Source organism: Streptomyces sp. NPDC051578 (assembly GCF_044454045.1).
Taxonomy (GTDB): Bacteria; Actinomycetota; Actinomycetes; order Streptomycetales; family Streptomycetaceae; genus Streptomyces.
The window spans coordinates 112,636-201,141 of sequence record NZ_JBITDH010000006.1 but is presented as its reverse complement, the minus strand read 5'-3'; the positions used below and the strand labels follow the sequence as shown (position 1 = coordinate 201,141).

Here is an 88,506-nt window from a genome sequence, read left to right as displayed (position 1 = left end):
CGGGGGGGGGGGGGGGGGGGCGCCCCTGCGGGGGGGGGGGGTCGCGGGGGTGGGGGGGGGGGGGGGGGCGGGGGGGGGGGGGCGGGGGGGGGGCGCCCCCCCCCCGGCTGCCGGGATGCACAGGGTGGTGGGGAGCGCTGCTACAGGGGCGTCACGTACGCGCCCGAGATGCCGCCGTCCACGAGGAAGTCGGTGGCGTTGATGAAGGAGGAGTCGTCGCTGGCGAGGAAGGCGACGGCGGCGGCGATCTCGGTGGGTTCGGCGAACCGGCCGAGCGGGATGTGCACCAGGCGCCGGGCGGCCCGCTCGGGGTCCTTCGCGAACAGTTCCTGGAGCAGCGGGGTGTTGACGGGTCCCGGGCACAGCGCGTTCACCCGGATGCCCTCGCGGGCGAACTGCACGCCGAGCTCGCGGGACATGGCGAGAACGCCGCCCTTGGAGGCGGTGTAGGAGATCTGGGAGGTCGCGGCGCCCATGATCGCCACGAAGGAGGCGGTGTTGATGATGGAGCCCCGCCCCTGGCGCTGCATGTAGGGCAGGGCGGCCTTGCAGCAGAGGTAGACGGAGGTGAGGTTGACGTCCTGGACGCGCTTCCAGGCCTCCAGGCCGGTGGTGAGGATGGAGTCGTCGTCCGGCGGGGAGATGCCGGCGTTGTTGAAGGCGATGTCGACGGAGCCGTAGGTGTCGAAGGCGGTCTTGAAGAGGGCTTCGACGTCCTCGGGGCTGGTGACGTCGACCTTGACGAAGGTGCCGCCGACTTCCTCGGCGGCGGCCTTGCCCGCGGTCTCGTCGATGTCGCCGCAGACGACGTTGGCGCCTTCGGAGGCCAGGCGGCGGGCGGTGGCGAGGCCGATGCCGCTGCCGGCGCCGGTGATGACGGCGGTACGGCCGACCAGGCGGCGGCAGATGAGCTCTTCGTTGGACATGCGGTTCAGGCCTCCGTGCTGATGAAGACGTTCTTGGTCTCGGTGAATGCGGTGAGGGCGTCGGGTCCGAGCTCCCGGCCGAGGCCGGACTGCTTGTAGCCGCCGAAGGGGGTCCAGTAGCGGACGCTGCTGTGGGAGTTGACGGACAGGTTCCCGGCGGCGACGGCGCGCGAGACGCGCAGGGCGCGGCCGATGTCGCGGGTCCACAGGGAGCCGGAGAGGCCGTACTCGCTGGCGTTGGCCAGGCGTACGGCGTCCTCCTCGTCCTCGAAGGGCAGTACGACGGCGACCGGGCCGAAGACTTCCTCGACGGCGACGGGCGCGGTGGCGGCGACGTCCGTGACGAGGGTCGGCGGGTACCAGAAGCCGGGTCCCTCTGGGGCGGTGCCGCGGATGGCGGTGAGGTCGTCGGTGACGTACGCGCTGACGCGTTCGAGCTGGGTCCGTGAGATCAGCGGGCCCATCTGGGTCTTCTCGTCGGCGGGGTCTCCGACGCGGACGGCTTCGATGGCGGGCGCGACGAGTTCCAGGAACCGGTCGTAGGCGGAGCGCTGGACGAGGATGCGGGTGCGGGCGCAGCAGTCCTGGCCGGTGTTGTCGAGGAAGGCCATGGGGGCGGCGGCCGCCGCGGCCTCGATGTCGGCGTCCGCGAAGACGATGTTGGGGCTCTTGCCGCCCAGTTCGAGTGTGAGCCGCTTCACCCGGTCGGCGCACTTGGCCATGATCTGCTTGCCCACCGCGGTGGAACCGGTGAAGACGATCTTCGCGACCCCGGGGTGTTCCACCAGCGCGTCACCGGTGACGGTGCCCGGGCCGGGCAGCACCTGGAAGAGGTGCTCGGGGATCCCGGCTTCGAGGGCGAGTTCGGCGAGGCGCAGTGCGGTGAGGGGGGTGGTCTCGGCGGGCTTGAGGATGACGGCGTTGCCCGCGGCGAGGGCGGGTGCCAGGGCCCAGCCGGCGATCGGCATGGGGAAGTTCCAGGGGGCGATCACGCCGATGACGCCGAGGGGTTCGAGGAAGGTGACGTCGATCCCGCCGGCGACGGGGATCTGGCGGCCGGAGAGCCGCTCGACTCCCCCGGCGGCGAATTCGAGGAGGTCGCGTACGTTGCCGGCTTCCCAGCGGGCGTTGCCGATGGTGTGGCCGGCTTCGCGGACCTCCAGCAGGGCGAGTTCCTCGGTGTGCGCGTCCACCACCGCGGCGAAGCGGCGCAGCAGCCGGGCCCGGTCGGCGGGGGCCGCGGCCGCCCAGCCGCGCTGTGCGGTGGCGGCTCTGGCGACGGCGGCGTCGACGTCGTCCCGTGTGGCGGCCGGGACGGTGGCGACGAGTTCCTCGGTGGCCGGGTTCAGCACGCTCAGGGCGGAAGGGGCCAGCACGTCGGGCACGTGGTTCCTCACATGTTTTCCGTAGGGGAGTTACAGGCGTTCGAAGGAGCGGCGCAGTTCCCAGTCGGTGACCGCCGAGTCGTACGCGTCGAGTTCGACGCGGGCCATGTTGCGGTAGTGGGCGACGACCTCGGGCCCGAAGGCGGCCTTGGCGATCTCGCTGTTCTCCCAGAGTTCCGCGGCTTCGCGCAGGGTGGTGGGGACGTGCGCGTAGTCGGCGGTGTAGGCGTTGCCCGTGCACGCCTCGGGCAGTTCGAGGCGGTTCTCGATGCCGTAGAGCCCGGCCGCGACCAGTCCGGCGACGGCGAGGTAGGGGTTCACGTCGCCGCCGGGGAGGCGGTTCTCGAAGCGCATGGAGCGGCCGTGGCCGACGACGCGCAGGGCGCAGGTCCGGTTGTCGGCGCCCCAGGCGACGGCGGTGGGGGCGAAGGATCCGGGCCGGAAACGCTTGTACGAGTTGATGTTCGGGGCGTAGAGAAGGGAGAAGTCGCGCAGCGCGGCGAGCTGGCCGGCCAGGAAGTGGCGCATCACGGGTGACATGCCGTGTTCCTGGTCGTCGCCGTCCCCGGCCATCGCGTTGCGTCCGTCGGCATCGGTGAGCGAGAGGTGGATGTGGCAGGAGTTGCCCTCGCGCTCGTCGTACTTGGCCATGAAGGTGAGCGAGACGCCTTCTTGGGCGGCGATCTCCTTGGCGCCCGTCTTGTAGACGGAGTGCTGGTCGCAGGTGGTGAGCGCCTCGTCGTAGCGGAAGACGATCTCGTGCTGTCCGAGGTTGCACTCGCCCTTGGCGGACTCGACGACCAGCCCGGCGGCCTGCATCTCGTTGCGGATGCGGCGCAGCAGGGGCTCGATGCGGCCGGTGCCGAGGACGGAGTAGTCGATGTTGTACTGGTTGGCGGGGGTCAGGCCGCGGTACCCGGAGTTCCAGGCCTGTTCGTAGGTGTCCTTGAACACCATGAACTCCAGCTCGGTTCCGACCATCGCGGTGTAGCCGTGTTCGGCGAGGCGCTCCAGCTGGCGGCGCAGGATCTGGCGGGGCGCGGCGACGACGGGGCTGCCGTCGTTCCAGGCGAGGTCGGCGAGGACGAAGGCGCTGCCGGGGTTCCACGGGAGGCGGCGCAGGGTGGCGAGGTCGGCGTGCATGGCGAAGTCGCCGTAGCCGCGGTCCCAGGAGGACATCTCGTACCCGTCGACGGTGTTCATCTCGGTGTCGACGGCGAGGAGGTAGTTGCAGCCCTCGGTGCCGTGGTCGAGGACCTCGTCGAGGAAGAACCGTGCGGCGAACCGCTTGCCCTGGAGCCGCCCTTGCATGTCGGGGAAGGCCAGGACGACTGTGTCGATCTCGCCGCTGGCGACCAGGGAGCGGAGCTCCTCGGGCGCGAGCGGGGGCTTGCGGTCTACCACTGGAATCTCTCCTTCGGTGAGCCGAGTGGGCCTAAGGTATTGAACAGAACCATTGCTTGGGAAGGGGTGGAGCCCAGATGACCGATACGGCGAGTGAGGGCGGCGCGATCGCGCGGCTGAATCCCGTGCTGCGGCAGGTGCGGGCGGGCAACGGTTTCGAGGAGGCGCTGGAGCAGATCCTCCAGGTGGTCCGGCTGGGGCTGGTGCCGGGCGGGGAACGACTGCCACCCGAGCGGGAGTTGGCGGAGCGGATGGGCATCAGCCGGGTCACGCTGCGCGAGGTGCTGAAGGTGCTCCAGGACCAGGGGCTGGTGGAGGCCCGGCGCGGCCGCTACGGCGGGACGTTCGTACGGGCCCGCCCCGACACGCCGGCCGGCGGCGCCGAGCAGGAGCTGCGGCGCCGGGTCGCGGGGGTGGACATCGAGGACGCGCTGCGGTTCCGCGAGGTCCTCGAAGTGGGCGCGGCCGGCCTGTGCGCCTCGCACGGGCTCACCGAGGAGGGTACGGAGCGGCTGCTCGGCGCCCTCGCCGCCACCCACGACGCCCCGCTCCAGGAGTACCGCCGCCAGGACACCCTGTTCCACCTCACCCTGTGCGAACTGGCCGGCTCCCCCACCCTGACGGCCCAGTACGCGGCCGTCCGGGCGACCGTCAACGACCTGCTGGACTGCATCCCGCTGCTGGTGCGCAACCTCGAACACTCGCAGCAGCAGCACACCGCGCTCGTCGAGGCGGTACTGGAGCGGGACGCGGACTCGGCCCGCGAGACGATGCGCGAGCACTGTTGCGGCACGGCCGCGCTGCTGCGGGGCTTCCTGGCGTGAACCCTCGGGGGCGGGGCCCGGCCGAGAGCCTTTCGTAACCCCCGTTTAACGCCAGGGTCTTGCGCGCTCCACCCGCATGGCGCAAAGGTACGCCTCACAACCTTTGCATGCCGCACCCCCTCACCCGTTGCACCCACCTTGCCCCAGGCAGGAGCGCACATGGCCGACGACATCGAGGCCCGGCTGACCGCCGCGCCCGCAACCACCAAGGCCCCGCAGGCCGCCGACACCTACTTGGAGCGCCGCACGCTGCGCCGGGGCAGCGCCGGCTGGCTGCTGCTCACGGGCCTCGGCGTCGCCTACGTCGTCTCGGGCGACTTCTCCGGCTGGAACGTCGGCCTCGCCCAGGGCGGGTTCGGCGGCCTCGCCATCGCGACGGCCCTGATGGGCGCGATGTACGCCTGCCTGGTGTTCTCGCTCGCGGAGCTGTCGGCCATCCTGCCCACCGCGGGAGGCGGTTACGGCTTCGCCCGCCGGGCGCTGGGCACCTGGGGCGGCTTCCTCACCGGCACGGCCATCCTCATCGAGTACATCCTGGCCCCCGCCGCGATCTCCATCTTCATCGGCGACTACGTCGAGTCGCTCGACCTCTTCGGCCTGACCTCCGGCTGGCCCGTCTACCTCGCCTGCTTCGCCGTGTTCATCGGCATCCACCTGTGGGGCGTCGGCGAGGCCCTGCGCTTCTCGCTCGTCGTCACCGCCGTCGCCGTGCTCGCCCTCGTCGTCTTCGCGCTGGGCGCCTTCACCGAGTTCGACCCGGCCCACCTCGACGACATCGCCGTCGACACCACCGCCGCGGGCGCAAGTTCGTGGCTGCCGCTCGGGTTCCTCGGCATCTGGGCCGCGTTCCCCTTCGGGATGTGGTTCTTCCTCGGGGTGGAAGGCGTCCCGCTGGCGGCCGAGGAGGCCAAGGACCCGGTGCGTTCGATGCCCCGCGCGCTGTCGATCTCGATGGGCATCCTCGTCCTGCTGGCGCTGATGACGTTCCTGGCCTCCACCGGCGCACGCGGCGCGGACGCCATCAAGGACGCCGGCAACCCGCTGGTCGTCGCGCTGGAGGGCGACCCGGGGCTGTCCTGGCTCAAGACCTTCGTCAACTACGCCGGTCTCGCAGGGCTCGTGGCCTCCTTCTTCTCGCTCATCTACGCGGGCTCCCGACAGCTCTTCGCGCTCTCGCGGGCCGGTTACCTGCCGCGTTTCCTGTCCCTCACCTCCAAGCGCAAGGCCCCCTACCTGGGCCTGCTGATCCCCGGTGCGATCGGTTTCGCCCTGGCCGCCGCCACCGGGAACGGCCCGCGCATGCTGAACATCGCGGTGTTCGGCGCGACCATCTCGTACGCCCTGATGGCCCTGTCGCACATCGTGCTGCGCCGCCGCGAGCCGGGCCTGGAGCGCCCGTACCGCACACCGGGCGGGGCCGTCACCTCCTCGGTGGCGTTCGTGCTGGCCCTGTCGGCGTTGGTCGCCACCTTCCTGGTGGACAAGGACGCGGCGTTCATCGCGCTGGCCGTCTACGCCGTCGCCCTCGCCTACTTCGCCTTCTACAGCCGCCACCGGCTCGTCGCCTCGGCGCCCGAGGAGGAGTTCGCAGCGCTGGCCGAAGCCGAGGCGGAATTGACCCGCGACTGAAATCCTGACGCTGACCCGGATCCCGCCCACCTGGAGGTAGAACCGTGCCCAGGCCGCTCATCGGCATCACCACCTACGTGGAGGAGTCCACCCGCTACGGCGTGTGGGACCTCGCCACGTCCCTCGTCCCCTCCGGGTACTACGAACTCGTCCAGGCCGCGGGCGGCACCGCCGTCCTGCTGCCCCCGGACGACCCGTCCCGGGCGGGGGAGGTGCTGAGCCGGGTGGACGGCCTGGTCGTCGCGGGCGGACCGGACGTGGACCCGGTCCGCTACGGAGCGGCCCGCGATCCGCGTACGGGCGCCCCCGCGACGGTCCGCGACACGTGGGAGCTCGCGCTGATCGGGGCCGCGCTGGCGTCCGGGGCCCCGCTGCTCGGCATCTGCCGGGGCATGCAGGCGCTGAACGTGGCCCTGGGCGGCACGCTGATCCAGCACATCGACGGCCACGTGCACACCCCGGGCGTCACGTCCTGGCACCCGGTCCGCCCGGTCGCCGGCACCCGCTACGCGGCGCTGGTCCCGCAGGAGGCGGAGGTCCCGACCTACCACCACCAGGCGGTGGACCGCCTCGGCGAGGGGCTGGTCGTCTCGGCGCACGCGCTGGACGGCACGGTCGAGGCCATCGAACTCGCCGACCCGGACCGCTGGGTGGTGGGCGTCCAGTGGCACCCGGAGCGCGACAAGGACACCCGCGTGATGGCGGCCCTGATCGACGCGGCGACGGAGTTCAGCCTCACCACCTCCGCCCCGGCCCTGGCCCCGGCGGCACTCTGACCCCGGGCGGGCTCCGCGCTGGCGGCCACCGGCCGATCCGGCGGGGCCCGTTGCGTGCCCCGGTGCCTGACCGGTGCGGGCCCGGTGCTTCTCCCGTGCGGGCCCCGCACGGGCAGCCGCCGGACGCGGGCCGCTCAGGCCGGGCGGCGGGTCAGCGACAGCAGGTCGCGGGCCGGGCCGGCCGGGCGGGCGCCCGTCGGCCACACGGCCCGCAGGGCCCGCGCCAGCCCGGTCCCGGCCACCGGTACCTCCACCAGCCGCCGCGACCCCAGCTCGTCCCCCACCGCCAGTTCCGACAGCACGCACGGGCCCGCCCCGCTCAGCGCCGCCGACTTCACCGCGGTGGTGGACGCCAGCTCCAGCAGCGGCTGCGCCAGCCCCCCGGACGCGGCCAGCGCCGCGTCCAGGACCTGCCGCGTCCCCGACCCCCGCTCGCGCAGGATCAGCGGGGTCGCCGCCACCTCCGCGGCCTCCACCCCGCGCGAGCGCCGCGCCCACGGGTGCCCGGGCGCCACCGCCACCACGAGCCGGTCCTGCGCGATGACCACCGAGTCCAGGCCCTCCGGCACGGACAGGCCCTCCACGAACCCGAGGTCCGCCTCGTGCGCGAGGACCAGCTCGGCCACGAGCGCCGAGTTCCCCGCGTGCAGCGACACCGCCGTCCCCGGCCGCTGCCCCCGCAGCGCGATCAGCCAACCGGGCAGCAGGTACTCCGCGATCGTCATGCTGGCCGCGACCCGCAGCCGCGAATCACGCCGCCCCCGCAGCGCCTGCGCGCCCACGTCGAAGGCCTCGGCCGCCTCCACCACCCGCCGCGCCCAGTCCGTGACCAGCGCGCCCTCCGCCGTCAGCGTCGACCCGCGCGGCGAACGGTCCACCAGCGCCACCCCGAGCCGGGTCTCCATCGCCCGGATCCGGCTGCTCGCCGCCGGCTGGGTGATGCCCAGCCCCCGGGCCGCCCCGCTCAGGCTGCCGACCCGCGCCACCGCGAGCAGCAGCTCCAGTGCGCCGAGGTCCGGCACCCGGTGCGCCAGAGGCACCATTTCCTCGTTACCCATAAACACAGTTTATGCCGCCATACGAAACCGCCCCCTGGCCCCGCCGGCCCCCGGACCGGAGGCTGGGCCCATGGCCACCACCAGCGTGCTACCCCGCACCACCCCCGCACCCGCGCCCCGTGCCCACAAGGCCCCCGCGCTCCGCCACCTCGGCCCCAACTGGTACGCCTGCGTCATGGGCACGGCGATCGTCGCCACCGCGGGCGCCACCCTCCCCTACCAGCTCCCCGGCCAGCGCGTGGCCTGCCAGCTCGTCTGGGTGCTGTCCGCCGTGGCACTCGCCGTCCTGCTCGCCGCCCGCGCCGGGCACTGGCTCCACCACCGCGACCAGGCGCGCAGCCACCTCCTCGACCCCGCCGTGGCCCCGTTCTACGGCTGTCTGGCGATGGCGCTGCTGGCCGTCGGCGCCGGCACCCTGCTCGTCGGCAAGGACCTGATCGGAACCCCGGCGGCCGTCGCCGCCGACACCGTGCTGTACGCCGCCGGGACCGCGGTCGGCCTGCTGATGGCCGTACTGGTCCCCTATCTGATGGTGGTGCGGCACAGGGTCGAGCCGAGCCAGGCCACCCCGGTGTGGCTGCTGCCCCTGGTCTCCCCCATGGTCTCCGCCGCGGTCGGCCCCCTGCTCGTCCCCCACCTGCCCGCCGGCCAGGCCCGCGAGGCGATGCTGCTGGGCTGCTACGCCATGTTCGGCGTGAGCCTGCTGGCCACGCTGCTGATGCTGCCCCTGGTCTTCGGCCGCCTGATCGTCAGCGGCCCGCTGCCCCTGGCGCTGACCCCCACCCTGTTCCTGGTCCTCGGCCCCCTGGGCCAGTCGACCACCGCCGTGAACCAGCTCGCGGACATGGCCCCCCAGTCGATCGGCGCACCCTACGCGCACGCGTTCGGCGCCTTCGCCGTGGTGTACGGGGTGCCGGTGATGGGCTTCGCCCTGCTCTGGCTGGCCCTCGCCGCCGCGATGCTGGTCCGGGCCGCCCGGGCGGGCATGGGCTTCGCGATGACCTGGTGGGCGCTGACCTTCCCCGTCGGCACCTGCGTGACCGGAGCCGCCGGCCTGGCCCGCCACACCGGCCTGACCGCCTTCTCCTGGCTGGCCACCGCCCTGTTCCTCACCCTGCTGACCACCTGGCTAGCCGCCGGCGCCCACACCCTGCGCGGCCTGCTCGCCGGCCGGCTGCTGCCCCGCCAGGTGTCCTGATCACGGGATGCCGACGTGCCGGCCACACTCGTGATCAATCGCGTGATCGATACGGCCGGGCCGCCCTCAGGGCCTGCGCCAGCACCGCCGGAGCCCGCACGAGCGAAGGCCCGTACCACGTCAGATGCCGGCCGCTCACGAGCGCGGCCGGCAGCCACGGGAAGGCATCGGGGCCGTCCCCGGCCGTGAACCGGTACGGCTCGTCCGGCAGGACCACCAGGTCGCAGTCCGCGACGGCCGGGTCCTGCGGCCGGATCCGGGGGTAGCGCTCGGCATGGCCGGCGTAGACGTTGCCCACGCCCAGGCGGGCCAGCACGTCCCCGGCGAAGGTGTCCCGGCCCAGGACCATCCACGGCCGCCGCCACACCGGTACCACCGCGCGCACCGCGGGCAGTGGCTCCACCCGGGCCCACGCCGCCTCGGCGTCGTCCAGCCAGCCCGGCCGCGCCAGCCCCAGCGCCCCGACCAGCACCCGTTCCAGTTCGGCGAAGGCCTGGGGCAGCGTACGGATCCCGGTGACCAGCACCCGCACCCCGGCGGCCTCCAGTGCGGCGAGGTCCGCGGCCCGGTTCTCCTCCTCGTTGGCGATGACCAGGTCCGGGCGCAGCCCGATGACCGCCGGCACGTCGGGGTTCTTCGTCCCGCCGATCCGTACCGCGTCCCCGAGGTCCTCGGGGTGCGTGCACCAGTCGGTGACCCCGACGAGCCGGCCCGGCGCGCTCACCGCCACCGCCTCGGTCAGCGAGGGCACCAGCGACACGACGCGCCGCACCGCGCTCAGTGCTCCGGCGAAGGCGGCTCGGACGTGGCGTGGATGTGCTCGCCCACCGCCACGACCAAGATCCGCGTGTCCTCGCTCACGGCCCGCCAGCGGTGGCGCACACCGCCGGACAGGAACAGCGCGTCGCCGCTCTCCAGCCGGTACGCCCGCCCCTCGGCCTCCACCTGGCAGGCGCCCGCGACCACGTACATCAGCTCGTCGTTGCGGTGCTGGTACTCGCGGCCCGCGTCCTGGTCCCCGCTGAACTCCAGGGCGTGCAGCTGGTGGTGCCCCCGTACCAGGGGACGCACCCCCGGGGCGGGCGTCAGGCCGGAGTCGTCCCCGGCCCGTACGAGGTCCACCGTGCGCGCGGTGTCGGAGGCGGCCAGCAGTTCGACGGCGGTGGTCTCCAGGGCGTCCGCGACCCGCTCCAGGGAACGCATGCTGGGCCGGGCCCGCTCGTTCTCTATCTGGCTCAGGAAGGGGACGGACAGGCCGCTGCGTGCCGACACGACGGCAAGGGTCAGGTGGAGGGCGCGGCGCCGTTTGCGCACGGCGACGCCCACCCGAAGCGGTTGCTCCTTGGCGTCCTTCTCCTTCTCGTCCTTGCCGTCGGTGCCGATCTTGCCGTCCCTGCCGTCCTTGTCGTTCATGTCGGGGCTGCCCTCCCCTAGGGGGTTTTCCGACGCGGGCCGGGGCCGGCCGGCCCGTGGTCCACTCGTCGCACATCGGTGTGCTGTAAGCACCTTACGCAGCAACCGTCCCCGGATTCGCGTTCACGGCAGGACCGGCCGCCGGCGGCGGCCGGAGGGACCGCTGCGGCATCATCGTCAGCGTGACGACACGACGCCTGATGCTCCTGGACACCGCCTCCCTCTACTTCCGCGCGTACTTCGGCGTGCCGGACTCCGTGAAGGCCCCCGACGGCACGCCCGTCAACGCCGTGCGCGGCCTGCTCGACTTCATCGGGCGACTGGTCCAGGACCACCGCCCGGACGACCTCGTGGCCTGCATGGACGCCGACTGGCGGCCGCAGTGGCGGGTGGAGCTGATCCCGTCCTACAAGGCGCACCGCGTCGCACAGGAGACGCCGGACGGCCCCGACGTGGAGGAGACGCCCGACACGCTGACCCCGCAGGTGCCGATCATCGAGGCGGCGCTGGACGCGTTCGGGATCGCGCGGGTGGGGGTCGCCGGGTACGAGGCGGACGACGTGATCGGCACGCTCACGGGCCGCGCCACGGGCCCGGTGGACATCGTCACGGGCGACCGGGACCTGTACCAGCTCATCGACGACGAGAAGCAGCGGCGCGTGCTGTACCCGCTCAAGGGCGTGGGCTCGCTCCAGCTGACGGACGAGGCGTGGCTGCGGGAGAAGTACGGGGTGGACGGCCCCGGCTACGCGGACCTGGCGCTGCTGCGCGGCGACCCGAGCGACGGCCTGCCGGGGGTCCCCGGGATCGGTGAGAAGACGGCGGCCAAGCTGCTGGACGCGTTCGGCGGCCTGCCGGGCATCATCGCGGCGATCGACGACCCGAAGTCGAAGCTGACCCCCACCCAGCGCAGGCGGCTGGACGAATCGCGGCCGTACCTGGCGGTGGCCCCGAAGGTCGTCAAGGTCGCCTCGGACGTCCCGCTGCCCGCCTTCGACCCGGCGCTCCCGACGGCGCCGGCCCAGCCGGAAATGGTCGAGGCGCTCGCCCGCCGGTGGGGTCTGGGCGGAGCCGTGACCCGACTGGTCAGCGCGCTCCACCGATGAGATGCTAACTTAGGGGAACCTAAGTTTCTGGGGAGTCAGGGGAGACGCCGTGGCAGAAGGACGCGCCCGCATGGTCGGCACCGCCGTCGTCGTACACACGGAGCGGCTGACGCCGCACATGGTCCGGCTGGTGCTGGGCGGTGAGGGGCTGAACGGATTCGGCGCGGGCGAGTTCACCGACCACTACGTGAAACTCCTCTTCGCCCCCGAGGGCGTCACCTACGCCTCACCCTGGGACCTGGAGCGGATCCGTGCCGAGCACCCGCGCGAGGAATGGCCGCGCCAGCGCGCGTACACCGTCCGCAACTGGGACCCGGTGCACGGGGAGCTGACCCTCGACTTCGTCGTGCACGGCGACGAGGGCCTGGCCGGGCCCTGGGCGGCCTCCGTCCAGCCGGGCGAGGAGGTACGTTTCCTCGGTCCCGGCGGCGCGTACGCCCCGATGCCGACGGCGGGCTGGCACCTGCTGGCGGGCGACGAGAGCGCGCTGCCGGCGATCGGCGCGGCGATGGAGCGGATGCCGGCCGGCGCGGTGGTGCACGCGTTCGTGGAGATCGACGGCCCCGCCGACGAGCAGAAGATCACCACCCCGGACGGTGTCGTCCCGGTCTGGCTCCACCGCGGCGACCGCCCGATCGGCGAGGCGCTGGTGGAGGCGGTGTCGGCGCTGCAGTTCCCCTCCCGCGACGTCCACGCCTTCGTCCACGGCGAGGCGGGCTTCGTGAAAGACCTCCGCCACCACCTGCGGGTGACCCGCGGCATCCCCCGCGAACGCCTCTCCATCTCGGGCTACTGGCGTCTGGGCCAGACGGACGAGGCCTGGCGCGCGAGCAAGCGCGACTGGAACGCCAAGGTCGAAGCCGAACAGGAACCCGCCGCTGCCGCCTGACGCACACCCGCACGCCGCCTGACCCCCCGGGCCACCCCGCCAACCGCTTGAGGCGCGGGGCCGAAGCGCGGAACCCCGATCCAGCGCCGCCAACCGCCTCAGGCGCGGGGCCGGGGCGGGGGCCGGGGCGGGGCGGCTCTTCGGCCGCCCGGGGCCGCACGGGCAGGGCCTACGCTGGACCCCGATGAGACGCAGATCCCACATCCCGCCCGCCCCCCTGCCCCAGCGGGCCGGCATCGACCCGGTCCGCCTGCGGCTACCCCCCGACCCGGAGGGGCTGTGGCCGGACCTCGGCTCCTACCTCGCCGCCCGCTACGCCGGCACCCGCGGCGCCGAGTCCATGGCGCGGCTGCTGGAGTCGGGCCGGGTGCTGGGCCCCGGCGGGCGCGTCCTGCGCCCCGGGGACCCCTACGAGCCCGGCGCCTTCCTGTGGTTCCACCGGGACATGCCGCCCGAGCCCGTCGTGCCGTTCCCGATCCGAGTCGTCTACCGCGACGAGCACCTCCTGGTCGTGGACAAGCCGCACTTCCTGGCGACGACGCCACGCGGCACCCACGTCTTCCAGACCGCCCTGGCGCGGCTTCGCACCGAGCTGGACCTGCCCGTCCTCAGCCCGGCGCACCGCCTCGACCGGCTGACCGCCGGACTGGTGATGTTCAGCGTCCGCCCCGAGGACCGGGGCGCCTACCAGTCGCTGTTCGAGCAGCGCGAGGTGTTCAAGGAGTACGAGGCCGTCGCACGCCACGATCCGCGGGTTCGCCTCCCGCGCACGGTGCGCAGCCACATCCAGAAGGTCCGCGGCGAGATGGCGGCGTTCGAGGTTCCCGGCGCCGAACCCAATGCGGAGAGCGTCGTCGAACTCCTCGCCGCCCGCGGCGGCCTGGGCCGCTACCGGCTGACGCCGCACACCGGGCGCACCCACCAGCTGCGGGTGCACATGAACGCCCTGGGCCTGCCGATCCTCGGCGACCCGGTCTACCCGGTGGTCGCCGCGGCAGCGGATCCGGCGGACTACCGGCGTCCGCTCCAACTGCTGGCCCGGCGGCTCGCGTTCACCGACCCGCTGACCGGCATCGCCCACAGCCTGGAGAGCGGTCTGACCCTGCAGGCCTGGGACGACCTGCCCGGCTGGGAGGCCGGCTCGTGAACCCGGCCGGTCTCAGGGGCCGGGCGGCTTCTCCCTGATCCCCGCGACCCGCAACGCCGCGTCCGCGGCCGCTTCCGCGAAGGCCGCGACCGGCCGCGCCGGGTCGGAGCGGTGGACGAGCATGACCCCCTCGATGAGGCCGAAGACGAGGTCGTTGCGCAGGGCCAGCCCGGCCCGGTCACCCGCCAGTTCCGCCCCGACGGAGGTGGCCCGCAGCAACTCCCGGTAGGCGTCCCGCAGTTCCCCGCGCATCCGGTGGAACCGGGCGAATCGGGCCCCACCCACCTCCGGCAACAGGTAGAGCGCGCCCAGGTTGTACGGTCCCCCGCACAGCAGCAGCACGTCGGAGCGGCACAGCTCCCACAGCCGCCGCGCGGCGGGCAGTGCCGTATCGGCCAGCAGCCGACGGGCCAGCGCCAGCGAGGGCGCCACCGTGGACTCCAGGAGTTCGGCGAGGAGTTCCTCCTTGCCGCCGAAGTAGTGGTACATCGTCGCCTGGCGCATTCCGGCCCGTTCGGCGACGGTCCGCGTGGTGGTCGCCGCGTAGCCCCGTACCGTGAACAGCTCGGCCGCAGCGCACAGGAGTTCCTCGCGCGGCGGCCGGCCGCTGTGCCGTCTGTGCTGATCGGCGCGTGGCCGACCGACCCGTCTCGGCCCTTCGTCCGTTCCCCCACTCATGTTTCGATCGTCGCACAGGACACGCTCGATCGATCATGGCAAGAGATGAGATCCGGCCTTCCCACCTCTCGGAGGAAGACCCAAATCCGCTTAGCCGACGGAGCTGTAGGCCACAACACCCCGAAGCAGAGCGTCCACGGCCTTACGGGCATTTCGCGCCACCGTGCTGCCGCCCTGCGAGGACGGCGGGGCGGAGGACGAAGGCGCCGCCGCCGCGATCTGCCCGAGCACGTCGATGACCTGCTTGCACCAGCGCACGAAGTCACCGGCGGGCATCTCCGCTTCGCGCAGCACCTCGTCCAGGCTCTTGTCGGACGCCCACTGGTAGGCGGCCCACGCGAAGCCGAGGTCCGGCTCGCGCTGGCCCACGCCCTCCGCCTGGTTGATGCGGTGCTCCTCCTCCAGCGCGTCGAGCCGGCCCCAGATGCGGACCATCTCGCCGAGCGCCGCCTTCGCCGCGCCGCCCGGCACCTTGGGCGCCACCGCGTCGTCGGACTGGCGGGCCTCGAACACCAGCGCCGAGACGCAGGCGGCCAGTTCGGCCGGGTTAAGCCCCTCCCAGACGCCCTCGCGCAGGCACTCGGACGCCAGCAGGTCCAGCTCCCCGTAGAGCCGGGCGAGCCGCTTGCCGTGCACGGTGACCTCGTCCTCGCGCAGGTAGTCCAGCTCGGTCAGCAGCGCGTGGATCCGGTCGAAGGTGCGGGCGATGGTGTTCGTGCGTCCCTCGATGCGCCGTTCCAGCTGCACGGTGTCCCGCTTGAGCCGGTGGTAGCGCTCCGCCCAGCGGGCGTGGTCCTCGCGCTCGTCGCAGCCGTGGCAGGGGTGCGCCCGCAGTTCGGCGCGCAGCCGGGCGATCTCGCGGTCGTCGGCCGCCGCGGCCCGCCCGCGCCCCCGCCGTTCGGGGACTATGTGCCCGGCCTTGGCCCGCAGCGCGGAAGCCAGGTCCCGACGGGACTGCGGGGACCGTGGGTTGAAGGTCTTCGGGATCCGCATCCGGTCGATGGCCTCCACCGGGACCGGGAAGTCGATCGCGCCGAGCCGCTTGACCTGCCGCTCCACGGTGAGCACCAAGGGCCGCGGCCCCTCGGTGTACTCGTACCCGCGGTGGCCGTTGGACCGCCCGGCCGGCATGCCCGGGTCCAGGACGAGCGCGAGCCCGGCGAACTTGCCGGTCGGCACGTGGATGACGTCGCCCGGCTTGAGCTTCTCCAGCGAGCCGGCCGCCTGCACCCGGCGCTGGGCCGCGCCCTGCTTGGCGAGCTCCGTCTCGCGGTCCTTGAGGTCGCGGCGCAGCCGCGCGTACTCCTCGAAGTTCCCGAGGTGGCAGGTCATGCCCTCCCGGTAGCCGTCCAGGCCCTCCTCATTGCGCTGCACCTGCCGGGAGATGCCGACGACCGAGCGGTCCGCCTGGAACTGGGCGAAGGAGGTCTCCAGCAGCTCGCGCGAGCGGTGCCGCCCGAACTGCTGCACCAGGTTCACGGCCATGTTGTACGAGGGCTTGAAGCTGGAGCGCAGCGGGTACGTGCGGGTGCCGGCGAGCCCGGCGAGCGCCACCGGGTCCATGCCGCGCTGCCACAGCACCACCGCGTGGCCCTCGACGTCGATGCCGCGCCGCCCGGCCCGGCCGGTGAGCTGCGTGTACTCGCCGGGGGTGATGTCGGCGTGCTGCTCGCCGTTCCACTTGACCAGCTTCTCCAGGATCACCGTGCGCGCGGGCATGTTGATGCCGAGCGCGAGGGTCTCGGTGGCAAAGACGGCCTTGACCAGGCCGCGGACGAAGAGTTCCTCCACGACCTCCTTGAAGGTCGGCAGCATGCCGGCGTGGTGCGCGGCGATGCCCCGCTCCAGCCCTTCGAGCCATTCGTAGTACCCGAGGACGTGCAGGTCCTCGGTGGGGATGGTGGAGGTGCGCTCCTCGACGATCTCCCGGACCCGCAGGCGGGCGCTGTCGTCGTTGAGCCGCAGCCCCGCGTACAGACACTGCTGGACGGCGGCCTCGCATCCGGCCCTGCTGAAGATGAAGTTGATGGCGGGGAGCAGGTCCTCGTTGTCGAGGCGGGCGATGACCTCGGGCCGGCTCGGGGTCCAGATCCGGCCGCGGGCACGCCGCTCACGCTCGCGGTCGGCTTCGCGGACCATCTTGCCGCGCCGCCGGTCCTTCGGGCTGTACGTGCGGCTGTTCTCCTCCCGCGCCATGCGCAGCAGGTCGGGGTTGACCTCGCGGCGGGCGGAGCCGCGGCCGCCGTGGTCGGACTCCTCTTCGAAGAGGTCGTAGACCTTGCGGCCGGCCATGACGTGCTGCCACAGCGGTACGGGCCGCTCCTCGGAGACGATCACCTCGGTGTCGCCGCGCACGGTGTCGAGCCAGTCGCCGAACTCCTCGGCGTTGGAGACGGTGGCGGAGAGCGAGACGAGGGTCACCGACTCCGGGAGGTGGATGATCACTTCCTCCCAGACGGCTCCGCGGAACCGGTCGGAGAGGTAGTGCACCTCGTCCATGACCACGTAGCCGAGGCCGAGCAGCGACTGGGAGCCCGCGTAGAGCATGTTGCGGAGCACCTCGGTGGTCATCACGACCACCGGCGCCTCGGAGTTGACGCTGTTGTCGCCGGTCAGCAGGCCGACCTTCTCGGCGCCGTAGCGCCTGACGAGGTCGGCGTACTTCTGGTTGGACAGCGCCTTGATCGGCGTGGTGTAAAAGCACTTGCGGCCCTGCCGCAGCGCGAGGTGCACGGCGAATTCACCGACGATCGTCTTGCCCGACCCGGTGGGGGCGGCGACCAGGACGCCCTTGCCCGCCTCCAGGGCCCGGCAGGCCTCGACCTGGTACGGATCCAGGCCGAATTCGTACATCTCGCGGAAGGGAGCCAGGGCGGTGGCCTCTTCGGCGGCGCGGATCCGGGCAGCGGCGTACCGCTGCGCGGGTGAGAGTTCTTCGGTCATCTTGTCTTCGAGCCTACCCGCCGCCTGTGACAACAGTCGGATCTTTAACGGGAGCCCGGTGACCGGCCCGGCGACCGGCCCGATGACCGTCCCGACGGGCGCCCCGGCTCCCGGGCCCGGGGGCCCGGGAGCCGTCAGGTCGCGTCGTCGTATCCGTTGATCCGCTCGCGCCCGCCGTCGTCCTGCCCGGGCAGGGCCGAGGGGGCAGGGGCCGCCTCCACCGCGCCGATGGGCGCGGGCGTCAGGTCCAGCACGGAGGCCTCGTCGTCGTCCAGGCCCGCGTCGGGGTTGCGGCGCTTGCGCCTGCGGTCGTTGACCAGGCAGAGGGCCAGGGCGAGGAAGTACAGGGCGATGATCGGGGCGGCCAGCGACATCATGGTGAGCGGGTCGCCGGTGGGCGTCGCGAACGCCGCGAAGATCGTGATGCCGAGCACCATGATCCGCCACCAGCTCGCCAGCCGCTTCGCGGTCAGCACGCCGGTGAAGTTCAGCAGGATCAGCAGCAGCGGCAGCTCGAAGGCGAGGCCGAACACCACGACCATGCGCGTGACCAGGTCGAGGTAGTCGTCGACCGGCAGCAGGTTGCGCGCGTTGTCCGGGGTGAACTCCAGCAGGATCATCGCGGTCTGCGGGAGGATCTTGTACGCGAGGACGGCGCCGGCGGCGAACAGCGGCGCTCCGGCCGCGACGAAACCGACGGCGTACTTCTTCTCGTGGCTGTGCAGACCCGGGGCGACGAACGCCCACAGCTGGTAGAGCCACACCGGCGCGGAGAGCACCACACCGGCGGTGAGCGAGACCTTGAGGGCGATCGAGAACGGCGCGATGAGACCGTTCACGGTCATGTCGGCGCAGGGACGGCCGTTGCGCTGCGAGACCACCCCGTTGGTGCAGCCCACGGAGTCCAGCATCGGCTTGAGCATGAAGTCGATGAGGTCCTTGTAGAAGAAGGCCGCCACCACGGTGATCACGAGGATCGCCAGGACCGACTTCATCAGGCGGTTTCTCAGCTCACGCAGGTGCTCGACAAGGGGCATCCGCCCTTCGGCGTCCTTGTGCGCTTGACCCTGCTTGCGGGCAGACTTGAGCAACCCACGTCCCTTGTCTCGTTGCAGATGACTGGCGTGACCGGTGAGGCCGCGGGCCGTCAGCCCTGGGTGGTGCGGTTCGGCTCGCCCACGGGACGGGCGCTGGTGACGTCACCCGGCGAGGCCTGGATGGTGCGCGGAGCGGCCTGCTGCTGCGGGGCCGGCTCGGCGACGGGGGCCGCGACGGCTTCCTCTGCCTGGCCGTCCTGCTTCATCGCCTTCGCCTCGCTCTTGAGGATGCGGGCCGACTTGCCGAGGGAGCGCGCCATGTCGGGGAGCTTCTTGGCACCGAACAGCAGGAAGATCACGGCGATGATCAGGAGGATCTCAAGAGGCTTCAGATTGCCGATCATGGGCTGACTTCCTTCTCACCGAAACGGCTGGTTGGGGTGGCGGGCGGGCCGGGACGAAGATCCCGCCACCGCTCCTGCATGGATCGTAACCCCCAGGGGTTAACGCCCGGCAATGACCCGGGGTCATCCCGGCCCCGAGGGGGGTGGGCGGACCCGGGTCCGGTGCGGGGATGGTACGACCCCGTACGCCAGGTTTCTACGAGGGTACGCCTACCGGCTCGCGGCCCTGCCGGCCCGGGCGAGGTCCGAGGCGGCCCGTTCCAGGTCGCCCGCGGCCTCGGTGACCCGGCGGCTGGCCTCGGCGACCTGCGCCGACAGCCGCCGCACCTCCAGGAAGACCCGTACGGCCGGCACGGCCAGCACGACGAGACCGAGGAAACCCAGGGCAATTGCGAGCATCGGCCACAGCATGGGAGGAGCCTAGCGCCGGCGCCGCCTCACACGCTGCGCAGGGTGCTCACCCCGCCGCCCGTCAGCAGCTCCACGATCCTTTCCCCGGCGGGCTTGCGCACCTGCGCCCCGCACTGGGGGCAGGTGAACGAGTAGAACGTGCTGCGGCGGCTGCCGCCGATCGCCAGGCGCAGCGCCCCCGCCGCGAGCTCGAAACGCCCCCGGCACTGCGGGCACCCCGCCTTGAAGGTGACCGGACCGCCCCCCGGTGTTGACGGCATCGCTCCCCCTAGCCCTGTTCCCCGTATCCCGCGAGTGCCGCTCGTGCGGCGCTGCACGCGCTCTCCGCGAGCTCCGGAGGCGACACGATCCGCCCCTCACGGCCCAGCCGCAGCGCGAGCCGGCGCAGCGAGGCCGGATCGGGGCTGCGCAGGGTGATCCGCAGGCCGCCCCCGGCCAGTTCCTCGGCGCTGTCGTGGGGGTAGTACTCGGCGACCCAGCGCCCGCCGGGACCGACCTCGACCACGACCTCCGGGTCCTCCGCGGCCGGCTGGACCAGCCCCTCGGACAGGTCGCGCGGCTCGATCGCGGGCGGCTCGGCCCGCTCGTCCAGCAGCCGGATCTCGGCGACCCGGTCCAGGCGGAAGGTGCGCCGGGCCTCGGAGAGGTGGCACCACCCCTCCATGTAGGTGTGCCCCACCGCGAACAGCCTGATCGGGTCGACCTTCCGTTCGGTCAGCTCGTCCCGCGCGGGCGAGTAGTAGCGCAGCCACAACCGCCGGCGCTCCGCGATGGCCCGGTCGACGTCCGCGAAGACCCCGCCTTCGGACTCGAACGTGACCGACAGGCGGGAGCTGGCCCCCGCCGCCTCGCCCGCGGCCGCCTCCAGCTTCGCGGTGGCCCGCAGCAGCGCGTCCCGGTCGCTCTCGCGCAGCCCGGGCAGGGTCGCCACCGCGCGCGCGGCGACCAGCAGTGCGGTCGCCTCGTCGGCGGCCAGCCGCAGCGGCTCCGCCGTCGACTCCCCCGAGGCGTCGGGGTTGCGCCACCAGATGCGCTCCCCGTCGGTGTCGATGTCGAGCAGGTCCCCGCCCCGGAAGCTCGTCCCGCACATGGGCAGCACGTCGAGGTCCGAGATCAGCTCGTCCTCGGTGATCCCGAAGGCGCGCGCGACGTCGGCGACGTGCGCCCCGGGGCGTTCGCGCAGATACGTCACCAAGGACAGCATCCGGCGGGTCTGGTCAATGGCGTTCGCAGCCATGCTGGTACGTCTCCCCCTCAGGGCGTGCGTTCATGACATCCGAGCGGTACGGAATTCCCCGGGCGCCGCTCCCCGCCGCGGCCGGGTCAGCCGAGTGCGACAGCGCGCAGCCGGTCCACCACGTCCGCCCGCAGGTCGGCGGGCTCCACGACGACCACGTCCGGGCCGAACTCCACCAGCCAGGCGTCCAGGCCGTGCCCGTACGGGATCTCCAGCTCGTCCCAGCCGTCGCCGCCCTCCTTGACGGAGGTGGCCTTGGCGCGCAGCGGGTACCCGGCCCCGGCCCGCAGCCGGATCCGCGCGGTGCGGTCCGCGCTCTCCCCGGCCCAGCTCGCCACGGTCTCGCGCACCGTCACCACGTCCGGCACCGGCGCCGTGTACTTCCCGGCCCGCGAGCGGACCTTCCCGGTGATCCTCGACAGCCGGAACACGCGCTCCGCCCCGCGGTCGCGGTCGAAGCCCGCCAGGTACCAGTGGCCGCGCCAGCACTCCAGTGCCCACGGCTCGACCTGCCGGGTCTCGGGGTGCGCGGCGGTGGACTTGCGGTAGTCGAACACCACCGGCCGCCGGTCCCGGCAGGCCAGCATCAGCGGCTCGAAGGCCGCTTCGTGGACCGGGATGCGCGGCTCGATGGCGCTGTGCTGGCCCTCGTACGGATCGCCGGCCTCCGGCATCCCGCCCGCCCGCAGTTTCTGCAGCGCCCCGCTCGCGGCACCCGCCAGCCGGGCCTGCTGCCACACCTTCGCCGCCAGCCCCAGGGCCGCGGCCTCCTCGGCGTCCAGGGAGACGGGCGGCAGCCGGTTGCTGTCCCGGCGGGCCAGATAGCCGGTCTCGCCCTCCAGGTTCTCCACCGTCTCGATCACCAGGCCGAGTTCCCGCAGGTCGTCCTTGTCCCGCTCGAACATGCGGTTGAAGGACTCGTCGTTCCCCGCCTCCAGATACGCCTCGATGGAACCCCGCAGCTCACGCTTGCTCAGCGGCCTGCGGGTCCCCAGCAGGCACAGCGCCAGGTTCATCAGCCGCTCGGCCTTGGCAATCGCCATCGACGCCCTTCCGCCCTTCCCGACGTACACCCGCCGGCGTACACACCCGTGACCGTTGACCGTACCGCCCCGGGGGTCCCCGGCAAAAGCGAGGGCCCCCGCCTCACGGCAGGGGCCCCGACGGTGTGACGGCGCGGTCGCTCAGGCGGCCATCAGGTCACACACGAAGATCAGCGTCTCGCCCGGGGCGATCACGCCGCCGCCCGCGCCACGGTCACCGTACGCGAGGTGCGCCGGGATCGTGATCTTGCGGCGGCCGCCGACCTTCATGCCCTGGACGCCCTGGTCCCAGCCCTTGATGACCTGGCCGACACCCAGCTGGAACTCCAGCGCGCTGCCGCGGTTCCAGGAGGCGTCGAACTCCTCGCCGGTCGAGAAAGCCACACCCACGTAGTGGACCTTGACGAACGCGCCGGCCTTGGCCTCGGCGCCGTCGCCCACCCAGATGTCCTCGACCACGAGGTCGGTCGGGGCGGGGCCCTCGGGGAAGTCGATCTCGGGCTTTTCGAGCTTGTCGCTCACGGAACTGCTCCTCATACGAACCAACAGGGGGCGCCCCCGGCCGGGGCCGGGGAAGCCGGAACCAGTCTTACATCACCGACAGGATGTCCAGGCTGAACACCAGCGTCGAATTCGCCGGGATCGTCCCCTGCTCCTTGTCACCGAACGCCTGGTCCGGCGGGATCACCAGCAGGATCCTGCTGCCGGCCTTCTTGCCCAGGATGCCGTCCTTGAGACCCTTGACCGACAGGTCGGACATCGGCCACGGCACCACCGAGTCGGTGGCGTACGTGCTCTCGAAGGTCTTGTCGTCCTTCCACGTCTTCCCGTTGAACTTCACCACGACCGTGTCGGTGTCCTTCACGACCGGGCCGTCGCCCTCCAGGACGTAGTTCGAGACCAGCTTCGTGGGCTCGGCGGTGTCCTTCGGGATGGTCACGGACACTTCCTTGCCGTCCGTGTTCGTCCCGATCTTCGGCAGGTCCTTGTTGTCCTGCGCGACTTCCTTGCCCGTCGCCGAGGCCGGTACGGTCGTCCCCTTGACGATGTCCACCACGAACACGAGCGTCGCGTTCGGCTTGATCTTCTCGCCCGAACCCTGCGCGCCGTAACCGAGGTCCGGCGGGATCACCAGCTCGACCCGGCTGCCGACCTTCTGGCCCTGCAGACCCTGGTCCCAGCCCTTGATGACCTGGCCGGCGCCAAGGGTGACGTCGAACGTCTTGCCCTTGCTGAAGCTCTCGTCGAAGGGCTCCTTGCCGTCCCACACCTGGCCGTAGTAATTGACCTGGGCGATGTCCTTGGCCTTGAGCGCCGGGCCCTTGCCCTCGCTGATGACCTCCACCTTCAATTGCTTCGGCGGGTCACCCTTCCCCTTCGACAGGGTCGGCTTCTCCCCGAACTTGGCGCCCTTCGTGATCGCGGGCACCCCGTTCTTCATCTGGGCGGAGTCGGAGCCGCTGTCGTCACCGCAGGCTGCCGTCGTCAGCAGCAGAAGGGGTACGACCAGCAGGCCGGCAAGTCGGCGCACGTGTTCCTCAGATCTCAGACGGCAACGCGGTCGCCCGCCACTCTAAGGCGTGGACAGGGCCCCGTACGAGATACGTACGGGGCCCCGGCCAAGATCAGTGAGATGTCACACTTTGCCGCCGTCCACCGGCCCTACATTCCGGCGATCAGCTTCTCCACCCGGTCGTCCACCGACCGGAACGGGTCCTTGCACAGCACCGTCCGCTGCGCCTGGTCGTTCAGCTTGAGGTGCACCCAGTCGACGGTGAAGTCCCTGCGCTGCTCCTGCGCCCGGCGGATGAAGTCGCCGCGCAGCCGCGCCCTCGTCGTCTGCGGAGGCACCGACTTGCCCTCGAAGATCTTGAGGTCGTTGCAGATCCGGGCCGCCTGCCCCTTGCGCTCCAGCAGGTAGTACAGCCCGCGCCGGCGGTGGATGTCGTGGTAGGCGAGATCTATCTGGGCGACCCGCGGGTTCGACATCGTCATGTTGTGCTTGCCCCGGTACCGCTCGATGAGCTGGTACTTCATGACCCAGTCGATCTCGGTCCCGATCCGGTCCAGGTCCTCCGCCTCGATCGCGTCGAGGGTGCGGCCCCACAGCTCCAGCACCTGCTCCACGACGCCCGTCCGGATGCCCCGCCGCTCCGCGAAGTCCAGCGCCTTGTCGTAGTACTCCCGCTGGATCTCCAGCGCCGAGGCCTCGCGCCCGCTGGCCAGGCGCACCTTGCGCTGACCGGTGATGTCGTGGCTGACCTCGCGGATCGCCCGGATCGGGTTCTCCAAGGTCAGGTCCCGCATCACGGTCCCCGCCTCGATCATCCGCAGCACCAGGTCCGTGGCACCCACCTTGAGCAGCATGGTCGTCTCGGACATGTTCGAGTCCCCGACGATCACGTGCAGCCGGCGGTAGCGCTCCGCGTCCGCGTGCGGCTCGTCGCGCGTGTTGATGATCGGCCGGGACCGGGTCGTGGCCGAGCTGACACCCTCCCAGATGTGCTCGGCGCGCTGGCTCACGCAGTACACCGCGCCCCGGGGCGTCTGCAGCACCTTGCCCGCACCGCAGATCAGCTGGCGCGTGACGAGGAACGGAATGAGGATGTCCGCCAGACGGGAGAATTCACCGTGCCGCGCCACGAGGTAGTTCTCGTGGCAGCCGTACGAATTGCCCGCCGAGTCGGTGTTGTTCTTGAAGAGGTAGACGTCGCCCGCGATCCCCTCCTCGTGCAGGCGGCGTTCGGCATCGACGAGCAGGCCTTCGAGAATGCGCTCGCCGGCCTTGTCGTGGGTGACCAGCTCGGTCAGGTTGTCGCATTCGGGAGTTGCATATTCCGGATGCGAACCCACGTCGAGGTAGAGGCGGGCGCCGTTCCGCAGGAAGACATTGCTGCTGCGGCCCCATGACACAACACGGCGGAAGAGGTAGCGCGCCACTTCGTCAGGTGACAGTCGGCGCTGTCCCCTGAACGTGCACGTGACGCCGTACTCGTTCTCCAGCCCGAAAATGCGGCGGTCCATGACTGAACATTACGCCTTCTGCCCTGTTCTGAAACCGGGTTCGAGACCGGGGTTCCGATCAGTTTCCCGCGAGGGGCCCCGACACGCCGTCCGCGTGGGCCGCCCCGGCCTGCCCCGGCACCTCGGCCTCACCCTCCGCGGCGGACCCCGCCACCGCCCGGCTGCGCCCGTCGGAGGCCAGCACCCGCTGAGTGGCCATCAGCACCAGCAGCGCCGCGCCACCCGCCACGCTCGCCACACCGAAACCGGCCGCCGTTCCCCCCAGTTCCACCGCCGGACCGGCCGCCGCCGTCCCGATCGCCGCCCCCACGCCGAAGAACGTGACCAGCCACGAGAACGCCTCCGTCACCGTCCCCGCCGGGGCGTGCCGGTCCACCACGATGAACGCGCAGGCGATCGCCGGGGCCAGGAACACTCCCGCCAGCGCCGTCAGCGCCGTCATCGCCACCGCCCCCGGCACCAGCATCAGCGGCAGGTAACACGCCGCCAGCAGCGCCACCAGCAGCCGCAGCCGCCGCTCCGGCGCCCCGGGCCACTGCCGGGCCCCGTACAGCACCCCGCCGACCAGCGCGCCCAGCCCCAGGGCCGCCATCAGCCAGCCGTACACCGCCTGGCCCCCATGACCGTCCGCGTACGCCACGCCCGCCACCGTGATCGACCCCAGCGCCGTGCCCACGAAGAAGAACGCCCCGAGCAGCGCGAGCAGCCCGCGCGAGCGCAGGGCCCCGAGCCAGTGCGCCTCACGCGGCGCCGAACGCCACTCCCGCGAAGGCCGCGAGACCACCACCGACAGGGCCCCCAGCACACCGATCGCGTTCAGCAGCAACAGGGCCGCCGCCGGGTCCCACAGGGACACGAACAGCGTCACCAGCAGCGGACCGACCGTGAACATGACCTCCTGCGCCACCGCGTCCATCGCATAGGCGGTGTGGACGCGTTCCTCCTTGCCGCCCAGCACCGACGGCCAGAGCGCCCGCAGGCCGCCCTCCAGCGGCGGCGTGAACAACCCCGCCACCACGACCGCCGCGTACGCCGCGGCCACCGAACCGGTGCCCGCGAGCGCCAGCCACACCATTCCCAGCGCCGACACCAGCGCCGCCGGCAACTGCACCCGCGGCTGCCCGTACAGGTCCACGGCCCGGCCCAGCAACGGCTGCCCCACCGCGTTCGCCACCCCGTACACGGCCGCCAGCGCCCCCGCCAGGCTGTAGCTGCCCCCTTCCGCCCGGGTCAGCAACACGATCGCGATCGGCGCCGTCGCGTTCGGCAACCGTCCTATGAGCGTCCCCACCAGCAGCCTCGCGGCGTGCCGGGTCCTGAGCAGCTCCGCGTAACCCGCGGCCATGTCCGCCCCTTCCTGCCCGGATCAAGCCGGAGTAATACGTATAACGTGACCCGCCATACGTACCATGGCCACAACCCGCCAGTCCACACGGCCAGCCCCCTTCCTCGCCCCACACCCCCCGTGACCTCGCCAAACAGGAGCCCCGCGTGACGAGACCCACCAGCCGGGACGTCGCCAACGCCGCCGGGGTCTCCCAGGCCACCGTCTCCCTCGTCCTCGGCGACAAATGGCGCGGTCGCGTCTCCGAACGCACCGCCGCCCTCGTCCGCGAGGCCGCCGCCCGCATCGGCTACCGCCCCAACCTCGCCGCCCGGAACCTCCGCCTCGGCAGCACCCGCACCGCGCTCCTCGTCGTCCCCGCCCTCACCAACGAATTCTTCGCCCGGGTCTACACCGGCGCCGCCCAGGTCGCCGCCGAACACGGCTTCGGCGTCGTCCTCTACCCCTCCCCTGACGGCACCGGCCCCGCCCGCAACCCCTTCGCCTCCGCCCGCGCCGCCCTCGACGGGGTCATCGCCTCCTCCATGGCCGCCGACGCCCTCGACGCCATCGGCGGCAACGGCCTCCCCCTCGTCATGCTCGACAGCGACCCCGCCTCCGGCACCGCCGCCGCCCACGTCAACCTCGCCATGGCGGACGGCATGCGCCAGACCGCCGAACACCTGCTCACGCACGGCCACCGCCGCTTCCTCCACCTCGCCTCCGCCGTCGACTCCTGGACCTTCCACACCCGCGCCCGCGCCCTCGCCGGCCTCCTGCGGGCCCGCGCCGAACTGCGCACCGTACGCGCCCCCCTCACCGTCACCGGCGCACGCACCGCCCTCGAAGCCGCCCTCACCGCTCCCGGCCCCCGCCCCACCGCCGTCGTCTGTGACGACGACATCCTCGCCGCCGGCGCCTGCAAGGCCGCCCGCCGCCTGGGCCTGCGCGTCCCCGACGACCTCTCCGTCACCGGCTTCGACGACCTCGCCCTCGCCACCGCCGTCGAACCCGAACTCACCACCGTCCGCCTGCCCGCCGAACACGTCGGCCGCCAGGGCATGACCGCCCTCCTCGCCGTCCTCGAAGGCAGCCGCTGGAGCGCCCCCGACATCCCCGTCGAACTCGTCGTCCGCGACTCCTCCGGCCCCGCCCCCGCCCCCTGAACACGACGGAGCCCCGGCCCACCCACTCGGGCGGACCGGGGCTCCCCCGCGCGCACTACTCCGCGTCCTCCTCCGGACCCTCGTCGTTGGACACGGCATCGGCCTGGGCCGCCGCCGGCACGTCCGCCTCCAGCAGCCGCGACAGCTGCCGGCCCCGGATCCGCTTGAACTTCCGCTGCTGCGGCCGCGTCCGGTCCAGCACCGCGACCTCCAGCCGCTCCGCCGGAATCGACTTGTCCGCACCGTTCGCCTGGCTGGACAGCGCCTGCACCGCCAGCTTCAACGCCTCGGACAGCGTCATCCCGTCCCGGTGCCGCTGGTCCAGGAACGTGCTGATCTGCTCGGCGTTGCCGCCCACCGCGACCGAACCGTGCTCGTCCACGATCGACCCGTCATGCGGCAACCGGTAGATCTGGTCCCCCGCGGCGGTCGAACCGACCTCCGCCACGACCAGCTCCACCTCGTACGGCTTCTCACCCGCACTGGAGAAGATGGTGCCGAGCGTCTGCGCGTACACGTTCGCCAGCCCACGGGCCGTCACATCGTCACGGTCGTAGGTGTACCCGCGCAGATCCGCGTACCGCACACCACCGATCCGCAGGTTCTCGTACTCGTTGTACTTGCCCGCGGCCGCGAAGCCGATCCGGTCGTAGATCTCGCTGAACTTGTGCAGCGCGCGGGACGGGTTCTCCCCGACGAACACGATGCCGTCGGCATACTGCAGCACGACGAGGCTGCGACCGCGGGCGATGCCCTTCCGGGCGTATTCCGCCCGGTCGGCCATGGCCTGCTGGGGTGACACATAGAACGGAGTCGACACCGGCTGTCCGTCCCTTTCTTCTGGGTCCTACGGGGCGACGGATGGTCAGAGCAGGGCGGCGCGCGGGCCGTCCGGCTGCTCGAGCCGACGGTTGGTGACCGTACGGGCGATTTCCTGCGACTCGTCGTCGCTCAGCCTGCGGAAACCCTCATCGGTGATGACGGTGACGATGGGATAGATATGGCGGTAGAGGTCCGGACCACCCGTCGCCGAGTCGTCGTCGGCGGCGTCGTACAGCGCCTGCACGACCAGCGTGGTGGCCTGCTCCTCCGTCAGGTCGGGCCGGAACAGCTTCTTCATCGAGCCCTTGGCGAAGATCGAACCGGAGCCGGTGGCGGCGAAGCCGTGCTCCTCGGAGCGGCCGCCGGTCACGTCGTAGGAGAAGATCCGTCCCTTCTCCTTGGCCTCGTCGTACCCGGCGAACAGCGGCACGACGGCCAGCCCCTGCATCGCCATCCCCAGATTGCTCCGGATCATGGTCGAGAGCCGGTTCGCCTTGCCCTCCAGGGACAGGGTCGTCCCCTCCACCTTCTCGAAGTGCTCCAGCTCCAGCTGGAACAGCTTCACCATCTCCACGGCGAGACCCGCCGTACCGGCGATGCCGACGGCCGAGTACTCGTCGGCCGGGAACACCTTCTCGATGTCCCGCTGCGCGATCATGTTCCCCATGGTCGCCCGCCGGTCACCGGCGAGCACGACCCCGCCGGGGAAGGTGGCGGCCACGATGGTCGTCCCGTGCGGCGCCTCGACGATCCCCTCCGGCAGCCTCCGGTTGCCGGGCAGCATCTCGGGCGAATGCGCCCCGAGGAAGTCCATGAAGGACGAGGACCCCGGCGTCAGGAAGGCTGCCGGTAGACGCCCTGTGCCAAGATTGTTGGCTTCCACGCGTTTCCCTCCAGGTATGAGATGGCCCGCTGGATGGTGCCGGGATCGTCTCCCAACAGTCCGATAGCCGTATTGCAGTTGAAGCGGAGTACGCCCCGGACCTTACCCGTCCGACGGCAATGATCAACCTGCGCGGCCGGAGCCCCGGACGGCCCGCCTGCCCAGGGCCTCCCGGCGCTCGCGGTGAGATCCGGCCCCGCGTTCCCGGCAGTGTCGCCGCAGTCCGTACGGGCTCGGGAGCGCACGCCCGACGCGGCTACCCCTCACCGCGCCGGGCGCACCGCTTCGTCCGTACCGGCCCGACCACCCCGCCATCGACCTTCGAACCGAAGGTGACAGCTCCTACTGCCCACCCTTTTGAACGAAGGACCGGACGAAGTCCTCGGCATTCTCCTCAAGCACATCGTCGATCTCGTCAAGTACCGAGTCGACGTCGTCGGAGAGCTTCTCCTGGCGCTCCTTGAGGTCGGTCGATTCCTCGACCGCCGCCTCCTCGACCTCCTCGGTCGAGCGCGTCGCCTTCTGCTGTCCGCCGCCGGTGTCCTTGGTCGCCATGTCTACCTCACCCCGCTCGGTTCGCACGCTCACGTCGAGTGGTCCCGGACCGGGACCACTCCCAAGATCAGACCTTATGCCGGACCCTACAAGGAGGGTCCGACATTCGTCCCCGCACTTTCACAACGTCCGGGTGTTCCCATGATTCCCAGAACGCGGCCCTTTCAGCCCCGCCCGGGCTCCGGAAAGCGTTCGGCGCCCGCTCAGCGCCCCGACAGCACCCGCACCAGGTCCTGCGCCGTGCGGCAGCGGTCCAGGAGCTCCTTCACGTGCGCCCGCGTCCCCCGCAGCGGCTCCAGCGTGGGTACCCGCTGGAGGGAGTCGTGGCCCGGGAGGTCGAAGATCACCGAGTCCCACGAGGCCGCCGCCACGTCGTCCGCGTACTGCTCCAGGCACCGGCCCCGGAAGTAGGCCCGCGTGTCCTCCGGGGGCTTGCCCTCGGCCCGCTCCACGGCCGGCTCCTCCAGCAGCCGCTTCATCTTGCCCCGGGCCGCCAGACGGTTGTACAGGCCCTTCTCGGGGCGTACGTCCGCGTACTGGAGGTCCACCAGGTGCAGCCGGGCGGCGTCCCAGTCCAGTCCGTCGCGCCTGCGGTAGCCCTCCAGCAGCTCCCGTTTCGCGATCCAGTCCAGCTCGCCGGACAGGCTCATGGGGTCGGTCTCCAGCCGGCCCAGGACGTCCTCCCACCGAGTGAGGACATCTTTGGTCTGCTCGTCGGCGTCCGTCCCGAACCGCTCGTCCACGTACTTGCGCGCCAGCTCGAAGTACTCCATCTGGAGCTGCACCGCGGTGAGTGTCCGGCCGCTGCGCAGCGTGATCAGGTGGTGGAGGCCGGGGTCGTGGGAGACCTGGTGGAGAGTGCGTACGGGCTGGTCGACGGCCAGGTCGACGCTGATGAACTGGTCTTCGATCATGGAGAGGACCAGGGCGGTCGTGCCGAGTTTGAGGTAGGTGGAGATTTCCGAGAGGTTGGCGTCCCCGATGATCACGTGGAGCCGGCGGTACTTCTCGGCGTCGGAGTGCGGTTCGTCGCGGGTGTTGATGATGGGGCGCTTGAGGGTGGTCTCCAGGCCCACCTCGACTTCGAAGTAGTCGGCGCGCTGGCTGATCTGGAAGCCGTGGTCGCGGCCGTCCTGGCCGATGCCGACGCGTCCGGCGCCGGTGACGACCTGGCGGGAGACGAAGAAGGGGGTGAGGTGGCGCACGATGTCGGAGAAGGGGGTTTCCCGCTTCATCAGGTAGTTCTCGTGCGTGCCGTAGGAGGCGCCCTTGTTGTCGGTGTTGTTCTTGTAGAGGTGGATGGGCTGGGCGCCGGGGAGCTGGGCGGCGCGTTCGGCGGCTTCGGCCATGATCCGCTCGCCGGCCTTGTCCCAGAGGACGGCGTCGAGGGGGTTGGTGACCTCGGGCGAGCTGTATTCGGGGTGGGCGTGGTCGACGTAGAGCCGGGCGCCGTTGGTGAGGATGACGTTGGCGAGGCCGATGTCCTCGTCCGTGAGCTGGCTGTTGTCGGCGGCCTCGCGGGCGAGGTCGAAGCCGCGGGCGTCCCGCAGCGGATTCTCCTCCTCGAAGTCCCAGCGGGCACGGCGTGCCCGGTGCATCGCCGCCGCGTAGGCGTTGACGATCTGGGACGAGGTGAGCATGGCATTGGCGTTCGGGTGGCCCGGGACGGAGATCCCGTACTCCGTCTCGATCCCCATTACTCGCCGTACGGTCATGCGGCCCTCCTTGCCCGGCGGCGCTCCCGGCCGGGAGCGGCGCTCAAGTACCGCTGGTGCTCCGATGCGTCGTGTGCGGCGTCCGTCCCCGCACTGCTTGACCTGCGGTACGGAAGAGCCTAGAACCACTCCGCGCTGGTGGGGAGATCATTTCGGTCATTGAATTTGTCCTGCCACCGGCTGGAAAAGCAGTCGGTAAAGCAGTCGGCTGCGGGTGCCCCGGTGGGGGACCCGCAGCCGCCCCGCTTTGTCAGAGGTACTGACCGGTGTTCGCCACCGTGTCGATGGAGCGTCCGGTGTCCGCGCCTTGCTTTCCGGTGACGAGGGTGCGGATGAATACGATCCGCTCGCCCTTCTTTCCGGAGATTCGGGCCCAGTCGTCGGGGTTGGTGGTGTTGGGCAGGTCCTCGTTCTCCTTGAACTCGTCCACGCAGGCCTGGAGGAGGTGGGCGACCCTCAGGCCCTTCTGGTTGTGTTCGAGGAAGGCCTTGATCGCCATCTTCTTGGCGCGGTCCACGATGTTCTGGATCATGGCTCCGGAGTTGAAGTCCTTGAAGTAGAGGACTTCCTTGTCGCCGTTGGCGTACGTGACCTCGAGGAAGCGGTTTTCCTCGGTTTCGGCGTACATCTGCTCGACGACGGTCTGGATCATGCTGTGGACGGTGCCGGCCGTGGAGCCCTGGTGTTCGGACAGGTCGTCCGCGTGCAGGGGCAGCGAGGCCTTGAGGTACTTGGCGAAGATGTCCTTGGCGGCTTCCGCGTCCGGGCGCTCGATCTTGATCTTCACGTCGAGGCGGCCGGGGCGCAGGATGGCCGGGTCGATCATGTCCTCGCGGTTGGAGGCGCCGATGACGATGACGTTCTCCAGGCCTTCCACGCCGTCGATCTCGGCGAGGAGCTGGGGGACGATGGTGTTCTCCACGTCCGAGCTGACGCCGGATCCGCGGGTGCGGAAGAGGGACTCCATCTCGTCGAAGAAGACGATGACGGGGGTGCCCTCGCTCGCCTTCTCGCGTGCACGCTGGAAGACGAGGCGGATGTGCCGCTCGGTCTCGCCGACGTACTTGTTGAGGAGTTCGGGGCCCTTGATGTTCAGGAAGTAGGACTTCCCGGCGGGCTGGCCGGTCACCTCGGCGACCTTCTTGGCAAGGGAGTTGGCGACGGCCTTGGCGATGAGCGTCTTGCCGCAGCCGGGGGGGCCGTAGAGCAGGATGCCCTTCGGCGGGCGCAGTTCGTGTTCCTTGAAGAGGTCCGGATAGAGGTACGGGAGCTCGACCGCGTCGCGGATCAGTTCGATCTGGTCGCCCAGACCGCCGATCTTGTCGTAGTCGATGTCCGGGACCTCTTCGAGGACGAGGTCTTCGACCTCGCTCTTGGGGACCACTTCGTAGACGTAGCCGGATCGGGGTTCGAGGAGCAGGGCGTCGCCGGGGCGGATGGTGATGTCCAGGAGCGGCTCGGCGAGCCTCACCACCCTTTCCTCGTCGGTGTGCCCGATGACCAGGGCGCGCTCGCCGTCCTCGAGGATTTCCTTGAGGGTGACGATGTCCCCGGCGCGCTCGAATTCCATGGCTTCGACCACGTTGAGCGCTTCGTTGAGCATGACCTCCTGGCCGCGCCGGAGCTCTTCCGGGTCGACGCTGGGGCTCACGTTCACGCGGAGCTTGCGGCCGCCGGTGAAGATGTCGACGGTGCCGTCCTCATTGGCCTGCAGGAAGACACCGAAGCCGGCCGGCGGCTGGGCGAGCCGGTCGACTTCTTCCTTGAGGGCCACGATCTGGTCGCGGGCCTCACGGAGGGTGTTCGCCAGTCGTTCGTTCTGTGCGGATACGCCGGCCAGATTCGTCTGGAGCTCGATGATCCGCTCTTCGAGAATCCTCGTGTGACGCGGTGAGTCGGCGAGCTTGCGTCGCAGGACGGCGATTTCCTGCTCGAGATAGGCAACCTGGCCAGCGGGGTCCTCGGACCCTCGCCCGGGCCGGATGCCGCGGTTGATGTCGTCGTCGTGGGCTGCCACGGTCCTCACCTCCTCCAAGGGGAGCTGGACGCTTCCTGACCCTACCTGGGCTGGTGGTGATTGAAACCCCTAGATCACAAAGACGGTAGAGGTGTGTCCGATCTTCACCCTTGCGTACTCCCTCTCGCCAGGGAAATACCCACCCAGCAGCATCGGAAAGCAGCCGGTTGTAAGGTCGAAGCGTTCAACACCCGTCGGGGCCCGCGCGACTTGTCGCGAGTTGTGACCGGGATGGATCACTCAGTGCAGGGAACGGCAGGAGATATGACCGTGCAGCAGGAGGCACCCACGGGCGGCGCCGGCGAGGCCGAGGCGTCGCTGGAGGTGTGGATCGATCAGGACCTGTGCACCGGCGACGGCATCTGCGTGCAGTACGCCCCGGAGGTGTTCGAGCTGGACATCGATGGTCTGGCGTACGTGAAGAGCGCGGAGGACGAGCTTCTGCAGGACCCGGGGGCGACCACTCCGGTTCCGCTGACGCTGCTCCAGGACGTGGTCGATTCGGCGAAGGAATGTCCGGGTGACTGCATCCACGTCCGCCGCGTCTCGGACCGGGTCGAGGTGTACGGCCCTGACGCGGAGTGACGGTTCAAACGCTTCCGGGGCGTGAGTCGGTAAGCTCCTGGCGGAATTTTCCGCCCGTCCAGCGCCACTTGGCGAGCTGTTTGGTGTCGGGGCTGTAACGCGGGATCGCCGGTGAGGAGTAGCCGACGAGACTCGCCGTCACCGTGCGGTCACCGATGGTGAGCCCGGTGACGGTCTGGCGGCGTCCGGCTTCGAGCAGGGTCGCCACGACGCGCGGCGCGGCGCCCGGGGCCTTGTCCTGGGTCAGTACGTAGAGGGAGTGCGGCGGGGTGCCGGAGCCCGCGTCGCAGCGGACGGCCGCCACGGTCTCCGGGCGGCCGTCGCCGTCGAGGTCGCCCTGGGCGGTGGCGGTGACGGCCTGCGGGACGCCCCTGCAGTCCAGCGGGTAGGTGACGGCGTGCGCGTCGGGGGCGGCTGCCGGGGGCCCGGGTGCGGCTGCCGCGGCGGTCGCGGTGACCGGGGAGCCGGTCGCGGGGGCCGGCTGGAGGAGGCCCGCTGCGGCGATGACGGCGGCCATGGCGGTGGCCGTGGCGACCCAGTGGATGGCCTTGGCGCCACCGTGGGCCAGGGTGTCCAGTGCGAGGGCCGGCTCGGTGGGGCTGTGCAGCACGCGGGGTGTCTCCTGTGCGAAGGGTGACGCGGTGCCAGCATCGTGCCACACCTCACACCGGGGTGGAACGGGCGGGTCCGGCCACCTTCCGGGAAGAGCGGCCCCGCTCTCCCCGGCAACGAAGAGGCGCTGTGGCGCAGTTCCCGATCCGTTCGGGGAACTGCGCCACAGCGCCTTCGTGTTGGGGGCCGCGCCCGGGGTGGGCGCGGGCCGGTGGGTCAGTCGCGGTCCGCGCCGCGGCTCTGGCTTCCGGGTCCCTCGTAGTCCTCGCCGTAGGCGCCCTTGGAGGGGCGGCGGCGGCGCATGGGGGGCTCGACGCCGTCCGCGAGGCGGCGGGCGGTGACGAGGAAGCCGGTGTGGCCGATCATCCGGTGGTCGGGGCGGACGGCGAGGCCCTCGACGTGCCAGTTGCGGATCATCGATTCCCACGGCTGCGGCTCGGCGTAGCAGCCGAACTCGCGGATGGACTCGACGGTGCGCGAGAGCTGGGTGGTGGTGGCCACGTAGCAGCAGAGGATGCCGCCGGGCACGAGGGCCTTGGAAACGGCCTCCAGGCACTCCCAGGGGGCGAGCATGTCCAGGATCACGCGGTCGACGTCGGTGTCGGACAGGTTGTCCTGGAGGTCGCCGACGGTCAGCTGCCACGCGGGGTGGGGACCGCCGAAGTAGCGCTCGACGTTGGCTGTGGCGATCTCGGCGAAGTCCGCGCGGCGCTCGTAGCTGTGGAGCATGCCCTGGTCGCCGATGGCGCGCAGCAGGAAGCTGCTGAGGGAGCCGGAGCCCACGCCTGCTTCCACGACGCGTGCGCCGGGGAAGATGTCGGCGAAGGCCAGGATCTGGCCGGCGTCCTTGGGGTAGACCACGGCGGCACCGCGGGGCATGGACAGGACATAGTCGGGGAGCAGGGGGCGCAGCGCGAGGTACGCGACGTTCCCCGTGGTACGGACAACACTGCCTTCGGGAGCACCGATCAGCTCGTCGTGGGGGAAGGAACCCTTGTGGGTGTGGAAATTCTTCCCGGCTTCGAGCGTGAAGGTGTAGTGGCGGCCCTTGGGGTCGGTGAGCTGAACCTGGTCCCCGACCTCGAAGGGCCCGCGTCGGCGGGCGGCACCGGTCGGTTCGGACATGTGACCAGTGTATTGGGTTCAGGACTGGGGCCGCGCCATGGCCTTCACGAAGGCCTTTTCGACGTCCGTGGTGGACAGGACCCCGTAGATCCGGCCGCCGGGCTCGATGACGAGGTATTCGGTGGCGGGGGTGGCCCGGAGGTGGTCGAGGAGTTCCTCTCCGGCGAGTTCCGCCGAAACCTTCATGCCATCGGTGAGGTCCTGGGAGAGGGTGCTGACGGCGATCCAGGGGCGGCGGTGCTCGGGGACGGAGGCGATGGCCGTTTCGCGGACGATGGCGGTGGGGTCTCCGTGGCCGTCGACGACGACGAGGGCGCGGGCTCCGGCTTCGTTGGCGCGGCGGAGCGCCTCGGACAGGGGGGTGGCGTTCTCGACGGGGATGGCGCGGCGGGTGAGGGCGCGGGCCTGGAGTTCGGGCAGGTGCTGGCGCAGGCGGGCCATGCGCAGGCTGTTGCCGGCGCCGGTCCAGATGATCGCGGCGAGGATCGCGGCGAGCAGGGCGTCCATGACGGTGTCCATGCCGCCGATTTCCTGGCTGCGGTTGCCGAGGAGCCCGGTCTGGGTGACGAGGGGGAGGCCGATGAGGACGGTGACGGCGAGGCCTCGGCCGACCCAGGCGGCGGCGACGGTGCCCGCCATGGGCTTGCCGGTGATGCCCCAGATGAGGGCGCGGAGCATGCGGCCGCCGTCGAGGGGGAGGCCGGGGAGGAGGTTGAAGGCGGCGACGAGGAGGTTGGAGATCATCAGGCCGGCGAGGAGGACGCCGGGGACGGTGGGGGCGTCGACGGCTTCCATGCCGAGGTAGAAGGCGCCGGCGAGGAGGAGGGAGAGGAGCGGGCCGACCGAGGCGAGGACGAATTCGCGGGCGGGGGTTTCGGCTTCCTTCTCGATCTCCGAGACCCCGCCGAAGAACTGGAGGCGGATGCGGCGCACGGGGAGGCGGAAGCGCAGGGCGGCGACGGTGTGCGCGAGTTCGTGGACGAGTACGGAGGCGTAGAAGGCGACCGCGAAGAAGAGGGAGACGAGGTAGCGGGCCGGTCCGAGTCCGGGCAGGATGCGGTCGAGCTGGTTGCCGAAGACCCAGGTGATGAGGGCGGCGACGAGGAACCAGCTGGGCGAGACGTAGACGGGTACGCCGAAGGGGCGGCCCATGAGGAGTCCGCCGCCCGGGTCGGAGCGCTTGGGTGCGCGCTCTCCGGTTTCGTCGGTGTCTGGCACGGCTGTCCTTCGTTCGGTGCTGTCCGGAGGGGCGGTTCCGCCGGTGGTGTGTCGGGCGTGGTGCGGGTGTGTGGTGGGGCGGTAGCGCGGTGTGATGCTCTGATCATGCAGTGCGAGGGGGCTCGGAGTCGATGGTATGCGCGTGCTGTCGGTGGCGGGTCGTAGGGTTTTACGCATGACGACGAGCCCCGGTCCTGTTCCTGGCGTGGCTGCTGCCGATGCCGTTGCCGCGCCCGATGGGGCGGGTGGCGCGGTGCGGCCCGCTTCGCTGTCGCCCTCGCGGGCGAGTGACTTCATGCGGTGCCCGCTGCTGTACCGGTTCCGGGTGATCGACAAGCTGCCGGAGAAGCCGAGTGCGGCGGCGACGCGGGGGACGCTGGTGCACGCGGTGCTGGAGCGGCTGTTCGACCATCCCGCGCAGGAGCGGACGGCGCCGCGGGCGAAGGCGTTGATCCCCGGGCAGTGGGACCGGTTGCTGGAGGCGAAGCCCGAGCTGTCCGAGCTGTTCCCGGGGGGTGATGAGGGGGAGGATCTGGCGCGCTGGCTGACGGAGGCCGAGGCGCTGGTGGAGCGGTGGTTCACGCTGGAGGACCCGACGCGGCTGGAGCCGGTGGAGCGGGAGTTCTTCGTGGAGACGGAGCTGGAGTCGGGGTTGCGGCTGCGCGGGATCATCGACCGGGTCGATGTCGCGCCGACGGGCGAGGTCCGGATCGTGGACTACAAGACGGGCAAGGCGCCGCGGCCGGAGTACGCGGAGGGCGCGCTGTTCCAGATGAAGTTCTACGCGCTGGTGGTGTGGCGGTTGAAGGGGGTCGTGCCGCGGCGGCTGCAGTTGGTGTACCTGGGCAGCGGGGACGTGCTGACGTACGACCCGGTCGTGGCGGACCTGGAGCGGGTGGAGCGCAAGCTGCTGGCTTTGTGGGACGCGATCGTGGAGGCGACGGAGACGGGTGAGTGGCGGCCCCGGCCGACGAAGCTGTGCGGGTGGTGTGATCACCGGGAGGTGTGTCCGGAGTTCGGTGGGACTCCCCCGGCCTATCCGCTCGTGATCATCCCGAGGGCGGAGGCGGGCGGGGTGGGGCCGGGGGGATCCTGAGGACCGGGTCGGCGCCAGAATGGGTGCCTGCCGTCGAAGCCGATGTTCGAAGATGAGGTACCCCTGTGGCGATCCGCGTCCTGCTGGTGGATGACCAGCCGCTCCTGCGCACCGGATTCCGGATGATCTTGGAGGCGGAGCCTGACCTGGCGGTGGTCGGTGAGGCCGGGGACGGTCTCCAGGCGCTGGACCAGGTGCGGGCGCTGCAGCCCGATGTGGTGCTGATGGACATCCGGATGCCGCGGATGGACGGGGTGGAAGCGACGCGGCAGATCACGGGTCCGGGCCGGGACGGCCCGGCGAAGGTCTTGGTGCTGACCACCTTCGACCTGGACGAGTACGTGGTGGAGGCGCTGCGGGCGGGGGCGAGCGGGTTCCTGCTCAAGGACGCTCCCGCGAACGAGCTGGTGCAGGCGATCCGGGTGGTGGCGGGCGGCGAGGCGATGCTGGCGCCGAGCATCACGCGGCGGCTGCTCGACAAGTACGCGGAACACCTGCCGTCGGGCGCCGAGAGCGTCCCGGACACCTTGGGCACGCTGACGGAGCGCGAGGTGGAGGTGCTGAAGCTGGTGGCGCGGGGCCTGTCGAACGCGGAGATCGCGGCGGACCTGTTCGTGAGCGAGACCACCGTGAAGACGCATGTGGGGCACGTGCTGACGAAGCTGGGGCTGCGCGACCGCGTGCAGGCCGCCGTGTACGCGTACGAGAGCGGCCTGGTCCGCCCGGGCGCGCAGTAGTTCCACGGCGCGGCAGCCTTCGGGGCGCAGTGGTTCCGGGGGCGCGCAGTGGCCCTTGGGGGCACGGTGCAGAAGGCGACGGGCCGGCAGCCGCGTGGTGCGGCTGCCGGCCCGTCGGCGTGTCTCAGCCCTTGCTGATCTCCCAGAAGCGGAAGACGGTCGAGGCGTCGAGCGACCACTGGAGGCCGGTCACGTTCTGGCGGGTGACCGCGTACTGCTTGCCCTGCCAGAGCGGGAGGATCGGGATCTCGTCGGCGACGATGTCCTGGAGCCGGGTGAAGTCGGTGGTGGCGGCGGTGCGGTCGGACTTCGCGGAGGTCGAGGGGATGATGGTCCCGCTGATCTCCTTGTTGTCGTAGTTGTTGTGCAGGACGTTGTCCGGGCCGAAGAACGGCTGGGTGAAGTTGTCGGCGTCCGGGTAGTCGGGCACCCAGCCCTTGACGTAGACGCCGTACTTGCCGGCTTCGATGTCCTTCTCGTACTGCTCGAACGCGACGGACTTCACGTCGGCGTCGAAGAGGCCGCTGTCGTTGAGCTGCTTGGCGATGAGCTGGAGTTCCTGGTCGGTGGCCGGCCCGTAGCGGGTGGGCGTCGAGTACAGGGTGATCTTCACCTTGTCCTTGACGTTGGCGGCCCGCAGGACGTTCTTGGCCTTCTCCAGCTGGGGGGTGCCGCCGTAGCGCTCGAAGAAGGCGGTGTTGTGGGAGGCAATGCCGGCGGGGACGATCGAGTACAGGGAGGTGGCGGTGCCGTCGTAGACCTCCTTGATGATCGCCTCGCGGTCGACGAGGTAGGCGATGGCCTTGCGGATGGGGAGCTTTCCGGCGACCGGGTCGTTCATGTTGAAGACGAGGTGCTGGACTTCCGCGCCGGTGCCCTGGACGACTTCGACCTTCTGGTCGCCGGCCTTGTTGGCGAGGCTCGCGATGTCCTTGGCGGCGAGGCCGCGGAAGGCGAAGTCGACGTCGCCGCTTTCGAGGACCTTCTTGAGGGCGGCCTGGTCGTCGTTGAAGAACTTCATGGTCACGCCGGTGTTCTTCGGCTTGGCCTTGCCGCTGTAGGAGTCGTTGACCGAGAAGTTGGCGCTCGTGTCGCTGATGGAGTCGAGCTTGTAGACGCCGGAGCCGATGGCCTTGCCGTCGGTGCGGAGCTTGTCGGCCGGGTACTGCGCGTGGTCGACGATGGCACCGGCACCGGCCGCGATCTTGCTGGGGAAGGTCGCGTCGGAGGTCTTGAGGCGGAAGACGACGGTCTTCTCGTCGGGGGTGTCGATACCGGCGATCGAGGAGAGCATGACGGCCGGGCCGTTGGCGTCATTGATCTTCAAGGTGCGCTCGAAGGAGTACTTGACGTCCTTGGAGGTGAGGCTGTCGCCGTTGCTGAACTTGAGCCCGGTGCGCAGCACGCACTTGTAGACCTTGCTGTCGGCGCCTTCGAAGCCGCAGCTCTGGGCGGCGTCGGGCTCGGGGGTGTTGCCCCCCTTGGGGAAGGTCAGCAGGGACTGGAAGACGTTGTTGAACAGGAGCCAGGAGCCCGGGTCGTAGCCCGACGCGGGGTCGGTGGACTTCACCTTGTCGGATATCCCCATGACAACACCCTTGCCGCTGCCCGCGGCCGAGCCATCCTGCGAACCGCAACCGCTGAGCAGCGCGGCGGCGGTTGCGGCGCCGAGCGGGGCTGCCAACCACTGGTTACGTCTCATCACGCGAACGTCCTTCACAGTCGTACTGTTTCGTTGCCCCGGCCTGCGGCACCCGCTGCCGGTTGGTGCCTTGCTCAGCCGCTGACGCCCCGGCCGAGTTCCCACAGCTGGAGGTCGGAGATGGCGTTGACCGACCATTCCACCCCGGTGATCTCGTCGCGTGCCGCGACGTACTGCTTGCCCTGCCACAGGGGCAGGACGGGGACGTCGTCGGCGACGATGTCCTGCATCTCCTTGATCGCGGGTGCGGCGACCGTACGGTCGGCCGCGCGCCGGGATTCGGGGATGAGCCGGGAGCGTACGGCGGCGTTGGCGTACGGCGTGCCCAGGAAGTTGTCCTGCTCCAGGAACGGGGCGAGGAAGTTGTCGGCGTCCGGGTAGTCGGGGAACCAGCCCAGCCCGTAGGCGGCGTAGTCGCCCTTCTTCTGCGCGGGCCGGTAGTCGGCCCAGTCGTTGCCCTGGACGGTGATGTCGAAGAGCTGGGTGGAGTTCAGCTGGCTCTTGAGCTGCTCGAACTCGGCGGCGGTGCCGTCACCGTAGTGGTCGGTGGTGTAGTTGAGGGTGAGCTTGACGGGGGTCTTGATCCCGGCGCTCTTGAGCAGGTCGGCGGCCTTGGCGGTGTTGGCCTCGCCGTACTTGCTGAAGAAGGAGTTCACGTGCCCCGTGACGCTGGTGGGGACCAGCGAGTAGAGGGGCTGCGCGGCCTTCCCGTAGACCTTGGAGATCAGGGCGTTGCGGTCGACGGCCGCGGCGAGGGCCTGGCGGACGGCCTTGTCCTTGACGACGGGGGCGTCGGTGTTGAAGCCGAGGTAGCGGATCTCCAGGCCGGGCAGCGGGACCAGCTTGACGGCCTTGGGCGGCTTCGCGGAGAACTCGGCGATCTGGGAGGGCGACAGGGTGCGGGAGACGACGTGGACGGAGCCGTCGCGCAGGGCCTTGCCCATGCTCTCGGAGTCGGCGAAGGAGCGCAGCTCGACCTTGTCGTTCTGGAGCTTGATGTCGCCCTTGTAGCGCGGGTTCTTGGTGAAGACGGCGCGGACGAGCTGGTTGCCCTTGGTCTCGGCCTTCATCGTGTAGGGGCCTGAGCCGTCGACGGCGAAGCCGGGGCGGAGCTTCTTCGCGTCGTAGTCCTTGGCGCTGACGATGCCGGCGGCCGGCGTGGACAGCTTGTAGGGGAACGTCGCGTCGGCGGTCTTGAGGTGGAAGACGACGGTGTCGGCGCTCTTGGCCTCGACGGTGTCGATGGTGGAGAGCAGCGAGGAGGGGCCGTTCTCCGCATTGATCGCGAGGACGCGTTCGATGGAGAACTTGACGTCCTTGGCCGTCAGCGGGTCACCGCCGGCGAAGGTGAGCCCGGGGCGCAGGGTGCAGCGGTAGCTCTCGTTGCCGGTGTCGGTGAAGCGGCAGTCGGAGGCCGCTTCGGGGACGGGCTGGCCGCCGCCGCGCGGGGTGTGCATCAGCGTCTGGACGGTCTGGCGCAGGACGTTCCAGGCGCCGGCGTCGTAGGCGTAGGCGGGGTCGAAGGGGGCGGGGGCGTAGTCGGCGGCCTCGAACCGGTCGGTGGTGCCGACGACGATCGCCCCGGTTCCCGCTCCTCCTCCGCTCGCGCTGCCGCAGGCGGACAGCGCGGGGGTGAGCAGGCCTATCGCGGCCGTCAGCACCATGGTCTTGCGGTTCATGCTGGAAGTACTCCCTCACCCGGCACTTGCTCAAAGCGGCGTCGAGGGCACTTCGCGACGGTCGCCCGTTCAGGGCGGAACGATCGGGCCGGTGTGTGACGATCGGTCCACGCGGTACCGGCACAGGGGTGTGTCTCCGGTACTGCTGAGGTGCGGCGCAGTGCCCGGCGTCGACATTAGTGGCCTGGGACGGGATGGCTGGAACTGGCAGGAGTTGGGGCGTAACCGGACGGTTATGGGCGCGGACTGACCGTTTATCCCAGACTGGGCGCAGAGGGGGTCAGGAGCTGATCAATCCGGACACAAGGGAACGGTTCAGGGTGGGTCGCAGGGCCCGCCGCGGTTCCGCCGGGTGACCAAGCTCACCCCCCGGCAACTGCCTGCCTGAGGATGGAATTTCGGCCTCCGCCGTGCTGGGCGGAAGATCCTCTCGCCGCTCCCCCGCTGATGCCTGGTTCTGTTCGGTACGCAGCGTGCGCGCTCAGTTCATCGGAGTGATGAGCGAGCGCAGGAACGCCAGGTCCACTTCTTCCAGGGAGCGCACGATGGTGCGGCCGGGGGCGGCGGGGATCAGGCCCACGGAGGGCACGGCGACGACCCGGCAGCCGGCGGCCTCGGCGGCGGCGACCCCGGTGGCGGTGTCCTCGATCACGGCGCAGCGCGAGGGGTGCGCGCCGAGGGCTTGGGCGGCCAGGAGGTAGGGGTCGGGGTGCGGCTTGGTCCGGGGCACCTCGTCGCCGGCGACCGTCATGGTGAAGCGGTCGCGGCCCAGGGTGAGCAGGACCTGGTCGATGACCCGGCGGTGGGAGGCGGAAACGAGCGCGGTGGGTACGTTGTGCCGGGCGAGCTCGGCCAGCAGCCGCTCGGCGCCGGGCATCAGGGGCACCTGGTCGGCGATGCGCGCCTCGAACCGCTCGTTGAGGAGCACGCTGAGCTCGGCGAGGCCGATGGCGGCTCCGGTGGACTCGATGAGGAAGGCGGCGCTGCGGCTCATGGGGCCGCCGACGACGACGTCGCGCCAGGTCTCCTCCAGCCGGTGGCCCAGCTCGCGGAAGATCTCCTCCTCGATCTCCCACCAGAACCCCTCGGTGTCCACGAGGGTGCCGTCCATGTCCAGCAGCACCGCCTGCAGGGCCGAGCCGTCGGTCGTACGGGTGACGGCGGCCGGAACGGTGCTGGTCATGCGCACACCTCTCACAGGGGACGAGAAGGCCGGTCACCTCGCACCTCGGGACATGCCCGGGGGAACAGGTGACCGGCCTGTATGGGACCGACCAGTGTACGCCGGTCTGCGTCAGCGTGCGTTGAAATACTTCGCTTCGGGGTGGTGGATGACGATGGCGTCGGTGGACTGCTCCGGGTGGAGCTGGAACTCCTCCGAGAGGTGGACGCCGATGCGCTCCGGCCGGAGCATGTCGGCGATCTTGGCCCGGTCCTCCAGGTCGGGGCAGGCGCCGTAGCCCAGCGAGAAGCGTGCGCCGCGGTACTTGAGGTCGAACATGTCCTCGACCTGGTCCGGGTCCTCGGCGCCGAAGCCGAGTTCGGCGCGGACGCGGGCGTGCCAGTACTCGGCGAGGGCCTCGGCGAGCTGGACGGACAGGCCGTGCAGCTCCAGGTACTCGCGGTAGGAGTCGGACTCGAACAGCTTGGCGGTGGCCTCGCCGATCTTCGAGCCCACGGTGACCACCTGGAGGCCGACGACGTCGGTCTCGCCCGACTCCTCCGGGCGGAAGAAGTCGGCGAGGCACAGGCGCCGTCCGCGGCGCTGGCGCGGGAAGCTGAAGCGCGTCCGCTCGTTGCCCTGCTCGTCCAGGATGATCAGGTCGTCGCCCTTGGACACGCAGGGGAAGTAGCCGTAGACGACGGCCGCTTCGAGCAGGTTCTCCGTGTGCAGCTTCTCCAGGAGGCCGCGCAGCCGCGGCCGGCCCTCGGACTCGACGAGTTCCTCGTACGTCGCCCCGCCGGCGCGGGCCTGCTTGAGGCCCCACTGGCCCTTGAACAAGGCGCCCTCGTCCAGCCAGGAGGCGTAGTCCTTGAGCGGGATGCCCTTGACGACGCGGGTGCCCCAGAACGGCGGGGTGGGGACCGGGTTGTCGACGGCCACGTCGGAGCGGCCGCCCGGCTCCTCGGGCTCCTCCACCTGGATCAGCGGGGTGTCCCTCTTGGGGACGCGGCGCTGCTTGAGCGGGGGCAGCTCCGCGCCGGGGACGCCGCGCTTGACGGCGATGAGGGCGTCCATCAGGCGCAGGCCCTCGAAGGCGTCGCGGGCGTAGCGGACTTCGCCCTCGTAGATCTCGTGGAGGTCCTGTTCGACGTAGGCGCGGGTCAGGGCCGCGCCGCCGAGGATGACCGGGTAGTCGGCGGCCAGCTTGCGCTGGTTGAGCTCCTCCAGGTTCTCCTTCATGATCACGGTGGACTTCACCAGCAGGCCGGACATGCCGATGACGTCGGCGTTGTGTTCCTGCGCGGCTTCCAGGATCGCGGAGACGGGCTGTTTGATGCCGATGTTGACGACGTTGTAGCCGTTGTTGGTCAAGATGATGTCGACGAGGTTCTTGCCGATGTCGTGGACGTCGCCGCGGACGGTGGCCAGCACGATGGTGCCCTTGCCCTCGTCGTCGGTCTTCTCCATGTGCGGTTCCAGGTAGGCGACCGCCGTCTTCATCACCTCGGCCGACTGCAGCACGAACGGCAGCTGCATCTGGCCGGAGCCGAACAGCTCGCCGACGACCTTCATGCCCTCCAGCAGGGTGTCGTTGACGATGTCCAGGGCCGGGCGGGTCTGCAGGGCCTCGGCGAGGTCGTCCTCCAGCCCGTTCTTCTCCCCGTCGATGATGCGGCGCTGGAGCCGCTCGTCCAGGGGCAGCGCGAGGAGTTCCTCGGCGCGGCCGTCCTTCATCGACTTGGTGTTGACGCCCTCGAAGAGCGCCATCAGCTTCTGCAGCGGGTCGTACTCCTCCGCGCGCCGGTCGTAGATCAGGTCCAGGGCCGTCTGGACCTGCTCGTCGTCGAAGCGGGCGATCGGCAGGATCTTCGAGGCGTGCACGATCGCCGAATCCAGGCCCGCCTTGACGCACTCGTCGAGGAAGACGGAGTTCAGCAGGACGCGGGCGGCCGGGTTGAGGCCGAAGGAGATGTTGGACAGGCCCAGCGTGGTCTGCACCTCGGGGTGGCGCCGCTTGAGCTCGCGGATCGCCTCGATGGTGGCGATGCCGTCCTTGCGGGACTCCTCCTGACCCGTGCAGATGGTGAAGGTGAGGGTGTCGATGAGGATGTCCGACTCGTGGATGCCCCAGTTGCCGGTCAGGTCCTCGATCAGCCGCTCGGCGATCGCCACCTTGTGCTCGACGGTACGGGCCTGGCCCTCCTCGTCGATGGTCAGCGCGATCAGCGCCGCGCCGTGCTCGCGCGCCAGAGCGGTCACCTTCGCGAAGCGGGACTCGGGGCCGTCGCCGTCCTCGTAGTTCACCGAGTTGATGACCGCGCGGCCGCCCAGCTTCTCCAGGCCCGCCTGGATCACCGGGACCTCGGTGGAGTCCAGCACGATCGGCAGCGTCGAGGCCGTCGCGAAGCGGCCGGCCAGCTCCTGCATGTCGGCGACGCCGTCACGGCCCACGTAGTCCACGCACAGGTCGAGCATGTGCGCGCCTTCACGGATCTGGTCGCGGGCCATCTCCACGCAGTCGTCCCAGCGGCCCTCCAGCATCGCCTCGCGGAACTTCTTCGACCCGTTCGCGTTGGTCCGCTCCCCGATCGCCATGTACGAGGTGTCCTGGCGGAACGGCACCGTCTGGTACAGCGACGACGCACCCGGCTCGGGCTGCGGCCGCCGCTCGGCCGGGGCCAGGCCGCGCACCCGCTCCACGACCTGGCGCAGGTGCTCGGGGGTGGTGCCGCAGCAGCCGCCGACCAGGGACAGGCCGTACTCGCGCACGAAGGTCTCCTGCGCGTCGGCGAGCTCGGGGGCCGACAGCGGGTAGTGCGCGCCGTTCTTGCCCAGCACCGGCAGGCCCGCGTTGGGCATGCAGGACAGCGGGATCCGGGCGTTGCGGGCCAGGTAGCGCAGGTGCTCGCTCATCTCGGCGGGGCCGGTCGCGCAGTTCAGACCGATCATGTCGATGCCGAGCGGCTCCAGCGCCGTCAGCGCCGCACCGATCTCCGAACCCAGCAGCATCGTGCCGGTCGTCTCGACGGTGACGGAACAGATCACGGGCACGGACACGCCGAGCGCCTCCATCGCGCGCCGCGCGCCGATGATCGAGGACTTGGTCTGCAGGAGGTCCTGGGTGGTCTCCACCAGCAGGGCGTCGGCGCCTCCGGTGAGCAGGCCCTCGGCGTTGACCTGGTAGGCGTCGCGGATCGTCGCGTAGTCGATGTGGCCCAGCGTCGGCAGCTTGGTGCCCGGTCCCATGGAGCCCAGCACCCAGCGCTGCTGCCCCGTCGAGGCCGTGTACTCGTCCGCCACCTCGCGGGCGATACGGGCGCCCGACTCCGACAGCTCGAAGTTGCGGCCGGGGATGTCGTACTCGGCCAGCGCCGCGAAGTTCGCGCCGAACGTGTTGGTCTCCACGCAGTCCACACCGACGGAGAAGTACGCCTCGTGGACGGAGCGCACGATGTCGGGGCGCGTCACGTTCAGGACCTCGTTGCAGCCTTCCAGCTGCTGGAAGTCCTCCATCGAGGGGTCCTGCGCCTGGAGCATGGTCCCCATGGCTCCGTCGGCGACGACCACGCGGGTCGCGAGCGCCTCTCGGAGGGCATCGGCCCGTGTCTGGGTGTCTGCGGGCGGGTTCGGCAACGAGGCCATGGTCAAGCTCCCTGGGATGCGACGGCTGTCGGCTTTGCGCCCTCGCTGTGTCAAGGGCGCACGCGGTCAGGGTAACCGTGCGCACCGGGACCCGGTGGGTGTGTCCCACGTGGCGGACTGCATTCTTTGGCCTGACTCCACTGCCGCTCCAGTGGGCTGTCCGGCATGCGGGTGTCATCAAGCGTTCCCCGGGCATGCACAAGGTCGACATCGGCCGATAGTGTTCAGCATTGTCGAACTACGTCAGCAGGAGGCTGCACGATGGCACGAAACATCCAGTCGCTCGAACGAGCCGCTGCGATGCTGCGGCTCCTGGCGGGCGGAGAGCGCCGGCTGGGCCTGTCGGACGTGGCCGGTGCGCTCGGGCTGGCCAAGGGGACGGCGCACGGCATCCTGCGCACGCTCCAGGCCGAGGGCTTCGTGGAGCAGGACCCGGCCTCCGGCCGCTACCAGCTCGGCGCGGAGCTGCTGCGCCTGGGCAACAGCTACCTGGACGTGCACGAGCTGCGGGCCCGGGCGCTGGTGTGGACGGACGACCTGGCGCGGGCGAGCGGCGAGAGCGTGTACGTGGGGGTGCTCCACAAGAGCGGCGTGCTGATCATGCACCACGTGTTCCGCCCGGACGACAGCCGGCAGGTGCTGGAGGTGGGCGCCATGCAGCCGCTGCACTCCACCGCCCTGGGCAAGGTGCTGTCCGCCTACGACCCGGTGGCGCACACGGAGGCGGTCGAGGTGGAGCGGGAGGCGTTCACACCGCGCACGGTCACCGACGCGGCCGGCTTCGAGCAGATCCTGGACCTGACCCGGGCGCGCGGCTGGGCCAGCGATGTCGAGGAGACCTGGGAGGGCATCGCCTCGGTGGCGGCCCCCATCCACGACCGGCGCAGGATGCCGGTCGGAGCGGTGGCGGTGGCGGGCGCCGTGGAGCGGGTCTGCGGGGAGTCCGGGGAGCCCCGGGCGAGCCTGGTCGCCTCGGTGCGGGACTGCGCCCGCTCGGTTTCGCGGGACCTCGGCGCGGGCCGCTTCTGACCTTGCTTTGAATGCCCCCGGGACCGCTTCGGCCGTCATCTGGGGGCTTCTGTCGTTTTTCAGCCACTAGTTGGCGGGATTTGGTCGATCACACCGACCGGTAACGATCCTGATCCGTGACCTGCCGGACCCTTGACGCATTCTTCACTCGGGCGGAAAACTGCCGTTCATCGGTCGGCATTGTCGAACACCTACCGGCAATACGCGTTAGGCTATGGCGAGGCCAAGGACCGGTGCAGCACTCACCGAGTGCGGTGGACCACCGGAGGGACCCGGTGTCCGCCCACCCCTGGACGTAAGACAAAGGAGTCGCGGGTGTCCAGCTCCGACATCTTCATCGGCGAGACCATCGGTACCGCCCTGCTCACCCTGCTCGGCGGTGGCGTCTGCGCCGCCGTCACGCTCAAGAGCTCCAAGGCCCGCAACGCGGGATGGCTCGCGATCACCTTCGGCTGGGGTTTCGCCGTCCTGATCGCCGCGTACGTGTCCGCGCCCCTGTCCGGCGCGCACCTCAACCCCGCGGTGACCGTCGGCATAGCCGTCAAGACCGGCGAGTGGGGCGACGTGCCGGTCTACCTCGCGGGCCAGCTGCTCGGCGCCATGATCGGCGCGGTCCTCATGTGGGCCACCTACTACGGGCAGTTCCGGGCGCACCTGGCGGACCCGGAGCACATCCGTGACGCCAAGCTCGGCCCGGAGGACCCGCACCCGCACGACGTGGCCGGCCCGGTGCTCGGGATCTTCTCCACCGGCCCCGAGATCCGCAACGTCGTCCAGAACCTGGTCACCGAGATCATCGGCACCGCCGTCCTGGTCCTGGCGATCTTGACCCAGGGCCTCCAGGACGACGGCAAGGGCCTCGGCGTCATCGGCGTCCTGATCACCTCCTTCGTGGTCGTCGGGATCGGCCTCTCCCTCGGCGGCCCGACCGGCTACGCCATCAACCCGGTGCGCGACCTCGGTCCCCGCATCGTCCACGCCCTGCTGCCGCTGCCCAACAAGGGCGGCTCGGACTGGGGATACTCCTGGATCCCGGTCGTCGGCCCGCTCGTCGGTGCCGCCGTCGCCGGTGGTCTGTACAACATCGCGTTCGTCTGATCAGCATCGGCACGTATCGCAAGATCCGCACCGCCCCCTGATTCCGCCAACCAGAGCCGCCAGGAGCAGCCACCATGACCAGCAGCACCGGCCCCTTCATCGCCGCGATCGACCAGGGCACCACCTCCTCCCGCTGCATCGTCTTCGACCGCGACGGCCGCATCGTCGCCGTCGACCAGAAGGAGCACGAGCAGATCTTCCCGAAGCCGGGCTGGGTCGAGCACGACGCCGCCGAGATCTGGACCAACGTCCAGGAGGTCGTCGCCGGGGCCATCGCCAAGGCCGAGATCACGGCGTCCGACGTCAAGGCCGTCGGCATCACCAACCAGCGCGAGACCACGCTCCTGTGGGACAAGAACACCGGCGAGCCGGTGCACAACGCGCTGGTCTGGCAGGACACCCGCACCGACGTCCTGTGCAAGGAGCTCGGCCGCAACGTCGGCCAGGACCGCTTCCGCCGCGAGACGGGCCTGCCGCTCGCCTCGTACTTCGCCGGTCCCAAGGTCCGCTGGCTGCTCGACAACGTCGAGGGCCTGCGCGAGCGCGCCGAGGCCGGCGACATCCTCTTCGGCACCATGGACTCCTGGGTCATCTGGAACCTGACCGGCGGCGCCCAGGGCGGCGTGCACGTCACCGACGTCACCAACGCCTCGCGCACCATGCTGATGAACCTCCACACGCTGGAGTGGGACGAGCGCATCGCCGAGTCCATGGAGGTCCCCCTCAACGTCCTCCCCGAGATCCGGTCCTCCGCCGAGGTCTACGGCCACGTCAAGGAAGGCGTGCTCGCCGGCGTCCCGGTCGCCTCGGCGCTCGGCGACCAGCAGGCCGCCCTCTTCGGCCAGACCTGCTTCTCCGAGGGCGAGGCGAAGTCCACGTACGGCACCGGCACGTTCATGCTGATGAACACCGGCGACAAGATCATCAACTCTTACAGCGGCCTGCTGACCACGGTCGGCTACCAGATCGGCGAGGAGAAGCCGGTCTACGCCCTGGAGGGCTCCATCGCCGTCACCGGCTCGCTCGTCCAGTGGATGCGCGACCAGATGGGCCTGATCAAGTCGGCCGCCGAGATCGAGACGCTGGCCTCCTCCGTCGAGGACAACGGCGGCGCCTACTTCGTGCCCGCCTTCTCCGGCCTGTTCGCCCCGTACTGGCGCTCCGACGCCCGCGGTGTGATCGCCGGCCTGACCCGGTACGTCACCAAGGCGCACATCGCCCGCGCCGTGCTGGAGGCCACCGCCTGGCAGACCCGCGAGATCACCGACGCCATGACCAAGGACTCGGGCGTCGAGCTCGCCGCCCTCAAGGTCGACGGCGGCATGACCTCCAACAACCTGCTGATGCAGACCCTCTCGGACTTCCTGGACGCCCCCGTGGTGCGCCCGATGGTCGCCGAGACCACCTGCCTCGGCGCCGCCTACGCCGCCGGCCTGGCCGTCGGCTTCTGGCCCGACACCGACGCCCTGCGCGCCAACTGGCGCCGCGCGGCGGAGTGGACCCCGCGGATGCCCGCCGAGCAGCGGGACCGCGAGTACAAGAACTGGCTCAAGGCCGTCGAGCGGTCCATGGGCTGGATCGACGACGAAGACGCCAGCTGACCCCGTTCAGCTGAGTCAATCGACGAGGAGCTAAAAGATATGAGCACCCTGCAGAGCGTTCCCGCACTGGGTTCGCACCCGACCGCCGGCTCCAACGCGAGCCGCGCCGAGACCCGTGAGCAGCTGGCGAAGGCCACGTACGACCTGCTGGTCATCGGCGGTGGAATCCTGGGCACGTCCGTGGCCTGGCACGCCGCGCAGTCGGGTCTGCGGGTTGCCATGGTGGACGCCGGCGACTTCGCCGGCGCCACCTCCTCGGCCTCCTCCAAGCTGGTCCACGGCGGCCTGCGCTACCTCCAGACCGGCGCGGTCAAGCTGGTCGCGGAGAACCACCACGAGCGCCGGGTCCTGGCCAAGGACGTGGCCCCGCACCTGGTCAACCCGCTCACCTTCTACCTGCCGGTCTACAAGGGCGGCCCGGTCGGCGCCGCGAAGCTGGGCGCGGGCGTGTTCGCGTACTCGGCCCTGTCGGCCTTCGGTGACGGCATCGGCAAGGTCATATCGCCGGCCCGCGCCGTCGCCGACAACCCCGGTCTCAAGACCGACAACCTCAAGGCCGTCGCGGTCTACTACGACCACCAGATGAACGACTCCCGCGTCGCCGTGATGACGGTGCGCGCGGCCGTCGAGTCGGGCGCGGTCGTCCTGAACCACGCCGAGGTCACCGGTCTGCGCATGACGCGCGGCCGGGTCAGCGGCGCCGAGCTCAAGGACCGCCTGGACGGCACCGAGTTCGGGGTCGACGCGCGCGTCGTGCTCAACGCCACCGGCCCGTGGGTGGACCACCTGCGGCGCATGGAAGACAAGCACGCGATGCCGTCGATCCGCCTGTCCAAGGGCGCCCACATCGTGATGAAGCGCAAGTCGCCGTGGAAGGCCGCCATGGCCACCCCGATCGACAAGTACCGCATCACCTTCGCCCTGCCGTGGGAGGACCAGCTGCTGCTCGGCACGACCGACGAGGTCTACGAGGGCGACCCCGCGGACGTGCGCGCCACCGAGGCCGACATCCAGCAGATCCTGGACGAGGCGGCCTTCTCGGTGAAGGACGCGGACCTGGACCGCTCGCTGATGACGTACGCCTTCGCGGGCCTGCGGGTGCTGCCCGGCGGCCCCGGCGGCGTGGAGAAGGCCAAGCGGGAGACGGTCGTCTCCGAGGGCGCCGGCGGCATGCTGTCGGTGGCCGGCGGCAAGTGGACCACGTACCGCCACATCGGCCGCGTGGTCATGGACAAGCTGGCGAAGCTGCCCGGCAGCCCGCTGACCGAGGACATGGAGCCGGTGAAGTCGCTGGTGCGCCGCGTCCCGCTGCCCGGTGTCGCCAACCCCAACGCGGTGGCGCACCGGCTGCTGGTGGACCGGGAGCCCGGCTCGCGGATGGACCCGCTCACCGCCCGGCACCTGGCCTCGCACTACGGCTCGCTGGCCTTCGACATCGCCCGCCTGGCGAACGAGGACCCCGCGCTGGCCGAGCGGATCCACCCCGACGGGCCGGAGATCTGGGCGCAGGTCGCGTACGCCCGGGACAACGAGTGGGCCGAGACGGTCGACGACGTGCTGCGCCGCCGTACGACGGTGACCGTGCGCGGCCTGGACAGCACCGAGGTACGGGGCAGGGTCGAGGAGATGCTGGGCGGCAGGGCGTAGCCGTCACGGCAGGGGGAAGAGGGGCGGTTCCGGGGGGAACCGCCCCTCCGTCGTGGGCTGTGGCCGGGGTCCCCTCAAGGCTTAGGCTGGCCCACGTACACAAGGGGAACTTCGGAAGGAGACCTGGGTGATCGAGCTTGAGGGCGTGCCCGAGCTGATCGACCCGGTCATGGTGGCCGCGTTCGAGGGCTGGAACGACGCGGGTGACGCCGCCTCCGGTGCTGTCACACACCTGGACCGGGAGTGGAAGGGCGAGGTCTTCGCGGCTCTGGACGCCGAGGACTACTACGACTTCCAGGTCAACCGGCCGACGGTGTGGCTGGAGAACGGGGTTCGCAAGATCACCTGGCCGACGACCCGGCTCTCGGTGGTCCGGATCGGCGGTGCGAAGCCGCGTGACCTGGTGCTGGTGCGCGGGATCGAACCCTCGATGCGCTGGCGTTCGTTCTGCAACGAGATCCTCGCCTTCGCGCACGAGCTGGGCGTGGAGATGGTGGTCATCCTGGGCGCGCTGCTGGGGGACACCCCGCACACCCGGCCGGTCCCGGTCAGCGGGGTGACGTCCGACGCCGACCTGGCGCGGACGATGGACCTGGAGGAGACGAAGTACGAGGGCCCGACGGGGATCGTCGGCGTCCTCCAGGAGGCCTGTACGCACGCGGGCGTCCCGGCGGTGTCGCTGTGGGCGGCGGTGCCGCACTACGTGTCGCAGCCGCCGAACCCGAAGGCGACGCTGGCGCTGCTGAACCGGCTGGAAGACCTTCTCGACATCCGCATCCCGCTCGGCGAACTGCCGGAGGACGCGCGGGCGTGGCAGCTGGGCGTGGACCAACTGGCCGCCGAGGACAGCGAGGTGGCGGAGTACGTGCAGACGCTGGAGGAGGCGCGGGACACCGCGGACCTCCCGGAGGCGTCGGGGGACGCGATCGCCCGCGAGTTCGAGCGGTACCTGCGGCGGCGGGACCCTTCCGCAGCCGCGGAGCCGGGTGACGGGTCGTACCTGCGGGACACGTCGAGCGGCCGTACGAAGCCGCGGCTGCGGCCCGACCCGGAGCCGCCGGAGGAACCGCCGGCTGCGGCGCCGGGCGAGGACGCGCCTCCGGAGGCGTGACGAAGGCGGGGCCGGATCCTCGGGATCCGGCCCCGCCTTCGCGCGAGCGGACCGGGCTGCGCCCGGCCTTGTGGGGCGCGGCCCCGCCCGCGCTCAAGCGCCGGCGGGGCCGGTCCTCAGAGCGCCACGCCCAGCAGGGCGTCCACCGTGCGGGAGACCAGGCCCGGGGCCGACTCGTCGGAGCCGTCCGAGGCGTTCTGGGCCTCGGCCCAGCGGTCCACGGCCGCCAGCGCGGCGGGGGCGTCCAGGTCGTTCGCCAGGGCCTCGCGGACCTCCTCGACCAGGGCGTCCGCCGGGATGCCGTCCGGGCGGGACACGGCCGCGCGCCAGCGCTCCAGGCGGGCCACCGCCTCCTCCAGGACGGCGTCCGTCCACTCCCAGTCGGCGCGGTAGTGGTGGGACAGCAGCGCGAGCCGGATCGCGGCCGGGTCGACGCCCGCCCGGCGCAGCGCGGAGACGAAGACCAGGTTGCCCTTGGACTTCGACATCTTCTGGCCGTTCAGCCCGACCATCCCCGCGTGCACGTAGGCCTTGGCCATCGGGAACTCGCCCGTCAGCGCCTGGGCGTGCGAGGCGCCCATCTCGTGGTGCGGGAAGGCCAGGTCGGAGCCGCCGCCCTGGACGTCGAAGCCCATGCCCAGGTGGTCCAGGGCGATGGCCACGCACTCGATGTGCCAGCCCGGCCGGCCTCGGCCCAGGGAGCCGCCGTCCCAGCTCGGCTCGCCCGGCCGCGCGGCCATCCACAGCATCGGGTCGAGCGGGTTCTTCTTCCCCGGGCGCTCGGGGTCGCCGCCGCGCTCCGCGGAGAGCAGCCGCATGGCCTCGGCGTCGAGGTGGGAGACACCGCCGAAGTGCGGGTCGGACTCCACCGAGAAGTAGACGTCGCCTTCGAGCTCGTAGGCGGCGCCCGCGTCCCTCAGCCGCTCGACGAGCGGCACGATGCCGGGTATGGCCTCGACCGCGCCGATGTACTGCCGCGGCGGCAGGATCCGCAGGGCAGTCATGTCCTCGCGGAAGAGGGCCGTCTCGCGTTCGGCGAGCTCGGTCCAGTCGTGGCCGTCGCGCTGCGCCCGCTCCAGCAGCGGATCGTCGACGTCCGTGACGTTCTGGACGTAGTGGACCTGCCGCTTGGTGTCGAGCCACACGCGCTGCACCAGGTCGAACGCGTTGTAGGTGGCCGCGTGACCGATGTGGGTGGCGTCGTACGGCGTGATGCCGCAGACGTAGATACGGGCGACGGGACCGGGGGCGAGGGTGATCGTCCCCTGGGTCGCGGTGTCGTGGATCTGGAGGTCGCGGCCCTTGCCGGGCAGGGCGGGGACCTCAGAAGCGGGCCAGGCATGCATGCTTCGAGCCTAACCGGACGGATGTTCCGTCATCGAACCGGACCAGCACTGTTGGCTTGATCACCACTCTTGCGGTCCGGCCGGGTATGTGCCTGGTGCGAGCCGGCCGTTCCCTGCCGGCTCAGACCGGTGGCCAGGGGATGGCGGGCCACTGCCCCGAGGGCAGGGGATGCGTTCCCTCGCGCAGCAGGAGGGCCACACGGGCCCGTACGGCCGCCAGCTCGGCGGTGGTGATCAGTTCCGCCAGCCGGGTGGCGAGGGGGCCCCCGTCGGCCAGCTGGGAGGCGAGGGAGGTCAAGACCGTGCGGGCCTCGTCCGTCAGGGGCTCCCCCGCCCAGCCCCACAGCAGGGTGCGCAGCTTGTCCTCGGCGTGGAAGGTCACGCCGTGGTCGATGCCGTAGAGCCGGCCGTCGGGGGCGGGCAGCAGGTGGCCGCCCTTGCGGTCGGCGTTGTTGATGACGGCGTCCAGGACGGCGAGGCGGCGCAGCCTCGGGTCGTCGGCGTGCACGAGCAGCGCGGTGCGCCCCTGCCCCACTTCGGCGAGGGCGACCGGCTTCCAGCCTTCCCCGGCCTCCTCGCCCTCGACGAGCGCCAGCAGCTCCGGCTCCGGCGCGTCACCGGCGTCGATCCACCGCTGGACCATGCCTTCGCCGTACGGGCCCTCGCGCAGCACCGTCTCCGGGACGAGGCCCCACCCGGTGGCCTCGGAGACCAGGTAGGCGGCGCGCTCGCGCTGGGCGAGGCTGCCGTCGGGGAAGTCCCACAGCGGCCGCTCGCCCTTGACGGGCTTGTAGACGCATTCGGCGCTGACGCCCTCGTACGTCACGGTGCACAACAGGACGGCGTTGGAGGCCTCGGCGATGCGGCCCCGGACGGTGAGCTCACCTCTGGCGAGCAGTTCCTCGGTCGGGTTCACGGCGCTCACGCCTGGCGCCGGTAGCCGTTCTGGCGGGGACACACGTGCCCTTCGGGGTCGAGCGGCAGGCTGCACAGCGGGCACGGCGGCCGGCCGGCGTTGACCACGTCGAGGGCGCGTTTGGCGAAGGCGCGGGCCTGGGCGCCGGAGAGGCGCACGCGCAGCATCGGCGGGCCGTTCTCCTCGTCCTGCAGGAGGCGCTCCTCGGCTTCGGCGAGGTCCTCGTCGGAGTCGGCGTCGAGTTCGACGAGCGCCTGCGCTTCGACGATCATCCGCTGTTCCTCGCCGTCCCAGGCCAGGGCCATCGTGCCGACGCGGAACTCCTCCTCGACGGGAACGTCGAGGGGGGCGGTGTCGGCCGCCTCGGTGGAGGCGACGGCCGGGACGGGGGCGTTGCCGCCGGTGCGCCGTACGACCTCGTCCAGCAGTTCGTCCATCCGCTCGGCGAGCGCGGCGACCTGCGTCTTCTCCAGGGAGACGCTGGTGACGCGGGTTCCGGAGGAGGCCTGGAGGAAGAACGTACGGCGTCCAGGCAGACCGACCGTGCCGGCCACGAAGCGGTCCGGCGGGTCGTAAAGGAACACCTGACGGGGCACGTCCAGTCTCCAAGTGTCGGTGGCAGGGGCGGGGCGTGGGCGGGCTGCCTGTGTCGGCCCGTCCACCCTACTGCGCCGTTCGATCAGGCCGCGCCCGCTCCGCCGCCCACGACGGCGTCCCCGCCGTCTTCGGGTGATTTGCGCGGCACGAGGGCGGCGAAGTCACCGGTGTCGCCCAGGCGGAACAGGAACGGGCGGGTCTCGGTGTAGCGGATGGCGGTGACGGAGCAGGGGTCGACGTGGATCCGCTGGAAGAGGTCGAGGTGCATGCCGAGGGCGTCCGCTACAAGGGACTTGATGATGTCCCCGTGCGAGCACATGAGGTAGACGGCGTCGGCGCCGTGCTCCTCCTCGATCCGTGCGTTCCACTCCCGGACGGCGTCCACGGCGCGGGCCTGCATGGCGCGCATGGTCTCGCCGCCGGGGAAGGCCGCGGCGGAGGGGTGCTGCTGGACGATCTTCATCAGGGGCTCGTCGGCGAGTTCGGAGAGTTTGCGGCCGGACCAGTCGCCGTAGTGGCATTCGCCGATCCGCTCGTCGGTGTGCAGGTTCAGCCCGGGGCGGGCCGCCAGCAGCGGGGCGAGGGTCTCCTGGCAGCGTTGCAGCGGGCTGCTGACGGCGGCGGCCAGCGGTACCCCGTCGAGGCGTGCGGGCAGTGCGGCGGCCTGCTCGGCGCCGCGTTCGTCCAGGCTCACGCCCGGGGTCCATCCGGCGAGCAAGCCCGCGGTGTTGGCGGTGGACCGCCCGTGCCGTACGAGGATCAGCGTGGCCATGGGGCCACCCTAATGGCGGCGGTGTGCGGGCGGGGGCCGGGACGGGGGAGAATGCGCTGCGTGATAGTCGACTGCGCGATGTACCGGGACGGCCGCCGCTCCGAGGCACCCGAGGATTTCTCGGACGCCCTCGACCAGGCGCGGGCGACGGGTGACGCCTTCCTGTGGGTGGGGATGCACGAGCCCACGGAGGAGGAATTCGAGCACGTCAGTCAGGAGTTCGGGCTCCACAAGCTGGCGGTCGAGGACGCGCTGACCGCGCACCAGCGTCCGAAGCTGGAGGTCTACGACGACTCGCTGTTCGTGGTCCTCAAGCCGGTCATGTACGACGACGACACCGATACGGTGACGACGGGCGAGTTGATGGTCTTCATCGGCGACTCCTTCGTGGTCACGGTCCGGCACGGCGAGGGCGCCGCGCTGGCCGCCGTGCGCCACCGCCTGGAGCAGGATCCGGACGTGCTGCGGCACGGGCCGACGGCGGTGCTCTACGCGGTGTCGGACGCGGTGGTGGACCACTACATCGAGGTCGCGGCGGAGCTCCAGGCGGACCTGGAGGAACTGGAGGCCGAGGTGTTCGCCCCGAACGCCTCGGACAGCCGCACCACCAAGAGCACGGCCGCGCGGATCTACGGTTTCAAGCGGCAGGTGCTGGAGTTCCGCCGGGCGACGAGCCCGCTGCTCCAGCCGATGGACCGGCTCGCCTTCGGGGAGGTGCCGTTCGTGCACGAGCACTCCCAGCCCTTCTTCCGCGACGTCGCCGACCACCTGACGAAGGCGAACGAGTACATCGAGGGGCTGGACCGGCTGCTGTCGGACGCGCTGTCGGCGCACCTGGCGCAGATGGGCGTCCGGCAGAACGACGACATGCGCAAGATCTCCGCGTGGGCGGCGATGGCGGCCGTCCCGACGATGGTGGCGGGGATCTACGGGATGAACTTCGACCACATGCCGGAGCTCAGGCAGGGCTGGGGCTATCCGGCGGTCCTGGTGGTCATGGTGGCCGCCTGCCTGGGCCTGCACCGGCTCTTCAAGCGCCGCGGCTGGCTGTAGGCCGGCGTGCAGGCCCGTCAGGCGTAGCCCGGCGCGCCGGTCGGTACGCCGCCGAGCGCGTCGCGGCGCCGGGGCATGCTCAGGCCGACCATGCGGTGCCAGCCGCTGAACCGCTCGTAGGCGTACATGCCGCGGATCCCGGCGGCGAGGGCGGCGGCCTTGGGCGCGGGCCACCTCAGCAGCCTGCCCATGTGGGCCATGACGGCGAGGCTCACGTCCCGGTAGATGCCGATCTCGGCGAGGGCGCTGTCGCGCAGCACCCGCTGGATGGTCCGGCCGTGGCCGGCGCGGACGAGGGCGAGGAGTTCCTCGTGGCAGTAGGCGAGGTGGTTGGCCTCGTCGTCGCTGATCATGCGGATGGCCCTGCCGACCTCCGGGTGGTCCCCGAAGTGCTTGACCAGCATGTCCATCTGGTCGGCGGCCCGCTGTTCGGTGACGCGGCTGTGCGCGAGGTAGACGACGATGTCCTCCTCGGTCAGCGGCTCCTCGCGGCGCAGCTTCTCGTGCGCGAGCCCGATCTCCCGCCGTTCCAGCAGCATCGTGTAGTCCGTCTCGGGCGGCACGGGCACGGCGGGCAGACCGCGCTTGCGCAGCAGGGCGTGGAAGATGCGGCCGTGCTTGTCCTCGTCCGCGCCGTGCCGGGCGATCTTGGGCGCGAGGTGGCGCATGCGGTCGGGGACCAGCGCGGCGATGCGGCCGTTCTCCCAGCCGCCCTGGGACTCCCCGCTGGCGGCGATGGAACAGAACAGCTGGAAGGAGTCGTCGTTCTCGACGATCTCCTGGAACAGGCTGCGGGCAGAGAGCATGCTCCGAGTCAAAGACGGATACGGCGGGCGGGCAACCGATGCGTGGCGGGACTCGGCCGAATGAACGAAACGAAGGCGGGGGCGCCGGGGCGTAACCCCGGGGCCGCCGCGCGCGTTGTTGCGGTGTCGGCCGTGGCGGGGAAGACCCCCCGAGCCCCCACCACGGCCGCAGGGCGTTCGACCGCCTTCCGGACTCAGGCCAGACCGGCGTGCTCCAGGGCCTGGACGCCGGCCCGCAGGGCGGTGATCCGCTCGTCCAGGGTGAACCCGGCCGGGGCGAGCGTCAGGGTGGTGACCCCGGCGTCGGCGTAGGCGCGCATCCCGTCCGCGATCCGCTCCACCGAGCCGAGCAGGGTGGTCGAGTCGATCAACGAGTGCGGGACCGCCGCGGCGGCGCCCGCCTTGTCGCCGCCCAGGTACTTCTCCTGGATCTCGGCGGCTTCCTTCCCGTAGCCCATGCGCTGCGCGAGCTGGTTGTAGAAGTTCTGCTTGGGGCTGCCCATGCCGCCGACGTACAGGGCGGTGTACGGGCGGAACATGTCGGCGAGGGTGTTCACGTCGTCGCCCACGGCGAGGGGAACGGTGGGGCAGACGTCGAAGCCGTCCATCGTCAGCCCGGCCTTCTCACGGCCCGCGCGGATGTGGCGCAGCGCCGTCTCCTCCAGGTGCTCGGCGGCGGGGAAGATCAGCAGGGCGCCGTCGGCGATCTCGCCGGTCTGCTCCAGGTTCTTCGGTCCGATGGCGGCGATGTAGAGCGGGATGTGTTCGCGCTCGGGGTGCACGGTCAGCTTGATCGGCTTGCCGGGGCCGCCGGGCAGCGGGAGGGTCCAGTGCTGTCCTTCGTAGGAGAGGCGCTCGCGGCTCATGGCCTTGCGGACGATCTCCACGTACTCCCGGGTCCGGGCGAGCGGCTTGTCGAACTTCATGCCGTACCAGCCCTCGGAGACCTGCGGTCCGGAGACGCCGAGGCCGAGCCGGAAGCGGCCCTTGGTCAGGGAGTCGAGGGTGGCGGCGGTCATGGCCGTCATCGCGGGCTGGCGCGCCGGGATCTGGAAGATCGCCGAGCCGACGTCGATCCGCTCGGTCTGGGCCGCGACCCAGGCCAGGACCGTGGCGGCGTCGGAGCCGTAGGCCTCGGCGGCCCAGCAGACGTCGTAGCCGAGGCGGTCGGCCTCCTGGGCGACGGACAGGTTGTCCCCGTCCATGCCCGCACCCCAGTAACCGAGATTGATGCCGAGCCGCATGAGTCGTCCCCTTACCGGTTTACCGATCAGTAACGTAGGTCTGCGGGGACTGTAGCGCGCCCCGGTCGTCCGCGGCAGTGCCCCAGTAGTCTCAGCGCTCATGGAGCAGAGGCATCTCGGCCGCACCGGCCTGCGCGTGTCCCGGATCGGCCTCGGCACCCTCACCTGGGGCCGGTCCGCGGAGGGACCGGACGAGGCGGGCGCCGCAGAGCAGTTGAAGACCTTCTGGGAGGCGGGCGGCACGCTCGTCGACACCGCCGACGTGTACGGGGGCGGGGAGGCGGAGTACCTCCTCGGGCAGCTCGTCGGAAAGCTGGTGCCGCGCCGGGAGCTCGTGATCGCCACGAAGGCGGGCTCCGTGCGGGATCCGGACCGGCGGTGCGACGGCTCGCGCGGGCACCTCCTGGCGGCGCTGGACGACTCCCTGGCCCGGCTGGAGACCGATTACGTGGACCTGTGGCAGGTGCACGCCTTCGACCCGGGCACCCCGCTGGAGGAGACCCTCCAGGCGCTGGACCTCGCCGTCAGCAGCGGCCGGGCCAGGTACGCCGGGGTGGCGGGGTTCAGCGGCTGGCAGCTGGCGAAAGCGGCGACCTGGCAGCTCGCCGCACCCGGCATGCGGACCCGGCTCGCCTCCACGCAGATGGAGTACTCGCTGCTCCAGCGGGGCGTGGAGCGGGAGGTGCTGCCGGCCGCGCTGGACCTCGGCGTCGGCCTGCTCCCCTCCTCCCCCCTCGGGCGCGGCGTGCTGACGGGGAAGTACCGGGCGGGAACCCCGACGGACTCACGGGGCGCGTCGCAGACCCTGGCCGCCTTCGTGGATCCGTACCTGGACGAGGCGTCGGGCCGGATCGTGGACGCGGTGGCGACGGCCGCGCACGGGCTGGCGGTGACCCCGCTCCAGGTGGCGCTGGCGTGGGTGCGGGACCGGCCGGGCGTGGTCGCGCCGATCGTCGGCGCGCGTACGCCGGCGCAGCTCGGGGCGGCGCTGTCAGTGGAGGCCCTTAGTCTTCCGGAGGAGATCTGCCGGGCGCTGGACGACGTGTCGGCGCCCGTGCACCGCTACCCCGATCAGGACTGGAGCACGCTGTGAGTACCGACCCCGCCGCCACCGCCGCGGACGAACCGGACGCCCCCGGACCGGAGGCCGGGGCGGTCGAGGGCGCGTGTACCCCGGAACCCCCCGGCGGGGAACCCGCGCCCCGGGCGTCGGACGCTGCCGGCGAAGCCGGCTTGGGCCCGCGGGAGACGCCGGAACCGGCGCCGGCCCAGGACCCGGCGGCAGCCGTGGACCCGGCGCCCGAGGAGGACCCTACGCCCGACGAGGACCCGGGGGCGGGCCCGGAGGAGGGCGCGGGCGCGGCCGAAGGGGATGCCGGGTTGACGACGGACGGGGCCGCGGCGGCCGAGGGCGCCAAGCCCGAGCTCACCGAGGCGCAGGCGGAGCTGGCCGCGCAGAAGATCGAGCGGGAGCGGATCGCCCGGCGCAAGGCGGAGCGGCAGGCCCCGGTCGAGGCGGGCGCCAAGCTCAGCGGCACGGCCGCCGATCTGCTGGCCGCCGTACGGGCGGTGGAGAGCGGGGCCAAGCCGGCCGCCTACTTCGACGACGCTCCCGCCGCGCCGCGCAAGGCCGCCGCCCCCGCTCCCCCGTCGCCCCGCCCCACCGCGCCCATCGCGGCGGCCGGGGACGTCGAGGGCGTACGGGCCGTGCTGGCCCGGGGCGGTGCCCCCGAGGCGCTCGCCGGGCCGGCGGCCACCGCGCTCGGCGAAGGCGCCGCCGAGCAGCTCACCGAGAACCCGTGGCGGCTGCTGGCGGTGGCCGGGGTGCGCCCCACCCAGACCGACGGTTTCGCCCGCGCCCTGCTGGGCGACGAGGCGGGGCCCGGCGACGAGCGCCGGGGCGGCGCGCTGGTGGGCTGGCTGCTGGCCCAGGCCGCGCTCAAGGGGCACACCGCCCTGGAGGCGCCGGTCCTGGAGAAGGCGCTGGCCCAGTACGGCGTACCGGACCCGGCCGGGGCCCTCGAACAGGCCATCGGCGAAGGCGCGGTACTGGTGTTCCACGAACCGTCGGCCGAGGCGGAGTCCGCCGGGTCCCCGGAAGACCGGCAGGACGAACAGGGCGAGCAGGACGAGCGGCCCGGCACGGTCCTCGTGGGGCTGGAGGGCTACGCCCTGGCCGAGGAAAGCCTCGCCGACGGCCTGGCCCGGGTGGCCAGCACCTTCGCGGGCCCCGCGGACTGGGAGGAGGCCGCCGCCGGCGGTCCGGGCGCCGAGCTGATCCGGGCCGTCTCCGGCCACGGCCTGGTCACCCACACCGGCGGCGAGGCCGCCCGCGCCGAACCGGCGGCCCTGCTGGCGGCCGCGCGCCGGCTCGGGCTGCGCGCCACTCTGGCCGCGCACACCCCGGCCGAAGGCGCCGTCACCGTGGCGGGCCTGCTCGACGGGACGGAGGGGCCCGGCCGGGACGCCGACGGGCAGTTCGCGCTGGACCTGCTCATCGTCCTGGACGCGCCCCAGCTGGACGTCGAGAGCGCGGCCGCGCTGGTCGAGTCGGTACCCGACGGAGCCCGCCTGGTGCTGTCCGGGGACCCCGGCGTGCTCGGTTCGGCAGGGCCCGGGCGGGTGTTCGCCGATGTGCTGGCGGCCCGGACCTGCCCCCAGGTCGTCTCCCGCGTCCCGGATCCCGGCCCGCTGGGCGAGCTGGTGTCCGGCATCGGCATCGGGGAGCTGAACCAGGTCGACGCCCCCGGCAAGGAGGTCGTCATCGTCCCGGTGCGGGACGCGGGTGAGGCCGTCCACCGTACGGTCCAGCTGGTGGCCGAGTCGGTGCCGCGCGCCCTCGGGATCCCGGCGGACGACGTACAGGTGATCACCCCGGGCCACGGCGGTTCGGCGGGGACGCGGGCGCTGAACGCTGCCCTCAAGGAGCGGCTGAACCCCGGCCCGGGCCGGTTCGGCGGCTTCGACCCCGGCGACCGGGTGGTGTACGTGCCCGCGCCCGGGCGGGCCCTGCCGGCCCGCGTGGTGTCCGCCGACGCACAGGGGCTGCACCTGGAGGCCGCGGGGGCGCGGATCGTCGTCCCGAAGGAGCGGGTGGAGTCGGCGGTGCGGCACGGCTGGGCCGTGACCGGGCACCAGGCCGTGGGCGCGCGCTGGCCGGCGGTGGTCGTGGTGCTGCCCGGGGACGCGGCGGACGCGCTGTCCCGGGACTGGGTGTACACGGCCTTCGGGCGCGCCGAGCGGCACCTGTCCGTGGTGCACGGCGTCGACCAGGCACTGGCGCGCGCGGTGGCCGACGTAGCGCCCAAGCCGCGCACGACCCGGCTGGCGGACCTGCTGCGGGCCCTCGCGGCGGCCGCCCGGGAACAGCCCGAGTAACGGCGTCCACCGTGACGCGTGGGCCCCCGTCCGGTGCCGGACGGGGGCCCACGCCGTCATGCGGTGGTCAGGCGGGGGTGAGGCCCGCTTCCGCGGCCCCGTCCGGCACGTCGTCGTCCTCGAAGTCGTCCGGCTCCTCGTCGAAGACGGAACTCACGTCGAACCGGTGCAGCACGTTCTGCGCGTCGGCGTGCTCGAAGGGCGAGTCGAGCCACTCGCCCGGCTCCGTCACCTCCTCCGCGGCGGCGATCCACAGCGTGGAGTCGCCCTCCTCCAGGCCGAACTCGCGGTAGCGGGAGTGGATCTCGTCGGGCTCGTACTCACCGAAGAGGACGCCCAGCGCCCCGGCGGTGCCGCCGTCCTCGACGGACTCGGCGTCCGGGTCGTGCGCGGCGACGCGGTCGGCCTGGGCGATCAGGCGCTGCGGTTCGACCACGGCGTAGTCGCGGCGGATGAGCACGCTGAACGCGGCGGGCTCGGCGGGGCCGGTGTACGGGACCCCGTCCTCGGGGGTGGGGATCTCGAAGGGGGTGACCTCGTCGTAGCGGTCGTAGAGCAGTTCGTCGTACTCGTCGGCGGCGGCGGCGAGCTCGTTGAACGCGGCGTAGACGGCCGGGTCGTCGTCCCCGATCCTGCTCTCGACCGCGGCGAGGTGACGGTCGAGCGCGGCCTTGACCGCCTCGGCGGCGGCGCGTACCTCGGCAACAGTGGGCAGAGCGGCATCAGACATAGTGCAGACGCTATCCGTAGGAGGCCTCTGCCCGCACAATAGATGCGATGCCGGAATACGAATTTGTCGACCTGTACGTGCCCCGTGGGGTGCCCCGCCAGGAGACGACCCGCATGTTGACCGACCATGCCGAGTACGGGCACTGGGAGCTCGACCGGCTGACGCTGCTCCGGGACGGCAGTCGCCGCGTGCGGTTGCGCCGCCGGATCATCCGTCAGGTCCGCGCCACTTGGTGACGCGGGCCCCCGGTGAGGGGGCCCGCGCAGGGCGTACGCGTGTGCCCGTTCCCGTCCGTCAGACGGCGTTGCGGGCGCGGCGGTAGAGCACGCTGCCGGCCAGCAGCAGGCCGCCCGCGAGCGGCAGTCCGGCCGTCAGCACGTCCCCCGAGCCGGTGGCGGCCAGGTTGCCGTGGCCCTGGCCGGGCGCGACGGGGGCGGGCTTGCCGGTTCCCTGGCCGGGAGCCGTGGGAGTGCCGGGGTTGCCGGGCGTGCCGGGGTTACCAGGGGTGCCCGGGTTGCCGGGCGTGCCGGGGTTACCAGGGGTGCCCGGGTTACCCGGAGTGCCCGGGTTGCCGGGGGTCCCTGGGTTACCAGGCGTCCCAGGGTTGCCCGGGTTACCAGGGTTGCCGGGCGTGCCCGGGTTGCCGGGGGTCCCGGGGTTGCCCGGAGTGCCCGGGTTACCAGGGTTGCCGGGCGTGCCCGGATTGCCCGGGTGACCGGGGTGACCCGGGTGGTCGTCGCACGGCTCGTCCGGGTGGCCGGGGTGGCCCGGGTGACCGGGGGTTCCCGGGTTGCCGGGGTGGCCCGGCGTTCCCGGGTGGCCCGGGTGGTCCGGCGTGGCGGGGCCGCCCGCGTTGACGCAGCGGTTGCCGAAGGCCGGGTTCAGGCCTCCGATCACGGTGACCGTGTTGCCGCAGGCGTTCACCGGCACGTCCACCGGCGCCTGCACGTTGTTGCCGGACAGCACGCCCGGCGAATTCACCGCGTGTCCGACCGCCCCGGCGTCCGCATGCGCGTAACCACCGCCCAGCGCCAGCGCACCGCCGGCGGCCGCCATGGTGATCAGGGTCTTCCTGGTGACCTGTACTACGGGTCGTCGCATCTGTACTCGTCCCCATGCTGTGTACGTTCGGTCGGCGTACAGGCCGTACACGCTCCCCCGCCTGCTACGCCGAATAGAAAGAGATGCGGGCCCGAAAGCCCGGCAGCCCCGGAGCGCTGGAATGCGCTCCGGGGCCAAGGACTTCAGACGCGTCAGGCGTTGACGCAGGTGTTGCCGAAGGCCGGGTTCAGCAGGCCGATCACGTTCACAGTGTTGCCGCAGACGTTGACCGGGATGTGGATCGGGACCTGGACGACGTTGCCCGACAGAACGCCGGGGGAGCCGATGGCCGCACCCTGGGCGCCCGCGTCGGCGGCAGCCATGCCCGCACCCGCGAGAACCAGACCACCGGTGGCAGCCGCAGCGGCGACAACCTTCTTGAGCATTGTTCCTCCTAGTAGGCAAGTGCGGTCCCAGCCGCGGACCGCACCACCTGTAACGAGGAGGGATCACCGGGGCTACGAGCGTATGAGTGCATTCACTCTTCTCAGTGGAATCCGCACACCTTCCCGATTCCCGCGCGTTAGGCGTTGTCGATGAATCGGTCCAACACGCGAACACCGAACTTCAGCCCGTCCACCGGGACCCGCTCGTCCACTCCGTGGAACATGCCAGCGAAGTCCAGCTCGGGCGGGAGCCGGAGCGGGGCGAAGCCGAAGCAGCGGATGCCGAGGTCGTCGAAGGACTTGGCGTCCGTGCCGCCCGAGAGCATGTACGGGACGGCGCGGGCGATCGGGTCCTCCGCCTTGAGGGCGCTCTGCATGGCGTCGACGAGCTTGCCGTCGAAGTCCGTTTCCAGCGCCTTGTCGGCGTGCACGTCCTCGCGCTTCACGCGCGGGCCGAGGATCCGGTCGAGGTCGGCGAAGAACTCGTCCTCGTAGCCCGGCAGGAAACGGCCGTCGACGTGCGCGGTGGCCTGGCCGGGGATGACGTTGACCTTGTAGCCGGCGCCGAGCATCGTCGGGGCTGCAGAGTTGCGCAGCGTCGCGCCGACCATCTTGGCGATGCCGCCGAGCTTGGCGAGCGTGGCGTCCATGTTGTCGGGGTCGAGCGGGGTTCCGAGGGCGTCCGAGAGTTCGTCGAGGAACGACCGCACGGTCTTGGTCACGCGCACCGGCCACTGGTGGCGTCCGAGCCGTCCCACGGCCTCGCAGAGCTCGGTGATCGCGTTGTCGTTGTTGGTCATGGAACCGTGGCCGGCGGTGCCGTCCACGGTGAGGCGCATCCAGTGCATGCCCTTCTGGGCGGTCTCCACCAGGTAGAGGCGCAGGTTCTCGTTGACGGTGAACGAGAAGCCGCCCACCTCGCCGATCGCCTCGGTGACTCCCTCGAAGAGACCGGGGTGCTTGTCCACCAGGTGCCGGGCCCCGTAGACGCCGCCCGCCTCCTCGTCGGCGAGGAAGGCGAGGACGATGTCGCGCGGGGGCTTGCGGCCGCTGCGCATGCGGTCGCGCACGACGGCCAGCGTCATCGCGTCCATGTCCTTCATGTCGACCGCGCCGCGCCCCCACAGGCACCCGTCGGCGATCTCCCCGGCGAAGGGGTCGTACGTCCAGTCGGCCGCGTTGGCGGGGACCACGTCGGTGTGCCCGTGGATCAGCAGCGCCGGGCGCGAGGGGTCCTCGCCCTCGATGCGCGCCACGGTGGAGGCCCGTCCCCTGTGCGACTCGAAGATCTGCGGCTCCAGCCCGACCTCGGCCAGCTTCTCCGCGACCCACTCGGCCGCCTTGCGCTCGCCGGGGCCCGAGTGGTCCCCGTAGTTGCTGGTGTCGATCCGGATGAGGTCCCGGCAGAGGTCCACGACCTCGTCCTCACCGGTGACGGTCCTGCCCGCGCTCGACTCGCTCACGTGTTCCTCCCACTGATCAGTACCGGCTGCTGTCCCATCCTCCCGCTCCCGGGCGCTCTGCCCAAGGGCCGAGCCCGGTCACCCGGCGGGGGTCCCGGAGGTGACCGGGGGGTGTGATCGAGGGCCCCGGAATGTTTGGTAATGTTTTCCACGTCGGAACGGCCCGCGAGGGACGCGAGACAGACACCTTGTCCGGGTGGCGGAATGGCAGACGCGCTAGCTTGAGGTGCTAGTGCCCTTTATCGGGCGTGGGGGTTCAAGTCCCCCCTCGGACACCAGCGAGAGAACCCCACTTCATGTGGGGTTTTCTGCGTTCCCGGCCGGTTCGTGCGGACAGGGTTGCGCTGCGCCGCCCGCCACGACCCGCTACGACGGAGGACCCCGCCGAGGCGGGGTCCTCCGTCGTAGCGGCAGGGTGTCAGTCGCGGGCGGCGGCGATGGCGGCGACGCGGCCGCGCACCAGGAACCAGCCGCCGACGAGGGCGGCGGCGATGACCGGGACGAACAGGACCGTGGTGCGGCCTACTCCGCCGTCGCACCACATCAGGACCAGCACCGTGAGCAGGAACGCCAGCGTGACGATCTGCGTGTACGGGGCCCAGGGCAACTTGTAGGACGGGCGTTCCACGCGGCCCTGCTTCGCCCGGCGCCAGAAGTGCAGCGAGCAGAGCATGACCATCGCCCAGGTGCCGAGGATGCCGAGCGAGGCGAAGTTCAGGACGATCTCGAAGGCGTCCTTGGGCATGTAGGCGTTCAGGGCGACGCCGGCGACGCCGAACGCCGCGGTGAACAGGACGCCGCCGTAGGGGACCTTGCCCTTGTTCATCACGCCGGTGAACTTGGGCGCCGAGCCGGACATGGCCATCGAGCGCAGGATGCGGCCGGTGGAGTAGAGGCCGGAGTTCAGGCTGGAGAGGGCGGCGGTCAGGACGACCAGGTTCATGACGCCGGCGGCGCCGGGGACGCCCAGCTTGTCGAAGACGGTGACGAAGGGGCTCTGGTCGGCCGAGTACGAGGTGTACGGGAGCAGCAGCGCGAGCAGGACGACGGAGCCGACGTAGAACAGGCCCACGCGCCACATGATCGAGTTGATCGCCTTCGGCATGATCTTCTCGGGGTTCTCGGTCTCGCCGGCGGCGACCCCGCACAGCTCGACGGAGGCGTACGCGAAGACGACGCCCTGGATGACCAGGAGCATCGGGACCATGCCGACGGGGAAGATCCCGCCGTTGTCGGTGATCGAGGAGAGGCCCGGGGTGTGGCCGTCGATCGGGTGGCTGGTGGCGACGAGGTAGATGCCGACGGCCAGGAAGACCACCAGGGCGGCGACCTTGACGAGGGAGAACCAGAATTCCATCTCGCCGAAGTACTTCACCGAGATCAGGTTCGCGGTGAGGACGACGGCGAGGGCAATGAAGGCGAGGACCCACTGGGGGACGTCGGTGAACATCGCCCAGAAGTGGGCGTAGGTCGCGGCGGCGGTGATGTCGGCGACGGTGGTGGTCGACCAGTTCAGGAAGTACAGCCAGCCGGCCGCGTAGGCGCCCTTCTCCCCCATGAACTCGCGCGCGTAGCTGACGAAGGCGCCGGAGGAGGGGCGGTAGAGGACGAGCTCGCCGAGGGCCCGCACCACGAAGAACGCGAAGATCCCGCACACCGCGTAGGCGATCGCGAGGGAGGGACCGGCGCCGGCGAGGCGGCCTCCGGCGCCGAGGAACAGGCCGGTGCCTATCGCCCCGCCGATGGCGATCATGTTGATGTGGCGGGACTTGAGGTCCTTGCTGTAGCCCTCGTCGCCGGCGTCGACGTGCGGGGAGGACGGCGGGCTGGGGGCCTTGGCCAAGGTGCTGTCACTCATGTGATGACTTCGCCTTCGTGGGTGGGACAGGCAGGTCCCCGGCCGCCACGCAGGGGAGCTGGGTGGTCTCACCTGTGCCGCGGTCCGGAGGGTTGGTGGCCCCAGGAGACCATGAGGCTCCGCTGCCCGCCAAAATCGCGTTCATGAGCACGGAAGCCCCCGGCGACCTTGGAAAGGGGCGCCGGGGGCCTCGTGAGGGCTTGGAAGCAGGGTGAGGGGGTCAGTCGCGCGGGGCGGATTCCGCCGCCTGGTCGAGGCGGAACGCCTCGTTGCCGAGGCCGATCCGGGCGTGTGTCGCGGGGCGGCGGGAGCGGAGCACCAGGCCGTGCACGAGGCCGGCGAGCGCGGCGACGGCGATGATGGCGGGCAGCACCCAGCTGAGCGCGGAGCCTTCCTCGGCGCCGACCAGGACGGCGAAGTCCTTGACGGTGTAGACGGCGATGAACAGCAGCGCGAGGCCCGCGGCGCCGGCCGCGACGAGCCGCCACACCTGGGCGGCGGCGGTGCCCCGGCGGACGAAGAAGGCGATCACGGCGAAGGAGGCGGCGGCCATGAGAAGGGTCACGCCGAGGGCGCCGACGCTGCCCATCCAGGTGAACAGGTGCAGGACGGGCGCGGTGGGGTCGCCGGCCGGCATGTCGTCGGTCGCGGCGAAGGCGATGACGACGGCGGCGGCGATGCCGGTCTGCAGGAGCGAGCCGGTGGCGGGGGCGCCGGTACCGGCGTTGGTGCGGCCGAAGGGCGCCGGGAGCAGGCCCTCGCGGCCCATGGCGAAGGCGTAGCGGGCGACCACGTTGTGGAAGCTGAGCATGGCCGCGAACATGCCGGTGACGAACAGGACGTGCAGGACGTCGGTGAAGGCGGTGCCCAGGCGGCTCTCGGTGAGCTGGAAGAGCAGGCCGGGACCGGCGTCGGCGGCGGCCTTGACCACCTGGCCGGGTCCGGTGGCGACGGTGAGGGCCCAGGCGCTGAGGGCGAAGAAGAGGGCGACGAAGCCGACGGCGAGGAACATGACGCGGGAGACGACGATGTGCGGCTTGCTGGTCTCCTCGGCGTAGACCGGCGACTGCTCGAAGCCGACGAAGGCGGCGATGCAGAAGCACAGGGCGGTGCCGAGACCGGCCCCGCCGAGCGTCGAGGGGTCGAAGGCGTGCAGCGAGAGGCCTTCGGCGCCCGGCTTGCCGAGGGCGGCGAGGTCGAAGACGACGACGAGGGCGCATTCGATCAGGAGCAGGACGCCCAGCACCTTGGCGTTGAGGTCGATCTTGAGCCAGCCGAGTGCGCCGGTCGCCGCGACCGCGATCAGGGCCGGGATCCACCAGGCGAGCTCGACGTCGAGGTAGGTGGCGAAGAGGCCGGAGATCTCGAAGCCGAGGATGCCGTAGACGCCGACCTGCATGGCGCTGTAGGCGACGAGGGCGACGAAGGAGGCCGCCGAGCCGGCGGTGGGGCCGAGGCCGCGGGCGATGTAGGCGTAGAACGCGCCGGCGTTGTGGACGTGGCGGCTCATCTCGGCGTAGCCGACGCTGAACAGGGCGAGGACGGCGCCGAGGACGACGTACAGCAGGGGCTGGCCGACGATGCCCATGACGCCGAAGATCGTGGGCATGACGCCGGCCACGACCATCAGGGGCGCGCTGGCGGCGAGTACGGAGAGCAGCAGTCCGGCGGTGCCGAGGCGGTCGGCGCGCAGGGCCCGGTCCTGACCCTTGTAGGTCCGTATCTCGGCCGGGTCGGTGAGCGTGGTGGATCTGCCCGTCGGCATGGCGGGGTGTCCTTTCGGGGGAAGGGCGGGGGCGCGGGGCGGTGCGGTCGGGCGGCGTGCGGGGAGCGGGTGCGTCGAAGCCGGTGCGTCAAGCGGTGCCGAGCGCGGCGCTGCGCGCGGCGAGGAACGCCTTGTGCGGGTCGAGGTCGGGGTAGGACCAGGGGGCGCGGGTGGCGTGGCTGCCGATGCGGTGGAAGAGGGCGGCGGCCTCGGCGGGGCGGCCCTCGCAGAGTTTGGCGTGGGCCAGGAAGTTGAGGTCGACCCGGTTGCGGGGGTGGTCCTCGCGCTCCCATTCGAGCCACCAGTCGAAGGCCGAGCGGAGCACTTGGCGGGCCCGGCGCCCGGACCAGTGCGCGGCGGCCGCGTCGGGGCTGCGGCCGTGGACGGCTGCGAGGACGCGGTAGCGCTCGGCGTGGGCGATCACGGGCAGCACGGCGAGCGGTGAGTCGGCCGGGGACTCCTCGGCGGCCCAGGCGGCGAAGTCGTAGACCTCGTGCAGCGGGTCGTACCCGACGGCGGGGTTGCGTTCGGCCAGCTTGGCGACCATGAGGTGGTGGGCGTGGTGGTGCTCGCGGTGGCGGGCCCGTACCTGGTCGAAGTGGCGGCTGAACTCCTCCTCGGTGCCGAAGGTGCGCGAGAGCATGAGCAGGCCGAGCCAGGGGGTGGGGTCGGCGGGGAGCAGTGCGGCGGCCCGGCGGCAGGCCTCGTCGGCGGCCTCGGGCGTGCCCTTGCGGCGCAGTGCGGTGAACACGGCGGCGCAGGCGAGGAGGGTGGCGGCGTCGGCGCTCTCGGGTTCGGCGAGCAGCCATTCGCGGGCCCAGGCGGTGGCGGCCGGGGTCTGGGCGAGGACGACGACGCGGTGGCCGCGGCGGTCCCAGTCGTCGCCGGTGCCGACGAGGAGGGAGCGGGCCTTGGACCAGCGGCCCTGGGTGAACTGGGTGCGGACGTCCACGAGTTCCGCATCGCAGAGGGCGGGGTCGAAGAGCTGGGCGTCCCGCTTGCGGGCGCGGCCGAGGGGCGGCGGAGGCGGGGACATCCGCGGTTTCCCTCCTGGACACGGTCGCGGGTGGACGGCGTGCGGGCAGCACGCGCGGGGACGGTGCGGGTGGTGCGTTGTGGGTCGTGCGTTGCGGATGGTGTGGGTCGTGCGGGTGGTGCGTTGCGGTGCGGGTGGTGCTCGTGGTGCGGGCACCGCGGCCGGATCACGCCGGTCGAGGACCGGATGATCACACACAGCAAACCGGTGAGCACAGGTCCGCGTCAAGGTCCAGACCGGCGCGTGGCGGGTTTCAACTGCTCCGACGGAAGGGCGAGTTGAGGCTGTTGTGCCGGTTTGGCCGTACCACGTCGGCGGCGACCGGGAACCCTCGGCGGTGTCCCCGTGACGGGCGGCGACCACCCTCCCCCGCCCCGGTCCGGCCTCCCGGCGGGGCACCGCGAGGGGGTCCCGGCAGCGGCACCGACCTGCGCGGACAGTGCTGCGGCGGGGACGCGGCGCCGGTGCCGTTCCGGGGTGTGCGCGCCGCCCGGCGCGGGGGTGCGGAGGGTGGACGCGGGCTCCTGCGGCTGTCTGCCGGCTGTCCGTGAGGTGACGGGCGCGCAAGGGCCGGGGCCGGGGGGCGGGGGATCCGGGCGGGGTCCGGGCGGTTGTGGGAGCCGGGCGTCAGTGGCCGGATGGCGCTACCGGCCCGTGCGGTCCGGCAGCCGGTCCGCCGCCCCGGACCCGCACGGCCCACGGACCCGCACGGTCCACGGCCCCGCTCGGCCCGCTGCACCGGCCCGGGCCCGGGCTCCTTGCTCAGCCCACCGCCTTGGCCGCGGCCCGGCCCGCCGCGCGACCCGAGAAGATGCAGCCGCCGAGGAAGGTGCCTTCGAGGGCGCGGTACCCGTGCACGCCGCCGCCCCCGAAGCCGGCCGCCTCGCCGGCCGCGTACACGCCCGGGAGCGGCTCGCCGTCGCCGGTCAGCACCCGTGAGGAGAGGTCGGTCTCCAGGCCGCCGAGGGACTTTCGGGTCAGGACGGACAGCCGGACGGCGATCAGCGGGCCGGCCTTCGGGTCCAGGATCCGGTGCGGCGCGGCGGTGCGGATCAGCCGGTCCCCCAGGTACTTGCGGGCTCCGTGGATCGCGGTGACCTGGGAGTCCTTGGAGAACGGGTTCGCCATCTCCCGGTCCCGGGCCACGACCGCCTCACGGACGGTCGCCTCGTCGAGCAGGTTCTCCTTGGTGACGGCGTTCATGCCGCGCACCAGGGAGGCGAGGTCCCGTTCCACGACGAAGTCGGCACCGCGGTCCATGAAGGCCTTGACCGGCCCCGGTACCGCCTGGCGGGCGCGGTCGATGACGTCGCGTACCGACTTGCCCGTCAGGTCGGGGTTCTGCTCCGAGCCGGAGAGGCCGAACTCCTTGCCGATGATGCGCTGGTTGAGCACGAACCAGGTGTGGTCGTGGCCGGTCCGCATGATGTGGTCGAGGGTGCCCAGCGTGTCGAAGCCGGGGAAGAGCGGTACGGGCAGCCGCTTGCCGGTGGCGTCGAGCCAGAGCGAGGACGGGCCGGGCAGGATGCGGATGCCGTGCCGGGCCCAGATCGGGTCCCAGTTCTCGATGCCCTCGGTGTAGTGCCACATCCGGTCCTTGTTGATGTGGCTGGCGCCCGCCTCCTCGGCGATGCCGAGCATGAGGCCGTCGACGTGGGCCGGGACCCCGGACAGCATCCGCTCGGGCGGGGTGCCGAGCCGGGCCGGCCACTGGGCGCGGACGAGGTCGTGGTTGCCGCCGATGCCGCCACTGGTGACGATCACCGCCTGGGCCCGCAGGGAGAAGGCACCGGTGCTCTCGCGGCCGCTCGCGGAGCCCCGTACGGCGTCGGAGGGCTCCAGGACCTCGCCGCTGACGGTGTCCACCGCGCCGGCCGTACGGGAGAGGCCGGTGACCCGGTGCCGGAACCGCAGCTCGACCAGGCCGCGGGCGGCTCCGGCGCGCACCCGGCGTTCGAAGGGGGCCACGAGGCCGGGGCCGGTGCCCCAGGTGATGTGGAAGCGGGGTACGGAGTTGCCGTGTCCGCCCGCGTCGTAACCGCCGCGTTCGGCCCAGCCGACGACGGGGAAGAAGCGGACGCCCCGGGCGTGCAGCCAGGGCCGTTTCTCCCCGGCCGCGAAGTCGACGTAGGCCTCGGCCCAGCGGCGCGGCCAGGCGTCCTCCGTGCGGTCGAAGCCGGCGGTGCCGAGCCAGTCCTGGAGGGCGAGGTCGTGGCCGTCCTTGATCCGCATCCGGCGCTGTTCGGGCGAGTCCACGAAGAAGAGGCCGCCGAAGGACCAGTGCGCCTGTCCGCCGATCGACTGCTCGGGTTCCTGGTCGAGCAGGATGACCTTGCGGCCCGCGTCGACGAGCTCGGCGGTGGCCACGAGACCCGCGAGCCCGGCTCCGATCACGATCACGTCTGCGTCGTACGTCATGCGCTGCCGTCCTCCGTCGGTGGTGGGGCAGATCCTTTGCTACGGATCGGTAACCCGTCAACAGGGGTGTTGGATGAATCCCGTGAGCGCTGCAGACGAGGTACTGGACGTGGTGGACCGGGACGACCGGGTGACGGGGCGGGCGCCGCGCGGCGAGGTGTACGCGCGCGGGCTGATCCACCGGTGCGTGTTCGTGCGGGCCCGGGACGCGGCGGGGCGGGTCTTCGTACACCGCAGGACCGCCTCGAAGCTGGTCTTCCCCTCGCACTACGACATGTTCGTGGGCGGGGTGCTGGGCGCCGGGGAGGACTACGCGCAGGCGGCGCTGCGGGAGGCCGAGGAGGAGCTGGGGGTGAGCGGGCTGGAGCAGCCGCGGCCGCTGTTCAAGTTCCTCTACGAGGGGCCGGGCGGCTCCTGGTGGTCGTACGTGCACGAGGTGCGGTGCGAGCTGCCGGTGCGTCCGCAGGAGTCGGAGGTGGCCTGGCACGCGTGGCTCTCCGAGGAGGAGCTGGCGCGGCGGGTGGCGGAGGGCTCTTGGGCGTGGGTGCCGGACGGGCTGGAGGCGTACCGGCGGCTGCGCGCGCACGAGGGACGGCGCCAGTAGATTGACCGGGTGATCGACTTGGTCAAGGACGTACGTCTCTGGTTCGCCCCCCGGCGCTTGAAGGAGGAGGGCGAGACACCGGACTACCGGTTCTCGCTGGCCAACGAGCGGACGTTCCTGGCCTGGATCCGGACCGCGCTGGCCCTGGTGGGCGGCGGGTTCGCGGTCGACCAGTTCCTGCCCGACCTGCGGTGGGGGGTGCGGGTCGGGATGTCCTTCGCGCTGCTCGCGGTCGGGGCGGCCTGCGCGCTGCGGGCGGTGAACCACTGGATGCGGTGCGAGCGGGCGATGCGGCGGGGTGAGGACCTGCCGGTGTCCCGGTTCCCGGTGGTGCTGGGGCTGGGGGTGGGGCTGGTCGCCTTGGCGATGGTGGTGGTCGTCCTGCTGGGCTTGACGAACCGGGGGTGAGGGCGGTGCCGGGGCCGGACGAGAGGCGTGACGCGGGGCTCCAGCCGGAGCGGACCCGGCTGGCGTGGCGGCGCACGACGCTGGCCTGTGCGGTGACGGCGGTCCTCGCGCTGAGGCAGGCCCTGCGCGGCTCGGGTTCGGCGCTGGAGGTCGGTGGGGCGGCCCTGATCGCGCTGACCTGGCTGGCGTTCCTGGGTGTGGCGCACCGGCGGATCCGGGAGCTGGAGGCCTACCGTCCGCCCGTGCTGGCACCGCGGGTGGCGTTGGGTGCGGTGCTGTGCACGGTGGCGCTGGCGGCGTTCGCCATGACGGTGATCACCTGATCGGACGGCCGGATGATCCGCCTTCTCCGCGCCACCGGGAACATAACGCCGATAAGGGGAGGATCGGGACTAGCCTCGGCGCCATGACGACCCTCCACCAGGAACACCTCCTGCACGAGCACGCTCACGCCCCCGGCTGCGGCCACCCGCAGGTGCCCCACGGCGACCACGTCGACTACGCGCACGACGGCCACCTGCACCGGGAGCACGCCGGGCACTGGGACGAGTGCGAGACGCAGGGGCACACCGCGCACGAGGACCACGACCACGCGCACGGACCGGCCTGCGGCCACGAGGCCGTCCCGCACGGCGACCACATGGACTACGTGCACGACGGCCACCGGCACGCCGAGCACGACGGTCATTACGACGACCACTGACGTCCCGGCAGACCCCGCCCTCCCCCGGCGCCGCCACGACTGGCAGGATGCTGACCGCCTGTCAAGCGACCCGGGGAGAGCGCCGATGCCCGTCGACGAGCCGTACCTCGTCCAGCCCGCGACCGGGGTGTACGCCTACGTACAGCCCGACGGCGGGTGGTGCCTGAACAACGCCGGCTTCGTCAGCGACGGCGGCGGGACGCTGCTCGTCGACACCGCCGCCACCGAGCGCCGGGCGCTGGCCCTGCGGGACGCGGTCGTGGCGGCCGGGGTTCCGCTGCCCCGCACGGTGGTGAACACCCACCACCACGGCGACCACACCTACGGCAACGGCGTGTTCACGCCCGAGGCGCTGGTCCTCGGCCACGACAACGCCCGCTCCGAACAGCTCGCCGCCGGGCACCAGCTGGAGATGATCTGGCCCGCGACGGACTTCGGCGCCATAGAGATCACCGCCCCCTCCCTCACCTACAGCGACCGGATGACCCTGCACGTCGGGGAGACCGAGGTCCAGGTCATCCACCCGGGCGTCGCGCACACGACCGGTGACTCCGTCGTCTGGCTGCCCCGTCAGCGGGTCGTGTTCACGGGGGACCTGGTCTTCGCCGAGGGCACGCCGTTCCTGGCGATGGGCTCCCTGGCCGGGTCGCTGCGGGCGCTGGAACTGCTGCGCTCGCTCGGCGCGGAGACCGTCGTACCGGGCCACGGGCCGCTGACCGACCCGTCGGCGTACGACGCCACCGAGCGGTACCTGCGCCACGTCGCCGAACTCGCCCGGGAGGGCGTGGCGAAGGGGTTGACGCCACTGGAGGTCGCCCGCGAGGCGGACCTGGGCGAGTTCGCGGCCTGGCGGGAGAGCGAGCGGCTGGTGGCGAACCTGCACCGGGCCTACGCGGAGCTGGCCGGGGAGCCGGAAGGGGCGCCGCTGGACATCCTGGCCGTGCTCAAGGACATGACGGTGATGAACGGCGGGACGCCGATACTCTGCCACGCCTGAGGCTGCCGGGCCGGGGACCCTTCTCGGAGGATTTCCCGGGCCGGGGCACTGGACGGCATACCGACTGGTCGGCATGATGGCTTCCGTTCGCCCTACCCCGTCCACTCCGGACGCCGTCCGCTACGGACGCGGTCCGCCCGGACGCCGTCCGCTCCGCATGGAGGTGCGCCGCATGACCCCAGCACCAGCCTCGCCGCAGTCCGGCCCGAGGGGCCTCGACCTGGACCGGCTGCGCGGCCACCTCGACGCGGCCCGGCCCGGGCTCGTGGCCGGGGAGCTGAGCGGCCGGCTGATCGAGGGCGGCCGCTCGAACCTGACGTACGTGATCACCGACGGGTCCGCCCGCTGGGTCGTGCGGCGTCCGCCCCTGGGCCACGTGCTGGCCACCGCGCACGACATGCGGCGCGAGCACCGGGTGATCCGGGCCCTGCACGGCACGGCCGTGCCGGTGCCCGAGCCGCTGCTGCTCTGCGAGGACGAATCGGTGCTCGGCGCGCCGTTCTACGTCATGGAGTACGTGGAGGGGGTCCCGTACCGGACGGCCGACCAGCTCGCCCCCCTCGGGCCGGAGCGCACCCGGCGGGCCGTCCTCGGCCTGGTGGACACCCTGGTCGACCTGCACGCGGTCGATCCGGCGGCGGTCGGCCTGGGCGACTTCGGCCGCCCGGAGGGCTTCCTCGACCGGCAGTTGCGCCGCTGGGGCAAGCAGCTCGCGGCCTCCCGGGGACGGGACCTCCCCGGTATCGACGAACTGCACGGCGCGCTCGGCCGGGCCCTGCCCGACTCCCCCGCACCCACCGTGGTCCACGGGGACTTCCGCCTCGACAACGTGCTCATCGGCGGCCCGGACGACACCATCCGGGCGGTGCTGGACTGGGAGATGTCCACCCTCGGCGATCCGCTGACCGACCTCGGGCTGCTCGCCATGTACAGCGCCGACCTCGGCACGACCGACTCCCCCGTCAGCACGACGAGCGGCGCGCCCGGCCATCCCTCGCCCGCCGAACTGATCGAGCGCTACGCGGCCCGCTCGGGCCGGGACACCGCGGCGATCGCCTGGTACACGGCGTTCGCCTGGTTCAAGCTCGCGGTGATCCTCGAAGGCATCCACTACCGCTTCACGCTCGGCCAGACCGTGGGCGCGGGCTTCGACCGGATCGGCGAACTGGTCCCGGTCTTCATCGAACACGGCCTGAACACCCTCCAGGAAGGCTGAGGCAGCCATGGACTTCGCATTCGACGCCCGCACCGAGGAACTCCGCGAACGGCTCACGACGTTCATGGAGGAGTACGTCTACCCGGCGGAACCCGTCGCCGCCGAGCAGCGCGCACGGCTGGCCTCGCCCTGGGACACGCCGGCCGTCTTCGGTGAACTGAAGGCCGAGGCGCGCCGTCAGGGCCTGTGGAACCTCTTCCTGCCCGGCAGCGAGCACGGAGCCGGGCTGACCAACCTCCAGTACGCCCCGCTGGCGGAGATCACCGGCCGCAGCCCGCACCTGGCGCCGATGGCGACCAACTGCGCTGCCCCGGACACCGGGAACATGGAGCTGCTCGCCCAGTTCGCGAGCGGGGAACAGAAGAAGCAGTGGCTGGAACCGCTGCTCGACGGGGAGATCCGGTCGGCCTTCGCGATGACCGAGCCCGAGGTGGCCTCCTCGGACGCGACCAACGTGGAGACCCGCATCGAGCGCTCCGCGCAGGGTGACGAGTACGTCGTCACCGGCCGCAAGTGGTACATCTCGGGCGCCATGAACCCCGACTGCAAGGTCTTCATCGTCATGGGCAAGACCGACCCGGACGGCGCGGACCCGCGTCGCCAGCAGTCGATGATCCTGGTGCCGCGGCACACGCCGGGCGTGGAGGTCCGGCGCGCGATGCGCGTGTACGGGTACGAGGACCACGACCACGGTGGTCACGCCGAGGTGGTCTTCGACGGGGCCCGGGTCCCGGCGGCGAACCTGATCGGCGAGGAGGGCTCCGGCTTCGCCATCGCCCAGGCCCGGCTCGGGCCGGGCCGGATCCACCACTGCATGCGGCTGATCGGCATGGCCGAGCGGGCCATCGAGCTGATGTGCCGGCGGGCGCTCGGCCGCACCGCCTTCGGCAAGGAGCTGGCCGCGCAGGGCGTGGTGCAGAACTGGATCGCGGACGCCCGGGTCACCGTCGAGCAGCTGCGCCTGCTGGTCCTCAAGACGGCCTGGCTGATGGACACGGTCGGCAACCGGGGGGCGCACACGGAGATCCAGGCCATCAAGATCGCGACCCCGCGCGCGGTGGTGCGGATCCTCGACGACGCGGTGCAGCTGCACGGCGCGGGCGGGGTGAGCCAGGACTTCCCGCTGGCCGAACTGTGGGCGGCGGCGCGGACCCTGCGGCTCGCGGACGGCCCGGACGAGGTGCACCAGCGCTCGCTGGCGCACCGGGAGCTGCGGCGGTACCGCTGAGCGCGGTCCCGCCGGGCCCACGGTGAACCTCCGGGTCAGGGGCGCAGCGCCCGCAGCAGCAGGTCCGCCAGGTGGTCGGCGACCTGCTGCGGCGTGAGCGGGCCGTCGGCGCGGTACCAGGTGGACAGGTGGTGCACGGACCCGAAGTGGTAGTCCACCACCAGGTCGGCGGGTGTGGCGGCGGAGAACACGCCCGCGCGCTGGCCCTCTTCGACCAGCGCGCGGAAGCGCTCGTGGTAGCGCCGGCGCTCGGCGCGCACCTGCTTGGACTTCTCGGGGCTGAGCTGGTGCATCGAGCGGAAGAAGATGGCCGCGTCGTCGAGGTTCTCGATGGTGGTGACGACCACGTCGGCGGCCGCGGCGCGCAGCCGCTCCTCGACCGGAGCGCCGGAATCGGCGATCGCGTCGAGGCGCTGCTGCTGGAGGCGCAGCATGCGCGCGTACACCTCGTGCAGCAGGTCGTCCTTCGAGCCGAAGTAGTGGTAGAGCGCGCCCTTGGTGACCCCGGCAGCCTCGACGATCTCCTGGACGGAGGTGCGGTCGTAGCCGCGTTCGGCGAACAGCCGGGTGGCGACGGCCAGCAGCCGCTGCGGCACGGGGGTCTCCCGGGTGGCACCCTCCGGCTCCGTGGTGGTTCTGGCGGCCATGGCGCTCGCCTTCCTCTCTGTTCCCTCGCCTGTCAGGGCGTCGTACGACCGTCCGACTGTTTTCAGCCGCGCTCGCGCAGTTCCCGTCGCAGGATCTTGCCACTGGTCGTCTTCGGAAGGACAGGCAGGATCTCCACCTGGCGCGGGTACTTGTACGCGGCGATACGTTCGGCGCAGTACGCGGACAGCTCCGCCGGCTCGGCCGAGGTGCCGGGCCGCAGGCTGACGTACGCCTTGACGCTCTCGCCGCGGTAGGGGTCGGGGACGCCGACCACGGCCGCCTCCCGGACGGCGGGGTGCGTGTAGAGCACGTCCTCGACCTCGCGCGGCCAGACCTTGAAGCCGGACGCGTTGATCATGTCCTTCTTGCGGTCGACCACGTAGAGCCAGCCGTCGCGGTCCATGAAGCCGACGTCTCCGGTGCGCAGTTCGCCGTCCGGGAACGCCTTGGCGGTGTCGTCGGGCAGACCCCAGTAGCCGGGCACGACCTGGGGGCCGCGGACGGCTATCTCGCCGCTCTCGCCGAAGGGGACTTCGGCCCCGTGCTCGTCGAGGATGCGGACCACCGTGTCGGCGCCGGGGACGCCGACCGACAGGGTGCCGGAGACGGGGTCGACGGGGGCTTCGAGGTGGGGCGGTACGGAGGCGCACGGGGCGGTGCACTCGGTGAGCCCGTAGCCGTTGCGCAGGTAGAAACCGAAGTCGGCGCGCAGGCGTTCGACGAGGGCGGGAGGGAGGGGGGCGCCGCCGGAGGAGATCACCCGGAAGGACGCGAAGTGGTCCGGGGTGGCGTCGGGGTGGGCGGCGAGGGCCATGAAGGCGGTGGCCGGGCCGACGGTGTAGGCGGGGCGGTGTTCGAGGAAGGCGTCGAGGACGGCGCCCGCGTCGAAGCGGTGGGCGAGGGCGAGGGTGCCGGCGTTGGTGAAGCAGGCGGCGAGCTCGCAGACGATGCCGGTGATGTGGAAGAGCGGGGCGAGGGCGAAGTAGACGGCGCCTTCGGGGACGGGGTGGCCGGTGACCTGGCGGACGGCGTTGTAGCTGAGGGCGCCGTGCGGGTTCATGGCGCCCTTGGGGGTGCCGGAGGTCCCGGAGGTGTAGCTGATGAGGGCGGTGTCGGCGGCGGCGGGGCCGGGCTCGGGCGGCGCCGGGTGACCCTGGCGGGCGACGGTGGTGAGGTCGGCGACCTCGGGCGCGGCGCCTCGGGGCACCTCATCGGCGCCGGGTCCGCGGAGGGCTTCGGCGAGGGCGGGGCGGTCCGGGTGGCCCTGGCGCGGGATCGCGGGGAGGGCGGGGCGGTCCGGGTGGCCCTGGCGCGGGATCGCGGGGCGGGCGGCGGACGAGCCCGCCGTCGCGGCGGCCGCCCCCGGGGCCCGGCCGGGTCCGAGGACCCGTACGTCGTCGCGGGTCTGGAAGTCGGTGTCGCGCGCGGTCAGGGTGGTGTGTACGGCGCTGTCCCGGGCGGCCTCGCACAGGTACGCCGGCCAGGCGCGGGCGTCGCAGACGAGGGCCGTGGCCCCGGAGTCGCACAGGATGTGCCCGACCTCCCCCGACTTGTACATGGGGTTGAGGGGGACGACGACCGCCCCGGCCTTCCAGGCGGCCAGTACCGCCAGCACGAAGTGGGGGGTGTTCTGGAGCATGACCGCGACCCGGTCCCCGCGGCGGACGCCCCGCGCGGCGAGGTGTCCGGCGACGGCGTCGGAGAGGGCGTCGGTCTCGGCGTAGGAGAGCCGGCCGTCGAAGTAGGCGATCGCCGGGTGGTGGGGGGCGCGGGCGACGGCCGCCCGGAAGGCGTGCAGCACGCTGGGCGGGGGTGTGACGGGCGCCCGCTGGGCGGCGGTGAGACGGCCCAGCCAGGGCCGGTCGGCGTAGCGGAGGGGCGCGGTCACCGTGCCTCCCACTTCTGCTGGAGGTGGTTCATGCCGGTCAGCCAGCGGTCGGGGCCGGTGGCGCGGGCCGCGTAGTAGTCGGCCACCTCCGGGTGCGGGAGGATCAAGAACCGGCCCTTCTCCATGCCGTCGAACAGGGCGTCCGCGACCGCTTCCGGCTCGATCGCGGTCGGCGCCAGGACCAGCTCGCCCGCCGATCCCGCGGCGGTCAGCATGTCCGTGCGCACCCCCTGCGGGCAGATCGCGTGGACCTCGACGCCCCGGTGGCGGTAGGTCAGCGAGAGCCATTCCGCGAAGGCGAGGGCGCCGTGCTTGGTGACACTGTACGGGGCAGCCCCGATCATGGTCAGCAGCCCTGCGGCGGAGACGGTGGACACGAAGCGGCCGCTCCCGCGCTCCAGCCAGTGCGGCAGCAGGGCGCGGGCGGCGCGGACGTGCGCCATGACGTTGACGTCCCAGGCGGCCTCCCAGACGCCCTCGTCGGCGAAGGCGTCACCGCCCGAGGCGAGTCCGGCGTTGGCGCAGTAGACGTCGACGCTCCCGCCGAGGGCTTCGCGGGCCTGCTCGATGACGGCCGAGGCGTCTCCGGGGACCGCAACGGCCCGGGCGCCGATGCCGTCCGCCACGGAGGCGGCCTTGGCCGGGTCGAGGTCGTTGACCACGACCGTGGCCCCCTCGTCGGCGAAGCGGCGGGCGAGGGCCGCGCCGATGCCGCCGCCCGCTCCGGTGACGACGACTCGCTGGTCCTGGTACGTGCGCACAGGGATGCCTTTCGACGCTGACGGACGGATCCGGAAGGCGGTATCCGGGGGCAGACTAACCAGTCGGTATGTCCGATCGGAAGGGGTCCGGGCCCTAGCGTGTGCGGATGACGCTGTCACGACGCGGGGTGCTGGGACTGGCGGGGGCCGTGGGGGCGGCGGGGGCCGTGGGCGGACCGGACAGCGCGGCCGCCGCGCCGGGAAGGGTCCGCACCGGGTTCGAGCAGCTCGCCGCGGACGGGTACGGGCCGCTCGCCGGACGGCGGATCGGGGTGGTCACCAACCCGACGGGCCTCACCGCCGACGCCCGCCACCTGGTCGACGTCCTGCACGCCGACGAACGGGTCGACCTGGTCGCGGTGTTCGGGCCCGAGCACGGCTTCCGCGGGACGGCGCAGGCGGGCGGCTCCGAGGGCTCGGCACGGGACCCGGCCACCGCACTGCCCGTGTACGACACGTACGGCAAGAGCGGCCGGCAGCTCGCCGACGTCTTCACGGCGGCGGGCGTCGACACGGTCGTCTTCGACGTCCAGGACGTCGGCGCCCGGTTCTACACCTACATCTGGACCCTGTACGACTGCATGCGGGCGGCCGCGCTGGCCGGCAAGGCGGTGGTCGTGCTGGACCGCCCCAACCCGATCGGCGGGCTGCGGGCGGCCGGGCCGGTGCTGCGGCGGCCGTACGCCAGCGGCGTGGGACGCGAGCCGCTCGCACTCGCGCACGGCATGACGGTGGCCGAACTGGCGCTGCTGTTCCAGGGGGAGTTCCCGGCCGAGCGCCCCCTCGCGCTGAGCACCGTACGGATGTCGGGGTGGCGCCGGGGGGCCTTCTTCGGGGAGACGGGGCTGCCCTGGGTGCCGCCGAGCCCGAACATGCCGACTCCGGACACGGCCCTGGTCTACCCGGGGACCTGCCTGTTCGAGGGGACCAACCTGTCCGAGGGGCGGGGTACGACGACGCCGTTCGAGGTGGTGGGCGCGGAGGGCGTCGACCGGCGGTGGGCGGAGGCGGCGAACGCCCTGGACCTGCCCGGGGTCTGGTTCCGGGAGGCCTATTTCACGCCGGTCTTCTCCAAGCACTCCGGGAAGGTGTGCGGCGGGGTCCGGCTGATCGTGCACGACCGCGCGGCCTTCGACCCGGTGCTGGCGGGGATCGGACTGCTCGTCACCGCGCGCCGGACCTGGAGCGGGTTCGCCTGGCGGCCCGACCACTGGATCGACCGGCTGACCGGCTCCGACCGGGTGCGGACCATGGTGGACGCCGGGGCGGGGGTGGAGGAGATCGCCGGCGACTGGGCGGCGGAGCTCGCCGGGTTCGCGGCGGTGCGGGAGGGGTACCTGCTGTACCGGTGATGTGGTTCGGGTTCCGTTGGTGCGGTACGGGTTCCGGCGGTGCGGTACGGGTTCCGGTGCCGGGCGGGACCTTCGCGGAGCGGGAGCCGTCGAGGGGCTGGCCGGGCGGGCCCGGCCGCAGGATGCTGAACGCGGCGGTGACAGGACCCGGAGGGGGGCGTCATGTCGGGTGGAGCGGCGTGGGGAACGGGCGTCGGGGTGGCTCCGTACGCGGAGCTGGTCTTCGACGCCGACGGGGATCCGGCCCCGGGCACCGGGACCGCGCTCGACGGGATGGAGGCCACCGACCTGCTGGTCTTCGCGCACGGCTGGAACAGCGAACCGCGCACCTCGACGCTGCTCTACGACCGGTTCTTCGAGCCGTTCCCCTACCTCGTGGGGCCGGCGGTGCGGCTGGGATACGCGGGGGTCCTGTGGCCCTCGATCCGCTTCGCGGACGAGCCGATACCGGACTTCGACCCCCGCGGCCTCGCGGGGGCGCTCGCCGAGCCGCAGTTCGGGACGGCGCTGGACCCGGACACCAGGCGGGCGCTCGGGGAGTTCTGGCCCGGGCGGGAGACCGAGCTCGACCGGGTCGCCGAACTGCTGGAGGAACGGCCGCAGTCGCAGGCCGCGTTCGTGGAGTTCGGGGCGCTGGTGCGGGAGCTGGCCGGGGTGGCGGCGGTGTCCACCGCCACCGGCGAGGACGTGCCGGCGATGTTCACCGAGGACGTCCTGGAGGTGTGCCGTAGCTTCACCGAGGCGGTCGTCGAAGCGGGCGGGCACGCGGGCGGGGCGGAGCTCTCGACGAACGGGGCGGAGCCCTCGACGAACGGGGCGGGGCTCTCGACGAACGGGGCGCCCTCGACTGACGTGGCGGGGCTCTCGACTGACGTGGCGGGGCTCTCGATCGGCGGTGGGCTGCGCGCCTTGTGGAGCGGCGCCAAGGAGGTGCTGCGCCAGGCCACGTACTACGAGATGAAGAAGCGGGCCGGAGTGATCGGCGAACGGGGGCTGGGGCCGGTACTCGCCCGGCTGGCCGCGCACAGACCGGACCTGCGCGTCCACCTGATCGGGCACAGCTTCGGCGGCCGGGTGGTGTCCTTCTCCCTGCGGGCGGTGCCCGGCGGCGCCCGGTACGTGAAGTCGCTGACCCTGCTCCAGGGAGCCTTCTCCCACTACGCCTTCACCGACCGCCTGCCGCACGACAAGAGCCGCGGCGGCGCCCTGCACGGGCTCCAGCACTCCGTGGACGGCCCGGTGGTCGCCTGCCACTCCCCTTACGACACCGCACTCAAGGTGTTCTACCCGCTGGCCTCGCGGATGGCAGGGGATTCGGCCGGTGTGCTGGGCCTGGACGAACGGTGGGGCGCGCTCGGACACGACGGCGTGCAGGCGGTGGCGGGCGCCCCCCGGATCACCCTGGCGGCGGCGCTGCGGGACGGGCTGCCGACGTCCGGTTGCGTCAGCGTGGACGCGGGCGCCGTGGTCCGCAGGGGCGGAGCACCGACGGGGGCGCACAGCGACATCTGCCACGAGGAACTGGCCCGGATCGTGGTGGCGGCGGGGCGCATGGGGCGCTGACTTCCGGCCATGTGCCACCCGCACGCCTCGACCGCCCCGCATGCGCCCACACACCTCCGGGCATGTTGGGCACGTCGGAACGTAGGACGACGTTCACCTCGTACGGCGTCTCGACGTCGGTGTGGGCGTGGGCGCGGCGGAGGTGAGGGTGTCATGGCGGGATTCCGGAGTCTGGCCTACCAGGTGCGGGACGGGCGCAACGACCGGGCGTTGCGGCGCCATTCGCTGCGCCGCTGTCTGGAGCGGTTCGCCCCCTACGGGCACCGCGCGACGTGGTGGCACCTGTGCGACCGGCACGGGATCGCCCCGGAGGACCGGGCGGCCGATCCGCGGCGGCTGGTCGCGGCGTTGGAGGAGTTGGAGGACGCGCGGGCGGTCTGGCTGGAGTACGAGCGCCAGTTCGCGGAGCGCAGAAGGCGCGAGAAGCACCACGGGCTGCGCAGGCCGGAGTGGGCGTGGGGCGGCAGCGGGGACGCGGTGGTGCGGTGTGCGGACCCGGGGGTCCGGCCGGACGGGACGCTCGGCGAGGTGCTGCGGCGGCTGGTGAAGGCGCTGGAGTCGGAGCCGGGGACGTCGTGCCCGGTCTGCGGGGAGCAGGAGCTGCGCTGGCCTTCGATGGGCGCGGATCACGGGGCGTGGGCCGGGGCGTGGGCGTGGGACGGGCCGGTGTGCGGGGGCTGCGGGATCGTGGTGCCGAGACCGGCGTTGGCGGACGCGCTGACGTATCCGGCGTCGGCGGCGTGAGCGGGAGGGGGCTCGGGGCGGCAGGTCCGGGTGGGGCCGGGGCGTGGATCCAGGTCGCGCTGAACGGTGCGCGGGGCGCGGCCGAGGGGGCGGCCGTGCCGATGTCCCCGCAGGCGTTGGCGCAGTCGGCGCTGGGGGCGGTCGCGGCGGGGGCCCGGGAGGTGCTGGTCCACCCGAGGACCCCGTGCGGGCGCGAGAGCCTCTCGCCCCGGGTGATGGGGCCGGTGCTGGAGGCGATGCGGGGCGCGGGGGTCTCCGTACCGCTTGGCGTGCCGGTGGACGCGGCGGCCGAGCCGGATCCGGCGGGGCGGCTGGAGCGGGTGCGGTCCTGGGTGGTGCTGCCGGAGCGGGCGGTGGTGCGCTGGGCGGAGACGGGGGCGCGCGAGTTGGCGTCGGCACTGCTGGCGCGCGGCGTGGCGGTGGACATGGTCGTTCCGCTGGGCGCTTCGGGGCACGCGGAGGGTGCGGGGCACGCGGAGGGTGCGGGGGCCTGGGTGGCGGGCCGGGCGGGGCGGGTTCGGCTGGTCGGCGAGCTCGCGGAGGCGGATCCGGCGCTGGTGGCGGGGCTGATCTCGGCACCGGTCGCGGGGCTGGGGCGGGAGCCGGATGTGGGGCCGGGGCCGGGGCCGTTGCCGGCGCCGGGTAGGCCGTGGTCGGTGCCGTGGCTGCTGTTCGGGCGGGAGGCCGCCGCCTGGCCCGTGCTGCGGCTGGCCGCGCGGTACGGTGCGGGCACCCGTATCGGCGTGGGTGAGGTGCTGTCGCTGCCGGACGGGCGGCCGGCGCGTTCTAACGCCGAGTTGGTGGCGGCCGCCGTCCGGGAGTGGGCGCGCGCCGCTACAGCGACAGCCGCGAGCCGGTGAGGCGTTCGCCGAAGACGTCGTCCGGGTTGGACAGCGCGCAGGTCTTGAGCGACAGGCAGCCGCAGCCGATGCAGTCGGAGAGGTTCTCGCGCAGCCGGGTCAGTTGCTTGATCCGCTCGTCGAGTTCGCTGCGCCAGGCCTCTGACAGGGCCGCCCAGTCCTCGCGCGTGGGCGTGCGTTCCTCGGGGAGCCGGGCCAGGGCTTCGCGGATGCTGGCGAGCGGGATGCCGACCCGCTGCGCGGCGCGTACGAAGGCCACCCGGCGCAGCGCGTCACGGGTGAAGCGGCGTTGGTTGCCGGAGGTGCGGCGGCTGCTGATCAGGCCCTTGGCCTCGTAGAAGTGGAGCGCGGAGACGGCCGCGCCGCTGCGCGCGGACAGCTGGCCGACCGTGAGTTCGTGGACTTTTCCGGGAATCTGCGGCACCTGACCGAGGGTAGTCGGCCCGGCCTGGGAACGGGGCGCGGGTGCGTCGACGGGGGCTGGAGTGCGTTGACAGGGGCGGGCGGTCCACGCATGCTGAGCAAGCGCTTATTAGCTTGATCAGCGAGAGGCAGGGGCAGGCATGGCCGAACCGAGGATCTTCACGTCCGCCGAGGAGCTGCGCGCCGCAATCGGCGAACAGCTGGGCCCGAGCGGCTGGCTGGAGGTGGACCAGAAGCGGATCGACCTCTTCGCGGACGCCACGGGCGACCACCAGTGGATCCACGTGGACCCGGAACGGGCAGCCACCGGACCCTTCGGCTCCACCATCGCGCACGGCTACCTCACGCTGTCGCTGCTGCCGAGCCTGGTACCGCAGATCATGCGGGTCGAGGGCATGCGGATGGGCATCAACTACGGGACGAACAAGGTGCGGTTCCCGGCTCCGGTGCCGGTCGGGTCCCGGTTGCAGGCCACCGCGGTGATCACCGATGTCACGGAGACGGGCGGCGGGGTGCAGGTCACCGCGACGGTGACCGTGGAGCGGGAGGGCGGCGATAAGCCGGTGTGCGTGGCGGAGTCGGTGTCCCGGTACTACTTCTGAGACTGCTCCTAAGACTGCTCCTGAGACCCGACTGCTCCCGGGGCGCGGCGGCCCTCGTCAGGGCTTGGCCGCCACCATGCGCAGCACGAGGTCGGCGTAGAGCGCGCCGACCTCGTCGGGCGTGCGCTGCCCGCCGACGTTGAACCAGCGGGCCACGTCGATGCACAGGGACAGCACGGCGAGCGTGGTGCCCGGGACGTCGGGGACGTCGAACTCCCCCGACCGCACGCCGTCGGCGAGGATCCGGCGCACGGCGGCGTCGCTCTGCCGGCGCAGCGCCACGATCTCGGAGCGGTGCTCCGGGGCCAGGGCGTCGAGCTCGTACTGGACCACCCGGGCGGTGGTGTGGTGCGCGGCGTGCCACAGCACGAAGGACCGTACGGCCTCGTCGAGCCGCTCGGCGGGGGTGCCGGGGCCGTCGGCGGCCGTCTCCAGGATCTCCAGCGCCTTGTCGTGGCCGATCCGGCTGATCCGGTGGAGGAGCTCTTCCTTGGTCTTGTAGTGGATGTAGAGCGCGGCCGGGCTCATACCGGCGCGGGCCGCGATGTCGCGGGTGGTGGTGGCGTGGTAGCCGCGCGC

The 88,506-nt window shown here is 71.9% G+C and carries 82 protein-coding genes and 1 tRNA gene (1 of these 83 only partly in view); 33 read left to right on the top strand and 50 right to left on the bottom strand.

Annotated features, from left to right (window positions below):
- Positions 1 to 140: 140 nt before the first annotated feature.
- From ACIA6C_RS24530 to ACIA6C_RS24520, 3 genes are read right to left on the bottom strand one after another with little or no spacing between them, the layout of a single operon-like run.
- A complete protein-coding gene (locus ACIA6C_RS24530; protein WP_366083197.1) occupies positions 141 to 926 on the bottom strand; it encodes a 3-oxoacyl-ACP reductase in 786 nt (261 codons plus the stop codon).
- Between the two features lie 5 nt (positions 927 to 931).
- Positions 932 to 2,302, bottom strand: a complete 1,371-nt coding sequence (locus tag ACIA6C_RS24525; RefSeq protein ID WP_399279118.1) for an aldehyde dehydrogenase family protein — start codon at positions 2,300 to 2,302, stop codon at positions 932 to 934.
- A 39-nt stretch (positions 2,303 to 2,341) separates the two neighbouring features.
- Positions 2,342 to 3,715, bottom strand: a complete 1,374-nt coding sequence (locus ACIA6C_RS24520) for a glutamine synthetase family protein (RefSeq protein WP_399278941.1) — start codon at positions 3,713 to 3,715, stop codon at positions 2,342 to 2,344.
- A 77-nt stretch (positions 3,716 to 3,792) separates the two neighbouring features.
- Between ACIA6C_RS24520 and ACIA6C_RS24515 the strand changes: the two genes are divergently transcribed.
- The 3 genes from ACIA6C_RS24515 to ACIA6C_RS24505 all read left to right on the top strand — a co-directional run bounded on the left by ACIA6C_RS24515 (position 3,793) and on the right by ACIA6C_RS24505 (position 6,944).
- A complete protein-coding gene (locus ACIA6C_RS24515) occupies positions 3,793 to 4,539 on the top strand; it encodes an FCD domain-containing protein (protein ID WP_366083199.1) in 747 nt (248 codons plus the stop codon).
- Positions 4,540 to 4,698: 159 nt separating this feature from the next.
- Positions 4,699 to 6,168: an ethanolamine permease gene (gene eat, locus ACIA6C_RS24510; protein WP_399278940.1), complete on the top strand. Its 1,470-nt coding sequence runs from the start codon at positions 4,699 to 4,701 to the stop codon at positions 6,166 to 6,168.
- A gap of 44 nt (positions 6,169 to 6,212) precedes the next feature.
- Positions 6,213 to 6,944 carry a gamma-glutamyl-gamma-aminobutyrate hydrolase family protein gene (locus ACIA6C_RS24505; RefSeq protein WP_361133403.1) on the top strand — a complete coding sequence of 244 codons (732 nt, stop codon included), beginning with the start codon at positions 6,213 to 6,215 and terminating at the stop codon, positions 6,942 to 6,944.
- A gap of 134 nt (positions 6,945 to 7,078) precedes the next feature.
- Here ACIA6C_RS24505 and ACIA6C_RS24500 read toward each other — a convergent pair whose 3' ends face one another.
- A complete protein-coding gene (locus ACIA6C_RS24500) occupies positions 7,079 to 8,002 on the bottom strand; it encodes a LysR family transcriptional regulator (protein WP_399278938.1) in 924 nt (307 codons plus the stop codon).
- 70 nt (positions 8,003 to 8,072) lie between these two features.
- Between ACIA6C_RS24500 and ACIA6C_RS24495 the strand changes: the two genes are divergently transcribed.
- A complete protein-coding gene (locus ACIA6C_RS24495; RefSeq protein WP_399278936.1) occupies positions 8,073 to 9,200 on the top strand; it encodes a TDT family transporter in 1,128 nt (375 codons plus the stop codon).
- 34 nt (positions 9,201 to 9,234) lie between these two features.
- Here the strand turns inward: ACIA6C_RS24495 and ACIA6C_RS24490 are convergent, their stop codons facing one another.
- Complete coding sequence (locus ACIA6C_RS24490; RefSeq protein ID WP_399278934.1) at positions 9,235 to 9,972, bottom strand: helical backbone metal receptor; 738 nt, start codon at positions 9,970 to 9,972, stop codon at positions 9,235 to 9,237.
- Positions 9,973 to 9,977: 5 nt separating this feature from the next.
- The gene (locus ACIA6C_RS24485; RefSeq protein WP_399278932.1) at positions 9,978 to 10,613 is read right to left on the bottom strand and encodes a helix-turn-helix domain-containing protein; all 636 of its coding nucleotides are present in this window, start codon (positions 10,611 to 10,613) and stop codon (positions 9,978 to 9,980) included.
- Positions 10,614 to 10,813: 200 nt separating this feature from the next.
- On the opposite strand from ACIA6C_RS24485, the gene ACIA6C_RS24480 reads away from it, so the two are divergent.
- The 3 genes from ACIA6C_RS24480 to ACIA6C_RS24470 all read left to right on the top strand — a co-directional run bounded on the left by ACIA6C_RS24480 (position 10,814) and on the right by ACIA6C_RS24470 (position 13,755).
- Positions 10,814 to 11,719: a 5'-3' exonuclease H3TH domain-containing protein gene (locus tag ACIA6C_RS24480; RefSeq protein WP_399279116.1), complete on the top strand. Its 906-nt coding sequence runs from the start codon at positions 10,814 to 10,816 to the stop codon at positions 11,717 to 11,719.
- Between the two features lie 70 nt (positions 11,720 to 11,789).
- Positions 11,790 to 12,608 (top strand): siderophore-interacting protein, encoded by an 819-nt coding sequence (locus ACIA6C_RS24475; RefSeq protein WP_399279114.1) that lies wholly within the window; start codon positions 11,790 to 11,792, stop codon positions 12,606 to 12,608.
- Between the two features lie 184 nt (positions 12,609 to 12,792).
- A complete protein-coding gene (locus ACIA6C_RS24470; protein ID WP_399278930.1) occupies positions 12,793 to 13,755 on the top strand; it encodes a pseudouridine synthase in 963 nt (320 codons plus the stop codon).
- 12 nt (positions 13,756 to 13,767) lie between these two features.
- Here the strand turns inward: ACIA6C_RS24470 and ACIA6C_RS24465 are convergent, their stop codons facing one another.
- From ACIA6C_RS24465 to ACIA6C_RS24410, 12 genes are all read right to left on the bottom strand, one after another.
- Positions 13,768 to 14,433, bottom strand: coding sequence for a helix-turn-helix domain-containing protein (locus ACIA6C_RS24465; protein ID WP_366081479.1), 666 nt, complete (start codon positions 14,431 to 14,433; stop codon positions 13,768 to 13,770).
- Between the two features lie 90 nt (positions 14,434 to 14,523).
- On the bottom strand, positions 14,524 to 17,376 hold the full coding sequence (locus tag ACIA6C_RS24460; RefSeq protein ID WP_361133384.1) for a DEAD/DEAH box helicase: 2,853 nt from the start codon (positions 17,374 to 17,376) through the stop codon (positions 14,524 to 14,526).
- Positions 17,377 to 17,510: 134 nt separating this feature from the next.
- On the bottom strand, positions 17,511 to 18,467 hold the full coding sequence (gene tatC, locus ACIA6C_RS24455; protein ID WP_399278927.1) for a twin-arginine translocase subunit TatC: 957 nt from the start codon (positions 18,465 to 18,467) through the stop codon (positions 17,511 to 17,513).
- Positions 18,468 to 18,523: 56 nt separating this feature from the next.
- Positions 18,524 to 18,817, bottom strand: a complete 294-nt coding sequence (gene tatA / locus ACIA6C_RS24450) for a Sec-independent protein translocase subunit TatA (protein ID WP_399278925.1) — start codon at positions 18,815 to 18,817, stop codon at positions 18,524 to 18,526.
- A 210-nt stretch (positions 18,818 to 19,027) separates the two neighbouring features.
- Entirely contained in the window at positions 19,028 to 19,228 is a 201-nt protein-coding gene (locus ACIA6C_RS24445; RefSeq protein ID WP_329193868.1) for a hypothetical protein, read from the bottom strand.
- A 26-nt stretch (positions 19,229 to 19,254) separates the two neighbouring features.
- Positions 19,255 to 19,488, bottom strand: a complete 234-nt coding sequence (locus tag ACIA6C_RS24440) for a hypothetical protein (protein ID WP_361133372.1) — start codon at positions 19,486 to 19,488, stop codon at positions 19,255 to 19,257.
- A gap of 8 nt (positions 19,489 to 19,496) precedes the next feature.
- On the bottom strand, positions 19,497 to 20,465 hold the full coding sequence (locus tag ACIA6C_RS24435) for a WYL domain-containing protein (RefSeq protein ID WP_361133369.1): 969 nt from the start codon (positions 20,463 to 20,465) through the stop codon (positions 19,497 to 19,499).
- An 86-nt stretch (positions 20,466 to 20,551) separates the two neighbouring features.
- The gene (locus ACIA6C_RS24430; RefSeq protein ID WP_361133366.1) at positions 20,552 to 21,508 is read right to left on the bottom strand and encodes a WYL domain-containing protein; all 957 of its coding nucleotides are present in this window, start codon (positions 21,506 to 21,508) and stop codon (positions 20,552 to 20,554) included.
- A 141-nt stretch (positions 21,509 to 21,649) separates the two neighbouring features.
- On the bottom strand, positions 21,650 to 22,045 hold the full coding sequence (locus tag ACIA6C_RS24425; RefSeq protein WP_190185268.1) for an FKBP-type peptidyl-prolyl cis-trans isomerase: 396 nt from the start codon (positions 22,043 to 22,045) through the stop codon (positions 21,650 to 21,652).
- A gap of 52 nt (positions 22,046 to 22,097) precedes the next feature.
- Positions 22,098 to 23,039: an FKBP-type peptidyl-prolyl cis-trans isomerase gene (locus ACIA6C_RS24420; RefSeq protein ID WP_366081477.1), complete on the bottom strand. Its 942-nt coding sequence runs from the start codon at positions 23,037 to 23,039 to the stop codon at positions 22,098 to 22,100.
- Positions 23,040 to 23,170: 131 nt separating this feature from the next.
- On the bottom strand, positions 23,171 to 24,532 hold the full coding sequence (gene pafA, locus ACIA6C_RS24415; RefSeq protein WP_136211119.1) for a Pup--protein ligase: 1,362 nt from the start codon (positions 24,530 to 24,532) through the stop codon (positions 23,171 to 23,173).
- A 58-nt stretch (positions 24,533 to 24,590) separates the two neighbouring features.
- Positions 24,591 to 25,877: an MFS transporter gene (locus tag ACIA6C_RS24410; RefSeq protein ID WP_399278921.1), complete on the bottom strand. Its 1,287-nt coding sequence runs from the start codon at positions 25,875 to 25,877 to the stop codon at positions 24,591 to 24,593.
- Positions 25,878 to 26,023: 146 nt separating this feature from the next.
- Between ACIA6C_RS24410 and ACIA6C_RS24405 the strand changes: the two genes are divergently transcribed.
- A complete protein-coding gene (locus tag ACIA6C_RS24405; protein WP_399278919.1) occupies positions 26,024 to 27,022 on the top strand; it encodes a LacI family DNA-binding transcriptional regulator in 999 nt (332 codons plus the stop codon).
- Between the two features lie 55 nt (positions 27,023 to 27,077).
- Here the strand turns inward: ACIA6C_RS24405 and prcA are convergent, their stop codons facing one another.
- From prcA to arc, 6 genes are all read right to left on the bottom strand, one after another.
- Positions 27,078 to 27,842, bottom strand: coding sequence for a proteasome subunit alpha (prcA, locus tag ACIA6C_RS24400; protein WP_399278916.1), 765 nt, complete (start codon positions 27,840 to 27,842; stop codon positions 27,078 to 27,080).
- A 45-nt stretch (positions 27,843 to 27,887) separates the two neighbouring features.
- Positions 27,888 to 28,727, bottom strand: coding sequence for a proteasome subunit beta (gene prcB / locus ACIA6C_RS24395; protein WP_190185272.1), 840 nt, complete (start codon positions 28,725 to 28,727; stop codon positions 27,888 to 27,890).
- Positions 28,679 to 28,972 (bottom strand): endonuclease domain-containing protein, encoded by a 294-nt coding sequence (locus ACIA6C_RS24390; protein ID WP_366081474.1) that lies wholly within the window; start codon positions 28,970 to 28,972, stop codon positions 28,679 to 28,681. Before ACIA6C_RS24390 ends, prcB begins: the two co-directional genes overlap by 49 nt.
- 97 nt (positions 28,973 to 29,069) lie before the next feature.
- On the bottom strand, positions 29,070 to 29,282 hold the full coding sequence (locus tag ACIA6C_RS24385; RefSeq protein WP_030016348.1) for a ubiquitin-like protein Pup: 213 nt from the start codon (positions 29,280 to 29,282) through the stop codon (positions 29,070 to 29,072).
- A 203-nt stretch (positions 29,283 to 29,485) separates the two neighbouring features.
- The gene (gene dop, locus ACIA6C_RS24380; protein WP_399278913.1) at positions 29,486 to 30,997 is read right to left on the bottom strand and encodes a depupylase/deamidase Dop; all 1,512 of its coding nucleotides are present in this window, start codon (positions 30,995 to 30,997) and stop codon (positions 29,486 to 29,488) included.
- A gap of 250 nt (positions 30,998 to 31,247) precedes the next feature.
- Complete coding sequence (arc, locus tag ACIA6C_RS24375; protein ID WP_361133342.1) at positions 31,248 to 33,014, bottom strand: proteasome ATPase; 1,767 nt, start codon at positions 33,012 to 33,014, stop codon at positions 31,248 to 31,250.
- 264 nt (positions 33,015 to 33,278) lie between these two features.
- Here arc and ACIA6C_RS24370 point away from each other — a divergent pair, with 264 nt between their 5' ends.
- Positions 33,279 to 33,599 (top strand): ferredoxin, encoded by a 321-nt coding sequence (locus tag ACIA6C_RS24370; protein WP_361133339.1) that lies wholly within the window; start codon positions 33,279 to 33,281, stop codon positions 33,597 to 33,599.
- Between the two features lie 4 nt (positions 33,600 to 33,603).
- On the opposite strand, the gene ACIA6C_RS24365 is transcribed toward ACIA6C_RS24370, so the two are convergent.
- From ACIA6C_RS24365 to ACIA6C_RS24355, 3 genes are all read right to left on the bottom strand, one after another.
- Complete coding sequence (locus ACIA6C_RS24365) at positions 33,604 to 34,209, bottom strand: hypothetical protein (RefSeq protein WP_399278910.1); 606 nt, start codon at positions 34,207 to 34,209, stop codon at positions 33,604 to 33,606.
- 218 nt (positions 34,210 to 34,427) lie between these two features.
- Complete coding sequence (locus ACIA6C_RS24360) at positions 34,428 to 35,336, bottom strand: tRNA (adenine-N1)-methyltransferase (RefSeq protein ID WP_190185276.1); 909 nt, start codon at positions 35,334 to 35,336, stop codon at positions 34,428 to 34,430.
- 18 nt (positions 35,337 to 35,354) lie between these two features.
- The gene (locus ACIA6C_RS24355; protein WP_366083428.1) at positions 35,355 to 36,851 is read right to left on the bottom strand and encodes a site-2 protease family protein; all 1,497 of its coding nucleotides are present in this window, start codon (positions 36,849 to 36,851) and stop codon (positions 35,355 to 35,357) included.
- Here ACIA6C_RS24355 and ACIA6C_RS24350 point away from each other — a divergent pair.
- Positions 36,850 to 37,650 carry a RecB family exonuclease gene (locus tag ACIA6C_RS24350; RefSeq protein WP_399278907.1) on the top strand — a complete coding sequence of 267 codons (801 nt, stop codon included), beginning with the start codon at positions 36,850 to 36,852 and terminating at the stop codon, positions 37,648 to 37,650. The genes ACIA6C_RS24355 and ACIA6C_RS24350 overlap by 2 nt on opposite strands.
- Positions 37,651 to 37,715: 65 nt before the next feature.
- Entirely contained in the window at positions 37,716 to 38,387 is a 672-nt protein-coding gene (locus ACIA6C_RS24345) for a response regulator transcription factor (protein WP_329193894.1), read from the top strand.
- Between the two features lie 124 nt (positions 38,388 to 38,511).
- Here ACIA6C_RS24345 and ACIA6C_RS24340 read toward each other — a convergent pair whose 3' ends face one another.
- From ACIA6C_RS24340 to metH, 4 genes are all read right to left on the bottom strand, one after another.
- Complete coding sequence (locus ACIA6C_RS24340) at positions 38,512 to 40,089, bottom strand: ABC transporter substrate-binding protein (RefSeq protein WP_399278905.1); 1,578 nt, start codon at positions 40,087 to 40,089, stop codon at positions 38,512 to 38,514.
- A 74-nt stretch (positions 40,090 to 40,163) separates the two neighbouring features.
- Positions 40,164 to 41,768, bottom strand: coding sequence for an ABC transporter substrate-binding protein (locus ACIA6C_RS24335; protein WP_399278903.1), 1,605 nt, complete (start codon positions 41,766 to 41,768; stop codon positions 40,164 to 40,166).
- Between the two features lie 481 nt (positions 41,769 to 42,249).
- Entirely contained in the window at positions 42,250 to 42,951 is a 702-nt protein-coding gene (locus ACIA6C_RS24330) for an HAD family phosphatase (RefSeq protein WP_361133322.1), read from the bottom strand.
- 111 nt (positions 42,952 to 43,062) lie between these two features.
- Entirely contained in the window at positions 43,063 to 46,575 is a 3,513-nt protein-coding gene (gene metH / locus ACIA6C_RS24325) for a methionine synthase (RefSeq protein ID WP_399278901.1), read from the bottom strand.
- 261 nt (positions 46,576 to 46,836) lie between these two features.
- On the opposite strand from metH, the gene ACIA6C_RS24320 reads away from it, so the two are divergent.
- The 5 genes from ACIA6C_RS24320 (at position 46,837) to ACIA6C_RS24300 (ending at position 53,061) form a co-directional block, all read left to right on the top strand.
- A complete protein-coding gene (locus ACIA6C_RS24320) occupies positions 46,837 to 47,604 on the top strand; it encodes an IclR family transcriptional regulator (protein ID WP_366082452.1) in 768 nt (255 codons plus the stop codon).
- A gap of 315 nt (positions 47,605 to 47,919) precedes the next feature.
- Positions 47,920 to 48,702, top strand: a complete 783-nt coding sequence (locus ACIA6C_RS24315) for an MIP/aquaporin family protein (protein ID WP_361133313.1) — start codon at positions 47,920 to 47,922, stop codon at positions 48,700 to 48,702.
- 74 nt (positions 48,703 to 48,776) lie between these two features.
- Complete coding sequence (glpK, locus tag ACIA6C_RS24310; RefSeq protein ID WP_399278898.1) at positions 48,777 to 50,303, top strand: glycerol kinase GlpK; 1,527 nt, start codon at positions 48,777 to 48,779, stop codon at positions 50,301 to 50,303.
- A gap of 39 nt (positions 50,304 to 50,342) precedes the next feature.
- Positions 50,343 to 51,950 (top strand): FAD-dependent oxidoreductase, encoded by a 1,608-nt coding sequence (locus tag ACIA6C_RS24305; protein WP_399278896.1) that lies wholly within the window; start codon positions 50,343 to 50,345, stop codon positions 51,948 to 51,950.
- A gap of 127 nt (positions 51,951 to 52,077) precedes the next feature.
- Entirely contained in the window at positions 52,078 to 53,061 is a 984-nt protein-coding gene (locus ACIA6C_RS24300) for a PAC2 family protein (RefSeq protein ID WP_329193908.1), read from the top strand.
- Between the two features lie 116 nt (positions 53,062 to 53,177).
- Here ACIA6C_RS24300 and mshC read toward each other — a convergent pair whose 3' ends face one another.
- From mshC to ACIA6C_RS24280, 4 genes are all read right to left on the bottom strand, one after another.
- A complete protein-coding gene (mshC, locus tag ACIA6C_RS24295) occupies positions 53,178 to 54,407 on the bottom strand; it encodes a cysteine--1-D-myo-inosityl 2-amino-2-deoxy-alpha-D-glucopyranoside ligase (protein WP_361133303.1) in 1,230 nt (409 codons plus the stop codon).
- 121 nt (positions 54,408 to 54,528) lie between these two features.
- Positions 54,529 to 55,365: an SCO1664 family protein gene (locus ACIA6C_RS24290; RefSeq protein WP_399278893.1), complete on the bottom strand. Its 837-nt coding sequence runs from the start codon at positions 55,363 to 55,365 to the stop codon at positions 54,529 to 54,531.
- The gene (locus ACIA6C_RS24285) at positions 55,329 to 55,919 is read right to left on the bottom strand and encodes a DUF3090 domain-containing protein (RefSeq protein WP_329193911.1); all 591 of its coding nucleotides are present in this window, start codon (positions 55,917 to 55,919) and stop codon (positions 55,329 to 55,331) included. The genes ACIA6C_RS24290 and ACIA6C_RS24285 overlap by 37 nt, the downstream gene beginning before the upstream one ends.
- A gap of 83 nt (positions 55,920 to 56,002) precedes the next feature.
- Positions 56,003 to 56,692 (bottom strand): histidine phosphatase family protein, encoded by a 690-nt coding sequence (locus ACIA6C_RS24280; RefSeq protein WP_361133300.1) that lies wholly within the window; start codon positions 56,690 to 56,692, stop codon positions 56,003 to 56,005.
- 51 nt (positions 56,693 to 56,743) lie between these two features.
- On the opposite strand from ACIA6C_RS24280, the gene corA reads away from it, so the two are divergent.
- Entirely contained in the window at positions 56,744 to 57,745 is a 1,002-nt protein-coding gene (gene corA, locus ACIA6C_RS24275) for a magnesium/cobalt transporter CorA (RefSeq protein WP_366082450.1), read from the top strand.
- Between the two features lie 17 nt (positions 57,746 to 57,762).
- On the opposite strand, the gene ACIA6C_RS24270 is transcribed toward corA, so the two are convergent.
- Positions 57,763 to 58,551, bottom strand: a complete 789-nt coding sequence (locus ACIA6C_RS24270; RefSeq protein WP_399278890.1) for a ferritin-like domain-containing protein — start codon at positions 58,549 to 58,551, stop codon at positions 57,763 to 57,765.
- A 194-nt stretch (positions 58,552 to 58,745) separates the two neighbouring features.
- The gene (locus tag ACIA6C_RS24265) at positions 58,746 to 59,795 is read right to left on the bottom strand and encodes an LLM class F420-dependent oxidoreductase (protein ID WP_399278888.1); all 1,050 of its coding nucleotides are present in this window, start codon (positions 59,793 to 59,795) and stop codon (positions 58,746 to 58,748) included.
- A gap of 100 nt (positions 59,796 to 59,895) precedes the next feature.
- On the opposite strand from ACIA6C_RS24265, the gene ACIA6C_RS24260 reads away from it, so the two are divergent.
- Positions 59,896 to 60,888 (top strand): aldo/keto reductase, encoded by a 993-nt coding sequence (locus ACIA6C_RS24260; protein WP_361133288.1) that lies wholly within the window; start codon positions 59,896 to 59,898, stop codon positions 60,886 to 60,888.
- Positions 60,885 to 63,173 (top strand): ATP-binding domain-containing protein, encoded by a 2,289-nt coding sequence (locus ACIA6C_RS24255; protein ID WP_399278885.1) that lies wholly within the window; start codon positions 60,885 to 60,887, stop codon positions 63,171 to 63,173. The genes ACIA6C_RS24260 and ACIA6C_RS24255 overlap by 4 nt, the downstream gene beginning before the upstream one ends.
- Positions 63,174 to 63,240: 67 nt before the next feature.
- Here ACIA6C_RS24255 and ACIA6C_RS24250 read toward each other — a convergent pair whose 3' ends face one another.
- The gene (locus ACIA6C_RS24250) at positions 63,241 to 63,903 is read right to left on the bottom strand and encodes a hypothetical protein (protein ID WP_366080943.1); all 663 of its coding nucleotides are present in this window, start codon (positions 63,901 to 63,903) and stop codon (positions 63,241 to 63,243) included.
- Positions 63,904 to 63,950: 47 nt separating this feature from the next.
- Between ACIA6C_RS24250 and ACIA6C_RS24245 the strand changes: the two genes are divergently transcribed.
- Positions 63,951 to 64,139, top strand: a complete 189-nt coding sequence (locus ACIA6C_RS24245) for a DUF5703 family protein (protein WP_190185296.1) — start codon at positions 63,951 to 63,953, stop codon at positions 64,137 to 64,139.
- A gap of 58 nt (positions 64,140 to 64,197) precedes the next feature.
- Here the strand turns inward: ACIA6C_RS24245 and ACIA6C_RS24240 are convergent, their stop codons facing one another.
- The 3 genes from ACIA6C_RS24240 to ACIA6C_RS24230 all read right to left on the bottom strand — a co-directional run bounded on the left by ACIA6C_RS24240 (position 64,198) and on the right by ACIA6C_RS24230 (position 66,853).
- A complete protein-coding gene (locus ACIA6C_RS24240) occupies positions 64,198 to 65,004 on the bottom strand; it encodes a chaplin (RefSeq protein WP_399278883.1) in 807 nt (268 codons plus the stop codon).
- A gap of 152 nt (positions 65,005 to 65,156) precedes the next feature.
- Positions 65,157 to 65,390, bottom strand: coding sequence for a chaplin ChpH (gene chpH, locus ACIA6C_RS24235; protein ID WP_136215000.1), 234 nt, complete (start codon positions 65,388 to 65,390; stop codon positions 65,157 to 65,159).
- A 137-nt stretch (positions 65,391 to 65,527) separates the two neighbouring features.
- Positions 65,528 to 66,853, bottom strand: coding sequence for a M20/M25/M40 family metallo-hydrolase (locus tag ACIA6C_RS24230; protein WP_399278880.1), 1,326 nt, complete (start codon positions 66,851 to 66,853; stop codon positions 65,528 to 65,530).
- A gap of 190 nt (positions 66,854 to 67,043) precedes the next feature.
- Between ACIA6C_RS24230 and ACIA6C_RS24225 the strand changes: the two genes are divergently transcribed.
- Positions 67,044 to 67,131, top strand: a tRNA-Leu gene (locus tag ACIA6C_RS24225).
- A 140-nt stretch (positions 67,132 to 67,271) separates the two neighbouring features.
- Here ACIA6C_RS24225 and ACIA6C_RS24220 read toward each other — a convergent pair.
- From ACIA6C_RS24220 to ACIA6C_RS24205, 4 genes are all read right to left on the bottom strand, one after another.
- A complete protein-coding gene (locus ACIA6C_RS24220; RefSeq protein WP_366080946.1) occupies positions 67,272 to 68,711 on the bottom strand; it encodes an amino acid permease in 1,440 nt (479 codons plus the stop codon).
- A gap of 220 nt (positions 68,712 to 68,931) precedes the next feature.
- Positions 68,932 to 70,476, bottom strand: a complete 1,545-nt coding sequence (locus ACIA6C_RS24215; protein WP_399278878.1) for an APC family permease — start codon at positions 70,474 to 70,476, stop codon at positions 68,932 to 68,934.
- A gap of 88 nt (positions 70,477 to 70,564) precedes the next feature.
- Complete coding sequence (locus tag ACIA6C_RS24210) at positions 70,565 to 71,512, bottom strand: hypothetical protein (RefSeq protein WP_399278876.1); 948 nt, start codon at positions 71,510 to 71,512, stop codon at positions 70,565 to 70,567.
- A 762-nt stretch (positions 71,513 to 72,274) separates the two neighbouring features.
- A complete protein-coding gene (locus ACIA6C_RS24205) occupies positions 72,275 to 73,930 on the bottom strand; it encodes an FAD-binding dehydrogenase (protein WP_399278874.1) in 1,656 nt (551 codons plus the stop codon).
- Positions 73,931 to 74,003: 73 nt separating this feature from the next.
- On the opposite strand from ACIA6C_RS24205, the gene ACIA6C_RS24200 reads away from it, so the two are divergent.
- The 7 genes from ACIA6C_RS24200 to ACIA6C_RS24170 all read left to right on the top strand — a co-directional run bounded on the left by ACIA6C_RS24200 (position 74,004) and on the right by ACIA6C_RS24170 (position 79,086).
- Positions 74,004 to 74,534: an NUDIX hydrolase gene (locus ACIA6C_RS24200; RefSeq protein ID WP_399278872.1), complete on the top strand. Its 531-nt coding sequence runs from the start codon at positions 74,004 to 74,006 to the stop codon at positions 74,532 to 74,534.
- Positions 74,535 to 74,543: 9 nt separating this feature from the next.
- Positions 74,544 to 74,942, top strand: a complete 399-nt coding sequence (locus tag ACIA6C_RS24195; protein WP_366080950.1) for a DUF202 domain-containing protein — start codon at positions 74,544 to 74,546, stop codon at positions 74,940 to 74,942.
- Between the two features lie 5 nt (positions 74,943 to 74,947).
- Complete coding sequence (locus ACIA6C_RS24190) at positions 74,948 to 75,265, top strand: DUF202 domain-containing protein (protein ID WP_366080951.1); 318 nt, start codon at positions 74,948 to 74,950, stop codon at positions 75,263 to 75,265.
- A gap of 83 nt (positions 75,266 to 75,348) precedes the next feature.
- Entirely contained in the window at positions 75,349 to 75,645 is a 297-nt protein-coding gene (locus ACIA6C_RS24185; protein WP_361133256.1) for a hypothetical protein, read from the top strand.
- Between the two features lie 85 nt (positions 75,646 to 75,730).
- A complete protein-coding gene (locus ACIA6C_RS24180) occupies positions 75,731 to 76,642 on the top strand; it encodes an MBL fold metallo-hydrolase (protein ID WP_399278869.1) in 912 nt (303 codons plus the stop codon).
- A gap of 172 nt (positions 76,643 to 76,814) precedes the next feature.
- Entirely contained in the window at positions 76,815 to 77,858 is a 1,044-nt protein-coding gene (locus ACIA6C_RS24175) for a phosphotransferase family protein (protein WP_399278867.1), read from the top strand.
- A 7-nt stretch (positions 77,859 to 77,865) separates the two neighbouring features.
- On the top strand, positions 77,866 to 79,086 hold the full coding sequence (locus ACIA6C_RS24170; RefSeq protein ID WP_399278864.1) for an acyl-CoA dehydrogenase family protein: 1,221 nt from the start codon (positions 77,866 to 77,868) through the stop codon (positions 79,084 to 79,086).
- A 35-nt stretch (positions 79,087 to 79,121) separates the two neighbouring features.
- Here the strand turns inward: ACIA6C_RS24170 and ACIA6C_RS24165 are convergent, their stop codons facing one another.
- From ACIA6C_RS24165 to ACIA6C_RS24155, 3 genes are all read right to left on the bottom strand, one after another.
- Positions 79,122 to 79,733: a TetR/AcrR family transcriptional regulator gene (locus ACIA6C_RS24165; protein ID WP_399278862.1), complete on the bottom strand. Its 612-nt coding sequence runs from the start codon at positions 79,731 to 79,733 to the stop codon at positions 79,122 to 79,124.
- Between the two features lie 62 nt (positions 79,734 to 79,795).
- Complete coding sequence (locus ACIA6C_RS24160; protein ID WP_399278860.1) at positions 79,796 to 81,622, bottom strand: class I adenylate-forming enzyme family protein; 1,827 nt, start codon at positions 81,620 to 81,622, stop codon at positions 79,796 to 79,798.
- The gene (locus ACIA6C_RS24155; RefSeq protein ID WP_399278858.1) at positions 81,619 to 82,383 is read right to left on the bottom strand and encodes an SDR family oxidoreductase; all 765 of its coding nucleotides are present in this window, start codon (positions 82,381 to 82,383) and stop codon (positions 81,619 to 81,621) included. Before ACIA6C_RS24155 ends, ACIA6C_RS24160 begins: the two co-directional genes overlap by 4 nt.
- A 107-nt stretch (positions 82,384 to 82,490) precedes the next feature.
- On the opposite strand from ACIA6C_RS24155, the gene ACIA6C_RS24150 reads away from it, so the two are divergent.
- From ACIA6C_RS24150 to ACIA6C_RS24135, 4 genes are all read left to right on the top strand, one after another.
- Positions 82,491 to 83,735 carry an exo-beta-N-acetylmuramidase NamZ domain-containing protein gene (locus tag ACIA6C_RS24150; RefSeq protein ID WP_399278856.1) on the top strand — a complete coding sequence of 415 codons (1,245 nt, stop codon included), beginning with the start codon at positions 82,491 to 82,493 and terminating at the stop codon, positions 83,733 to 83,735.
- A gap of 162 nt (positions 83,736 to 83,897) precedes the next feature.
- A complete protein-coding gene (locus ACIA6C_RS24145; protein ID WP_399278854.1) occupies positions 83,898 to 85,298 on the top strand; it encodes a serine-threonine protein kinase in 1,401 nt (466 codons plus the stop codon).
- A gap of 153 nt (positions 85,299 to 85,451) precedes the next feature.
- Complete coding sequence (locus ACIA6C_RS24140) at positions 85,452 to 86,042, top strand: hypothetical protein (RefSeq protein ID WP_399278853.1); 591 nt, start codon at positions 85,452 to 85,454, stop codon at positions 86,040 to 86,042.
- Positions 86,039 to 86,902, top strand: a complete 864-nt coding sequence (locus ACIA6C_RS24135; protein WP_399278851.1) for a 3-keto-5-aminohexanoate cleavage protein — start codon at positions 86,039 to 86,041, stop codon at positions 86,900 to 86,902. The genes ACIA6C_RS24140 and ACIA6C_RS24135 overlap by 4 nt, the downstream gene beginning before the upstream one ends.
- On the opposite strand, the gene soxR is transcribed toward ACIA6C_RS24135, so the two are convergent.
- Entirely contained in the window at positions 86,877 to 87,326 is a 450-nt protein-coding gene (gene soxR, locus ACIA6C_RS24130; RefSeq protein WP_329193965.1) for a redox-sensitive transcriptional activator SoxR, read from the bottom strand. The two genes, ACIA6C_RS24135 and soxR, sit on opposite strands and share 26 nt — an antisense overlap.
- A 139-nt stretch (positions 87,327 to 87,465) precedes the next feature.
- Between soxR and ACIA6C_RS24125 the strand changes: the two genes are divergently transcribed.
- Positions 87,466 to 87,927 carry a MaoC family dehydratase gene (locus ACIA6C_RS24125; RefSeq protein ID WP_366080959.1) on the top strand — a complete coding sequence of 154 codons (462 nt, stop codon included), beginning with the start codon at positions 87,466 to 87,468 and terminating at the stop codon, positions 87,925 to 87,927.
- A gap of 57 nt (positions 87,928 to 87,984) precedes the next feature.
- Here ACIA6C_RS24125 and ACIA6C_RS24120 read toward each other — a convergent pair whose 3' ends face one another.
- On the bottom strand, positions 87,985 to 88,506 hold the 3' portion of the coding sequence (locus tag ACIA6C_RS24120; protein WP_399278848.1) for a TetR/AcrR family transcriptional regulator. 105 nt of this gene lie beyond the right edge of the window; 522 of the gene's 627 nt are visible here — the last part of the coding sequence; its start codon lies beyond the right edge, outside the window — the gene reads right to left on this strand; it ends in the stop codon at positions 87,985 to 87,987.

Excerpts from the sequence above, each read along its gene's own strand:
- ACIA6C_RS24530 (WP_366083197.1), bottom strand. The coding sequence starts at position 926 with ATGTCCAACGAAGAGCTCATCTGCCGCCGCCTGGTCGGCCGTACCGCC.
- ACIA6C_RS24515 (WP_366083199.1), top strand. The coding sequence starts at position 3,793 with ATGACCGATACGGCGAGTGAGGGCGGCGCGATCGCGCGGCTGAATCCC.
- eat (WP_399278940.1), top strand. The coding sequence starts at position 4,699 with ATGGCCGACGACATCGAGGCCCGGCTGACCGCCGCGCCCGCAACCACC.
- ACIA6C_RS24500 (WP_399278938.1), bottom strand. The coding sequence starts at position 8,002 with ATGGGTAACGAGGAAATGGTGCCTCTGGCGCACCGGGTGCCGGACCTC.
- ACIA6C_RS24495 (WP_399278936.1), top strand. The coding sequence starts at position 8,073 with ATGGCCACCACCAGCGTGCTACCCCGCACCACCCCCGCACCCGCGCCC.
- ACIA6C_RS24485 (WP_399278932.1), bottom strand. The coding sequence starts at position 10,613 with ATGAACGACAAGGACGGCAGGGACGGCAAGATCGGCACCGACGGCAAG.
- ACIA6C_RS24480 (WP_399279116.1), top strand. The coding sequence starts at position 10,814 with ATGCTCCTGGACACCGCCTCCCTCTACTTCCGCGCGTACTTCGGCGTG.
- ACIA6C_RS24475 (WP_399279114.1), top strand. The coding sequence starts at position 11,790 with ATGGTCGGCACCGCCGTCGTCGTACACACGGAGCGGCTGACGCCGCAC.
- ACIA6C_RS24470 (WP_399278930.1), top strand. The coding sequence starts at position 12,793 with ATGAGACGCAGATCCCACATCCCGCCCGCCCCCCTGCCCCAGCGGGCC.
- ACIA6C_RS24465 (WP_366081479.1), bottom strand. The coding sequence starts at position 14,433 with ATGAGTGGGGGAACGGACGAAGGGCCGAGACGGGTCGGTCGGCCACGC.
- ACIA6C_RS24460 (WP_361133384.1), bottom strand. The coding sequence starts at position 17,376 with ATGACCGAAGAACTCTCACCCGCGCAGCGGTACGCCGCTGCCCGGATC.
- tatA (WP_399278925.1), bottom strand. The coding sequence starts at position 18,817 with ATGATCGGCAATCTGAAGCCTCTTGAGATCCTCCTGATCATCGCCGTG.
- ACIA6C_RS24445 (WP_329193868.1), bottom strand. The coding sequence starts at position 19,228 with ATGCTGTGGCCGATGCTCGCAATTGCCCTGGGTTTCCTCGGTCTCGTC.
- ACIA6C_RS24440 (WP_361133372.1), bottom strand. The coding sequence starts at position 19,488 with ATGCCGTCAACACCGGGGGGCGGTCCGGTCACCTTCAAGGCGGGGTGC.
- ACIA6C_RS24435 (WP_361133369.1), bottom strand. The coding sequence starts at position 20,465 with ATGGCTGCGAACGCCATTGACCAGACCCGCCGGATGCTGTCCTTGGTG.
- ACIA6C_RS24430 (WP_361133366.1), bottom strand. The coding sequence starts at position 21,508 with ATGGCGATTGCCAAGGCCGAGCGGCTGATGAACCTGGCGCTGTGCCTG.
- ACIA6C_RS24425 (WP_190185268.1), bottom strand. The coding sequence starts at position 22,045 with ATGAGGAGCAGTTCCGTGAGCGACAAGCTCGAAAAGCCCGAGATCGAC.
- pafA (WP_136211119.1), bottom strand. The coding sequence starts at position 24,532 with ATGGACCGCCGCATTTTCGGGCTGGAGAACGAGTACGGCGTCACGTGC.
- ACIA6C_RS24410 (WP_399278921.1), bottom strand. The coding sequence starts at position 25,877 with ATGGCCGCGGGTTACGCGGAGCTGCTCAGGACCCGGCACGCCGCGAGG.
- ACIA6C_RS24385 (WP_030016348.1), bottom strand. The coding sequence starts at position 29,282 with ATGGCGACCAAGGACACCGGCGGCGGACAGCAGAAGGCGACGCGCTCG.
- dop (WP_399278913.1), bottom strand. The coding sequence starts at position 30,997 with ATGACCGTACGGCGAGTAATGGGGATCGAGACGGAGTACGGGATCTCC.
- ACIA6C_RS24370 (WP_361133339.1), top strand. The coding sequence starts at position 33,279 with ATGACCGTGCAGCAGGAGGCACCCACGGGCGGCGCCGGCGAGGCCGAG.
- ACIA6C_RS24360 (WP_190185276.1), bottom strand. The coding sequence starts at position 35,336 with ATGTCCGAACCGACCGGTGCCGCCCGCCGACGCGGGCCCTTCGAGGTC.
- ACIA6C_RS24350 (WP_399278907.1), top strand. The coding sequence starts at position 36,850 with ATGCGGTGCCCGCTGCTGTACCGGTTCCGGGTGATCGACAAGCTGCCG.
- ACIA6C_RS24355 (WP_366083428.1), bottom strand. The coding sequence starts at position 36,851 with ATGAAGTCACTCGCCCGCGAGGGCGACAGCGAAGCGGGCCGCACCGCG.
- ACIA6C_RS24340 (WP_399278905.1), bottom strand. The coding sequence starts at position 40,089 with ATGAGACGTAACCAGTGGTTGGCAGCCCCGCTCGGCGCCGCAACCGCC.
- ACIA6C_RS24335 (WP_399278903.1), bottom strand. The coding sequence starts at position 41,768 with ATGAACCGCAAGACCATGGTGCTGACGGCCGCGATAGGCCTGCTCACC.
- ACIA6C_RS24330 (WP_361133322.1), bottom strand. The coding sequence starts at position 42,951 with ATGACCAGCACCGTTCCGGCCGCCGTCACCCGTACGACCGACGGCTCG.
- metH (WP_399278901.1), bottom strand. The coding sequence starts at position 46,575 with ATGGCCTCGTTGCCGAACCCGCCCGCAGACACCCAGACACGGGCCGAT.
- ACIA6C_RS24320 (WP_366082452.1), top strand. The coding sequence starts at position 46,837 with ATGGCACGAAACATCCAGTCGCTCGAACGAGCCGCTGCGATGCTGCGG.
- glpK (WP_399278898.1), top strand. The coding sequence starts at position 48,777 with ATGACCAGCAGCACCGGCCCCTTCATCGCCGCGATCGACCAGGGCACC.
- ACIA6C_RS24305 (WP_399278896.1), top strand. The coding sequence starts at position 50,343 with ATGAGCACCCTGCAGAGCGTTCCCGCACTGGGTTCGCACCCGACCGCC.
- mshC (WP_361133303.1), bottom strand. The coding sequence starts at position 54,407 with ATGCATGCCTGGCCCGCTTCTGAGGTCCCCGCCCTGCCCGGCAAGGGC.
- ACIA6C_RS24280 (WP_361133300.1), bottom strand. The coding sequence starts at position 56,692 with ATGGCCACGCTGATCCTCGTACGGCACGGGCGGTCCACCGCCAACACC.
- corA (WP_366082450.1), top strand. The coding sequence starts at position 56,744 with ATGCGCTGCGTGATAGTCGACTGCGCGATGTACCGGGACGGCCGCCGC.
- ACIA6C_RS24270 (WP_399278890.1), bottom strand. The coding sequence starts at position 58,551 with ATGCTCTCTGCCCGCAGCCTGTTCCAGGAGATCGTCGAGAACGACGAC.
- ACIA6C_RS24265 (WP_399278888.1), bottom strand. The coding sequence starts at position 59,795 with ATGCGGCTCGGCATCAATCTCGGTTACTGGGGTGCGGGCATGGACGGG.
- ACIA6C_RS24260 (WP_361133288.1), top strand. The coding sequence starts at position 59,896 with ATGGAGCAGAGGCATCTCGGCCGCACCGGCCTGCGCGTGTCCCGGATC.
- ACIA6C_RS24250 (WP_366080943.1), bottom strand. The coding sequence starts at position 63,903 with ATGTCTGATGCCGCTCTGCCCACTGTTGCCGAGGTACGCGCCGCCGCC.
- ACIA6C_RS24245 (WP_190185296.1), top strand. The coding sequence starts at position 63,951 with ATGCCGGAATACGAATTTGTCGACCTGTACGTGCCCCGTGGGGTGCCC.
- ACIA6C_RS24240 (WP_399278883.1), bottom strand. The coding sequence starts at position 65,004 with ATGCGACGACCCGTAGTACAGGTCACCAGGAAGACCCTGATCACCATG.
- chpH (WP_136215000.1), bottom strand. The coding sequence starts at position 65,390 with ATGCTCAAGAAGGTTGTCGCCGCTGCGGCTGCCACCGGTGGTCTGGTT.
- ACIA6C_RS24220 (WP_366080946.1), bottom strand. The coding sequence starts at position 68,711 with ATGAGTGACAGCACCTTGGCCAAGGCCCCCAGCCCGCCGTCCTCCCCG.
- ACIA6C_RS24215 (WP_399278878.1), bottom strand. The coding sequence starts at position 70,476 with ATGCCGACGGGCAGATCCACCACGCTCACCGACCCGGCCGAGATACGG.
- ACIA6C_RS24210 (WP_399278876.1), bottom strand. The coding sequence starts at position 71,512 with ATGTCCCCGCCTCCGCCGCCCCTCGGCCGCGCCCGCAAGCGGGACGCC.
- ACIA6C_RS24205 (WP_399278874.1), bottom strand. The coding sequence starts at position 73,930 with ATGACGTACGACGCAGACGTGATCGTGATCGGAGCCGGGCTCGCGGGT.
- ACIA6C_RS24200 (WP_399278872.1), top strand. The coding sequence starts at position 74,004 with ATGAATCCCGTGAGCGCTGCAGACGAGGTACTGGACGTGGTGGACCGG.
- ACIA6C_RS24185 (WP_361133256.1), top strand. The coding sequence starts at position 75,349 with ATGACGACCCTCCACCAGGAACACCTCCTGCACGAGCACGCTCACGCC.
- ACIA6C_RS24180 (WP_399278869.1), top strand. The coding sequence starts at position 75,731 with ATGCCCGTCGACGAGCCGTACCTCGTCCAGCCCGCGACCGGGGTGTAC.
- ACIA6C_RS24175 (WP_399278867.1), top strand. The coding sequence starts at position 76,815 with ATGACCCCAGCACCAGCCTCGCCGCAGTCCGGCCCGAGGGGCCTCGAC.
- ACIA6C_RS24170 (WP_399278864.1), top strand. The coding sequence starts at position 77,866 with ATGGACTTCGCATTCGACGCCCGCACCGAGGAACTCCGCGAACGGCTC.
- ACIA6C_RS24165 (WP_399278862.1), bottom strand. The coding sequence starts at position 79,733 with ATGGCCGCCAGAACCACCACGGAGCCGGAGGGTGCCACCCGGGAGACC.
- ACIA6C_RS24150 (WP_399278856.1), top strand. The coding sequence starts at position 82,491 with ATGACGCTGTCACGACGCGGGGTGCTGGGACTGGCGGGGGCCGTGGGG.
- ACIA6C_RS24145 (WP_399278854.1), top strand. The coding sequence starts at position 83,898 with ATGTCGGGTGGAGCGGCGTGGGGAACGGGCGTCGGGGTGGCTCCGTAC.
- ACIA6C_RS24140 (WP_399278853.1), top strand. The coding sequence starts at position 85,452 with ATGGCGGGATTCCGGAGTCTGGCCTACCAGGTGCGGGACGGGCGCAAC.
- ACIA6C_RS24125 (WP_366080959.1), top strand. The coding sequence starts at position 87,466 with ATGGCCGAACCGAGGATCTTCACGTCCGCCGAGGAGCTGCGCGCCGCA.